This is a genomic window from Prevotella sp. HCN-7019, from assembly GCF_037890215.1.
GTDB lineage: Bacteria > Bacteroidota > Bacteroidia > Bacteroidales > Bacteroidaceae > Prevotella.
On sequence record NZ_JBBKBO010000006.1, the window covers coordinates 1 to 115,343 of the forward strand.

Annotated in this window: 86 protein-coding genes and 6 tRNA genes (1 of these 92 running past the window's edge); 47 read left to right on the top strand and 45 right to left on the bottom strand. The window is 43.8% G+C overall.

Translation table 11 applies throughout. The features are described 5' to 3' along the window. Positions 1-19: 19 nt before the first annotated feature. Positions 20-838 carry a carboxypeptidase-like regulatory domain-containing protein gene (locus WKT13_RS08925; RefSeq protein ID WP_340323614.1) on the bottom strand — a complete coding sequence of 273 codons (819 nt, stop codon included), beginning with the start codon at positions 836-838 and terminating at the stop codon, positions 20-22. Positions 839-1,294: 456 nt separating this feature from the next. On the opposite strand from WKT13_RS08925, the gene WKT13_RS08930 reads away from it, so the two are divergent. From WKT13_RS08930 to WKT13_RS08945, 4 genes are read left to right on the top strand one after another with little or no spacing between them, the layout of a single operon-like run. Continuing rightward, on the top strand, positions 1,295-1,897 hold the full coding sequence (locus WKT13_RS08930) for a hypothetical protein (protein WP_340323615.1): 603 nt from the start codon (positions 1,295-1,297) through the stop codon (positions 1,895-1,897). 31 nt (positions 1,898-1,928) lie between these two features. Next, on the top strand, positions 1,929-2,492 hold the full coding sequence (locus WKT13_RS08935) for an RNA polymerase sigma-70 factor (protein WP_340323616.1): 564 nt from the start codon (positions 1,929-1,931) through the stop codon (positions 2,490-2,492). A 2-nt stretch (positions 2,493-2,494) separates the two neighbouring features. After that, positions 2,495-3,457, top strand: coding sequence for a FecR family protein (locus WKT13_RS08940; protein ID WP_340323617.1), 963 nt, complete (start codon positions 2,495-2,497; stop codon positions 3,455-3,457). Beyond that, complete coding sequence (locus tag WKT13_RS08945) at positions 3,454-5,886, top strand: TonB-dependent receptor (protein ID WP_340323618.1); 2,433 nt, start codon at positions 3,454-3,456, stop codon at positions 5,884-5,886. The genes WKT13_RS08940 and WKT13_RS08945 overlap by 4 nt, the downstream gene beginning before the upstream one ends. 49 nt (positions 5,887-5,935) lie before the next feature. Here the strand turns inward: WKT13_RS08945 and WKT13_RS08950 are convergent, their stop codons facing one another. Both WKT13_RS08950 and WKT13_RS08955 read right to left on the bottom strand, forming a co-directional pair. Beyond that, entirely contained in the window at positions 5,936-6,325 is a 390-nt protein-coding gene (locus WKT13_RS08950; protein ID WP_340323619.1) for a (deoxy)nucleoside triphosphate pyrophosphohydrolase, read from the bottom strand. A gap of 246 nt (positions 6,326-6,571) precedes the next feature. Next, on the bottom strand, positions 6,572-7,324 hold the full coding sequence (locus WKT13_RS08955; protein WP_340323620.1) for an MBL fold metallo-hydrolase: 753 nt from the start codon (positions 7,322-7,324) through the stop codon (positions 6,572-6,574). A gap of 308 nt (positions 7,325-7,632) precedes the next feature. On the opposite strand from WKT13_RS08955, the gene mltG reads away from it, so the two are divergent. The 5 genes from mltG to WKT13_RS08980 all read left to right on the top strand — a co-directional run bounded on the left by mltG (position 7,633) and on the right by WKT13_RS08980 (position 13,097). Then, positions 7,633-8,673 carry an endolytic transglycosylase MltG gene (gene mltG, locus WKT13_RS08960; RefSeq protein WP_340323621.1) on the top strand — a complete coding sequence of 347 codons (1,041 nt, stop codon included), beginning with the start codon at positions 7,633-7,635 and terminating at the stop codon, positions 8,671-8,673. A gap of 439 nt (positions 8,674-9,112) precedes the next feature. Further along, positions 9,113-10,828, top strand: coding sequence for a glutamine--tRNA ligase/YqeY domain fusion protein (locus tag WKT13_RS08965; RefSeq protein WP_340323622.1), 1,716 nt, complete (start codon positions 9,113-9,115; stop codon positions 10,826-10,828). Next, complete coding sequence (locus WKT13_RS08970; protein WP_340323623.1) at positions 10,828-12,249, top strand: tetratricopeptide repeat protein; 1,422 nt, start codon at positions 10,828-10,830, stop codon at positions 12,247-12,249. The genes WKT13_RS08965 and WKT13_RS08970 overlap by 1 nt, the downstream gene beginning before the upstream one ends. Before the next feature lie 9 nt (positions 12,250-12,258). After that, complete coding sequence (locus tag WKT13_RS08975) at positions 12,259-12,894, top strand: DedA family protein (protein ID WP_298621136.1); 636 nt, start codon at positions 12,259-12,261, stop codon at positions 12,892-12,894. 17 nt (positions 12,895-12,911) lie between these two features. After that, positions 12,912-13,097 carry a hypothetical protein gene (locus WKT13_RS08980; RefSeq protein ID WP_340323624.1) on the top strand — a complete coding sequence of 62 codons (186 nt, stop codon included), beginning with the start codon at positions 12,912-12,914 and terminating at the stop codon, positions 13,095-13,097. Between the two features lie 454 nt (positions 13,098-13,551). On the opposite strand, the gene WKT13_RS08985 is transcribed toward WKT13_RS08980, so the two are convergent. The 3 genes from WKT13_RS08985 to aspS form a co-directional block, all read right to left on the bottom strand. Then, complete coding sequence (locus tag WKT13_RS08985) at positions 13,552-14,616, bottom strand: mannose-1-phosphate guanylyltransferase (RefSeq protein WP_340323625.1); 1,065 nt, start codon at positions 14,614-14,616, stop codon at positions 13,552-13,554. Positions 14,617-15,160: 544 nt separating this feature from the next. Continuing rightward, positions 15,161-15,442 (bottom strand): winged helix-turn-helix domain-containing protein, encoded by a 282-nt coding sequence (locus WKT13_RS08990; protein ID WP_298621132.1) that lies wholly within the window; start codon positions 15,440-15,442, stop codon positions 15,161-15,163. A 139-nt stretch (positions 15,443-15,581) separates the two neighbouring features. After that, positions 15,582-17,351 carry an aspartate--tRNA ligase gene (gene aspS / locus WKT13_RS08995; protein ID WP_340323626.1) on the bottom strand — a complete coding sequence of 590 codons (1,770 nt, stop codon included), beginning with the start codon at positions 17,349-17,351 and terminating at the stop codon, positions 15,582-15,584. A gap of 223 nt (positions 17,352-17,574) precedes the next feature. Here aspS and WKT13_RS09000 point away from each other — a divergent pair, with 223 nt between their 5' ends. From WKT13_RS09000 to WKT13_RS09010, 3 genes are all read left to right on the top strand, one after another. Beyond that, the gene (locus tag WKT13_RS09000) at positions 17,575-17,967 is read left to right on the top strand and encodes a DUF1573 domain-containing protein (RefSeq protein ID WP_298621125.1); all 393 of its coding nucleotides are present in this window, start codon (positions 17,575-17,577) and stop codon (positions 17,965-17,967) included. Positions 17,968-18,105: 138 nt separating this feature from the next. Continuing rightward, complete coding sequence (locus tag WKT13_RS09005; protein WP_340323627.1) at positions 18,106-18,891, top strand: EFR1 family ferrodoxin; 786 nt, start codon at positions 18,106-18,108, stop codon at positions 18,889-18,891. Positions 18,892-18,912: 21 nt separating this feature from the next. Beyond that, positions 18,913-20,700 carry a M6 family metalloprotease domain-containing protein gene (locus WKT13_RS09010; RefSeq protein WP_340323628.1) on the top strand — a complete coding sequence of 596 codons (1,788 nt, stop codon included), beginning with the start codon at positions 18,913-18,915 and terminating at the stop codon, positions 20,698-20,700. Between the two features lie 95 nt (positions 20,701-20,795). Here the strand turns inward: WKT13_RS09010 and WKT13_RS09015 are convergent, their stop codons facing one another. From WKT13_RS09015 to WKT13_RS09035, 5 genes are all read right to left on the bottom strand, one after another. After that, positions 20,796-21,380, bottom strand: a complete 585-nt coding sequence (locus WKT13_RS09015; RefSeq protein ID WP_340323629.1) for a hypothetical protein — start codon at positions 21,378-21,380, stop codon at positions 20,796-20,798. A 120-nt stretch (positions 21,381-21,500) separates the two neighbouring features. Beyond that, positions 21,501-22,079: a hypothetical protein gene (locus WKT13_RS09020; protein WP_340323630.1), complete on the bottom strand. Its 579-nt coding sequence runs from the start codon at positions 22,077-22,079 to the stop codon at positions 21,501-21,503. A 70-nt stretch (positions 22,080-22,149) separates the two neighbouring features. Continuing rightward, positions 22,150-22,728: a hypothetical protein gene (locus WKT13_RS09025; RefSeq protein ID WP_340323631.1), complete on the bottom strand. Its 579-nt coding sequence runs from the start codon at positions 22,726-22,728 to the stop codon at positions 22,150-22,152. 1,084 nt (positions 22,729-23,812) lie between these two features. After that, on the bottom strand, positions 23,813-24,487 hold the full coding sequence (locus WKT13_RS09030; RefSeq protein WP_340323717.1) for a YggS family pyridoxal phosphate-dependent enzyme: 675 nt from the start codon (positions 24,485-24,487) through the stop codon (positions 23,813-23,815). Beyond that, entirely contained in the window at positions 24,487-24,993 is a 507-nt protein-coding gene (locus WKT13_RS09035) for a DUF4494 domain-containing protein (RefSeq protein ID WP_298621113.1), read from the bottom strand. Before WKT13_RS09035 ends, WKT13_RS09030 begins: the two co-directional genes overlap by 1 nt. Before the next feature lie 189 nt (positions 24,994-25,182). Here WKT13_RS09035 and WKT13_RS09040 point away from each other — a divergent pair, with 189 nt between their 5' ends. The 4 genes from WKT13_RS09040 to WKT13_RS09055 all read left to right on the top strand — a co-directional run bounded on the left by WKT13_RS09040 (position 25,183) and on the right by WKT13_RS09055 (position 31,110). After that, positions 25,183-26,388 (top strand): pyridoxal phosphate-dependent aminotransferase, encoded by a 1,206-nt coding sequence (locus WKT13_RS09040; protein WP_298621110.1) that lies wholly within the window; start codon positions 25,183-25,185, stop codon positions 26,386-26,388. After that, positions 26,389-27,639 carry an ABC transporter permease gene (locus tag WKT13_RS09045; RefSeq protein ID WP_340323632.1) on the top strand — a complete coding sequence of 417 codons (1,251 nt, stop codon included), beginning with the start codon at positions 26,389-26,391 and terminating at the stop codon, positions 27,637-27,639. Between the two features lie 90 nt (positions 27,640-27,729). After that, positions 27,730-29,403, top strand: a complete 1,674-nt coding sequence (locus WKT13_RS09050; protein WP_340323633.1) for an AMP-binding protein — start codon at positions 27,730-27,732, stop codon at positions 29,401-29,403. A gap of 45 nt (positions 29,404-29,448) precedes the next feature. Next, positions 29,449-31,110, top strand: a complete 1,662-nt coding sequence (locus WKT13_RS09055) for an AMP-binding protein (protein ID WP_340323634.1) — start codon at positions 29,449-29,451, stop codon at positions 31,108-31,110. A gap of 14 nt (positions 31,111-31,124) precedes the next feature. Here the strand turns inward: WKT13_RS09055 and WKT13_RS09060 are convergent, their stop codons facing one another. Next, complete coding sequence (locus tag WKT13_RS09060; protein ID WP_340323635.1) at positions 31,125-31,715, bottom strand: Crp/Fnr family transcriptional regulator; 591 nt, start codon at positions 31,713-31,715, stop codon at positions 31,125-31,127. A gap of 38 nt (positions 31,716-31,753) precedes the next feature. Next, entirely contained in the window at positions 31,754-33,535 is a 1,782-nt protein-coding gene (gene lepA, locus WKT13_RS09065) for a translation elongation factor 4 (RefSeq protein ID WP_298621095.1), read from the bottom strand. A gap of 281 nt (positions 33,536-33,816) precedes the next feature. Between lepA and WKT13_RS09070 the strand changes: the two genes are divergently transcribed. Then, positions 33,817-34,215, top strand: coding sequence for a hypothetical protein (locus WKT13_RS09070; RefSeq protein WP_298621092.1), 399 nt, complete (start codon positions 33,817-33,819; stop codon positions 34,213-34,215). Between the two features lie 71 nt (positions 34,216-34,286). On the opposite strand, the gene WKT13_RS09075 is transcribed toward WKT13_RS09070, so the two are convergent. The 3 genes from WKT13_RS09075 to pheT form a co-directional block, all read right to left on the bottom strand. Continuing rightward, complete coding sequence (locus tag WKT13_RS09075) at positions 34,287-34,538, bottom strand: TIGR03905 family TSCPD domain-containing protein (RefSeq protein ID WP_340323636.1); 252 nt, start codon at positions 34,536-34,538, stop codon at positions 34,287-34,289. Positions 34,539-34,611: 73 nt separating this feature from the next. After that, positions 34,612-35,349: a YebC/PmpR family DNA-binding transcriptional regulator gene (locus WKT13_RS09080; protein WP_298621086.1), complete on the bottom strand. Its 738-nt coding sequence runs from the start codon at positions 35,347-35,349 to the stop codon at positions 34,612-34,614. A gap of 103 nt (positions 35,350-35,452) precedes the next feature. Further along, positions 35,453-37,915: a phenylalanine--tRNA ligase subunit beta gene (pheT, locus tag WKT13_RS09085; RefSeq protein ID WP_340323637.1), complete on the bottom strand. Its 2,463-nt coding sequence runs from the start codon at positions 37,913-37,915 to the stop codon at positions 35,453-35,455. Between the two features lie 1,484 nt (positions 37,916-39,399). Between pheT and WKT13_RS09090 the strand changes: the two genes are divergently transcribed. The 3 genes from WKT13_RS09090 to WKT13_RS09100 all read left to right on the top strand — a co-directional run bounded on the left by WKT13_RS09090 (position 39,400) and on the right by WKT13_RS09100 (position 42,291). Continuing rightward, on the top strand, positions 39,400-41,097 hold the full coding sequence (locus WKT13_RS09090; RefSeq protein ID WP_340323638.1) for a S41 family peptidase: 1,698 nt from the start codon (positions 39,400-39,402) through the stop codon (positions 41,095-41,097). Between the two features lie 425 nt (positions 41,098-41,522). Further along, the gene (locus tag WKT13_RS09095) at positions 41,523-41,720 is read left to right on the top strand and encodes a hypothetical protein (protein ID WP_340323639.1); all 198 of its coding nucleotides are present in this window, start codon (positions 41,523-41,525) and stop codon (positions 41,718-41,720) included. Beyond that, positions 41,689-42,291 carry a GNAT family N-acetyltransferase gene (locus WKT13_RS09100; RefSeq protein ID WP_340323640.1) on the top strand — a complete coding sequence of 201 codons (603 nt, stop codon included), beginning with the start codon at positions 41,689-41,691 and terminating at the stop codon, positions 42,289-42,291. Before WKT13_RS09095 ends, WKT13_RS09100 begins: the two co-directional genes overlap by 32 nt. Before the next feature lie 289 nt (positions 42,292-42,580). Here the strand turns inward: WKT13_RS09100 and WKT13_RS09105 are convergent, their stop codons facing one another. Continuing rightward, on the bottom strand, positions 42,581-44,158 hold the full coding sequence (locus WKT13_RS09105) for an NAD(P)/FAD-dependent oxidoreductase (RefSeq protein WP_340323641.1): 1,578 nt from the start codon (positions 44,156-44,158) through the stop codon (positions 42,581-42,583). Between the two features lie 290 nt (positions 44,159-44,448). Here WKT13_RS09105 and thrA point away from each other — a divergent pair, with 290 nt between their 5' ends. The 16 genes from thrA to WKT13_RS09185 all read left to right on the top strand — a co-directional run bounded on the left by thrA (position 44,449) and on the right by WKT13_RS09185 (position 70,213). After that, positions 44,449-46,884, top strand: coding sequence for a bifunctional aspartate kinase/homoserine dehydrogenase I (thrA, locus tag WKT13_RS09110; protein ID WP_340323642.1), 2,436 nt, complete (start codon positions 44,449-44,451; stop codon positions 46,882-46,884). A gap of 6 nt (positions 46,885-46,890) precedes the next feature. Continuing rightward, positions 46,891-48,135, top strand: coding sequence for a cofactor-independent phosphoglycerate mutase (locus WKT13_RS09115; RefSeq protein WP_340323643.1), 1,245 nt, complete (start codon positions 46,891-46,893; stop codon positions 48,133-48,135). Beyond that, entirely contained in the window at positions 48,132-49,433 is a 1,302-nt protein-coding gene (gene thrC / locus WKT13_RS09120; RefSeq protein WP_340323644.1) for a threonine synthase, read from the top strand. Before WKT13_RS09115 ends, thrC begins: the two co-directional genes overlap by 4 nt. Before the next feature lie 112 nt (positions 49,434-49,545). Then, a complete protein-coding gene (locus WKT13_RS09125) occupies positions 49,546-50,529 on the top strand; it encodes a lipoate--protein ligase (RefSeq protein WP_340323645.1) in 984 nt (327 codons plus the stop codon). Positions 50,530-50,549: 20 nt separating this feature from the next. After that, the gene (gcvT, locus tag WKT13_RS09130) at positions 50,550-51,641 is read left to right on the top strand and encodes a glycine cleavage system aminomethyltransferase GcvT (RefSeq protein WP_340323646.1); all 1,092 of its coding nucleotides are present in this window, start codon (positions 50,550-50,552) and stop codon (positions 51,639-51,641) included. Positions 51,642-51,739: 98 nt separating this feature from the next. After that, positions 51,740-52,126, top strand: a complete 387-nt coding sequence (gene gcvH / locus WKT13_RS09135) for a glycine cleavage system protein GcvH (protein WP_340323647.1) — start codon at positions 51,740-51,742, stop codon at positions 52,124-52,126. A gap of 73 nt (positions 52,127-52,199) precedes the next feature. Continuing rightward, positions 52,200-53,528: an aminomethyl-transferring glycine dehydrogenase subunit GcvPA gene (gene gcvPA, locus WKT13_RS09140; protein ID WP_340323648.1), complete on the top strand. Its 1,329-nt coding sequence runs from the start codon at positions 52,200-52,202 to the stop codon at positions 53,526-53,528. After that, complete coding sequence (gcvPB, locus tag WKT13_RS09145; RefSeq protein WP_340323649.1) at positions 53,525-54,994, top strand: aminomethyl-transferring glycine dehydrogenase subunit GcvPB; 1,470 nt, start codon at positions 53,525-53,527, stop codon at positions 54,992-54,994. Before gcvPA ends, gcvPB begins: the two co-directional genes overlap by 4 nt. Next, entirely contained in the window at positions 54,987-56,348 is a 1,362-nt protein-coding gene (gene lpdA, locus WKT13_RS09150) for a dihydrolipoyl dehydrogenase (protein ID WP_340323650.1), read from the top strand. Before gcvPB ends, lpdA begins: the two co-directional genes overlap by 8 nt. A 235-nt stretch (positions 56,349-56,583) precedes the next feature. Continuing rightward, the gene (gene htpG / locus WKT13_RS09155) at positions 56,584-58,638 is read left to right on the top strand and encodes a molecular chaperone HtpG (RefSeq protein WP_340323651.1); all 2,055 of its coding nucleotides are present in this window, start codon (positions 56,584-56,586) and stop codon (positions 58,636-58,638) included. A gap of 1,067 nt (positions 58,639-59,705) precedes the next feature. Further along, complete coding sequence (locus tag WKT13_RS09160) at positions 59,706-62,549, top strand: sugar-binding domain-containing protein (protein WP_340323652.1); 2,844 nt, start codon at positions 59,706-59,708, stop codon at positions 62,547-62,549. Positions 62,550-63,286: 737 nt separating this feature from the next. Next, positions 63,287-64,609: a TolC family protein gene (locus tag WKT13_RS09165; protein WP_340323653.1), complete on the top strand. Its 1,323-nt coding sequence runs from the start codon at positions 63,287-63,289 to the stop codon at positions 64,607-64,609. Positions 64,610-64,679: 70 nt separating this feature from the next. Further along, on the top strand, positions 64,680-65,777 hold the full coding sequence (locus WKT13_RS09170) for an HlyD family secretion protein (protein ID WP_340323654.1): 1,098 nt from the start codon (positions 64,680-64,682) through the stop codon (positions 65,775-65,777). A 65-nt stretch (positions 65,778-65,842) separates the two neighbouring features. Next, the gene (locus WKT13_RS09175) at positions 65,843-67,519 is read left to right on the top strand and encodes an MFS transporter (RefSeq protein WP_340323655.1); all 1,677 of its coding nucleotides are present in this window, start codon (positions 65,843-65,845) and stop codon (positions 67,517-67,519) included. 57 nt (positions 67,520-67,576) lie between these two features. Further along, complete coding sequence (locus tag WKT13_RS09180) at positions 67,577-68,461, top strand: helix-turn-helix domain-containing protein (protein WP_340323656.1); 885 nt, start codon at positions 67,577-67,579, stop codon at positions 68,459-68,461. A 561-nt stretch (positions 68,462-69,022) separates the two neighbouring features. Continuing rightward, on the top strand, positions 69,023-70,213 hold the full coding sequence (locus tag WKT13_RS09185) for a hypothetical protein (RefSeq protein ID WP_340323657.1): 1,191 nt from the start codon (positions 69,023-69,025) through the stop codon (positions 70,211-70,213). A 352-nt stretch (positions 70,214-70,565) separates the two neighbouring features. Here the strand turns inward: WKT13_RS09185 and WKT13_RS09190 are convergent, their stop codons facing one another. Both WKT13_RS09190 and WKT13_RS09195 read right to left on the bottom strand, forming a co-directional pair. Then, positions 70,566-73,424, bottom strand: coding sequence for a thiol protease/hemagglutinin PrtT (locus tag WKT13_RS09190; protein WP_340323658.1), 2,859 nt, complete (start codon positions 73,422-73,424; stop codon positions 70,566-70,568). A gap of 17 nt (positions 73,425-73,441) precedes the next feature. Continuing rightward, a complete protein-coding gene (locus WKT13_RS09195) occupies positions 73,442-75,262 on the bottom strand; it encodes a fibronectin type III domain-containing protein (RefSeq protein ID WP_340323659.1) in 1,821 nt (606 codons plus the stop codon). Between the two features lie 283 nt (positions 75,263-75,545). Between WKT13_RS09195 and WKT13_RS09200 the strand changes: the two genes are divergently transcribed. Then, on the top strand, positions 75,546-75,944 hold the full coding sequence (locus WKT13_RS09200) for a rhodanese-like domain-containing protein (protein ID WP_340323660.1): 399 nt from the start codon (positions 75,546-75,548) through the stop codon (positions 75,942-75,944). A gap of 288 nt (positions 75,945-76,232) precedes the next feature. Here WKT13_RS09200 and WKT13_RS09205 read toward each other — a convergent pair whose 3' ends face one another. The 12 genes from WKT13_RS09205 to WKT13_RS09260 all read right to left on the bottom strand — a co-directional run bounded on the left by WKT13_RS09205 (position 76,233) and on the right by WKT13_RS09260 (position 85,071). Further along, the gene (locus WKT13_RS09205; RefSeq protein WP_340323661.1) at positions 76,233-76,544 is read right to left on the bottom strand and encodes a 4'-phosphopantetheinyl transferase family protein; all 312 of its coding nucleotides are present in this window, start codon (positions 76,542-76,544) and stop codon (positions 76,233-76,235) included. A 309-nt stretch (positions 76,545-76,853) separates the two neighbouring features. Continuing rightward, a complete protein-coding gene (gene gldE, locus WKT13_RS09210; protein ID WP_298621160.1) occupies positions 76,854-78,185 on the bottom strand; it encodes a gliding motility-associated protein GldE in 1,332 nt (443 codons plus the stop codon). 14 nt (positions 78,186-78,199) lie between these two features. Continuing rightward, the gene (locus tag WKT13_RS09215; protein WP_298621047.1) at positions 78,200-78,607 is read right to left on the bottom strand and encodes a single-stranded DNA-binding protein; all 408 of its coding nucleotides are present in this window, start codon (positions 78,605-78,607) and stop codon (positions 78,200-78,202) included. A 36-nt stretch (positions 78,608-78,643) separates the two neighbouring features. Beyond that, positions 78,644-79,198, bottom strand: coding sequence for a hypothetical protein (locus tag WKT13_RS09220; protein ID WP_298621045.1), 555 nt, complete (start codon positions 79,196-79,198; stop codon positions 78,644-78,646). 30 nt (positions 79,199-79,228) lie between these two features. Continuing rightward, positions 79,229-79,301, bottom strand: a tRNA-Gly gene (locus tag WKT13_RS09225). 13 nt (positions 79,302-79,314) lie between these two features. Continuing rightward, positions 79,315-79,401: transfer RNA gene (locus WKT13_RS09230), tRNA-Leu, on the bottom strand. A 27-nt stretch (positions 79,402-79,428) separates the two neighbouring features. Beyond that, positions 79,429-79,510 (bottom strand) — tRNA-Leu (locus tag WKT13_RS09235). Between the two features lie 41 nt (positions 79,511-79,551). After that, positions 79,552-79,624: transfer RNA gene (locus WKT13_RS09240), tRNA-Gly, on the bottom strand. A gap of 108 nt (positions 79,625-79,732) precedes the next feature. Further along, positions 79,733-80,914, bottom strand: a complete 1,182-nt coding sequence (gene nspC / locus WKT13_RS09245) for a carboxynorspermidine decarboxylase (protein ID WP_340323662.1) — start codon at positions 80,912-80,914, stop codon at positions 79,733-79,735. Positions 80,915-81,120: 206 nt separating this feature from the next. Beyond that, complete coding sequence (locus WKT13_RS09250) at positions 81,121-81,885, bottom strand: phosphatase PAP2 family protein (RefSeq protein ID WP_340323663.1); 765 nt, start codon at positions 81,883-81,885, stop codon at positions 81,121-81,123. A gap of 171 nt (positions 81,886-82,056) precedes the next feature. Further along, a complete protein-coding gene (locus tag WKT13_RS09255) occupies positions 82,057-82,542 on the bottom strand; it encodes a PaaI family thioesterase (RefSeq protein ID WP_340323664.1) in 486 nt (161 codons plus the stop codon). Positions 82,543-82,554: 12 nt separating this feature from the next. Next, a complete protein-coding gene (locus WKT13_RS09260) occupies positions 82,555-85,071 on the bottom strand; it encodes a DUF5686 family protein (RefSeq protein WP_340323665.1) in 2,517 nt (838 codons plus the stop codon). A 164-nt stretch (positions 85,072-85,235) separates the two neighbouring features. Between WKT13_RS09260 and WKT13_RS09265 the strand changes: the two genes are divergently transcribed. Genes WKT13_RS09265 through WKT13_RS09280 form a run of 4 tightly spaced genes read left to right on the top strand, consistent with a single transcriptional unit; the run spans position 85,236 to position 87,612 of the window. Next, complete coding sequence (locus tag WKT13_RS09265; RefSeq protein ID WP_298621036.1) at positions 85,236-85,706, top strand: phosphatidylglycerophosphatase A family protein; 471 nt, start codon at positions 85,236-85,238, stop codon at positions 85,704-85,706. After that, the gene (locus tag WKT13_RS09270; protein ID WP_298621034.1) at positions 85,694-86,098 is read left to right on the top strand and encodes a GtrA family protein; all 405 of its coding nucleotides are present in this window, start codon (positions 85,694-85,696) and stop codon (positions 86,096-86,098) included. The genes WKT13_RS09265 and WKT13_RS09270 overlap by 13 nt, the downstream gene beginning before the upstream one ends. Positions 86,099-86,115: 17 nt before the next feature. Then, positions 86,116-86,757 carry a CDP-alcohol phosphatidyltransferase family protein gene (locus WKT13_RS09275; protein ID WP_298621033.1) on the top strand — a complete coding sequence of 214 codons (642 nt, stop codon included), beginning with the start codon at positions 86,116-86,118 and terminating at the stop codon, positions 86,755-86,757. Between the two features lie 3 nt (positions 86,758-86,760). Next, complete coding sequence (locus WKT13_RS09280) at positions 86,761-87,612, top strand: phosphatase PAP2 family protein (RefSeq protein WP_340323666.1); 852 nt, start codon at positions 86,761-86,763, stop codon at positions 87,610-87,612. Positions 87,613-87,617: 5 nt separating this feature from the next. Here the strand turns inward: WKT13_RS09280 and WKT13_RS09285 are convergent, their stop codons facing one another. After that, positions 87,618-88,394, bottom strand: coding sequence for a GIN domain-containing protein (locus WKT13_RS09285; RefSeq protein ID WP_298621029.1), 777 nt, complete (start codon positions 88,392-88,394; stop codon positions 87,618-87,620). Between the two features lie 156 nt (positions 88,395-88,550). Here WKT13_RS09285 and WKT13_RS09290 point away from each other — a divergent pair, with 156 nt between their 5' ends. From WKT13_RS09290 to WKT13_RS09310, 5 genes are all read left to right on the top strand, one after another. Continuing rightward, positions 88,551-89,585, top strand: coding sequence for a DHH family phosphoesterase (locus tag WKT13_RS09290; RefSeq protein WP_340323667.1), 1,035 nt, complete (start codon positions 88,551-88,553; stop codon positions 89,583-89,585). Positions 89,586-89,792: 207 nt separating this feature from the next. Continuing rightward, positions 89,793-90,431: a DUF4827 domain-containing protein gene (locus tag WKT13_RS09295; RefSeq protein ID WP_340323668.1), complete on the top strand. Its 639-nt coding sequence runs from the start codon at positions 89,793-89,795 to the stop codon at positions 90,429-90,431. Positions 90,432-90,435: 4 nt separating this feature from the next. Continuing rightward, positions 90,436-91,824: a phosphoglucosamine mutase gene (gene glmM / locus WKT13_RS09300; protein WP_340323669.1), complete on the top strand. Its 1,389-nt coding sequence runs from the start codon at positions 90,436-90,438 to the stop codon at positions 91,822-91,824. Between the two features lie 865 nt (positions 91,825-92,689). Continuing rightward, positions 92,690-92,762 (top strand) — tRNA-Thr (locus tag WKT13_RS09305). 24 nt (positions 92,763-92,786) lie between these two features. Beyond that, positions 92,787-92,859, top strand: a tRNA-Gly gene (locus tag WKT13_RS09310). A 172-nt stretch (positions 92,860-93,031) separates the two neighbouring features. Here WKT13_RS09310 and WKT13_RS09315 read toward each other — a convergent pair. The 10 genes from WKT13_RS09315 to WKT13_RS09360 all read right to left on the bottom strand — a co-directional run bounded on the left by WKT13_RS09315 (position 93,032) and on the right by WKT13_RS09360 (position 106,257). Next, entirely contained in the window at positions 93,032-93,643 is a 612-nt protein-coding gene (locus WKT13_RS09315; protein ID WP_298621022.1) for a polysaccharide deacetylase family protein, read from the bottom strand. Between the two features lie 12 nt (positions 93,644-93,655). Then, entirely contained in the window at positions 93,656-96,982 is a 3,327-nt protein-coding gene (locus WKT13_RS09320; RefSeq protein ID WP_298621020.1) for a protein O-mannosyl-transferase family, read from the bottom strand. 300 nt (positions 96,983-97,282) lie between these two features. After that, the gene (locus WKT13_RS09325) at positions 97,283-98,002 is read right to left on the bottom strand and encodes a metal ABC transporter ATP-binding protein (RefSeq protein WP_340323670.1); all 720 of its coding nucleotides are present in this window, start codon (positions 98,000-98,002) and stop codon (positions 97,283-97,285) included. Beyond that, positions 97,990-98,763, bottom strand: coding sequence for a metal ABC transporter solute-binding protein, Zn/Mn family (locus WKT13_RS09330; RefSeq protein WP_340323671.1), 774 nt, complete (start codon positions 98,761-98,763; stop codon positions 97,990-97,992). The genes WKT13_RS09325 and WKT13_RS09330 overlap by 13 nt, the downstream gene beginning before the upstream one ends. Before the next feature lie 68 nt (positions 98,764-98,831). Next, positions 98,832-99,284: a YqaA family protein gene (locus WKT13_RS09335; protein WP_298621016.1), complete on the bottom strand. Its 453-nt coding sequence runs from the start codon at positions 99,282-99,284 to the stop codon at positions 98,832-98,834. After that, the gene (locus WKT13_RS09340) at positions 99,269-100,048 is read right to left on the bottom strand and encodes a hypothetical protein (protein WP_340323672.1); all 780 of its coding nucleotides are present in this window, start codon (positions 100,046-100,048) and stop codon (positions 99,269-99,271) included. Before WKT13_RS09340 ends, WKT13_RS09335 begins: the two co-directional genes overlap by 16 nt. A gap of 213 nt (positions 100,049-100,261) precedes the next feature. Beyond that, complete coding sequence (purD, locus tag WKT13_RS09345) at positions 100,262-101,530, bottom strand: phosphoribosylamine--glycine ligase (RefSeq protein ID WP_340323673.1); 1,269 nt, start codon at positions 101,528-101,530, stop codon at positions 100,262-100,264. 81 nt (positions 101,531-101,611) lie between these two features. Further along, positions 101,612-103,798, bottom strand: coding sequence for a S9 family peptidase (locus WKT13_RS09350; protein ID WP_340323674.1), 2,187 nt, complete (start codon positions 103,796-103,798; stop codon positions 101,612-101,614). Continuing rightward, positions 103,788-105,275: a THUMP domain-containing class I SAM-dependent RNA methyltransferase gene (locus WKT13_RS09355; RefSeq protein WP_340323675.1), complete on the bottom strand. Its 1,488-nt coding sequence runs from the start codon at positions 105,273-105,275 to the stop codon at positions 103,788-103,790. Before WKT13_RS09355 ends, WKT13_RS09350 begins: the two co-directional genes overlap by 11 nt. A gap of 73 nt (positions 105,276-105,348) precedes the next feature. Next, positions 105,349-106,257: a serine O-acetyltransferase gene (locus WKT13_RS09360; RefSeq protein WP_340323676.1), complete on the bottom strand. Its 909-nt coding sequence runs from the start codon at positions 106,255-106,257 to the stop codon at positions 105,349-105,351. Positions 106,258-106,582: 325 nt separating this feature from the next. Between WKT13_RS09360 and WKT13_RS09365 the strand changes: the two genes are divergently transcribed. Next, positions 106,583-108,826, top strand: coding sequence for an inorganic phosphate transporter (locus WKT13_RS09365; protein ID WP_340323677.1), 2,244 nt, complete (start codon positions 106,583-106,585; stop codon positions 108,824-108,826). A 733-nt stretch (positions 108,827-109,559) separates the two neighbouring features. Here WKT13_RS09365 and WKT13_RS09370 read toward each other — a convergent pair. The 3 genes from WKT13_RS09370 to WKT13_RS09380 form a co-directional block, all read right to left on the bottom strand. After that, complete coding sequence (locus tag WKT13_RS09370) at positions 109,560-110,471, bottom strand: nucleotidyltransferase (protein WP_298621003.1); 912 nt, start codon at positions 110,469-110,471, stop codon at positions 109,560-109,562. Positions 110,472-110,623: 152 nt separating this feature from the next. After that, the gene (gene tamL, locus WKT13_RS09375; protein ID WP_340323678.1) at positions 110,624-112,924 is read right to left on the bottom strand and encodes a translocation and assembly module lipoprotein TamL; all 2,301 of its coding nucleotides are present in this window, start codon (positions 112,922-112,924) and stop codon (positions 110,624-110,626) included. After that, positions 112,908-115,343, bottom strand: partial view of a translocation/assembly module TamB domain-containing protein gene (locus tag WKT13_RS09380; protein WP_340323679.1) — the 3' portion only. Its footprint extends 2,181 nt past the window's final position; 2,436 of the gene's 4,617 nt are visible here — the last part of the coding sequence; its start codon lies beyond the right edge, outside the window; its stop codon occupies positions 112,908-112,910. The genes tamL and WKT13_RS09380 overlap by 17 nt, the downstream gene beginning before the upstream one ends.

Sequence of the window (115,343 nt, forward strand, 5' to 3'; positions counted from 1 at the left end):
TTAAACCATATTATCTGTTTCACTCAGCAGCGTCAATCTCAAACCTTACCAACTGCGGTCCGTCTTCTGTTACAAAGACCTTCTTGACAGGTGTAACAGCATCGTACGAGCCTACCCCACCCTCCATGCATCCGATGTAAATACTATTAGAATCGTTGAGCGCACACGGCACTCTGAACGTCTGTTCACGGTCTGACGTCATAGCCAACGGATATTCCATAAGCACACGACCGTCGCGATAATAAGAATTGAAAGGCAGATAGTCGCCACCATATTTTATCATATTTGACACAACAAACTTATCATTGGGCTCTATCTTGCCATTGTTCACAATGATTACATCAATCCAGCACTTACGTGAAACGTAGAGATTATGAGTATAATACTTGCCCCTCTCAAAATGGCGGTTATCATAATAAAAGAGCAATTTTTGTCCATCGTTGTCCGATTTGATGTCTTTCGGCATTATATACATATCTTCAGGAAGTGAAGAAAGGTCTATTGTGAGATAAAAATTTCGTGCTACAGACGCATCGTTTCCACTGTCGCACAACTCATCGTCACGCAACTCGAAGTACAGACGATAATTTCCTTCGTTGTCGGTCACGCCTTTAGCCTTATGACGCGTAACCTGCTGGCCCAGCCATACCGACTCTTTATAGTCGAGACTCACCTGCACTCCCGCAAGCGGCTTGCCATCGGCAGTACGTGCAACTCCGCTTATTATGGTGCTACTTGTAGTAGGCCCTGAGATAAAATCACTCTCCTCATCACATGAGACAAGACAAAAAAAACACACTATCAGCCAAAAGAAATTAATAATACTGCAAATTTTCATATTAAAGATTTTTTAGATTATGTCTATAAATCAAACGCACTTGCCTACAATAACTTGCATCTCCGAATAAAAACTATTTCGAATAAATATATTATACAAAGTAAATCCACACAACATCTATTTACTTCAGTCCGTACATCCAAACATGTGTATTCAGTATACCGCGCAGCATATCGCACCGAGAGCATAACCGCCAACATATTTTGAATGTTACCTTGCAAAATCATATAGCGTCATCATGGCATTATACAGACTAGAAACCTGACACCCAGAATGAAAAAACAATTGCAATCGCTGTCTCATTTTACGTCAAGCCGCAGATTACACATAAATAATAAATTTTCGAATTTATAAAAAATTCTTGCGCTGTAAATAGGGGTATTCTGAATAACCCGCGTTATAAGGGCAAAAATAACTCACAAAAAGACATTATTAATCATTAAAAATCACAGCAATATGAAATTCAAATTATTTGTATTATCTTTGTGCTTATTCGCAGTAAACAACGTAACAAACGGCCAGGAGAACAAACACGAGATACGCATCTCGGCAAGCGACGGTCTTACACAGTCTACAGTTGACGTTCTCGGATTAGGAATGGCAGATGCAATCACAGGCAGCAAACGCACAGATGAAAGATCAAGCATTGTTTACGGACTGGGCTACCGCTATGCAATCAATCGTTTCAAAGTAGGCGCCGATTTTGGATTCTCACACACAAGCAGCAAACTGACACTTGCAAGCGACAAGACTCCATCAATAAAAGAACGCGAGCTGAACTTCATGATACTGCCCACAGCCGAATTCGTATACCTCAAAAGTGGAGTTGTTGAGCTTTACGGAAATGCCGCTGCCGGTATAAATCTGAAAAGCCACAAGGAAACAGGACTTACAGAGGCAGGAAAATCTGCAGCAAGCAAGACAGACCTCAGTCCATCGTTTGCATATCAGGTGAATCCAATAGCTATAAGGGTTGGCAACCAAAGCATCGGAGCATTCCTTGAAGCAGGACTTGGCCACAAAGGATTCGTAACAGCCGGACTCAGTTTCAGATTCTGAACAGTCACACAATACAGACACATACACAACAATGAGAGCCGACAGTAAGGAAATATTCAAGAGCAGATTTCAAAAACATTATCCAAGGCTATGCAACATAGCCTATGGATATGTTTCCGACATGGATGACTCCGAGGACATTGTCCAGGAACTGTTCATAAACGTGTGGAACAAAAAACTCGACTCCATGCCTGAAGCTGATTTCGCCGCATACATGACCACCGCCGTTAAAAACCGCAGCATCTCTTTCCTGCGAAAACGTGCCTATAAGATGGTTCCTATAGACTGCCGCAACTCTGCAGCAGCCGATATGTGCGACGACAACAGCAATGCCGACGACAACAAATCGGTGGAAGAAAAACTCGAATCAGCACTTTCGACTCTGCCTCCAAGATGCAAGGATATCTTCCTTATGGCAAAACTCCACGGAATGAAATACCGTGAGATTGCCAAGGCTCTGGATTTGTCAGAAAAGACAATAGACAATCAAATGACAAAAGCGATCAAACTGTTGCGTATATATGTTGCAGAAAACAGATCTGCTCTGGCTGCGTTTATCATTATCATCTTATCCATCGTTATAAACCATAAGTAGAAATGAACCGTAAAGAAGACATAAACGAACTGCTTGCCAGGCATTTTGCAAACGAAAAAATGACGGACGGCCAACAAGCCGAACTTGACAGTTGGATTTCGGACAACACTGAGGAATACCAAAGACTGCTTAAACTCATCGGAGCTTCGTTGAACAAGCCTGATGAAGGATGCTATGACACTGAAAAAGCATGGCAGAAAATAGTATCTAAGCTACATGATCGGCCATCATTGCTCTACCTCTATGGCAGAACATGGAAACTTGTAGCCGCCGCGTCATTACTGCTTGTCATACTGTTCTCTGTGCCATATCTTTCCGGAAATACAGAAGGAAACACCACCCACTATGCGAATACGGATAACACACAAAAAATGATAACGCTGCCAGACGGATCTGAAGTGCAGCTTTATCCCCACTCCACTCTTGCCTTCAGTCAGTCTGACGGTAAAGAGGCAAGAGTGGCAAAGCTCAAAGGTAAAGCATTCTTTAAGGTAAAAAGACAAAACGGCATGAGCTTCAAGGTTGAAACAGAAGCTATTGACGTAGAGGTCCTCGGGACATCATTCCTCGTCGATGCAGCCACCAAAAACAACACCGGTGTATACGTAAGCACCGGAACTGTGAAAGTGACAGCTGGCGAAACAAGTGTCATTATTGTTAAAAACGAAAAAGCTATACTGAAAGATGGTAACCTGCAGACAGGCACCTTCGACAATGCGGACACGACTCTAAGCGAAAGCGATGTGACATTGACTTTCAGCAACACCAGGATAACAGATGTCGTGAAACAAATAGAACAGGAAACAGGCATACGTATTGAGTTGTCTGAAGGTCTTGAACAAAATCTTGTAACAACACGTTTTGACAATATTGATGCCCGCAATATGGCCGAGGAACTGGCATTCATTTGCGGCTGCAAATACAAGACAATTACAGAAGGAAAACATTATAAACTGTATAAATGAAAAAACTGTACATGCTACTGATAATGCTCACTGCATTATCCTGCATGCCGTCAACAGTCTTCTGTCAGTCGTGGCAGCCGGACGACACGGTAGCGGAAGAGACGCTAACAATAAGCGCCTCTTCCGCCACTGTGTTACAATGGTTTGACAAGATTGAGAAAGAATGCAACATTATACTGTCATACAATCCCTCGACAATCGACCTTGACAAAAAAGTGAGTATCAGCATATCTGGCAAAACAACTGTCGGCCGGCTTCTGAAAGCCGTACTCACTGAATACGACGTAAGAATGACAGCTATACCTCCGCGTAAGATAGCACTGCAAGTCACAAAAAAAGTAAACATTTGCATAAGTGGTACAGTGTATGAAGAAGAAAGCAATGAACGACTTTATGGAGCAATAATACGCCTCGACAGAGGTGACGGCCACCCTCTCATGGTACAGAGCGATGTCGGTGGCTCATTTCGTCTGTATGCACCACGCGGAAGCTATAAACTCACCGTGTCATATGTCGGCTATGCCCCCATCACCCGGCAGATAAAAGCTGATAACAATTGTTTTCTGCCAACAGCTCTGAAGCCTTTGGCATTCGAAATAGACGAGCTCACGGTTGAGACAAATAAACGTGAAAACGAACTGCACGAACTCACTGCCTCAAACATGCTTTCCTTCAGCAGAAACGACTTGTTCTCACAAATCTGGATATTACCCGGCGTAATGTCCTCGCCAGCAGGCAACAATCTGCAGGCCGACGGTGGTGGAGCCGACGAAAATCTGTTTCTGCTCGACGGCGTAGCCGTGTTCCATCCCGGACATTTCAACAGTCTGATGCCGATGTTCAATGGAGATGCCGTAAAAAACATTGTATTTCACAAAGGTTTCTTCTCCACACGCTTTGAAGGCAGGCTATCGTCAGTCACTGAGATAAATCTCAAGGACGGCAACAAGAATGAATATGTAAATACGCTCTCACTAGACATGCCAGCCGCATCAATGACACTCGAAGGACCAATTATAAAGGATAAACTTTCATACATAGTCAGTGCAAGAAAAAGCTGGTTGGACTTCTTCGATAATATGCAAAAAGAAGAAAACAGGCTTAACCATTCTGCCTATGACTACAATGCCAAACTCTCATATCACATATCACCGGTAAGTTCGCTCAGCCTGATGGCATACGGAAGCAGAGACGACTACCGCATGCCGATATACGACAATGAACGCACATCGGTGCTTAGATGGGACAACCATATTTATCAACTCGCCTATCGTACACAACTCGGAAAAATAGAAAACAATACTTCGTTGTCCTATTCCAGTCATACCAACAGGGCACGCATCGACATTATGGGATTTGACACAGAAGGATACATACACAGTGGTATAAAATCACTCAACACAACAACAGAATTCACATTTTCGGCCGACAACATTTATAAAGCACGCTGGGGCCTCAAGTATTCGTACGACATCTATGATCTCGTATCTAACGATAACGATTTAAGCACACAACATGAACCTATAAGTCAGGTTTCCATGTTCTACGACAATCAGATTCGTGTTTCCGAACGCATCTCTGTGCAAGTTGGCGTGCACGGCGTAGGCTACTTTCCGCATGACGAAAGAAATTATTACAGCATACAGCCACGTTTCTCGCTAAAATATTTTCCATGGGACAACGATATCATATACATAAACTTCTCTCGAATGGAGCAGTTCTATCACTGTCTAAGACTCAGTTACTGGGATATGCCGACCGATTTCCGCATGCCCTGCATCGACGGATACAAACCACGTACATCCGAGCACTACGAAGCCGGATGGAAACACTTTATCGACAACGGACTACTGGAAGTGTCGGCATACTATAAGACCAGACACAACGTAGTAGCCTTCAGACCTGACGCATTTATTGAGGAAGGTAACTGGAACCAATACATCATGGCAGGAAACGGCGATAGCTACGGTATCAGATTCTATGTCAATAAAAACTGGAAGCGCTGGCTGTTCCAATTATCTTATGCATACTCGCGTAGCCGCGAATGGTTCGATGATCTTCCGGAGCAAGGCAAAATACCGTCTCTTTACGACGTACCCCATCAGTTGGGTACAGCCCTGTCTTTCCGCATCAACCCACATTCACTTGTCTCCGTTGGCGGAATGATGCGTTCCGGCAAAGTGATCGACTCCGATTACGGTTTTGAAGAGAGCCCTGAAACTAATTTCAGAACCACACGCGAACCAATGAACTATCGCATAGACACAGGATATTCATTTGAGAAAACATTCGGGAAAAAACTGCTTTTGCTACGTTGCGGACTTTACAACATAATCGGCCGACCGTCCGAAGAGGATTTTCTAAGTCTTTATTCTGTAAGCTGGAACGGCAACTGCCTGCCATACGTAAGTATAAGTTTTAAGTTCTGACATCAACTATGCACCAACGTAGAAGCAAGTCCCCTGTAAACATAACGCATTAGACACGCTTTATCAAAAGCTCAACTACATGTCTGTCAGCCGGCAACCATTTCACATTATCAAGGTTTTCCGGCGTAAGCCATGCAGCACTCTCATGTTCTTTCAACACAAGACCACCGGTGACAACAGTGCAGAGATAGCAGTGCATGGTTAGATGGAAAGAAGGGTAATCGTACTCGACTGTTGTAAGACGACGGCCTACGCTTATTGTCGTATCTAGTTCTTCCATTATCTCACGTTTCAAAGCATCGATCAGACTCTCACCCATCTCCACCTTTCCACCGGGAAATTCCCAATAATCTTTAAACTCACCATATCCGCGCTGTGTGGCAAAATAGCTGCCATTGCAGCAAATTATAGCAGCCACAACCGTTATGCGTCTGTTCATCTATGTTATCTTTATGTTTTCTATTCTTTATATTTCGCTTTCTGAGTCACTCCATACCAATACTGGCAATAAACAACCACCTCGTGTACCACGATATTAAAACAATATCGTATCTGCATCATTACAACAAAACTGTCATACAAACATGCAAAGATATTTTTATTCCGAATATTGTATATTTATTCATTTAAAGGCTGATATACATAAAACTTTCAAATCATCATACTATCCTCACACCACATTTTATCAGACATCAACGGTCTCACCTTCCCGACTTATCTTCCAGAAATTTATTCCATGCTCATCGGTGAACTCCTTCATACGCCATGCCGACTCAAAACCGCTTGCCACAAAATGCATGGGCACAAAGAGCCCGACTTCAAACATCTCGATGAACTGTCTTCCGCCACGCGTATATCCATTACCTATACGGCCGTCAACAGGGAACATAGCAACATCAAAACTGCCGGCAATCTTATGCACATCCTTCAATTCTCCTAAAAACATCCGCTCCTCTCTCACAGGATCCACCCCAGAGCACTGATCAGCACAATCTTCTTTGATACCATTACCGTCTTCTGTAAGAAAACGCGCATACCAATTATTGAGGTCACCAGCGTGGAATATGCGTCTGCCCTCAGTCTCCACAATCCATGATACACCGCTGTCGTTGCTTCCGGCAGCCATAACATAAATATTACCGTCACTCCATGTTCCACCCTTTGCAAGCCAGACATCGGTATCGGTACACACAGCCCTGCGCCGCTTTAGTATGTCCTTGGATAGGACGTATTTAATATCAGACCTTATTTCCTTCCATGAGAATATCTCACTGTTGAAATGATCCTCATGAAAATGGCTGGAGAATACATACACCGCTTTCTCCGACTCCAGTAAACCTGGTATCACGCCGGCCGGATCCATCCAGTAATCAAATATCAGTATACTACTGCATGTCTCTATGGCAAAGCCACTGTGGAATATATATGTCAATCTCATCTTTACATCTGTTTTATCCTAGCGTCATGATTTTCACAATGCCGAAATGTCTGTTGTATGAGCCATCACAAAGCAAAGTTATGAAAAATCTAGCGCACAACGGTTCTTCACAGCATAAATATTCAAAATACTGCATGAGCAACACATCCATTGATGCACTATTCTGTACTTTATGAATAGGGAAACAATCCGAAATATATGTTTTCCGTGTCATAGCAAAACGATGTCTTTTCTACATTCGTTTTTCGGCTGATTAATTTTGTATTTAGGACAAAAATGCATTAACTTTGCACTAAAAACGAATAGCAATGAAATCCAGAAGGAACATTCTTATTATTGCAGCAGTATGCATACTGATAATATGTGGAGTCACATATTATTATTTCTTCTCGTCGATGTCAGCCAAAGATACAACTGAATATGTATATATCGACAACAACGACAACATAGACTCTGTGACCGTGAAACTGGAAAAAATATCAACGCCACACGCTATTTCAGCATTCAAGATGCTTGCCGGATACAGCAAATACGCTGAGAACATACGCACCGGACGATATGCTATAGAACCAGGAGAGGGTGCGGCCGTCACTTTCAGACGCTTGAAGAACGGACTGCAGACACCCGTCAACCTCACTATACCATCGGTGAGAACCGTGGAAAGACTGTCGGCTCAACTGTCAGAGAAACTCATGATAGACAGTGCAACTATCTGTAATGCACTGAAAGACGAAAAGACATGTAAGGAACTGGGATTTGATACAACAACTGTAATTTGCATGTTCATCCCCAATACCTATGACATTTATTGGAATACAAGTGCCGAAAATCTGCTCAAACGCATGAAGAAGGAATACAGCAGATTTTGGGACGAGGAGCGCATGGCAAGAGCAGCCAACATAGGAATGAGCCCAACAGAAATAATGACTCTTGCAAGCATTGTGGACGAAGAAACAGCCAATGACCAAGAGAAACCTATGGTTGCCGGCATGTACTGCAATCGTCTGAAACTTCGCAACAGTGAATATCCCGACGGTATGCCGCTGCAGGCTGATCCCACCATCAAGTTTGCATGGAAAAGATTTGATCTGCGCAGAATATACAACAAACTGCTTAACATAGACAGTCCGTATAACACATACCGACGTACCGGACTTCCACCAGGACCAATCAGAATTCCGTCAATAGCAGGTATTGAAGCCGTACTCAACCATACAAAGCATGATTACCTGTATATGTGTGCTAAAGAAGACTTTAGTGGTACCCACAACTTTGCACGAACATATGAAGAGCATATGGCCAATGCACGCAGATACACCCAAGCGTTGAACAAAAGAGGAATAAAATAAAAAACGGAAACAATCATACCGGCACAAAACAAAAAGAAAAACGCCGGAATTATAAAAACAAAATGCAGACTTCTTCACAGGAGCCTGCATTTATTTCAATAGGTATTAGCCTTTCTCTTAAGGTAAAAAGATTGTATTCAGGATAACGAAACAAAGGTAACATATTTTTAGATAATGTTAAAATCTCTTATATATTATAAAGCATAATTTTCCTTTTATTAGCTTTTTTTTGCATAAATATTCCTTATTATTCATATTTCCGGCCATAAACGGTAACTATCATTCCCACTGCATCATAACTGACATATATCAACTCACAACCATACGTTTTGTTCAAAAATAACAGAACCACCTCTCCTACAGGCAAAATTTATATTGGAGAAATGTATATAACTGATTTTTTTTCTTAATTTTGCAACATAATTAATAATAGAAAAATATGGCAATCAAAGAGGAAGAAACATCTCTGGAGAAAAAAAGCATAAGCTTTGTTGAACAGATCGTAGAGAAAGATCTGGCTGAAGGTAAGAATGCAGGACGCATACAAACACGTTTCCCGCCGGAACCGAACGGCTACCTGCACATTGGACACGCAAAAGCTATATGCATGGATTTTGGTGTTGCCGACAAATATAATGGAGTCTGCAATCTGCGTTTCGATGACACAAATCCTACAAAGGAAAACAATGAATACGTAGAAAACATCCTCAACGACATAACATGGCTCGGATTCAAGTGGGGCAAGATATTCTATGCTTCCGATTATTTTGAAAAGCTGTGGGAGTTTGCAGTGTGGATGATAAAGAACGGCCATGCCTACATCGACGAGCAGACATCCGAACAGATTGCCGAACAAAAGGGAACGCCTACAACACCTGGCAAACCGTCACCATACAGAGACCGTCCGGTGGAGGAAAATCTGGCACTGTTTGAAAAAATGAATACGCCTGAGGCAGAAGAAGGAAGCATGGTGCTGAGAGCCAAACTCGACATGGCAAATCCCAACATGCACTTCCGTGATCCTATAATGTATCGCATAATACACACACCGCATCACCGCACAGGAACAAAATGGCATGCATACCCTATGTATGACTTTGCCCATGGACAAAGCGACTACTTCGAAGGTGTCACCCACTCCATCTGTACTTTGGAATTCGTCCCTCACCGTCCACTTTACGACAAATTCATAGACTTCTTGAAAGAAAAGAACGGTGAGACAGAAAATATAAATGACTTCAGACCAAGACAGATAGAATTCAACCGTCTGAATCTGACTTACACAGTGATGAGCAAGCGTAAACTGCTCGCCCTTGTGAACGAAAAGAAGGTGAACGGGTGGGATGATCCGCGTATGCCGACACTGTGCGGAATGAGACGCCGTGGTTATTCGCCGGAAAGTATTCGTAAATTCATCGACTCAATAGGATACACTAAGTTTGACGCTCTGAACGATGTGGCACTGCTTGAGGCAGCCGTGCGTGAAGACCTTAATAAGCGCGCCATAAGAGTCTCGGCAGTTGTCAATCCGGTGAAGCTTGTCATCACCAACTATCCCGACGACATGACAGAAGAGATGGTTGCTGTGAATAATCCTGAGAATGAAGCTGACGGTACACACAATATCACATTCTCTAAGAATCTATGGATTGAACGTGAAGACTTTATGGAGGATGCTCCTAAGAAGTTCTTCAGAATGTCACCGGGTAAGGAAGTGAGACTCAAGAATGCATACATCGTAAAATGTACCGGATGCACAAAGGATGAGAACGGCAATGTCATTGAAATACAGGCCGAATATGATCCGGAATCGAAGAGCGGTCGCGAAGGAGCAAACCGCAAGGTGAAAGGAACACTCCACTGGGTATCTGCAGACCATTGCAAGAAAGCCACAGTACGCATATACGACAGACTGTTCAATATTGAAAATCCGTCGGCTGACGAACGCGACTTCAGAGAGTTGCTTAATCCAGACAGCATGAAAATCAACGAAAACTGTTACGTTGAGGAGTATGCTGCCGAGCGCAAGGCCGGAGAATATCTCCAGTTCCAACGCATCGGATATTTTATGGCTGACCCTGTATCTACGGCAGATGCACCAGTGTTCAACAAGACCGTAGGATTAAAAGACACATGGGCCAAACAAAATAAATGATGGCATACGGCGAAAAAGACTTTGATAGCATACAGTTCAGAAACATTATAAAAAAATACGAGGAAGCACAACTCGTAAATAAAGACATATACATGGAACCTGAAGAACTGACAGATATTGCCGAGTTCTATTATGAAAAAGGCAATATCTCTCAGGCTATCAAAGCTATTGACTATGCCATACGACTTTTCCCTGACTCAACAATGCCTGTTATTTTCCGTTCGAGAATTGCATTGCTTGAGGAGCACGATTGTACACTCGCTGAACATTACGCAGAAATGGTCGGCGACAAAAGTGATCTGGACTATTTCTATCTTATAGCAGAAATAATGATCGTAGACAACAGGGCTTCACAGGCCGACAATTATCTGCGTGAACGTATGACCCACATCGATGAGGACGACATTGCTGATTTCATTCTTGATGTTGCGACTATATTTGTTGATTATGAAAAATATGATATCGCAGAACAATGGCTAGATATGTCAGACGATGAAGATCTTTCTGATTATAAGGAACTGAAAGGACGCATCGCACTGGGACAGGGTAACTACGAAACAAGCGAACACATATTCGAGGAACTCATTAACGAAGATCCTTATTCCAATCATTTCTGGAACAGGCTAGCCTCAGCACAACTGATGCACGAAAGGATATCAGAATCCATTACAAGCAGTGAATATGCAATAGCTATTAATCCCGAGGATGACGAAGCTCTTCTGAATAAGGCAAATGCACTTTTCAGACTAGGCAAGTATGAGGATGCTTTGGAATATTACAAGCGTTTCACCAATTTGTGTCCGGAAAATCACAGCGGATACATCCTTCAGGGAAATACGCTTATCAATCTCAGCAGATATGAGGAAGCGATATCTGCATATAAGACTGCGGAAAAGAAAGCAACAAAGAACGAGTCCGACTTTGTTGAAATATATCAGGAACTTGCACTCACTCTGTCAACAACAGGAAAGAAAGATGAGGCTTTGAAATATGTCGACAAAGCTGAGAATCACCCTTTGTCTGACAAAAACGAAATACAGGTACTTCGTGGACACATACACCTTGAGCATAATGATCTGACGGAAGCTCAGGAATATTTCCGCAATGCAATTCATAACTCAAACTTCTCAAGAAGAATTTTTCTCAACATTGCAATGTCTATATTCGACTGCGGATATATAAACATTGCATACAAAATGTTCAAAGCTGTTCCTGCATTCAGACCTGATACCGACAAAAAAGGACTGTCATATCTCGCACTTTGCTGTCATCAATTAAATAAAACAACAGAATTTCTTGAATACCTTAAAAAAGCATGCGAAGAAGAAAAGGACGAAGTGCGTTATGTACTCGGATTTCTTTTCCCAGAAAAACTGGATGTAAACGAATATTATAATTACATGTATAACAAGTTAAAATAAGAAAAGAAAATGAACATTCTCTCCACTTTACTGGATAATCTTAATTACGGTGCAATATTGTTTCTGATGTTTATTGAAAGCACCTTTATTCCTTTTCCGTCCGAAATTGTTGTCGCTCCGGCAGCTTATCATGCTGCAGCAGGAGAATTAAATATAGTTCTTGTCGTATTATTTGCAACCATAGGAGCAGATTTGGGAGCCATAGCAAACTACGCACTGGCTTACTACCTCGGCCGTCCAATTATATACAGATTTGTAAACAGCAGGTGGGGAAAACTTTGTATGCTTAGTACAGAAAAAATGGAAAAAAGCGAGAAATACTTTGCTGATCACGGTGCTGTGGCAACACTCACCGGACGTATGCTCCCAGTAATACGACAGCTGATTTCCATTCCAGCCGGACTTGCAAAAATGAACTTCTGGAAATTTATACTATATACAACGATCGGAGCCGGTTGCTGGAACTGTGTGCTTGCAGCACTGGGATGGTATCTTCACACAATTGTCCCAGAGGAGCAGTTGAACGATAAAATCAATGAATACGGTGAATATATTAAATGGATAACAATTTCTATATTCCTTGTTGCAGTAATAATATATTTCATTGTACGTCATATCAGAAAAAAGAAGCAAACGGCTTTGTAGAAATTCAACGGGGATTAATGGCAATAAAAAAGCGCGGCATTAATCCCCAAATATTAGCATTGCTGTTTTCTGTAGAAGAGAAAGTCATCGGAACAGTTACAGATTTTCAGTATCCTGTAATTTTCCCATCTGAGTTTTCTGTTCTATTCCCAAAAATAAGTGAGTATTTGCGGGCAGATCTCCATTGCACGCAAAAACTCTAAAAATAAGAATCACACTAAAAGTATTGTAAATAAACAACTTACGTTTAACAACATTTTTCCGTCATACAATAATCACCGTTTCAGCATGCGATATTGTCCATATCAGGGGCTAAAACGCGCAATATTACACCCTAATACAGGCAAAATCAGACCCTAAAACGGGCATAAACGCAGTGCAATATGAATGATCCGGTATTATTCTACAGTATATACTATAAAGCTGTATAGCTCGAATAAGTCTTTATCATTACGTTTAATATATATTCACACCTCTTTTACGTTTTTCTTTTGTCAAAAAAGTCATGAAAAACAGGAAGTTCGTTGTTCGGATTTTCTTTAAATTTCTACAAAGACAAACAAACAGAAATCCAGACCATACAACACATCAAAGTGCCAATATAATAAAAAGGGGAAGGGGTAAGATATTTTCATCTTTACCCCTTCCTGTTGTTTTTTATTCTTCTGCAAATTGTCTTATTCTTTGCTCTTCCGAAAGTTTACATATAAGCAGCATATCGTCTTTCTCTGCCACAACGAAATTATCAAGCCCTTGTATAACAACTTTCTTTTCTTGTGTCGTATGGATTATACAATTATGAGAATCATATAAATGTATGTTATTTCCCAATAATCCGTTACCATAAAGATCGCGACGTGTCTGCATCAGCAATGCGCTCCATGATCCAAGGTCGCTCCATCCGAAATCTGCCGGACAAACAAAGATATCCTCCACTTTTTCCATGATAGCATAGTCCACTGAAATATTTTCACATTCGGGATATACTTTATCTATCATATTGCGCTCTTCTGGTGTACCGTACACATCAACAAGATTTTCGAAAACCTTACCTATCTGAGGACAATATACCCTATAAGCATTGACAATTGTACTGACATTCCAAATAAAAATTCCAGCATTCCAGAAATAGTTCTTTTGAGCTATATATTTCTTTGCCGTTTCCAAGTCCGGCTTTTCTTTGAAAGAATCAATTCTGAATATTTCCTTATTTCTAAGAGAACATGAGCTAAGATCTGCCTGGATATAACCGTAACCTGTTTCCGGACAGGTTGGTGAAATACCAAGTGTTACAATTGCATCAGTATCACTTGTAAAATCAAGGCAAGACTTTATAATACGATTAAATTCCTTTTGCTTTGTAACAATATGATCACTTGGCGTAACAACAACATTTGCCTTTGGATTAATAGACTTTATACGCCAACTTACATACGCAATACATGGAGCGGTATTGCGTCGACACGGTTCCAAAAGAATATTTTCTACAGGAACTTCTGGTAATTGCTCGCGAACAATATCAAAATATTTTTTATTTGTCACCACCCATACATTCTCTGGCGGACATACTCCGTCAAAACGGTCACAGGTGAGTTGCAACAATGATTGTCCGGTTCCAAGAACATCAATAAACTGTTTTGGTTTGTCTGAAGTACTCATCGGCCAGAAGCGACTCCCGACTCCCCCTGCCATTATAACCAGATGATTGTTAGCTATATCCATAAAAAATATATGTTATGTTGTGTATTCTTAACAAAAATACATAAAATATTTTTAATTAAAAAACATTTTAAAGAATAAATCAAAAATAACTTGTATCTACACAAACAAAACATCTTGCGCCGGTAGATTGGTCTTTATATATCAGAATAAAGACAACGACTTATCCTCGACAATTGGTGTATTATCCGAAGCGCTCTGATCATGATCTTCATCATCTGCAAACTGCAACATTAACTGTTGAGTCATATATGAATTTGTATTAAGACGATAGCAACCTCTCTGACCAGTCTTCTCAATTAATGAATTTGGATTGCGTGAGTTTCGTATAAGGAAATGAGTAACATATTCATGCACATCATCATAAGTTCTCCTGTCAAAAAAAGAGTTACATGCATTATGTACATGAATTGATATCTTTCGGATAGACAATCCTTCGTCTCCTACTTCAGCCAACACTCGAAATATTTCCTTATCTAAAGACATTAAATTAAAAAGAGAGCTGCAATTAAAATTACAGCTCTCCCCTTGATATCGTTAAAAAAATTTAAGCCAATGTGATGAGACAATCTTCATCTTTAACTTTTCCTTCTTTAAAGAGCCAGCCTATACCCAAAAATGCTTCTTCCTTACTTATTTTTGCAGCCTTTGCGATGTCAGCCACGCTGAGCGGCTTTTCTGCAGCAGCCAGTGCCTGATAAACATCACCGGCGCGGAATCCAACACTTTCTGCATTAATAACTACCTCATTTTTCTTTGCGGCCGACTTCTTCGGTGTTGCAGCCTTGCTTGTAACAACTTTCTTAGTTGCAGCTTTCTTTTCTGTCATAATTTAGTAAAAAATAAAAACTCCAAGACAAATAATAACTAATCATGGATTTAATTGTGCTACAAAATTACGATTAATTTTTTATATACTGCTTCCATTAATGAAGAAAAAGGGCCTTTTTACTTATTGTCGGAAACTTTCAACTATTTTCTTGACCTAAGTCAACCCTAATCTTCAATTCTTCAAGCTGTTTCTTATCCAATTCAGACGGAGCCTCAAGCATCACATCCCTTCCGCTGTTGTTTTTCGGGAAAGCGATACAGTCACGTATTGAATCAAGACCAGCCATTATTGATACGAAACGATCAAGACCAAACGCAAGACCTGCATGAGGTGGAGCTCCATATTTGAATGCATTGATAAGGAATCCGAACTGAGCCATCGCTCTCTCATGCGTGAAGCCAAGAATATCGAACATCTTCTCCTGAAGCTTACAGTCATGGATACGGATACTACCTCCACCTACTTCAATTCCATTGCATACGAAATCATATGCCATGGCTCTAACACGCTCAGGATGTTCATCAAGCAAAGGAATATCATCAGGATTTGGCATTGTAAACGGATGGTGTGTTGCCATCAGACGCTGTTCCTCATCGCTCCATTCAAACAATGGGAAATCAACAATCCACAAGCATTCAAATTTATTCTTATCACGCAAGCCAAGACGATCACCCATCTCCAGTCGCAAAGCACACAACTGAACACGAGTCTTGTTAGGCTTGTCGCCACTCAATATAAGAAGCAGATCTCCATCTTTTGCACCAACTTTTTCTTTCAGTGCCTGCATCACCTCCGGTGTATAGAACTTATCAATGCTGCTCTTTATTGTGCCGTCTTCATTAAACTTGACATAAACAAGGCCTTTCGCTCCAATCTGTGGTTTCTTGACAAAATCTGTAATCTGATCAAGCTGTTTTCTTGTATATCCTGCACATCCTGGGACGCATATACCACCTATGTACTCGGCATCATTGAATACCTGGAAAGATCCGCTTCCCTTCAAAACATCCATGAGTTCCACAAACTCCATTCCAAAGCGAAGATCCGGTTTGTCGCTACCAAAACGTCTCATTGCCTCATGCCATGTCATCTGCTGCAGTTTTGCTGGCAAGTCAACGCCACGTACTTCTTTGAACAGATGACGTGCCATATCCTCGAACAAATCGATAACATCGTCCTGATCCACAAACGACATTTCACAGTCTATCTGTGTAAACTCTGGCTGACGATCAGCACGCAAATCTTCATCACGGAAACATTTTGCTATTTGGAAATAACGGTCAAAACCACTTACCATAAGCAGCTGCTTCAATGTCTGCGGACTTTGAGGCAACGCATAAAACTGTCCCGGATTCATGCGTGAAGGAACAACGAAGTCTCTTGCACCTTCCGGAGTACTTCCAATAAGAATAGGAGTCTCAACTTCTATGAAATCCTTTGAATCAAGGAAATTTCTTATAAGAATTGTCATACGGTGACGTAATTCCAGATTCTTACGTACAGCAGGACGTCTGAGATCAAGATAACGATATTTCATTCGAATATCATCACCTCCATCAGTATTGTCTTCAATCGTGAACGGTGGAGTCATACTTTCCGAAAGCACGTTCAGAGACTTGACAATAATTTCAATATCTCCCGTCGGAAGATTTGGGTTCTTGCTTTGACGCTCGCTTACAGTTCCTGTAGCCTGTACGCAGTATTCACGTCCAAGCTTACCTGCCTTATCGCACAATTCACTGTCATCAGACTCGTTGAATACGAGCTGAGTTATACCATATCTATCGCGCAAATCGACAAATGTCATTCCGCCCATTTTTCTTACGCGCTGAACCCATCCGGCCAATGTCACTGTTTTGCCGGCATCAGAAAGCCTAAGCTCTCCACACGTATTGCTTCTATACATAGTTTTATAAAAATTTTTACTTTTTGCAAAAGTACAACAATTCTTTGAAAAGTAAAAAAATCATGACAGATATATTCCTGCTTATTGCATTATATAATGCGATATATGAATATCGCATTTTTAAGATATGCAGAGATATATTAATTAATGTGAAAATACCGATATAAAATCCTACGTCAGGATATCTTTTTTATAATTTTGCGGTAAAATTAAACAATTCATTATGAAAAGGATTCTTTTTATATCTCTTTTGCTGTTGGCTACAGTAAACATTGCCATGGCACAGAAGAAATATGCTGAAATTAAATTTGAAAACACCACTTACGATTTTGGCAAATTTCCAGAAAGCGATCCGGTACAAAAATGTGTCTTCACATTTACAAATACCGGTAATATGCCTCTCATCATAAAACAGGCTATTGCAAGTTGTGGCTGCACAGTACCTTCTTACACCAAGAAACCGATTGAACCAGGAGAAAAAGGTCAGATAAAGGTTACTTACAGCGGAAGAGGAACATTCCCAGCACGCTTCAAGAAAACAATAACCGTGCGCACAAACGGAGTTAATGAAACAGTGCGACTGTATATTGTAGGCGAAATGACTGAAGACAAATAATATTAAAAATATCTTTATTAAAACACAACATAATAATCTCCAATTACCAACACATGTATTTGGAGATTATTTATTTTATAAAAGTTATTTATACAGACAGCCAAGCATAAAACCGCAATAACATCTCCGTCGCATCGCATGATATTTTATTTTTCAGCAACCGGCAATACAAGATGGGCAGCAGAACAAATTAGGAAAAACATTGTAGATGATTTGCTGTATATACCAGATATTATAAACAAACATGAATTCACCCTCAAAGACGGTGAACGTATAGGATTCTGCTTTCCTGTTCACGGATGGCGTCCCCCCATAATAGTTAGAGAATTTATAAGACAGCTCCGTTTCACCAACTATAAAGACAATTTTTGCTATGCCGTGTGTACAGCCGGCGACACTGTAGGTGAAACCATTGAAATTCTCGAACAGGATCTTGCTATTGCTGGGATAAAACTCAACAGTTCATTTTCGCTCATTATGCCAGAGTCTTACGTCGGCATGCCATTCATGGACGTTGACACTCCGGAAAAAGAAAAACTTAAAATAACGGAGGCAGACAAAACACTTGAAAAATACATAAGCCTCATCAAGACAAGACAGAATGGTCTGCAAGAACTCACAATCGGCCGGTGGCCTCGGATCAACAGCCGTATCATAGGCCATTTGTTTCTGAAATATATTGTCAAGGATACACCTTTCAAAGTTGACAACGACAAATGTATCAGATGTGGCAAATGCGCAAGTTTATGTCCCGTTCATGACATCAAAGGTGGCGTCGGCCTCGAACCCGAATGGTTGCACAACGGCAAATGTCTGACATGCTTTGCATGCTATCACCACTGCCCGACAAAAGCCATCAGTTTCGGTTCCAGAACAAAAAATAAAGGACAATACTGGTACGGACACCCAAAGACACAACATTAAAACAAACAAATTCCAAATAATATGAGACATTTTCTACTTATTGTCATGCTTATGGCATGTGCCGCCACTTCATGGGCTGCTAAAGCCAACCCGACTCCATTCTCTGTAAGACAGAGCGACGGCACCACAATCACCGTCAGACTTCATGGCGACGAGAACTTCAGTTGGTACAGCACAATGGACAACGTGATACTTGCACGTTCAGGCAACAATTTCTACATTGCCGATATAGATGCAATGGGCAACATCACACCGACCGCACAACTTGCACACGAAAAATCTGAACGCTCAATCAATGAGATTTCACACGTAAAAAAACAGAACTTGAAGGCATTTTTCTCCAGCGAAGCCGACAGCAACAGAAATTCCATGCGTCGCGAGCCGATCGCTCCGACATACAATCCGCCTTATTTTCCATGCACAGGCTCACCTACAGCCATTGTCATCCTAGTCGATTTCAAAGACACAAAGTTCACAGTGAATGATCCGCAGACTGTATTCGAACAGTACCTCAACGGTGAAAAACAAACAGAAATGGGATATGGCGAAAGCATGAACCACGGAAGTGTGGGGAAATTCTTCCGCGATATGAGTTTCGGGCAATATCAACCTGAATTTGACATTGTCGGACCTGTGACTTTGTCCAAAGAATTGTCATACTATGGAAAGAACAGTGGTTCGGTAAAAGATGTTAACTGTGCCGAAATGATAAAGGAAGCCTGCACTCTGGCATCTACACAGATAGACTTCTCCACACCAAAATACGATATTAACGCTGACGGCATAGTCGATCTCGTATATATCATATACGCCGGATACGGAGAAAGCAATGGTGCCGATCCAAGTACTATCTGGCCAAAATCCGGAATAGGCAACTTTGGCGACTATAACGGTATGAGCGTACAGCGCTACGGATTGAATAATGAGCTCAATGCCAATCCGGATGTCACAAGTGGCATATTCGCCACACCTAAGATAAACGGTATAGGTCTTTTCTGTCATGAGTTCTCGCATTGCCTTGGCCTTCCCGACCTTTATCCTTATTCCGCCGCTGCACAAATAGACAATCAGGCAATGGAATACTGGAGCATTATGGACGCCGGCGAATACACATACTATGGCTACTGTCCCACGGCTTACACAGCATGGGAACGCGAAGCTCTCGGCTGGCACACCATCACGACACTTGAAAACAATACCTCCATCACAGCCACACCTGTAAGCGACGGTGGACAATCTTACAAAATGGTGAACGACGCAGACGAATCTGAATACATCGTAGTGGAAAACATTCAGAAAAAATACTGGAACACCTACGCTATAGGGCACGGCCTCATTGCCTACCATGTGAAATGGCCTAAGAGCACTGTTGCCTTCAACGATCATCCCAACGAAACACCGGGGAAACCTGGCTTTGCCCTCATACCGGCCGACGGCATACTGATTTCATCTTATAACAAAGACTATTCGACAGCCGAATATCAGAACAGCCACAAGGGTGATCCGTTCCCAGGAGCAAACAACATCACATCACTGACCTTTGACAGAGGCCTGCCCAACTTCACTTGGTACACCGACGGACCAAAAGTAAACAAGGCGCTCAGAAACATCACAGAGGATACAGCCACCGGAACCGTAACATTCAACTACGTGCACGACACAAGCACCGACATCGGACTGCCGTCTGTCATTCCGGCAGAAAGCGACAACCGAATTTATACCGTCAACGGCACATATGTCGGAAACGATGCGTCCGAAACAGGTAAGGGAATATACATCATTGGTGGAAAGAAAATAATCATGAAATAAGAATAAATTCTCAGAAAAGGAACAGTGGCGCAGAAGAAATCGCGCCACTGTTTTTTATTCTCAAATCATTCATATAATCTATAACGTGACTACAATCACCACCAATACGGCTTGTCGTCTCTTATGGTAAGAACCTTAGCATTCACATTACCATATCCAATACTATAATCTACAAGACTGTCGTTAACGAAAGTCAGATAAGTCAGTAACGGATTTGAATAGCAGTACGGTCCAGGCTTGCCGTCCTTGCTGTAATACACTTTAGGGAAATATCTTTTCTCAAAACATTTCTTGTTTTTCTCCGACATCTTAAAGAAGTTATTCTTATAATCGGTCTTTGAGACGCCACAGCCCATAATAAAAAACACGTCCTCACCATCCACATTACAGATGAAGTTGATAGGATATTTGTCAAGTTCAGCAGGATCTGTGAAAGGTCTGAGCACATAACGCACAGTCGAGTCATTTATTGTATTGCACCATACACTGGTGTAAACCTTTGTGCCATCATAAGCAGGATGCTGGTCTTCGTTCTTCCGATATTTTATTATCTCCCGTTCCAGTGCCTTGTTGTTAAGCACAAGACGATCGAATTCATGTGGTTTTTCCTTGCGGCATCCGCACACAAACAACACCAATATAACAGCAGCTACTGTCTTAAACAACACCTTCGTTTTCATAATCATTACATTATTAATTATTTATACAACATCTTTATTTCATTTCATCAGCACACATTTCCGCATTAAGAGTTACCAATTTTATATTGCTTACATTACAGAACAATAAATTAACGACCGCTACCATAAATACTCCTTGTCACCTACCCTTACCTTCACTTTGTCGAAAGGGCTACCTCGTTTATATGCCTTACTTACAAGACTGTCATTGATAAATGTGAGATGACATAGTTCTGGATGGGAAGTACATATTACCCCCGTATTGATACGACCTTCTTCGTAAAGCTCCGGAAAATACTTTTTCTTGAACCGTTCCTTATCTTCGTCAGACCATTTAAAAGGATTATTATTAAAATCTATCCTCGATACTCCAAACTGGGATAAAAAGAACACATCTTCACCACCGACATTACATATAAAAATAACCGGCCTCGTATCTAAAGCATCTGGATATGATAGTGGGGCAAGCGTATATCTCACTGTAGAATCGTTTATCGTCTTGCACCATACACTGGTATAGACTTTAATTCCTTCATAAAAAGGATATTGATCTGACCGTCCTCTATATTTTATTATCTCCCGTTCCAATACCTTGTTGTTCAATACCATGCGGTCGAAATCACGGAGCTTGTCTTTATGACAACCGCAAAGCATCAACAAGAATAATACAAATAATGATGTTGCGATATTCCTCATCATACTTTTTGCGAATTTTAAAATACATTATACATTGGATTTTCTACATATCATTATACCTGTCATACAATAGCTACCATAAATACTCCTTGTCACCTACCCTTACCTTCACTCTGTCGGAAGGCATACCTATCTTATAAGCTTTGCTGACAAGACTGTCATTAATGAATGTAAGGTGACATAGTTCCGGATGGGAAAGAACTATTTCTCCCGTATTGACACGGTCTTCTTCGTAAAGCTCAGGAAAATACTTTTTCTTGAACCGTTCCTTGTCTTCGTCAGACCATTTAAAAGGGTTATTATGAAAATCTATCCTCGATTGTCCAAAGTTGGAAAAAAAGAACACATCCTCACCATCTACTCTACATATAAATAGAATCGTCTCATAATTCAAGCCATCGGGATCTGACCACGGACAAAGTGTATATCTCACGGTAGAATCGTTTATCGTCCTGCACCATACGCTGGTATATACTTTAATTCCTTTATAAAAAGGGTATTGATCAGGACGTCCTCTATATTTTATTATCTCCCGTTCCAACACTTTGTTGTTCAATACCATGCGGTCGAAATCACGGATTTTGTCTTTACGGCAACCGCAAAGAAGCAGCGGGAATAATACAGATAACAATATTATACTATTCTTTATCATATTCTTACATGCTTTAAAACTATTCATTATAGACATTAAACCTTCTATTAGGATAAGGCAAAGATTGACAGATATTACGACGCTATAATAATCACTATTCTTCAATAATATATTAACATCTTAAAGTTCCAAATAGCGTGATGCTTTTATATCTTTATAACTGACATTCAACAGATTGTTCGGGTCTTATGATCACCGAAAGCAAAGTTATAGAATTATTTTGTATGACTGTTGTTGTGGGCAATTTTTTTGAGGTGACTATGTCAAAAACAAAGGCTTATCCGGTAAATATTCCGGATAAGAAAAATCAATTATAAATTATGACCAATATAAAAAAGGAAGAAGAATACATTTATAGCAGTCAGCCCGACGAATCATTACTGCAAGAAAAATACACAAATCCCGGGCTTTACTTCTCAACTGATATACGCATTTTTAAAGAAAACTCACGGGACCAACTTACAGTTTTTCTTGACTTTTTTTTGACAAAATAAATTCGGAAAATAGATGTCGTGAAATGTTAAATCCAATGTTTGAAAGCCTATTCCGGGTTGTATGCTCTCTTCATATATCCTATAAAGTCGTACGGAATAATTCATCCGGCGTTACGATAATGCCCATATTATGGTATGATTAAGCCTATATCAGGGTGTGATATTGTGCATTTCAGCCCATGATATGGGCAATATCGCATGCTGAAACGGTGCTTATTGCAGGACAGAGAAATTCTTATTTGCAGTAAGTCATTGATGTTCAACATTTTGAGCAAAGCTCTTATTTTTCGAGAATTTGCATCCGAAGGAAAGTCTGGCTGCAAATATTCGATTATTTTTCGGGGTAGAACAGAAAACTCAGACGAAAAAATCACAGGATGCTGAAAAACTGTAAGTGCCACATATTGCTTTTATCTCAGCAGAATAAAAACAACACTGATTCAGAATTTAAAGCTATACCTTATTGCAAAGCAATCCACACAGAAATTCTACTAAACCGCAAAAAGACCGAAGGATAACAAAAAGAAAGCGCGTACATGCTGTCTGCCTGCAACATGTATGCGCTCTTTAAAAATATATGGACGCAAAGCTCAATATTGTCTTTCTCCAAAGATGGCAGTCCCCACCCTGACCATTGTAGAGCGGCACTGCACTGCTATATGGTAATCATGGCTCATCCCCCAACTGCGTTCGCAGAATCTGTCGTCATCGGCAAAATATTTATGTTTAACCTCATCGAAGAACGAAACCGCGAGATTGAACTCTGAGCGGATCTGTTGTTCGTCATCCACATTTGAGGCCATCATCATAAGACCGCATATGCACACATGGTCGAGCGTGCGCCATTCTCCGGATTCGAGCAGACTGCGGCAATCGTCGAGCGACAGTCCGTATTTGGTCTCCTCCTCTGCAATATGGAGTTCGAGCAGAACCTTTATGACACGTCCGTTCGCTGCGGCCTGACGGTTGATCTCCTTCAACAGCTTCAGCGAGTCCACGGCCTCTATCATGGCAATGTAAGGTGCAATGTATTTCACCTTGTTTGTCTGCAGATGGCCTATGAAGTGCCACTCTATGTCCTGCGGCAGAGCCTTTGCCTTCACGGCCAGTTCCTGTTCGCGGCTCTCGCCGAACACACGCTGACCGGCGCCGTATGCCTCCATGATGCATTCAGAGGGATGGAATTTGCTGATTGCAACAAGACGCACACCCTCAGGCAGCGCCTCCTTCACCTCGCGCAGATTGCGTGCCACGTCAGTGTCCATCACGCAGTCTCCTCCTGAGTTTCGTATTCCGGTCTGTCGTCGCGTTCCTCTTTCTTCAGCGGAGCGTTGTGCTCATACACATCCATTATCTTTGTCTCAGATATGTTGGCGATCATATAGTCGATAGCCGAACCGCTCATCATATCCTCAATGTTCTTCACCGCACCGTTGAAGTCGGATGCCTGCACAAGATAGTTCACACTCGTGCGCTTCTCCTTCTCGGTCTTCTCGTCCAGTGTGATGAACGTCAGTTTCGCCTTGTACCAGCGGTCGTCTGTCTCGCTGTCACTGAAAAACACCTCACCATAAGATGCAGGTGTGATATTCTTCACCTCGAATTCACCGCTTATATAGGGTTCCATCTCTTTTGTTATGGTTTCCTCAGCCTCTCCAAAACTCAGAGCATCTACCACATAGGTCTCGCTCACCTTTTTCTGTCCGCCGTCTTCGGCCTGGCGGTCGTAACGTACGGTTGTCTCAAACCAATTAGTTGTTCTCGATCTCATATATTCACTTTAAATGTTGATGTGATTCTTTTTTTCGGCGGCAAAAGTAGCAATTTATTCCGAAAAACGCATAACGAAAAATGCTAAATGAAGACATGCGATAATAAAATCATAAAAATGTCATACGCCTTGGCCTAATATAAATTTATTTATTAACTTTGCCGGAAAATAAAATTTTACAACTGTACAATGCCAGAAATATCAACCCGCGGACTTGAAATGCCCGAATCGCCGATCAGAAAGCTTGCACCGCTGGCCAACGATGCGAAGAAACGCGGCATAAAGGTCTATCATCTTAATATAGGACAGCCCGACCTGCCAACACCGCAGGTAGGACTTGACGCACTGAAGCACATCGACCGCACAGTGCTGGAGTATTCTCCGTCGCAGGGCATACAGTCGTACAGGGAGAAACTCACAAAATATTACAAGAGATTCAACATCAACGTCGATGCCGACGACATCATCATAACGGCAGGCGGATCTGAAGCCGTGCTGTTCGCATTCATGTCGTGCCTCAATCCGGGCGACGAGATTATCATCCCGGAACCGGCATACGCCAACTACATGGCATTCGCCATATCGGCCGGAGCTAAGATACGCACCATTGCCACAACCATCGAGGAGGGATTCTCACTGCCTAAGGTAGAGAAGTTCGAGGAGCTCATCAATGAGCACACACGTGCCATCATGATATGCAACCCGAACAACCCGACAGGCTATCTATACACCCGCAGGGAGATGAACCAGATACGCGATCTGGTGAAAAAATACGATCTTTACCTTTTCTCCGACGAGGTTTACCGCGAATACATATACACCGGCTCGCCCTACATCAGCGCATGCCATCTTGAAGGCATAGAGCAGAACGTGATACTTATCGACTCCGTGTCGAAAAGATACAGCGAGTGTGGTATTAGAATAGGTGCACTCATAACAAAGAATCCGGAGGTAAGAGCCGCTGTAATGAAGTTGTGCCAGGCCCGCCTGTCGCCACCACTGATAGGACAAATCGTGGCAGAGGCATCACTTGATGCACCCGAAGAATATTACCGCGACGTTTACGACGAATATGTGGAGCGCCGCAAATGCCTCATCGACGGACTTAACCGTATACCCGGCGTATACTCGCCTATACCTATGGGCGCGTTCTACACCGTGGCAAAACTGCCGGTGGACAGTTCTGAAAACTTCTGCCGTTGGTGTCTTGAGGAATTCTCATATGAAGGTGAGACTGTAATGCTTGCTCCAGCCGCAGGATTCTATACCACACCGGGGGCAGGCAACAATGAGGTGAGAATAGCATACGTACTGAAAAAAGAAGATCTGGAGCGCGCGCTCGTTGTTCTGAAAAAGGCATTAGAGGCATACCCAGGACGCACTGATGACGAATAAATGAATCTGCCTCTTTTCATATCACGACGCATATATTCCGCACAAGGAAACGACAGGCGCAAAGTCTCACGTCCTGCCATACGTATTGCCACAGCCGGTGTGGCAATCGGATTGGCTGTTATGATTGTGAGCGTGAGCGTAGTGTTTGGATTCAAGCATACCATACGCGACAAGATTGTGGGATTCGGAAGCCACATACAGGTGGCTGACTTCATGACACTGCAGACATCGGAGACGCAACCCATACAGATGGATGACTCCGTAATGAACATTCTGAAGAAGCAGCCGGGCGTGAAACACGTGCAACGCTATGCCATGACACAGGGCATACTGAAGACCGACAATGATTTTTTGGGTGTGATGTTCAAGGGTGTAGGTCCGGAGTTTGACTCTACATTCATACATCAGCACATGCTTGAAGGCAGCATACCGCATTTCTCAGACAAGAAAAGTCAGAACCGCATACTCATATCCAAAGCTATGGCGGACAAACTCGGACTGAAATGCGGTGAGAAGATATTTGCCTATTTCATCAATCAGGATGGTGTCAGAATGAGACGTTTCACCATCTCTGGAATATATCTTACCAATCTGTCACAATATGACAACACCATCTGTTTCACAGACCTATATACTACCGTGAAACTCAACGGATGGGAAGAGAATGTGGCTACAGGTGCCGAAATATCGGTAAACGACTTTGACCGCATGAAGGAAACGGAGGACGCAATCATTAAAAACGTAAACCGCACCACCGACAGCTACGGCCACACCTATACATCAAAAAACATAAAGGAACTGAACCGCCAGATATTCTCCTGGCTTGAACTGCTCGACCTGAATGTCTGGATTATCCTTGCCATTATGACAGCCGTAGCTGGAGTAACCATGATTTCCGGTCTGCTCATCATCATTCTTGAGCGCACGTCAATGATAGGTGTACTCAAAGCTCTTGGAGCACGCAATAGGATGGTAAGAAATACATTCCTCTGGTTTGCTGCATTCATTATAGGCAAAGGACTGATAATAGGCAACATACTCGGTATCGGAATTATTCTGCTTCAAGATCTTACAGGATTTGCAAAACTTGATCCTGCCACATATTATGTAAGCACAGTTCCGACAGAGCTAAACCCACTTGTCATTCTTCTGCTCAACGCCATGACAATGCTGATTTGCATTTTTGTGCTGATAGCCCCAAGCTATCTCATTTCACACATACATCCGGCAAAGTCAATGCGTTACGAATAATTAGACAGCACTCCATACAAAATCTGCACAAAACTTTTGGGGATGTGCAGATAAGATATTATCTTTGCACAAAAATCCGATTTTTGTGCAATGGAACAAATACCAAGTTTCAACTCGTATATTGAACAAAGCATAATAGACAACTGGGACAGAGATGCGCTGACCGACTATAAAGGTGCGACACTGCAATACCACGATGTGGCAAGAAAAATAGAAAAACTGCACATCATGTTTGAAAACAGCGGTGTACAGCGCGGAGACAAAATCGCTATGTGCGGACGCAACAGCAGCAACTGGGGGGTGGCGTTGCTTGCCACACTGACATACGGAGCTGTTGCAGTACCTATACAGCATGAGTTCACACCTGACCAGATTTACAATATAGTAAACCACAGCGATGCCAAACTTCTTTTTGTAGGCGACATTGTGGCTACCACCATTGATCCGGAAGAGATGCCTAATCTTGAAGGCATCATATATATTCCTGACTATTCGCTCGTAATCTCCAGGACAGAAAAACTGTCGTATGCCAGAGAACACCTCAATGAGATGTTCGGAAAGAAATACCCCAAGTACTTCCGTAAGGAACATCTGCACTATTATAAAGAGCAGAGTCCAGACGAATTGGCTATGATCAATTATACGAGTGGTACTACAGGATTTTCTAAAGGCGTTATGCTACCCTATCGTGCCATCTGGAGCAACCTTGACCATATTCTTTCAAAACTAAAGGACAAAGTGAAACCCGGTGGTAACATTGTGTGCACACTACCTATGGCACACATGTACGGACTGGCTGTCGAGTTTTTCTTCGGATTCCTCAACGGATGCCACCTATTCTTCCTTACACGTCTTCCATCTCCATCGCTGATTGCGGAGACTTTCGCAGAGATCAAACCGTCAATCATTGTAAGTGTACCGCTGGTTGCTGAGAAGATAATCAGAAAGAAAATACTGCCCGTTATACAGACCAACCGCATGCGTCTGCTTCTCAACATGCCAGTAATAAGCAAAAAGGTGAAACAGAAAATACGCGAGCAGGTACTTGAGGTATTTGGTGGCAAGGCCTACGAGATGGTTGTAGGAGGCGCACCTCTCAACCAAAGTATCGAGACATTCCTGCAAAGCATCGATTTCCCATTGACCATAGCATACGGCACTACAGAGACTGCACCACTCATCGCATTCTCTGACTACAGTGAATATCAATTGTATTCATGTGGAAAATTGGTAAATCACATGGAGATGAAGATAAACAGCAACGATCCGGAAAACATTCCTGGCGAACTGCTTGTCAAAGGTCCAAACGTTATGCTTGGCTATTACAAGAATGAGGAAGCCACACATGAGGTAATCGACGAAGACGGTTGGTTCCACACAGGTGACCTTGCCACAATAAGCAGTGACGGCCACATATATATAAAAGGACGTATTAAAAATATGCTGCTCGGTGCAAACGGACAAAACGTATATCCGGAAGAGATTGAAGACAAGCTCAATTCAATGACAATGGTTAACGAAAGTCTTATTGTACAACATGGCAATCAGCTTGTCGGTCTGGTGTATCCGGATATGGAAGAAGCACAGGCTATGGGATTCAACGATGAGGATCTGATGAACATCATGGAACAGAACAGACAGGAACTGAACATGCTGATGCCGCCGTTCTGCAAGATTTCAGAAATCAGAATCCATAACGAGGAATTCAAAAAGACACCGAAGAAAAGCATCAAACGCTATCTTTACAAGATACAGGACACATAACAAATACAACAATTGCATTTGTTCTAAACTATAAAAAGATACAATATGGAAACACCCTGCTTCAATCTGCTTATAGAACAAAGCATTATCGACAACTGGAACCTTGACGCTCTTACTGACTATAAAGGTTCTACATTACAGACACATGATGTGGCAAGAAAGATAGAAAAGCTCCATATCATGTTTGAAAACAGCGGAGTTGAGAAAGGAGACAAGATTGCTCTGTGCGGAAGAAACAGCGCGCATTGGGCAGTTGCCTTTCTTGCAACACTCACATACGGTGCAATCGCCGTTCCTATATTACACGAATTCACTGCCGAACAGATACACAACATCGTAAATCACAGCGAAGCCAAGCTGCTGTTTGTCGGCGATGTTGTGGCTACCGTTATTGATGCCACGAAGATGCCTGGCCTTGAAGGCATAATCTTCATACCAGATTATTCATTGGTTGTCTCAAGAACAGACAAGTTGACATATGCCCGTGAGCATCTGAACGAAATGTTCGGAAAGAAATATCCTAAATATTTCCGTAAGGAACATGTCCACTATTACAAAGAACAGAGTCCTGACGAACTTGCTGTCATAAACTATACAAGTGGCACAACAGGCTTTTCAAAGGGAGTAATGATTCCTTATCGCGCCATGTGGAGCAACTATGACTTTGCAGAAAATGTGCTTGGCAAAAATCTGAAAAAAGGTGATAATGTGATAAGCATATTACCTATGGCACATATGTATGGTATGGCCTTTGAATTCATATTCGAATTTCTGCATGGTTGCCACATATATTATCTGACACGTGTACCTAGTCCTGCAATAATAGCACAGGCTTTTACAGACATTAAACCTGCCATAATCATTGCCGTACCGCTTATAATCGAAAAGATTATACGCAAAAAGGTGTTCCCAAAAATACAGAACAACCGTATGCGCATACTGCTCAATATGCCTTATGTAAGCAAAAAGGTGAACCAGAAAATATGCGAACAGGTTACAAATGCATTTGGTGGGAACTTCTATGAAATAATAATCGGAGGAGCAGCTTTCAACCAGGAGGTGGAATCATTCCTGAAAAAAATAGATTTCCCATACACCGTCGGATATGGCTCTACAGAATGTGCACCTATAATATGTTATTCAGATTATAAGACATTTGTGCCCGGTTCGTGTGGCCGTGCAGTTGTTCACATGGAAGTGAAAATTGACAGTCCTGATCCGGAAAATATACCAGGAGAGATTCTAGCGAGAGGCATGAACGTCATGATAGGCTATTATAAAAACGAGGAAGCCACAAGAGAAACCATTGATAAAGACGGATGGTATCATACAGGCGACCTTGGTACTATGGACACACAGGGCAATGTATTCATAAAAGGACGTTCAAAAAATATGCTTCTTGGCGCAAACGGACAAAACATTTTCCCTGAAGAAATTGAAGACAAGCTCAATTCAATGACAATGGTTAACGAAAGTCTTGTCATCCAGAAAGGTGAAACCCTTATAGGTCTTGTCTATCCAGATTATGACGAAGCACAAGCAATGGGACTGTCCGAAGAGGATCTTGAACAAATAATGGAACAGAACCGCCAAAGCCTCAACGAGACATTACCGGCATATTGCCGGCTTTCCTCAATAAGACTTCATCCTGAAGAATTTGAGAAGACCCCCAAAAAGAGTATTAAAAGATATCTTTACATAGAATAAGGGCAATGCCGGAATCATCCCGGCATTGCCCTTACTCTTGATAGTGTTTCCGGTGTCATCTGCAAATAACTTGCAATATAAACCAAAGGTGCACGCAAAACAACCTGCGGCATAAGCTTACACATCCGCTTATATCTGTTCTGAGCTGTTTCAAAACGCACCAGATCGGCATGCACCTGCGATATTATAAGGCTTTCTTCAAGTATTTTTCTATACAACAGCTGTATATTCACATTGTGCAGTGCCACACGCTCCAAATCCGTTTTAGGCAAAGCAAATACAACTGTAGCCTCAAGTGCTTCAACCTGTATTTGGGAAGGCTCCTCCTTGAAAAGGCTTTCTATACACATAAAAATTGTATGATCCTCTCCCAAGTGCTCCGTAACCTCCTTATCATATTTATAATAATACTGTCTTATCAGACCTTTATCAATATAATAAATGTTACGGCATATCTCTCCACTTTTGAGTATTGTCTCACCCTTACGAAATTTCATCGGCTTCAGAATACTCTCAAGAAGATCAAGCTCATCATGAGTCATCGTGCTGTATTTACGCGCCAACTCACGTGCGACATCCCGCTTTGAACTGACAGGTTCTTTCATTTCAGACTCGTTTTATTTGTATATTATATTTTTATGTATCAGTCCAGTTTGAGCACCGCAAGGAATGCTTTCTGTGGAACCTCAACATTACCAATCTGCTTCATACGTTTCTTGCCTCGTTTCTGCTTTTCAAGCAGTTTACGCTTACGGCTTACGTCACCACCATAACATTTTGCTGTAACGTCTTTACGTACACACTTTATTGTCTCTCGCGCAACAATCTTCGATCCTATCGCAGCCTGTATGGCAATATCAAATTGCTGGCGCGGGATGAGATCCTTGAGTTTCTCGCACATTCTACGTCCCAACACCACGGCATTGTCCTGATGTGCAAGAGCCGACAGAGCGTCCACAGGCTCTCCATTGAGCAGTATGTCAAGTTTGGCCAGACGTGAAGGACGGAAACCATCCACATGATAGTCAAACGAAGCATATCCCTTACTTATCGACTTCAGTTTGTCATAAAAGTCGATAACAATCTCTGCCAATGGCAACATGAAATGAAGTTCCACTCTGTTTCCACTGACAAACTCCTGCTTTATAAGCTCGCCACGCTTGTCAAGACACAGCGTCATTATCGGACCGATATAATTTGCCGTAGTGATAATGCTTGCCTTGATATATGGTTCCTCTATATGATCAATCATTGTAGGATCCGGCAGACCTGACGGATTGTGTACTTCCTTGACATTTCCCTGCTTGTCATAAACCATGTATGATACGTTCGGCACTGTCGTAATGACATCCATGTTGAACTCTCGGTCCAGTCTTTCCTGTACAATCTCCATATGAAGCAATCCGAGGAAACCACATCTGAAGCCGAAGCCTAGAGCTACTGAAGATTCGGGTGAGAATGTCAACGATGCGTCATTGAGCTGAAGTTTTTCCAACGAAGAGCGCAGATTCTCATAATCCACAGGATCTATAGGATAAACTCCGGCAAAAACCATCGGCTTCACTTCCTGGAATCCGGATATAGCCTCCGAACATGGTCTTTCTACATGGGTGATGGTATCTCCCACCTTCACCTCTTTAGCATCTTTAATACCGCTGATAATGTATCCTACCTCGCCCGTATTAAGTACATTGCGTGGCACCATGTCCATTTTAAGTACACCGACCTCATCGGCATCATATTCCATTCCGGTGTTGAAAAACTTCACCTTATCACCTTTTCTTATACTACCGTTCTCTATTTTGAAGTAAGCGATAATGCCTCTGAAAGAGTTGAACACAGAATCGAAGATAAGAGCCTGAAGCGGAGCATCGCTGTCTCCCGTCGGGTGCGGAATGCGTGTAACGACAGCCTGAAGAATCTCGTCAACACCTTCGCCTGTTTTTCCAGAAGCACGTATAATGTCCGAACGGTCACAACCAATAAGCTCTATTATCTCATCTTCAACCTCATCCGGCATTGCACTCGGCATATCTATCTTGTTGATAACAGGAATTATCTCAAGGTTATGGTCTATCGCCATATACAGATTTGAGATAGTCTGAGCCTGAACACCCTGTGTGGCATCCACAACAAGCAGGGCACCCTCACATGCGGCAATACTTCGTGACACCTCATAAGAAAAGTCCACGTGTCCCGGAGTGTCGATAAGATTAAGAATATATTTCTCACCTTCATACACATACTCCATCTGTATAGCGTGGCTTTTTATCGTTATACCACGTTCTTTTTCCAGATCCATGTCGTCGAGCATCTGTCCTTCGGTAATCTTAATCGTATCAGTATGTTCGAGCAGACGGTCCGCCAGAGTTGACTTACCATGATCTATATGAGCAATTATGCAGAAGTTTCTTATATTCTTCATCAATATCTATCGGTTTAATAAGTTTTGAAAAACAACATGCCGGCCAAAAAAGACGCTTCGTATTTGACCGGATTCCATTTTATGTTCCCTGTAAAGAATCACGCACCGGAATAAAACGACAATAGGCTTTCCGTTTTCCTTGTGCGGTTAATCTTATGCAAAGATGATGCAAACGAGCGGAATAAGAACTTGTTCTTGAATTCCCGAGTGCAGTTAATCTTATGCAAAGATAGTGTAAAATTCTGGAATTTAAACTATCTTTGCACAAAATATTAATACAGATGAGAAAGACTATATTTTCCGCACTTGCCGTTATATTGCTAGCCTCATGTCACGAGAACATAGAGGAACGGGCACAACGCGAGGCACGCGAGTTCACCGAACGATTCTGCCCCACCCCGGTGGTTAACTACACACGCACGGACAGCGTCACATTCGACATGAAATCCAGAACGTATACCTACTATTGCTCCGTCACAGACATCATGGACAATCCTGACATTATAAGTCAGAATAAGGACAACATAAAGAACGGACTGCTTGAAAGTATCATCGGCAACACCCAGATAAAAGTATACAAAGACGCCGGATTCAACTTCGCATACATACTGCACTCAGCAAAAAAGCCAGGCAAAGTGCTTTTCAGCGTAAAATATACACCCAAAGAATACGAAAGATAAAAACAATATGAACGAAAAGTCCGGCATGATTATGATTTATATCATGCCGGACTTTTCTTATATACGTTTATTCAGAATCCCATCTCAGTCAAAGCACGGGCCAGCTGGTCTGGACAACTTGTCATCTTGCTTCCACATGTTATTCCACCGAGCAGAGCCTTCACTTCCGCCGCCTTATGGCCTTTGGCAAGTGCGCATATACCTTTCAGGTTGCCGTTACAGCCGCCGGTAAAATGCAGGTCGGTTATTATTCCATCCTCATTCACCTCAATGTCAATCATCTGACTGCACGTACCTTTAGTCTTATAGCAATAATGTGTCATTTTATTATTGTAAAAAATAAGGAGCCGCACGCATATACGCCGGCTCCATTGCATATCCTATAATAAGTGTATATTACTCCGCCGGTTCTGCAGGCTTCATGTTTGTATAAACATTCTGCACGTCGTCGAATTCCTCAAGGCGCTCCACCATCTTGTCAATAGTAGCACGTGCGTCACCGTCGAGATCCTTCAGGTCGTTCGGGATGTATGTGAACTCACCACCTATATCCTCAAATCCTTTTTCTTCAAGGAATTTGTGTATCATTGCGTAGCTCTTCGGATCACCATAGATAGTGATTGTTCCTTCTTCCTCATCTTCGTCGTACTCATCCTCAACGTTGAGATCGATAAGTTCAAGAATCAGATCATCCATGTCAAGACCGTCTTTCTTCTTGAATGTGAACACACACTTATGGTCGAAAAGGAATGAGAGCGAACCTGTTGTTCCGAGAGTTCCGTTGAACTTGTTGAACACCGAACGCACATCGCCCACAGTACGTGTGGTGTTATCCGTAAGCGTATCAACAAATATGGCGATTCCGTGAGGACCATATCCTTCGTATGTCACTTCCTTGTAATCGCTCTGATCCTTACCCAGTGCATTCTTGATTGCGCGTTCGATGTTGTCCTTCGGCATGTTCTCACGCTTACAGGTAGCGATGACCGAACGCAGTGCCGGGTTGTTCTCAGGTTCCGGACCACCGGCCTTCACGGCGATGGCAATCTGCTTGCCCAGTCGGGTAAAGGTCTTGGCCATGTGTCCCCAACGTTTCAGTTTCGTAGCTTTACGATATTCAAATGCTCTTCCCATAATATATACAAATGTTTTTTATTTTCATCGGAGGGCCATGATCTCAAAAGACACTGTACCGCGATGAGTATCGTTTTTATTATTTATTGTTATTATTTTTACATTATCTCAGTTCGGCACCCAGTTTAGACTTGAGGTTCGCAATGAGTTTACTCATCACATTGTCTATCTGTTTGTCATTAAGAGTCTTGCTCTCATCCTGCAGAATGAAGTTCACGGCATAGCTCTTCTTGCCTTCCGGAAGATTCTTGCCCTCATACACGTCGAACAGTTCTACACTCTTGAGCAGTTTCTTCTCTGTCTGTGTGGCTATAGCCTCGATGGCAGCAAACTCCACACTCTTGTCAACGAGCAGAGCCATGTCGCGGCTTACAGCCGGATAACGGCTTATCTCGTGATAGAGCACCGTATTCTTGCGCACAGCCTTCATCACGTTGTCCCATACTATTTCTGCATAGAACACCTCTGCGCTGATACCTGTTGCCTTCAACATCTTACCGCTCACCACACCCATTTCGGCCAACAGTTTACCGTTGCGTGCCTTTATGCGGAGTGATTTTGCATATATGTTGCTGTCTCCGTTCTCCATAGTGTACATCTGCGGAGCAAGTCCTACACGGCGGAACACATTCATCACGTATGCCTTCAGTTCGTAGAACGATGATTTCTCGTCAGCATGAGCCCATGAGCCTTCCACACGCTTGCCCGTAAGCCACAGAGCCATGTGCATCTCCTCCGAGTATGCCTTTATCGGATTCTCCGCATCCTTCTTTTCCGGATTGTAGCGATAGCAGTTTCCGAATTCAAAGAAACGCAGGTTAGGACTCTTGTGGTTGATATTGCGGCAGATGCTTTCCAGACCTCCGAAAAGCAGAGTCTGACGCATCACACTAAGATCGCTGCTCAGCGGATTAATCAGTTTCACAGTATTCTCGTCGGGATAACAGTTCAGATCTGTATAATATGCACCCTTCGAGAACGAATTGTTCATTATTTCGTTGAAGCCGCATCCGACTAACTGTTCGCTCACAATGTCCTGCAGGCGATGGTTATGATCGGCCTCACCTATAGTTGTGAGCGAGCTCTTCAGCTGTGTAGGAATCTCTACATTGTTATATCCGTAGATTCTAAGGATATCCTCCACAACGTCACACGGGCGCTGTACGTCAACTCTGTATGCCGGCACTGTGAGTTCGAGAGCCTCGTCGCTTTCGGCATCTATTGTCATATCCAGACTTGTCACAATGCTCTTTATGGTGTCCTTACCTATTTTCTTGCCGATAAGGTTGTCCACATAGTCATATTCAAGTGTCACCTTGGCGTCAGGCACAGGTGTCGGATATACATCCTTTATCTCCATGCTCACCTTTCCTCCGGCCAGTTCGCGGCAGAGTATGGCAGCCTGTTTCAGGGCGTAGATCACTCCGTTCGGATCGATGCCACGCTCAAAACGATAGCTTGAGTCTGTGCTCAGACCATGACGGCGCGCGCTCTTTCTGATCCATGTCGGATGGAAATACGCACTCTCGAGCACTACGTTGTGTGTTGTGTCATACGTTCCGCTGCCTTTGCCACCGAATATTCCGGCAATACACATAGGCTCTTCGGCGTTGCAGATACTCAGGTCGTGCTCACCCAGAGTATGTTCCTCACCGTCGAGAGTAACAAACTTTGTACCCTCCGGCTGCGTACGCACAACTATCTTGTGACCCTTCACCATGTCAGCATCGAAGCAGTGCATCGGCTGACCGTAAGCCATCATTATATAATTGGTTATGTCCACGATATTGTTTATCGGTCGCAGACCTATTACTTTCAGTTTGTTCTGAAGCCACTCCGGACTTTCCTTGACGTCGCACCCAGTGATGCTAACGCATGCGTAGCGCTTGCATGCCTCGGTGTTTTCTATTTCCACCTCTATCGGCATAGTGTTGTCGTCAACCGAGAAAGCGCTGCAGTCAGGACGATGGAGCGAAGGCTTATATCCGTTCTGCACGAGCCATGCGTACAGGTCGCGTGCCACACCCCAATGGCTGAGCGCGTCGGCACGGTTGGCCGTAATGTCTATCTCAATAATCCAGTCGCTTTCCAGATTGTAATATTCGGCTGCAGGCTGGCCCACAGGAGCGTCCTCCGGCAGAACAATTATGCCGTCGTGGCTTGTGCCGATACCTATCTCGTCCTCGGCGCATATCATACCGTTGCTTTCCACGCCACGCAGTTTCGACTTCTTGATGGTGAACTCCTTATCACCGTCATAGAGCACGCAGCCCAGATCGGCCACAATAACCTTCTGGCCGGCAGCCACGTTAGGCGCGCCGCACACTATCTGCTGCGGTGTCTCGCGTCCCAAATCCACCGTAGTAACGTGAAGGTGGTCCGAATTAGGATGCATCTCGCATGTGAGAACCTTGCCCACATACAGTCCTTTCAGTCCGCCTTTTATGGTCTGTACTTCTTCCAGAGCATCGACTTCGAGTCCGCACGATGTCAGCGCATCTGCTGTCTGCTGCGGCGTAAGGTCAAAATCGACATATTCTTTAAGCCATTTGTAAGAAATATTCATTATAATGATTTTTAAGTATACTCAAATTCGACGCAAAATTAATAAATTTCAGGCAGTTGAACAAAATAATATATATAAAAAAGCAAAGGCATATTTATGTGCAAAACTTTGTGTATGAATATACGACATGTAATTTGTCTGCCCGAAATCAAGGCCACTATTTATAACTGTAAAATACTTTTCCATGCGTCCGCAATTTTTGAATATATATGTGTAAACCACTGATTAGTAAAAGGAAACATGCATAATGAGACTTCAAAGATATCATACGACATTATGAAACAGGCGTTACTACCCCATAAATAAAGCCATTTCACACGACGACACAACTTATTCCTGACCCGCGATACAAATCAGCATAAATTCTGCTGACGTTGATTTCAAAATAGAGTCTTGGGCTTAAAGCCCAAACAAGCAATGTTTTCTTCTTCTGAAATGAAGACAATATGGGCAACTTTCAATTTGTAAGCAGATTTTGATTTTTCCATCATAGTTTCCTGTTCTACCCCGAAAAATAAGCGAATATTTGCGGACAGGCTCTCCATCGGACGCAAATACGCGAATTATGAGAGATTCGCATAAGTCTTTGTATAACAACAGCTTATGTTTAAAGGACATTTTTTTATCTTGCAATAAGCACCATTTCGGCATGCGAAATGGCCTATTTCAGAGGCTGAAAAGCACCATATCGCACCCTAAAATGGGCTTAATCGCACCACTAAATGGGCTTTATCAGAAAGCGGAACGAACTTTTCCGGACTACGTTATGGGGTATATCAAAACACGGTATTGTCCGAAACATCCTTTATTATACACGATTTAACATTCCTTTACACCTATTTTCCGAATTTATTTTGTCAAAATAAAATCAAGAAAATTTGTAAGTTAGCCCCGCGATTTTTCTTCAAAAATACTGATATCAGGCGAGAGGAAACGTCTGGAAATTATGTATTTCTCTTGTGGTAACGATTATCGGGTGAGCCGTCATTTATTTATCATTGTTCCCTTCCGTATCACCCTTAATCTGTGTTTAATTTTTCCGTTTCCGCATATTTATCGGACGAGCCTTTATTTTTGTCATAAACACATCAAAAAACTTGCGAAATAGAAAATCAGCGAAGCTAAATCACCCGTCATACAAAATAATTCTATAACTTTGCCTTCGATAATCATAGCGATTATTGTTTGTTAATCTTTATAAATCAAGTATATAGGGTTACAGCAATTTTCACTAATCTCTAAATTTACAAAATCTTACAATTCACTGAACTTACATTGATTGTATATGAGAAAAATATATTGGAAGGGTGTAAAAAGAAAGTTCGATAAATTCATAGAAAGAATTCTTGACTTTATCATATTTTTTACAAACTGGTTAGGTTAATATTTTATGTTAATAAAATAGCAATTTAGCCATTCTACATTACCGATATAACTTTATATAAAACAATTATTGTGATACTTATAATTAATTAAAAATATAGATGAAACGGAATTACATCTTATTTCAAGTCATTCTCATTATTGCCGGACTGACTTTTTTTAGTTGTCCTGTAAATTCGAAGTCACTTTCAACAGCACAGGCTTATGCCGGACTTAAACTGCCGGAAAAACCAGACAGTTTGCAAATTCATGCAATTGTTCAGGCTTCACGGATTTGGGGGTTTGCAAAGTATCATCACCCGGCGTTTGCTTCCCGTTCTATCAATGCGGATGCAGAATATTTCTGTTTATTAAATGATGTTCTTCACACACCGGATTCCATGAGAAATGACATTTGCCTAAAGTGGATATCAGGATTGGGCTCTTATGCTATACGTGATAAAGCAGATGATAGAAACATAGAAACTTTCAATGACTTCAACTGGATTTCAGACTCTTTGTCATTAGGAAACGCCCTGAGTGAGAACCTTATGAGGCTCAGAGATGCAGACCCGGGAAATAATCAATACGTAAAACAGACGCCTGTCAATGTTTCGTATATTGAAACACAATATTCAGACATACCGAAAGATGATGTTGCATACCGTCTTCTCGGTGTCGCCAAATTCTGGAATGCTGTTGACAGCTATTCGCCTAACCGTAATATTACAGACCGTCCATGGGATGACATACTTGCAGAATATATTACATTAGCGTTTGACCGTTCTATCAGCTTCTCCGCCTTGTATTCCAAAATGGTTTCCGAATTATGTGACACACATGTCAATTCATGGTACATTCCGATTTTCGGAGGACGTTTTGTCCCACTGGTATGCAGATTCGCTGAAGATCGCCTATTTGTCACAGATACGTGTTCTATTGTTTCAAATGATCTTGCAGTAGGTGATGAAATCATACTCATTGACTCTCTTCGTCCAATAGACCGTCTGAATGAACTTGCACCATATATACCTCATTCCAACAGAAATTCACTTCTTCGGGATGGCTCGTATGCCACGTTGGTGACTGCAAAAAAAGAAGTCCAAATTAAATATATGCACGAAGGAAAAATTTTCACTACGGAAATTTCTTCAGTTGAAGGGGATAAGTTTGTCTCCAGAATATATTCTTCGTTATATGCGCCGCCAAGACCTGAATTAGAGGTTGTCGCAAATGATATTGCCCGTCTCAATATTGGTAGTATCACTTGCAAGGATGAACAGAATTTGGAGAATTTTCTGACATCTTATGATAAACTCATTATTGATTTACGTGCTTATCCGGCAGAATATGATGTGATTCACAAACTACTTCCGACATTCTTCTTTTCTCAGGTACGGGAAGCGGCTGAAGTGTTGCTACCGCAGGCCAGCTGTCCTGGAAGTTTAATACGGTCTGCACTATTGACGAAGAATACAGCTGATCCGGGCAAACTTTATAGAGGCAAGATTGTATTATTGGTAAATGCGTGCACCCAATCGATGTCTGAATACTTTGCCATGTTCTTGCAGACTATACCTGGAGTTGTGACAATTGGAAGTCAGACAGCAGGAGCAGATGGCAATGTTACCAAAATACAACTTCCATATGCATCCTTCAACGTTACAGGATTGGGTGTATGTTATCCGGACGGAACGAATGCCCAGCGTAACGGTGTGAAGATTGATATGGTTGTAGAACCTACAGCAGAAGGGATGATACGTGGTGTGGATGAGCAACTGCAAGCTGCAATTGACTATCTGCAAGGAGAACACAGATAAAAATCAGAAACAACGCCATACCATTTGTATATGAATCAACCATTATCATTTTTTAGTTTTATCTTGTGCCTTACTTTCGTTGCAATTTGTTTCATTTCAATAGTCTGTTTATCTTATAGAAAAAGCGGCAGATTACGTGATATGGTACAGTTTGTTATATTTCCCAAAGATGATTTGACACTGGATTTCAGGATCTCCAGTATAATAAAAACCGCCCTATGGCTTATCTTGATTCATGTATCCATTACAGTAATTTAACGTGAGTTCGACGAATTCACGTTATTTGAAGTCATGGACCATTGTGTGGCATATTAACCTTGTGTTAAATATCACAAATGCGAGATTATTTATATTGTATTCTGTGTTTAAAACGAAATTTTATTCTTATTTTTGCAGTGATATAGCCACTTAACACTTATATAAATATGATACATACAGTTCCAAATCCTAAAATGACCTCTGAAGAAGTGAAGTTATTCAAAGAGAATTTTGCAAGGTGTGTATCTAAAAACATTACACCTGCGCAAATGTCTGAGATAAAGGAAAGGCAGGCAAGAATTAAACGTGTTTACAACAACATCATCTGTAATAATGGAGGAAGAAATCCAATTCTCGGAGATTGAGATATCAATAGAAAAACTTAAAGAAGAGGACAGCAAGGAGTTGTCCTCTTTTTCTTGTGGCGTTAACGAACTCGATAGCTTCTTTCACAATGAGATATTGATTTGTTCCAAATATCATTACTTTTCGTCTTATTGTGCAAGAAATATTGTTGATAATGAAATAGTCGCAGTCTTTACACTGGCAAACGATGCCGTTATGCTTGACAACTCCGAAGATAGGGATGATTTTATCGAACAGTCATCTTATAGTATACAGGAAGAATATAAAGCTATTTTCCAAATGCAGACCTCTTTCCCTGCCGTGAACATTGGCCATCTGGGAGTAAGAAAGGATATGCAATCTAAAAGGATTGGAGAAAAAATTTTGGATTTCATCTTGAATACATTTATTTATTATAATGTTTCAGGGTGCCAGTTTATTACTGTTGACTCTTTGAATAATTCAAGAACAAACAAGTTCTATAGCAAGAACGGATTCTCATTCCAGACTAATACGGATATATTTAAACCAACAAGAAGAATGTACCTGCCTATAGAATTATACAGATATGATGAAGAAGGAAAAGAGTAATATCGGGTCTCTTCTCCAGACACTATAAAATATTTTTTGTAAATAGAAAATACGGGATTCAAGTTAATATCTCGTATTTTTATATTAATAACCAAAAAGATAATCAGGAAACAAGACAAAACACTGTTGATCCGGACATTTTCCGGGAATGTATGGCCCATCAACAATACTACAAAATGAAAAAGCATGACACGGCAGCAGGCCAAAGCGTCCACATACCGTGTCATGCAATCATATGCACATATCTTTTGCGGAAAACCATATCCGCACGATAGTCAATCAAAAGAGTTTATTCTGCTACGATGCTGTCAAGATACTCGGCACACATATCGGCACATCGCTCACCGTCAACACCGGCAGAGACAATGCCACCGGCATATCCCGCGCCCTCACCACAGGGGAAAAGACCTTTCAGTCTGACATGTTGCAGAGTGTCGGCAGCACGAAGTATGCGAACAGGTGACGAGGTTCGGGTTTCCACGGCAATGAGCACCGCCTCGTTGGTGAGAAATCCGTGGCTCGTCTGTCCGAATTTTCTGAATCCGTCCTGCAGGCGTTTGCCCACATGAGGCGGCAACCAGAAATGAAGCGGCGAAGATATCAGGCCCGGCGCGTAGCTGCTCTTTGGAAGATCGTACGACAGACGGTTGTTTACAAAATCGGCCATGCGCTGCGACGGAGCAGTCTGACGCATGTTACCCTGTTGCCAGCACATGCGCTCCAGTTCCTCCTGAAAGTGCATCATCTTCAGCCGGCCTTCGCCTTCAATGTCTTCCGGACGTGTCTCCACCACCATTCCACTGTTCGACCACTGTGTGCCGCGGTTGCTCGGACTCATGCCATTGACAACAATCTGCTGCGGACCTGTGGCTGCAGGAATGACAAATCCACCGGGACACATGCAGAATGAATATACACCACGGCCGTCAACCTGTGTGACGAAACTGTATTCGGCAGCTGGCAGAAACTTGCCGCGACCGTTCTTGTTGTGATACTGTATACGGTCTATCAGTGCCGCCGGATGCTCCAGGCGTACGCCTACGGCAATGCCCTTCGGCTCTATCTCTATTCCGGACTTGTCAAGATAGCGATAGACATCGCGGGCCGAGTGGCCCGTGGCAAGAATCACCGGCCCGTGAAACGTAAGTTCGCAGCCCGTTTCCAGATCGACAGCCTCGACGCCGGTCACAGTATCGCCGCTGACAATGAGTCCCGTCATCTTGGTGCGGAAGTGTACTTCGCCACCGCACTCAAGTATTGTGTTGCGCATATTCTCTATCACACGCGGCAGTTTGTCGGTACCTATGTGCGGGTGGGCATCGGCAAGTATTGACGTTGAGGCACCGTGCTGACAGAACACGTTGAGTATTTTCTCCGTGTTGCCGCGCTTCTTTGAGCGCGTGTACAGTTTACCGTCAGAGTAGGCTCCCGCCCCGCCCTCACCGAAACAGTAGTTACTCTCCTCGTCCACCTTCTGCGTCTTGGTGATAAGCGACAGGTCCATTTTGCGCTCACGCACGTTCTTTCCACGTTCCAACACTACAGGGCGCAATCCCAACTCTATCAGTCTGAGCGAAGCGAACAGTCCGCCGGGTCCCTCGCCCACCACAATCACCTGACGACCGTCTGAAACGTCGTGATAGTCGGTATGGCGATAAGCGTCGTCCTGTGGCATCTCATTGACATACACGCGCACCGTCAGATTGACAAACACCGTGCGCTGACGCGCGTCGATGCTGCGGCGCAATACCCGCACTCCATATATGGTGCGTATGTCTATGCCGCGGTCGTGGGCAATGTAGTCCTTTATAGTCTGTTCGGATGCAGCCTGCGAGGGCAGCACACGTATCTGGAATTCATGTATCATATAGCGTTCGTATAATGTTACGTTTCAAATCTACAGTGTCATTATTTCTGCAAAAATAATCAATTATTGTCTAATTTCGTTGGTGATATTTATAATTATTTTTAACTTTGCCCACATTGTGTGACATAATCACATTTCGGAAAAGACAGGCCGGACGAAAAATCCGCAGACCGAATCTCCTTTGTATCGAGAAGAAGGACACGGGTGGCGTAAGGCATGTTCTGCATCCTTAACCAAATTATTCACGAACCCCACTTTTGTTTAGTGGCATAAAATTTATCAAAGAAAAAATGAAAGTATTAAAGTTTGGCGGAACATCTGTAGGTTCCGTAAAAAGTATTCTGAGCCTTAAACGCATCGTAGAGAAAGAAGCCGAAAGCCAGCCCATAATTGTTGTCGTGAGCGCTCTCGGCGGAATAACGGACAAACTGATAACTACGGCACACCTTGCCCTGAAAGGCGACGAGGGATGGCGTAATGAGTTTGAGGCAATGGTGGACCGTCACCACAAGATGATAGACACAATCATCACCGACACAAAAAAACGCGAGAACTTATTCAACACCGTGGACGGCATGTTCGAACAGCTGCGCAGCATCTACTACGGAGTGTTCCTCATTCACGACCTGAGCGAGAAAACCCTTGATGCCATCGTGAGCTACGGCGAACGTCTGAGTTCCAACATCGTGGCTACGCTGATAAGCAGAGCCAGATGGTTCGACGCAAGAGACTTCATCATGACCGAACGCAAGAACGGCAAGCACACTCTGGACAGCGAAATGACAGCAAGACTTGTGCGCAAGGCGTTTCATGATCTGCCACGCATATCGCTCGTACCGGGATTCATCAGCCGCGACAAGTCGTCGGGCGAGACTACCAATCTCGGACGTGGCGGAAGCGACTACACGGCAGCCATCATCGCTGCGGCACTCGACGCGTCGATTCTGGAGATATGGACCGACGTGGACGGATTCATGACCGCCGACCCACGGGTGATAAAGACAGCATACACCATAAACGAGCTGAGCTACATAGAAGCAATGGAGCTCTGTAACTTCGGCGCAAAGGTGATATATCCACCGACGATATATCCCGTATGCGTGAGAAACATTCCGATAAAAGTAAAAAACACATTCAACCCTTCAAGTGAAGGAACGACAATAAAGAACAAGATTGCCAACGACAGCAAGCCCATCAAAGGTATATCGAGCATCAGCGGCACAACACTCATCACCGTGACCGGATTGTCAATGGTGGGCGTCATCGGTGTGAACCGACGAATATTCACAGCACTTGCCAACAACGGCATAAGTGTGTTCATGGTGTCGCAGGCCTCATCAGAAAACTCTACTTCCATCGGTGTGCGCGACGAGGATGCACGCTCGGCAGTAAGCGTACTCGACAAAGAATTTGCCAAGGAAATAGAAACCGGAGCAATGTTCCCGATGCATGCCGAGAGCGGACTTGCCACAATAGCCGTTGTGGGTGAGAACATGAAACACACGCCGGGTATCGCCGGTAAACTGTTCGGCACACTCGGACGAAGTGGTATCAGCGTAATAGCCTGCGCACAGGGTGCGTCAGAGACAAACATATCATTCGTGGTTGACGGACGATTCCTGCGCAAGGCTCTAAACGTAATACACGACTCTTTCTTCCTTTCCGAATACAAAGTACTCAACCTTTTCATCTGCGGTGTGGGCACCGTAGGCGGCAAACTGATAGAACAGATAAGAGACCAGTACGAAAAACTGAAGGTCGACCGCGGATTGAAACTGAACGTAGTGGGTATAGCAAGTTCGAAAAAAGCTATATTCAACCGCGACGGAATCAATCTTGAGACTTACCGCGAAGAACTGAATCAGGCAAAAGACAGCAACAACTCACAATTGCTGAAGGAAGTGATAGGCATGAACATATTCAACAGTGTGTTTGTGGACTGCACCGCGAGCAAAGAGGTTGCATCGTTCTACCAGCTGTTGCTAGAGCATAACGTGTCGGTTGTAGCGGCTAACAAGATTGCAGCCTCATCCGACTACCAGAGCTATCTGAAACTGAAACGCACAGCGCTGGCACGCGGAGTGAAATTCCTTTTCGAAACAAACGTGGGAGCAGGACTGCCAATCATCGGAACAATAAACGACCTTATAAACTCAGGCGACAAGATATTGAAGATTGAGGCTGTGCTGAGTGGCACACTCAACTTCATATTCAACGAAATTGCATCCGACGTGCCTTTCTCAGAAACAGTGCGCCGTGCCAAAGAGCAAGGCTACAGCGAGCCGGATCCGCGAATCGACCTGAGCGGTACAGACGTGATAAGGAAGCTTGTGATTCTTGCACGCGAGGCCGGATATAAAGTAGAACAGGACGACGTTGTAAAGAACCTGTTCATACCTTCATCTTACTTCAACGGCTCCGTAGAAGACTTCTGGGAAAAGCTGCCCATGCTCGACGCAGAATTCGAAGAGCGTCGAAAGAAACTTGAAGCGGATGGTAAACACTGGCGATTTGTGGCAACGATGGATCACGGAAATACGAACGTCAGTCTGAAAGAAGTCGACCGCAACCATCCGTTCTATAATCTTGAGGGAAGCAACAATATCGTTCTGCTCACAACAGAACGCTACAAGGAATATCCTATGCTTATCCAGGGCTACGGAGCAGGAGCGAGCGTTACAGCCGCAGGAGTGTTTGCCAACATCATGTCCATAGCTAACATCTGACGTCCAATGAAACATATTATTATATTAGGTGACGGCATGGCCGATCACCCGGTTGAGCGTTTGGGTAGACAAACGCTGTTGCAGTATGCCCGCACTCCATATATGGACATGCTGGCAAAGAACGGACGCACAGGCCGTCTGATAACAATACCAGAAGGTTTCCAACCCGGCAGTGAAGTGGCGAACACAGCCATTCTCGGCTATGACCTCAACAAGGTGTACGAAGGGCGTGGTCCTCTCGAGGCGGCGTCGATAGGTTACGACATGACACCGGATGACATGGCCATGCGATGCAATATCATTACTCTGGCCGACGGAAAGATTAAAAATCATCATGGTGGGCACCTCACTACGGAAGAAAGCGACGTTCTGATAAAATATCTTGACGAAAAGCTTGGCAATAAGGATATAAAGTTCATCACAGGCATACAATACCGACATCTTTTAATCATCCGAAACGGAAACAAGCACATTGTATGCGCACCGCCACACGATCATCCAGAAGAAGATTGGAGACCGTTACTTGTAAAAACGGAACCGGGTTGGGAAAACCGGCACGACGGCAACAGGATGACTGCACAACAGACAGCTGATCTCATTAACAGCCTGATTCTGAAATCACAGGAGCTTCTGGAGCAGCACCCTTTCAACAAGACACGGACCGAACAATCGAAAGACATGGCCAACAGTATATGGCCTTGGAGCGGCGGATACCGCCCCAAAATGAATACACTGCAACAGATGTATCCGCAGATAAAGGAGGGTGACGTCATCTCGGCGGTTGATCTTATAAGAGGAATAGGTAAATATGCAGGCCTCAACCGCGTGATGGTAGAAGGCATGACAGGCCTTGCCGACACTAATTATGAGAACAAAGCGCAGGCAGCTATCGACATGTTGCGCAAGCACGACTTCGTTTATCTGCACATAGAAGCGAGCGATGAAGCCGGACACGACGGTGATCTCGCACTGAAACTGAAGACAATAGAAAACCTCGACAGCCGCATTGTGCGACCAATTTATGAGGAAGTGAGTACATGGAAGGACGAACCTGTATGCATCGCCATACTACCCGACCATCCAACACCGGTGGAACTGCGTACTCATGTTGACGAACCCGTACCTTTTATTATATGGTATCCGGGCATAACACCAGACTGTGTGGAGACCTATGACGAAGTAAGTTGCGTAAACGGCAGCTACGGTATGCTGCGGCTCGAAGAGTTTATGAATAAATTTATGGAATTATGATGTACTACAGCACAAACAGAAAAGCACCGCTAGCAACACTTGAGGAAGCGGTAGTTAAAGGATTGGCTGGAGACCGCGGTCTTTATATGCCGGAAAAGATAAAGCGTCTTCCGCAGGAGTTTTACGACAACATAGCGGACATGTCGTTTCATGAAATAGCAATAAAGGTAGCAGACGCTTTCTTCGGAGAGGACATTGAACACACTGCTCTTGAGAATATTGTATGCGACACTTTGGCATTTGACTGCCCAGTAGTGAAAGTTACGGACAGTATATACTCTCTCGAGCTCTTCCACGGCCCCACTCTTGCATTCAAAGATGTGGGTGCAAGATTCATGGCGCGTCTTCTGCAATATTTCATAAAGAAAGAAAACAAAAGCGAGGTAAACGTACTTGTAGCGACAAGCGGTGACACCGGCTCTGCTGTTGCAAACGGTTTTCTGGGCGTAGAGGGCATACACGTTTATGTGCTCTATCCGAAAGGTAAGGTCAGCAAGATTCAGGAAAGCCAGTTCACAACGCTCGGAAGCAACATCACGGCAATAGAAGTGGACGGAGTTTTTGACGATTGTCAAAGGTTGGTGAAGTCTGCATTCATGGACGAAGAGCTCAACCGGCACATGAATCTCACCTCGGCAAACTCGATAAACGTAGCAAGATTTCTGCCACAATCGTTCTACTATTTCAATGCATACGCAAGAATGAAAAAACTGGGACTGGCAGACAATCTGGTAATATGCGTACCAAGCGGAAACTTCGGAAATATCACAGCTGCCCTATTCGGACATGAGATGGGACTGCCCGTGCGAAGATTCATTGCCGCCAACAACGCAAACGACATTTTCTTCAAATATCTGCATACCGGTGAGTACAAACCGATGCCGAGCATACAGACCATAGCAAACGCCATGGATGTGGGCGATCCGAGCAACTTCGCACGCATATACGATCTTTATAACGGTTCATACGAAAAGATAAAATCTATGATCAGCGGTGCGACTTACAACGACTCACAGATAAGAGAAATCATGAAACAATGCTACGATAAAAACGGATACGTGCTCGATCCACACGGAGCGTGCGGCTATCAGGCTCTGAAAGATCTGCTCAAAGAAGGAGAGACTGGAGTATTCTGCGAAACCGCGCATCCGGCAAAATTCAAAGAGACCGTCGAAAATGCCATAAACGCAAAAATTGAGATACCTTCAAGACTCGCTGAATTCATGAAAGGAACTAAAAAAAGTGTGAATATGACAAGTAGTTTTTCTGATTTCAAAGCATTCCTGATGGAGAAATGAGACACCATAAATATAATAGAAAAGCAATAATCCGGATATACAAAATATTCCGGATTATTTGTTTTATTACATAAATATTTATTATATTTGCAACAATATAATAATGACCGATATGGTATATTTAAACATACCAGAAGATAAGAATCGATTACTAACTTTCTATCTTGCCGCTGAAGAGTATGTCGCGAACAACTTCGACAAGAAAGAATATTTTTTTATGTGGCAGGTGAATCCCACTGTCATATTCGGACGCAACCAGCTTATTGAAAACGAAGTGAACCTGGAGTACTGCAGAGATCACAACATCAGAACGTTCAGAAGAAAGAGCGGTGGCGGATGCGTGTACGCAGACATGAGCAACATCATGCTCTCATACATAACAGACGAGGATAATGTGAACTTCACGTTCAACAAATATATAAATATGATTGTGTTCATGCTCCACAAACTCGGAGTGAATGCCGTTGCAAGCGGAAGAAATGACATAATGATAGACGGACGTAAAGTATCAGGAAATGCATTCTATCATACTCCAAGGCGTAACATCGTGCACGGCACAATGCTTTATGACACAGACATGCAGAACATGGTAGGCAGCATAACACCCTCAGACGCAAAACTTGTAAGCAAAGGAATACAGAGTGTAAGGCAGCATATAACACTGCTGAAAAACTACATAAGCCTGTCTCTTGAAGAATTCAAGGATTTCATGAAACAGCAACTGTGTGATGAGGAAATTACTCTGACTGAAACAGACATCGAACAGATCCGAATCTTGGAAAAGGAATATCTTTCACAGGAATTCATTTACGGAAACAATCCCAAATACAATATCATCAGCAAACGGCGTATCAACAATGTTGGGGACATGGAAATACGCATCGAAATAAAAAACGACATCATAAAATCAATAAACGTCATGGGCGATTTTTTCATTGCCGGAGATATCGATGCTAAAATCCTTAAACCACTGAGAAATATACCGCTTGAAAGAAGCAGAATATCTGAAGCACTGCCCGAAACGCTGAATAACGTCATTCCTAATCTTGACAGAGAGGACTTCATAAATCTGATATTGCAGTCTAAAGAAACTTAAACTCATTAAATAATATATTCATGGAAAATAAAAAGACTTGTCTGTATGACAAACACGTGGCAATGGGTGCACTGATGCAACCATTCGGCGGATTTGAAATGCCAATACAATATTCCACTATCATTGATGAACATAACGCAGTACGCAACCATTGCGGTGTGTTCGACGTATCCCACATGGGAGAAGTTACTGTGAAAGGACCTGATGCGGAAAAATATGTCAATCACATTTTCACAAATGACATCACCAATGCCCCAAAAGGACAGATATACTATGGTATGATGCTTTATGAAAACGGCGGTACTGTGGACGATCTGCTCGTATACAAAATGGGGGAACATGACTTTTTCCTCGTGATAAATGCCGCAAATATAGACAAGGATGTCGAATGGATGACTAAAAATGCAGAAGGTTTTGACATCGAGCTGAAGAACGTATCCGATTATTACGGACAACTTGCTGTTCAGGGGCCGGAAGCTGAAGACGTAGTTGAAACTGTACTTGGCATACCATGCAAAGAACTTGTTTTCTATACCACTAAAACTGTTGAGAAAGACGGCGAGACTATTATTGTCAGCCGCACAGGATATACCGGTGAGGACGGATTCGAAATATATGGAAGTCATGACTTCATCCGCCGCCAATGGGACGCACTCATGGAAAGCGGCAAATGCAAGCCATGCGGACTCGGATGCCGCGACACACTGCGCTTTGAAGTTGGCCTGCCACTCTATGGCGACGAACTTTCAGAAAACATTTCTCCGATAATGGCTGGTCTGAGTATGTTCTGCAAACTTGACAAACCGGAATTCATCGGCAAAGAAGCAATTGCCAAACAAAAGGCAGAAGGCGTGAAACAGAAACTGGTAGGCATCGAACTGAGCGACCGTGCCATTCCACGTCATGGCTATACAGTGCTTCACGACGGCAAGGAAATAGGTGTTGTGACAACCGGTTACCACACAATCTCCACAGACAAGAGCGTATGCATGGCTTTGATTGACACAGAATACTCAAAACTTGACACAGAAGTTTCTGTACAAATACGCAAAAAGACATTTGCCGGAAAAGTAGTCAAGAAGAGATTCTACGACAAACATTACAAAAAATAATAATACGTCAAAAAGCGTCACAAAGCATTTGTATAGCGCATAACAATGTAAATTGAATTCAAAAAATAAAAATCACAAATTAAAAAACTGAAAATAATATGTCAAAAGTTATTGAAGGACTTTATTACGCAGAGTCACACGAGTACGTAAAAGTAGAAGGCGATTACGGCTATATCGGTATAACAGACTATGCACAGAATGCACTGGGCAACATTGTTTACGTTGATATGCCTGAAGTTGATGACGAAGTAGAAGCTGGCGAAGGTTTCGGCGCAGTAGAAAGTGTAAAAGCTGCCAGCGACCTCATCTCTCCGGTATCAGGTACAGTTGTCGAAGTCAACGAGGCATTGGAAGATGCTCCTGAACTTATAAACAAAGATGCGTTCGGCAACTGGATCATCAAAGTAAGCCTGTCTGACAAGAGCGAGCTTGACAACCTGATGGACGCAGCGGTTTACAGCGCATTATGCGACAAACAGGATTAATCAAACCGAAATGCACTGTAAATCATATTTCCAGTGCATTTCTTTTTTTCACACATCCATAATCTCTGAAAATATGGCATACAAATATTTTCCACATACAGAAAAAGATATCGCCACAATGTTGGAGAAAATCGGAATAAGCTCATTGAAAGAGCTTTATGCCGATATTCCGGACAGCATTCTGTTCAAAGGCGAATACAATCTTGATGAGGCGAAAAGCGAAACCGAAATCAGAAAATATTTCGAACAGCTATGCAATAAGAATATGTTGCTTACCGTTTTCGCCGGTGCCGGTTCATACGACCATTACACTCCGGCCGTAGTACCAAGTATTATCAGCCGTTCCGAATTTCTGACAAGCTATACTCCCTATCAGGCCGAGGTATCACAAGGAACACTACATTACATATTCGAATACCAGAGCATGATGGCAGAGCTCACAGGAATGGACATCTCAAATGCATCAATGTATGACGGCAGTACAGCCACTGCAGAAGCTGTCATAATGGCAAAAGCCGCCACGAAAAAGACAGACAAGGTACTCGTATCCTCCACTATCGATCCTAAAATACTCAACGTGGTTCGCACATACGCCCACTTCCATGGAATCGAAATCAAGATGATAGACCAGAAAAACGGCGTCACCGACAAAGCCGATATGGATGCCAAACTGGCAGAAGGTGGCGTAGCAGGTGTTGTTGTGCAGCAGCCCAATTACTATGGAATAATAGAAGACTATAACGGATATGCGGAGTCATGCCATAACAGCAAGGCTCTTCTTATAATGAACAGTGTTGCTGCCGACCTCGCCCTGCTTAAAACTCCGGGCGAATGGGGAGCCGACATAGCTGTTGGCGATGGTCAGTCACTCGGCATTCCGATGAGTTTCGGTGGTCCGTCAGTAGGTTACATGTGCTGCACCGAAAAACTCATGCGCAAGATGCCGGGACGTATTGTCGGAAAAACAGTTGACAGTAACGGACAGCGTGCGTTTGTCCTGACTCTTCAGGCACGCGAACAGCACATCCGTCGTCAGAAAGCCACATCAAACATCTGCTCAAACGAGAGTCTGATGGCACTGTTCGTAACCATTTACATGTCACTTATGGGCAAGAACGGAGTGAAGGAAGCAGCACAGCTTTCATACGCCGGTGCACATTATCTCTGCGACGAGCTCGTTGCTACAGGACACTTCTCACTTGCTTACGACCAGCCGTTCTTCAATGAGTTCTGCGTGAAGTACGACGGCGACATAGACAAACTGCAAAAGCACTTCATCCAAAACGGATTCCTCGGAGGCGTGAAAGTCAGCGACGACACCCTGATGTTTGCCGTCACCGAGAAACGTACGAAAGAAGAAATCGACTCACTCGTTAAAACTGCAAAGGAGGCAACATTATGAACAACAAGTTATACGGAAACCTGATTTTTGAGTTGTCACACGAAGGACGCAAGGGTTACTCGCTGCCTCAGAATAAATTCGGCAATTACGAACTGCCGGAATGTGCACGCAGAAAGGCCGATGCCGAACTGCCGGAATGTGACGAGCTCACAGTAGTACGCCACTACACAAACCACAGTGAAAACAACTTCGGAGTAAACAACGGATTCTATCCGCTGGGCAGCTGCACAATGAAATACAACCCGATAATCAATGAAGAGATTGCATCAATGGCCGGATTTGCCGGACTGCACCCTCTTCAACCGGCAGAAACATGTCAGGGCGCACTCGAAGCATACTACAAAATGCAGAAAGCTCTGTCAGACATAACCGGTCTGAGCGAGTTCACACTCAATCCGTTTGCCGGAGCCCACGGCGAGCTTACCGGCCTTATGATTATCCGTGCATACCATCAGCATAACAAAGACTATAAACGTACCAAAGTCCTCGTGCCCGATTCAGCCCACGGCACCAACCCTGCATCGGCAGCTGTTTGTGGTCTGGAGGTTGTTGAAGTGAAAAGTACGGCAGACGGACTTGTTGATGTGGAAGATCTGAAGACCCATCTCGACGATACCATTGCCGGCATGATGATGACCAATCCTAACACTCTCGGACTGTTCGAAAGCGAAATTCCCGAAATAGCACGTCTCGTGCATGATTGTGGAGCGCTCATGTATTACGATGGAGCAAACCTCAACCCAATGCTCGGAGCATGCCGTCCGGGCGATATGGGCTTTGACGTCATGCACATAAACCTCCACAAGACATTCTCAACTCCACACGGAGGAGGCGGTCCCGGTTCCGGTCCAGTAGGTGTGGGCAAAGGTCTTGAACAGTTCCTTCCACGCCCGAGAGTTGTCAAAGAAGGCACAGAATATAAACTCGACACCGAATTCACCGGTATCAGCGTAGGCGAATTCCTCGGCAATTTCGCTGTGATGCTGCGCGCATATACATATATCCTGTCACTCGGCAAGGAGAATCTGCCGATGGTAGGACCGCTAGCAACACTCAACGCCAACTACATCAAAGAATCTCTCAAGGATGCTTACGAACTTCCTATAGCCGGAGTATGCAAACACGAATTCGTGTTCAACGGTCTCAAAGACAAGAGCACTGGTGTCACCACAATGGATGTTGCCAAACGCCTGCTTGACTACGGCTACCATGCACCAACCATCTACTTCCCGCTTCTGTTCCATGAGGCAATGATGATAGAGCCGACAGAGAACGAAAGCATCGAGATACTCGACAGCTTCATCGACGTAATGCACCGCATAGCAAAGGAAGCCATCGAAAATCCGGAGGTTGTAAAGACAGCTCCGCACAATACTCCAATAGGCCGTGTTGACGATGTTCTTGCAGCCAAGCATCCGGTTATGACATACAAACAGATGATATCAGACGAACAGAACAATGGTTAAAAGCGATCTTATAATCATAGGCAGCGGGCCGGGCGGATATCGTTCGGCCTGCTATGCTGCTGCCCACGGACTGACAGTCACCATATTCGAATCGGCACAGGCCGGCGGAACGTGTCTCAACTGTGGGTGCATCCCCACAAAATCACTGTGCCGCAACGCTGAGATACTCGACACTCTGCGCTACGCTGATACATTCGGACTTGACTCGCTGAGCTTCAGCCTCAACTTTGACAAGATAATGGAGCGCAAGAACTCAGTCATTGCCCAACTGCGCGGCGGTGTGGAAGCACTCATGAAATCGCCAGGCATAACATTCGTACAAAAGAAAGCCACGCTGACTGCCAGTCACACGGTTGTAACGGATGATGAGGAATATGCTGCCGACAACATAATCATCGCCACCGGCTCACGCGCCAAGATTCCGCCAATCAACGGCACACAACTCCCGGGAGTAATCACTTCTACTGAGATGTTAGATGTAAAAGCTGCTCCGAAACGTCTGTGCATTGTCGGTGCAGGAGTCATAGGTATGGAGTTTGCTTCAGCATTCAGCAGTTTCGGAAGCGAAGTCACTGTCGTGGAATTCATGAAAGAAGCCCTGCCTACACTCGACAGCGACATAGCCAAACGTCTGCGCCAGACCATCAGCAAACGCGGAGTGACATTCCACATGCAGGCTGCCGTGAAAGAAATAGAAGAGAAAACCGATGAGAACGGAGAGCGCACACTCAACGTGATAATTGAGAAGAAAGGTAAGCCTCTCAATGTTGAGGCCGATACAGTGCTCATTGCCACAGGTCGCGCAGCAAATACCGAAGGCATAGGACTTGAGGAGGCAGGCGTCGAATTCGACAGGAAAGGCATACATACCGACGACGACTTCGCCACCAACGTGCCTGGCATATATGCCATAGGCGACGTGAACGGCAAGTGCATGCTTGCACATGCCGCCACATTCCAAGGCCTGCACGTAGTGAAGCACATACTCGGACAGACTGACAACATATGTCCCGACATCATGCCTTCGGCCATATTCACCAATCCCGAAGCCGCATCCGTTGGTCTGAGTGAGGACCGCTGCAAGGAACTCGGTCTGGAATACACATGCAAGAAGGGTTTCTTCCGTGCCAACGGCAAGGCTCTCGCCATGAACGAGACCGACGGAATGGTGAAACTCATCTGCGATTCCAACAATAAGATAATAGGCTGTCACATCTTCGGAGCGCACGCTTCCGACATGGTACAGGAGATAACGGCTCTGATGAACACCGGTGCCACAACGCACCAACTTGCAGACATCATCCATATCCACCCCACCCTTTCGGAAACACTCTGCGACATGTGCCTCGACTAATCCTACTATTCAAAGTGTCCGGCAACAGTCATAACGTCCACAAACGGACGTACATGCCTGTCGCCGGACATTTTCTTTTTCTATACATTATTTATATTACCGACAACGGACACACATTCTTATTGTCAGCCGTCACCATACTCACAATAAGCTGGACAAACTGTCTGATACCGTTTGGCACACTATTTGCATAATACATGCATAGACGAAAACAATTAAAAAACATATTCATATTATGCAAAAAGGAAATATCGGGGTTACAACAGAGAACATCTTCCCCGTGATTAAAAAGTTTCTCTATTCCGATCATGAAATATTTCTGCGCGAGATGGTGTCAAACGCTGTCGATGCAACACAGAAAATAAAGACTCTGGCAGAGCGCGGCGACTTCAAAGGCGAATTGGGAGATTTGACCGTACGCATCAGTCTTGACACCGACAAAGGCACGCTGACTTTCAGCGACCACGGTATTGGTATGACAGAAGAGGAAATCGACAGATACATCAATCAGATAGCATTCTCCGGCGTAAACGACTTCCTTGACAAATACAAGGACAACGCCAACGCCATCATAGGCCACTTCGGTCTTGGTTTCTACTCATCGTTCATGGTGAGCAAGAAGGTTGAAATCGTGACCAAGAGCTACAAGGAAGGTTCCAAGGCAGTGAAATGGAGCTGCGACGGAAGTCCTGAGTTCGAAATCACCGACGCCGAAAGAGAAAACCGCGGTACTGACATCATCCTCTACATTGACGACGACTGCAAGGAATTCCTCGACAAATATAAAATACAGGAACTGCTCAACAAGTACTGCAAATTCATGGCCGTACCGGTAGCCTTCGGCAAAAAGACCGAATGGAAAGACGGAAAGCAGGTGGATACAGCCGAGGACAACATCATCAACAGCGTTGAACCATTGTGGACCAAAGCACCGAGCACACTGAAGGACGAGGATTACAAGTCGTTCTACCGCACACTTTATCCGATGCAGGACGAACCTTTGTTCTGGATTCACCTGAATGTTGACTATCCGTTCAACCTCACCGGTATTCTCTACTTCCCACGCATCAGCTCAAACCTCGAACTGCAGCGCAACAAGATACAGCTCTACTGCAACCAGGTGTTCGTCACAGACCAGGTGGAAGGTATCGTACCAGAGTTCCTCACTCTGCTCCACGGAGTTATCGACTCACCGGACATCCCGCTGAACGTAAGCCGTTCTTACCTGCAGAGCGATGCAAATGTGAAGAAGATTTCAACCTATATCACAAAGAAGGTTGCCGACCGTCTGAACAGCATTTTCCAGGAAAACCGCAAGGAATATGAGGAGAAATGGGATGCACTGAAGATATTCATCAACTACGGTATGCTGTCCAAGGACGACTTCTACGACCGTGCAAAAGACTTCGCACTGTTCAAGGACACAGAGGGCAAGTACTTTACATACGACGAATACAAAACCCTCATCAAGGACAACCAGACCGACAAGGACGGACAGTTGGTATATCTGTATGCCAACGACAAGGAAGGTCAGTACTGCTACATCGAAGCAGCCAAGGCCAAGGGCTACAGTGTGCTGCTGCTCGACGGACAGCTTGACGTGCCGATGATATCAATGCTGGAGCAGAAATTTGAGAAGAGCCGCTTCACACGCGTCGACAGCGACACCACCGACCGTCTGATAATAAAGGAAGACAATAAGGACAACGAACTCGACTCTGACAGCAACGACAATCTGTCACAGGTGTTCCGCTCACAGATGCCAAAGCTCGAGAAGACTGAATTCAACATCGAGGTACAGTCGCTCGGCGAGGAATCACTGCCGGTACTCATCACCCAGAGCGAATACATGAGACGTATGAAGGACATCAGCCAGTATCAGGCCGGTATGGCATTCTACGCCCAGATGCCCGACTCCTACACCATCGTGCTCAACAGCGACCACAAACTCATCAAGAACATTCTGGAGGACGAGAAGGCAAAATGCGCCGAACAGCTCAAGCCAATCAACAGCGAGATAAAAGGTCTCGAGGCTCGTCTGGCCGCACTCCATCAGACACAGAACGGCAAGAAGCCGGAAGAAATCACACAGGAGGAGAAGGACGACGTGAAGAACACCGAGAAATCTGTTGCCGAGCAGCGCGACAAGAAGAAACAGATAATTGCCGACTACGCCAAGGACAACAAGATTGTGCATCAGCTCATCGACCTGGCACTGCTCCAGAACGGCATGCTCAAGGGTGCTGCGCTCAACTCGTTCCTGAAACGTTCGGTTGATCTGATAGGATAATCAGACATATAATGAAACAATAACATTTATAAGGAATCTACCTTATAAACACATCATCAGGCTCGGGATACATTTTCGTGTATCCCGAGCCTTCGTATTTTATCCCCCAGACAAAAGAAATATAGAAACTATAGACATAATGTAGTACTTGTTTTTCTATTCATAAAATACCATAATAATGCCTGAAAACTTCTGACAGCGCGAAATAGTATAAGCGTAACATCATATTTGCTCACGAAATAATACATTAACGCAGAACAATCAATAAATCATCACCGCGAGAGCGGAACATATTTCACAAAAGTTCCATCACTTATCATTATCGGTATTTTTAAAGAAAACCCGAGCGACATACTTACAGATTTTCTTGACTTTTTTTTGACAAAATAAAATCGCAAAAGAGATGTTACGGAATGTTAAATCAAGCATTACAAAAGCTATCTTACCACGTACAACATTGCCATATACCATATATTGCAATCCGGAATAATTCGCCATGCATTCTGACTATGCCTATATTAGCCTGTGTTTTCGTCCGTTTGAGGGTGTAATATTGCGTGTTTCAGGCCCTGAAATGGGCAATATCACATGCTAAAACGATACTTATTACAGAACAGGAAAATAGTCTTTAAATATAAATTACTGATGTTCAACAACTTACAAAACCTTCTTATTTCTCGCGTATTTGTGTCCGAAGAAAAGTCTATACGAAAATATTCATTTATTTTTTGGGGTAGAACAGAAAACTCAGAAGGAAAAATCACAGTATGCTGAAAATCTGTAAGTAGCCTATATTGGTCTCATTTCAACAGAGAATAACAATACTATTTGGGAATTGAATCCGCAACTTTCTATCGAAACTCATCTCCGCGGAATATCTTCTGAACAGAAATAAAATTATCAAAAACATAAAAAAGAGACAAAAACACGATTATTCGCATATAATCCATTAATTTTGTACGGTCTGGTATGTCCCCCAATACAACATGCCATACACCTATAACCAATTACTACAAACATCCTTACAATTCATAAGGACATTACTAACCTATAAAAAGACAAAGCAGATGAAAAAGGCATATCTTTTATTTCTCCTGCTTATGCTATGCATAAACACACCGACAAAAGCAAAAGACGCGTCAAGAAGAACTATCAGTCTGTCTGGTACATGGACATTTTGCACTGACGAACAGAATGCCGGAATCACACAACAGTTCTGGAAAAAGACATTCACCGACAATGTATTACTGCCCGGAACGACAGACACTAACAGAAAGGGGAAAAAGAATAACAAAAAGAACGAAACTACCTATCTGTCGCGGCGGTACACCTATCAAGGTCCGGCATGGTACAGTCGCGATGTGGTCATCCCGAAGGATTGGAAAGACAAGCATGCCGTATTATTTCTGGAACGCACACGCCCGTCAATGATGTGGATTGACGGACATTACGTCGGAGCATGCAACAGCATATCTACACCCCACAGATATGATATAAGCAAGTACAGCACTCCGGGCAGACACAGAATCACAATACGTGTGGACAACGGCGAGAGCATCCCCTCACAGATACGCTCCAGTTCGCATGCGTGCACGGAATCAACACAGACAAACTGGAACGGCATCATCGGACGTATGGAACTTCAGGCCACAAACAGGCTGTACATAGAGTACGTGAAAACCTATCCGTCTGTAGAAACACGCTCCGTCAGACTGCGGATAAAGCTCTCTGACGCATCCGGAATAGGCAACAGGAGAATAAACATCTCGGCAAAATCCTTCAACTCGCCGAAGTCACACAAAGCAGGAACCACCACGTTGCAACTGGAGGAAGGCCGAAAAGAATACGAACAGACATACCGGCTGGGGGATGATGCGCAATTATGGAGCGAGGCTTCACCCGCGCTTTACCACCTGAAGGTATCGATTGCCGGTATTGACGAACTGGAAACAACATTCGGGCTTCGCGAATTCAAGGCATCAGGCAGCCATTTTTTTATCAACGGCAACAAGACTTTCCTTCGTGGTAAACACGACGCATGTGTATTTCCTCTTACCGCCCATACGGCGATGACCGTGAAGGAATGGCGCAGATACTTCATAACGTGCAGACAATACGGCATCAACCACTGCCGCTTCCACTCATGGTGTCCTCCGCAAGCCTGCTTTGAGGCGGCCGACCTCGAGGGCATATATCTGCAACCGGAGTTGCCCATATGGGGAAGTTTCAAGAAAGAAAACACAGATCTGATGGATTTTCTAATGAACGACGGGACCAGTATTCAGGAAGAATACAGCAACCACGCCTCCTTCGTACTCTTTGCTTTGGGCAACGAACTGAGCGGCGACATAAACATAATGAAGGATTTTGTGGAAAAATTCAGACAGAAAGAAGACAGACATCTTTATACTTATGGTTCGAACATCTTTCTCGGAAGCCGCGGACACATACCCGGCGAGGATTTCCTCGTGACATGTAGAACCGGTACGGGCGACAAATATTCCACTCACGTGCGTGCCTCGTTCTCGTTTGCCGACGCTGAAGAAGGAGGCTATCTGAACAATACCTATCCCAACACAGAAATGAACTTCGACAAGGCCGCAAGTCTTTCAGCCGTTCCGGTGATAGGCCATGAGACAGGACAATTCCAGACATATCCCGACTATCGAGAAATAAAGAAATACAAAGGAGTGCTTGCGCCATGGAATATGGAAACTTTCCGCAAACGCCTCTACGATGCCGGAATGGGACGGCAGGCCAAAGACTTCTTCAAGGCTTCCGGCTCATGGTCGGTAGAATTATACCGGGCCGATATCGAAATGAACCTGCGTTCCGACGGTATGGCAGGCTTCCAACTGCTCGATTTGCAGGACTATCCCGGACAAGGATCCGCATACGTGGGCATATTGGATGCATTCATGGACAGCAAAGGACTGATAAAACCAAAGAAATGGAGAGAGTTCTGCGCAGAGGTCGTTCCGTTGTTTGTCATGAAAAAATACTGTTGGAGCGGACTGGAGACTTTCTGTGGCGAAATGAAAATAGCAAATTACGGTGAAAAACAACTGGTCGGCAAACAGCTGAGTTGGACACTGAAGAACGGACAGAAAGTCATTGCAAAAGGTACATCCGTCATACCCGAAGGCCTCGGACTGCTGTCATGTGGCGACATCAGACTACCACTGCCTGACATCGACAAAGCCTGCAAGGCACAGTTAAGCCTGGAAATAGAGGGAACACCATATCGTAACTCATACCCGATATGGATATATCCGGCTTCAAAGAAAGCCGACACGGAGGGAATAATGATATCGCACGAACTAGACGACAAAACGCTCACAAGACTGAAACAGGGAGGCAAGGTGTTGCTGATGCCACGACGCGACGGATGCCGTGATGTGACTGTGGGTGGACTGTTCCAGACCGACTACTGGAACTACCGCATGTTCAAGAGCATCTGCGACAACATCAAGAAAAAGGCATCGCCCGGGACATTGGGAATACTCACCGATCCGGAACACGGCATATTCGCCTCGTTCCCGACAGAATCACATACCAACTGGCAATGGTATCCGATAATAAAGAACAGTTACCCACTGATTATCGACCGTCTGCCACAAAACTACCGTCCCATCGTGCAGGTGATAGACAACATTGAGCGTAACCATAAGCTGGGGCTTATCATGGAATTCAAGGTGGACGGCGGCAGACTGCTGCTCTGTATGGCAGATCTGGATGCTGCGAAAAATACGCCAGAAGGTTTCCAACTGTACGCAAGCATACTGGAATATATGCACACCCCGGCCTTCGATCCGGATTTCTCACTGTCGTCAGCATCCTTGATGGAACTGCTGTCAAAACAAACTCACGGCAACAGGATAGACACACTGAACAACATTTCTTATGAATAACCGGTGGCAGACAGCACACGCGACCTTCACCCACCAAGCATAAAAACATCGTCGGACATAAAGGAGCGATGTCACATCATACTATCGGAAATGTATTTTTATACACTTCCGAAAGTAAAACATTTTGACAATAAAAATTCGTAAAATGGAATCGGGGCCGTGGAAAAACATATTATGTTACACCACGTTCCCCCGTACAAACACGACAGGAATGGTTTTATCGACCGTTTCTGTCGTTGTTTTTCTGTGAGAAGCCCATCCGGTTTTCATATACAGATAATCCATGGCGACATGACGAACTGTTCTGCAGCGCAAACAAGCCAGTTACACAAGCCTGACGAGGGCACACCGCATTATAGTTTGGTATGCCAGACACACCTCATACACATAAATTGCGGATTACAGAAAACTTACGTAAAGTGCTCAAGACACGCATATATAATCTCAGATATACATATACTTCTGAAAATTCCATTCTCATCAAATTACCAATGAATAATTATGCATCCGACACAAACTAATGCATAAATATTCATTCTGCCGAACCACCGGCCGGTAAAACCATGGAACAGCAACGTCTTACACTATGGATTTTCTGCAGTTTGATGCCCAATACAATGCTGCACTCATTTAACTTCATACAGAAACGGAAAATATGAACATACGGTACGAAAATGTCGTAACGTCCATACACTCAGAAAGTCCTAACTTTGCAGCGGATAAATGAAGTAAAAGATATGAAGAGACTATTATTCACATTTGCCTTTACCTGTTCGCTTTTTCCTCTTAAAGCACAGGAAACACTCACTCTGGAGCAGTGCATAAGGATGGGCATTGAGAACAATCTGTCGTTGCAGACAAAGCGCAACGACATAGTAAAAGGTGCACACAGCATCAGCGAGAACCGCGCAAAACTGCTGCCGCAGATCAACGCCGTAGTGGCCATGAACGACAATTTCAATCCGCCGGTATCAGTCACCGACGGCTCGGCATACGGCAATCCGTACAACGTCACGAAGACTCTGCAATATAACGCCTCGGCGGGACTGCAGTTGCAGATGCCTCTCTACAACCAGACACTGCTGACGGCGCTTGACATAACAAAGATGATGGACCGTATCAACCGTCTGTCATACGATAAGGCGCGCAACGACCTCATCGAACAGATAAGCAGTATGTACTATCTCGCACAGAGCACTGTCGAGCAGATTGACATCGTGAAAGCCAACATAACCCGTCTGGAAGAGCTGAAAAACATAACCGAAGCATTCTTCGACAACGGAATGGCGATGGAGGTGGACGTGAAACGCGTGAACATAAACCTCGAGAATCTTCAGGTACAGCACGACAACGCGAAGGCAATGCTCACCCAACAGCTCAACATGCTGAAGTATGTCATCGACTATCCGGCCGACAGCGACATCCGGCTGACAGCCGTAAACACCGAGGCCATCGAACAGGTGGAACTGAACGGCCTCAACGAGTCGCTGCCCGAACTGCGTCTGTTGCAGGGACAGAGCGAACTGGCAGAACGCCAGCAGAAGATGATACGCCAGGGCTACCTGCCTTCGCTCACGCTTACCGGCAATTTCTCCTACTCCGCCTATACCGACAAATTCAGCAACTGGTTCCACTCAGGATCGTCAAACCACTGGTACAACTCGTCGGGACTGGGCATCACACTGCGCATACCGGTGTTCGACGGACTGGAGAAACGCTCGAAGATACGCAAGGCGAAGCTCGACACGGAGAACGCCCGACTGGCTTACGACGATGCCCTCAAGGCATTACGCACGCAGTATCTCAACGCTACAAACGAGCTGATGAACAGCCGCCGCAACTTCACCAAGCAGCGCGACAACTATCGTCTGGCAGAAGATGTGTACACCGTGACAACCGACCGTTACCGCGAAGGCATAGCCTCCATGACCGAAGTGTTACAGGACGAGATGCGTATGAGCGAGGCACAGAACAACTACGTGACTGCCCACTACAACTACCGCATCACCAATCTGTCGCTGCTGAAGCTGACAGGTCAGCTCGACTCGCTGCTGAAATAAACCGACCGCAGCAGCTACATCTCACACCCCACAATAACACAATATACAAACAACAAAAAAACATACTGAAATGGAAACCAAGAACAACAACATAAAGCAGACAAACACCCTGAAACAGAAGGCTGAGAAACTGAGAAAACAGCGCATGCGCCAACGTGCTGCAAGTCTCTTCGGAATAATAATTCTGGTGTGTGGTATAGTGAAGACGGCAATGATTTTCCTCGAATACAAGAACACGGAGACTAGCAATGACGCGCAGATAGAACAATACATATCGCCAGTAAACCTGCGCGCGTCAGGATATATAAAGAAGGTGTGCTTCACCGAGCACCAGAGTGTAAAGAAAGGCGACACACTTCTGATTCTCGACGACCGCGAGTATCGCATACGCGTTATGGAGGCCGAGGCTGCACTAAAGGACGCGACGGCAAGTGCATCGGTCATAGGACAGTCGCTACAGACATCTCAGGCTTCGGCTTCGGTGTATGAATCGTCTATCGCCGAGGTGAAGATACGCCTGGCAAAACTCGAGAAAGACCGCACACGCTATCAGAACCTGCTCGAGCGCAACGCCGCCACCCCAATACAGCTGGAACAGATAGAAACAGAATATGAGGCTACCAAGAAAAAGCTCGACGGGCTCGTCAGACAGCAGAAGGCTGCCATGTCGGGCGTAAGCGAGGTGTCTGTGCGCCGCCAGAGTTCCGAAGCCGCCATTGAACGTGCACGCGCCGCTCTTGAGATGGCACGCCTCAACCTCTCTTATACAGTGGTGACTGCTCCATGCGACGGTAAGCTCGGACGTCGCGCTGTGGAGGACGGACAGTATGTGTCGGCAGGACAGACTCTGACATACATCATGCCCAACACTCAGAAATGGGTGATAGCAAACTATAAGGAGACGCAGGTAGAGGACCTGCACGTAGGCCAGGAGGTGGCTCTCACGGTGGATGCCTTGGACGGACGCGAATTTAAGGGACGCATAACAGCCATATCGGGCGCAACTGGTTCAAAATACTCACTTGTGCCTACGGACAATTCGGCAGGTAATTTCGTAAAGATACGCCAGCGTGTACCTGTAAGAATAGATTTCGACGGACTGTCTGCCGAAGACAACGCACGCCTCGCTGCAGGAATGATGGTGGTGGTGAAAGCCAAGATAAAATGACCGTCTCGCATATAGGAAATAATATACGTGCACATGGAAAGCTATCAACTAAAAAAGAATGAGTCATGGGACAAAGTGCAATAAGCGTAAACTGCGGAGCTAAATATAAAAATTATCCGTTTTACGACTGGATACCAAAACCGCTCGGCATCATTCTGCTGATACTTCTGTTCATACCTATTCTCACCGTGGGCGGTGTTTACACTGCCAACAGCGGCGATATGACGAGCGGACTGGGCATACAGTCGGAACACATACAGTTCGTAGGTTTCGTCACATCTATAGGCATGGCGGCCTTCTCACCTTTCTTCTATCAACTGGTGTGCATACGCCGAGAGAAGATAATGTGCGTCATTGGATTCTCCGTGATGTATATTCTCAGCTACGTGTGCGCCGTGACCGACAGCATATTCGTGCTGGCTCTGTGCAGCCTTGTGATGGGTTTTCTGCGCATGGTGCTCATGATGGTGAATCTGTTCACGCTCATACGCTACGGTTTCGGAATGGAGGCCACGCAGAACATAACGCCCGGCAACGAGCCGACAGATGAAGAAGGATGGGACCGTCTGGACTCTGAGAAGAGCAAGAGCATGCCAATAATATATCTGTTCTTCATGATTCTGGGACAGTTGGGCACATCGCTCACCGCCTGGCTGGCATATGAATATCAGTGGCAGGACGTATATTACTACATGATGGGCATGACGCTTGTGTCCGTTCTCATAGTACTGGTGACAATGCCTTACCATGCTTACAGCAACAGGCGTTTCCCGATAACGCTCCGCAAATTCGGCAATGTGGCTGTGTTCAGCTCGATGATGACATGCGGAATATACGTTCTTGTATATGGAAAGACGCTCGACTGGTTTGCCGACCCGACAATAGTGCGCTCTGCAATACTTACAGTGTTGTTTGCCATAGTGTTTGTCTATATGGAATGGTCGCACCGTTCACCTTATTTCCTTATGGAGGTGTTCCGCCTGCGGACCATCAACATGGGCATCGTACTGTTTTTGCTGCTCATGGTGCTGAACACAAGTTCAATGTTCGTAAACGTGTTCACCGGTGTGGGAATGGAGATCGACAACTGGCAGAACGCCGCACTGGGCAACTGGAGCATGGCAGGCTATTTCATAGGAGCGGTAATAGCCATAGTGCTCGAATCGAAGAACGTGAAGCTAAAATATCTCTTCGGACTTGGATTTCTGCTTATCGGAGCATCTGCTCTGTTCATGTATTTCGAGGTACAGACCGCTGGTCTTTATGAAAGAATGAAATATCCGGTCATCATCCGTTCCACTGGCATGATGCTTATATATTCGCTCACGGCCGTATATGCCAACCAGCGAATGCCTTACAAGTATTTATCCACGTGGATATGTATAATGCTCAGCGTGCGCATGGTCATCGGTCCGGGCATAGGTTCGGCACTCTACTCCAACGTGTTGCAGCACCGTCAGCAACATTACGTGACGATGTTCGCACAGGACATTGACCGCACAGACACACAGTCGGCAGCCGACTACGACCGTACTGCCAGCGGCATGCGTTGGCAGGGACGCAGCGAGACCGAGGCCGAGAATATGGCAGCCATGTCGGCAAAAGGCAAGGTGCAGATACAAGCCACACTGTCTGCCGTGAAGGAAATGTCGGGATGGACATTCTACGGCTGCATGATTTCAATGCTCTTCGTACTCATTTATCCATATAAGAAGAGAAATTTATCTGCTTGGCGCGACTGACAGTCCGCCAAGTCAGATAAATTTATTATCTTAGCAGATGTAAAACATCATGCCACAATGAACAATACATCTGACACAAATGCAGACGCAAAACTGGCACGACTGCAGGAAGACATGGACAAAAGGGCCGATGTATGCTCGTCGGGAGGAATAATACATGACTTTCCGCAACGCATGTACGAAGGTTTCATCAACTTCGGCATCGGACTTATAGTCTGCCATGAAGGTAATTTTGACTTCGTTTTGTCGGACAACACATATACTGCCAGGCAGGGCGAGACAGTATTTATAACCGAGAACACCAGTTTCCGCATCGTACGCCGGGCACAACAACTGCGATTAAGCATAATAATCTATAAAACGGAACCCATACGCTATGTTATAGGTACGATGGTTCAGTCGGTACAGATATATGCCAAAATATCGCCGGAACTGCCTTGTGTATGGACCACAGGATGTGAGGACGACATTTCTGAATACATATCTCTGATAGGCAGCGAGGCACCTCAGCCGGACAATCTGTTTGCCGTAAGCGAACATAAAATGCTGCTGATGTCACTCACCTATCGTCTGTGCACGATCTTCAGCAATAAGTTTTTTGCTGATGCTTCACATAATACACGCCGCACAGAGGTCTTTCTCAAACTGATTCAGCTCATCGGCCGCCACTATATGACTGAACGCGGAGTGACGTTCTATGCCGACAAACTGTTTCTTTCGCCAAAATACCTGTCCGAACTGTCAAAGTCGATGTGTGGATACACCGTCCAGGAACTTGTGTTCAAGGCAATAACACGCAAAGCAATGTCTCTGCTCGACAGCACAAACAAGACCGTTGCAGAAATAGCCAACGATTTCCACTTCCCCAACCCGTCGAGTTTCGGCACTTTCTTCAGAAAACAGACAGGAATGTCACCGCAGAAATACAGGGAAAGATTATAGAATTCTTAAATCAAACATCTTGTATGTCATAAACATATGCCATACTTATCTCTTTTTATGATATTAATTAACGTGAAATCAACGAATTCATAAGAAAGCCGGCTGTGTGTCAATAGTACTCACAAAATTGATGCACGACTTTTTTCGGAAAGCAACAATATGCAGCTCAAAGCTCTTATGTCTTGAGCCAAACACCGGCAAACATTTTCCTATCTAAAATGCTTCAAACAACGATAACCGGAATTATGGGAAAGATATCATAATGAACCTGATTCCATACCTTTGACATTGTTGAGACGCGGTGATATTAGAGTTTCATGACACCTTTAAACATGGATTTTGACATCATTATATCAAAAAACTTGCAAAATTGAAAATCAACTAAGCTAAATCATCCGCCATACAAAATAATTCTATAACTTTGCTCTCGGTGATTATAGCAATTATTGCTTGTAAAGTAACACTATAAAATTACAACAATTTTCGCTAATAACCAGATTACAGGCATATACAGTTCGCCTAACTAACATTATGTTTAACTATTGTACATAATAAATAGATATGAAGAATATACTGAGTCTATTTTTATTACTGACATTTAGCACATTTCACACATTTGGACAGGAACAAAGTTATAGATACTTTTTTGCAAATAATGCAACAGGACATCAAATTACTCCTGCAGGAACAGATAGAATACATATTGTCAAACAAGGTGATTTATTTAAAATCGCATTAGCCGAGCTAAAAATCTCTGTTAAATACAGCAGTTATAATGACATTAAGAACCAGCATGTTTATACTGGAGAGGTTCTTGATTCTAATCTTTTAAAAGGACGATGTATTATACAGACAGAAAACAAGCTTGATCTTTTTTTAGAAAACCATGGTTATAAATTTGATGGAATGTTTCTCCAAACTGATAATGATATGAATTACTGCATTACAATTTTGATGCAGGACATGAAACCATTAAGGCAAGGAATTGCTCCTCAACAAGATGAATGGCGGAAAATTTATCCGATTGAAAATAAATCACAAGAAAAACTTAATATAGAAAGAAAACAAGAGACAGAAATCAACACACAAAAGAGAATCGAAGAAGACAAACATTCGTTTATCGATTCATTAATAAATCAACAAATAACAAATGAAGATATCGAATATTATACTTCTGAAGTTAGACGATTTAATGCGAAGCAATTAAAAACATCAATTTTGAAAAAAGCTCGTGAGTATCCTTATGCAAATTATAATAATTACAATAGCTATCCCTATATTCCAGAAAGTATACAAGAAACATTTAGTACAGATGTAATTATATGTATTACAGATGGGTTAAATATAGGGCCATATATTATGGTTATAAAATCTAATATTGGTCAAATTATCCTTCAACCAGATTTATACAAATATAAATACAAAAATGCCGAAAAATATTATAATAATGTGTATAAAAATGGAGATATGTATTTTGTTAAAACACAAATGGAAGCCCCAAACGATCCATTAACAAGAGGATTGTTTAGAGTTCAATTTACAGGTAATAAATACAAATTTTTAGGAGCATTCCCAAACGGTACAAATAAATGGGTAAAAGCAAATATTACGAAGAAAGGTACGTATTACATAGGATATATCGGTTTTGACGATGACTATTCATTTGAAATTATTGAATTAAATTCACAGGAAGAATCTAAATTTCGCGAAGCTAATGGAAAATCAAATATATCAGATAAACTAGGTTGGTAATTATCTACTTTTATTCTAAGATTTTAGATATTAGAAATAGACATCTAAAGATTAATCAATATTTATAGAAAAATGAAATTACATAAATGCCAACAAAAATTAATCTGTAATAAATGACCAATTGGGGCTAAACAATACACATATCTACCAATAATTATCGCTATCGGTGTCTGAAATATAAAATAGAAACACTATAATTATCTTACGTACAGTTTTGTATAACTGGTATCGAGAATTTTACAATAAAGCGGGATGCGATTCAGAAAATCGCATCCCGCTTTTCATTATGTCTGATATATAGAAATTCAGAAATTGTAATTGTCTGTGTCCATACAAACGGACATCAAGCCGATTATTTTATCACAATTTTTCTGACAGACACGCCATTGTCCGTTGTTACCTTGACCATGTAAACACCCGGCTGTACATCAACAGCGAGCCATCCGCCTGTCATTGATGCTTTGTCGCAAGATGTAACGAGAGCACCATTGGCAGCGATGAGTTCCGTCTTCAACAGAGTGCTGCCATCAGCAACATCCACATAAACACGTCCATCCTTATAGTAAACATTGGCATTATCATTCTGAGCATCGACAGAAGATATGCCAGAAGTTCCGCTTTTAACTTCAACCAGTTTGTAGCAGTTGTGGTAAGAAGCCACTGTACCGGTGACGCCACCCTGTTTTGCCTCAACGAGCAACATGTAACGCTGTGGCTCTACTCTCGGTTTATAATCAAAACTTAACTCTTTTGTCTCACCGGCCTTCATCTTCACGCTGCTCATTTGAGCAATCTCACCATTAGTGTTGGTATATTGACGCAAGCGCAGATAAACCATACCGCTGAAATCCTGCGGTGCATGAAGAACAATCTTGCAAGGTGCTTTCTCTTCAGTATAAAGCACATCAGGCATGTCAAGACTTACGGCCTCAAGCATGATATCCGTATTGTTCTCGTGAACCTCGAGTGTGTTGTCGAATCCTGCAGCATTAGCATCGGCAATCTCGTTGCCGTCGTCTGTGAGATAAGTGAGTTTTAGACGATATGTACCCGGATCAACCGGCAGCTTGCGGAAAAGAGGAACAGTAACTTCCTCACCTTTTTCTACAGTGACATTCTCCTGGAGGAAAAGATATGTCTCTTCAGGTTTATCCACATTCTCCATCCAAAGTATGACACCAACATTTCCGGCTGCGCCATAATTGCGTGCTGTTACCTTGAACATGATGTCGTCGCCCTGTCTTACAAGTCCATCGGTTGTGCCGATGACAAGTCCCATCTTCTGGGTCTGACGCATCACAGGCACAGTGGCAGCAGGGAGCACTGTGACAGACGCTGGCTCTGAAGAAGTCTGCACGAAAGGATTATCAGGATAACCCTTCTCGAAGAGTATGATGTCATAATCACCCGCCGGCATATCCTCAGCAAGGTTTACAAAAAGTTTAACACTCTCGGTGCTACCATCGTAGATATTGACTATATTCTCATAGTCCCACACCTTTGTGGCATCTGCCTTTGAACGGAATCTGACAACAACATTCTTAAGGTTGAAGTTGGAAGAATTGTTCTGAAGAGTAACGCAGAAAAGCGCACTACCACCAGCAAATATGTCACCATCGTTCTGTATCTGTCCGACAACTGTGACATCGGGTACCGGAGCCGCGTCTTCGTCAAGATCGAGCACTCCGTCAACAATGTTTGCCGCAACATATCCACGCTCTCTGTTTTCATGACGAAGGAACTGCCAACGATCTTCATCAGATTCCTTAAACGCGAGGCGTACTTCGCACGCACCGTCGGCAATACCCTCGCTCACTGTTGTAGGAATGTCGCGCATGGTGAGGAAATAGAGTCCGCTCATACTATTGGCAAAACCATCGATATGGGTTGACTCGCCGTCGGTCTTCAGTATGTCTATTATCTGACCGTCGCGTGTAACGACTGCGGCAATCTGGCCATCGAACGGAGTAACATCATAGTTGTTGACAGACGACATGAGAGTGAAATCACTTCCGTAATCACTACACTTGAGACTGAGCAGACCATAAAGTGGACGGTCGAAATCTGTTGTACCGCCAGTTGACGGCTGTATGCCTGTGATGATTTCCTGATCGGTGTTATAGCCTCCAGTACCTCCACCTTCACCAAGATCGTCCGGATTGAGATGATTTACGAGAAAATAACCGTTGCTCATGCCATACCATCCCCAATTGATGTGGACATATCCCTCAGAATCGTAACCATCGCAGACAAAAGCATGTCCACCCAGACCACTGTCGCTCGTCGCTCCATAGTAAACGGGACGGTTGTTGTCAAGTTCGTGCTTTATCAGTTCTAGCCATTCTGTGGCACTGTAAAAGTTACGGCGGCGCATGGTTGTGGCTTTGTCATAACCGAAATAAGTTTTCAAGGCATGCGGCACAAGCATGGAAAGCGCACCACTTCCGTTCTCGGCATATTCCATTTCAACAGAAACTCCAAAATGATATGCCAGAGTGGCGGCAGCATCGATCTGCTCCTGACTGACACCGTCTGACGGATAAAAGGCCAACATGTTATCCCAATCATATGTGGTATTGCCGAAATCGGCCGAAAGGGTCTGACCTTTGAACACATAGCTTTTTGAACCTGTGCCCTGCTGTGGGTATCTGTAATAGCGCATTATCTGTGTGGCAGCTGTAGCAACACATCCTACATAATAATGCAGATTCTGTCCACCGGAATAATAGGTAGGACACATCTCATTGAACGGGAAATCCTGGCCCCACATGATGTCGCCGAGCAAAGGCTCCACCACAACCGTCCCATTGCCAGTGCGTGAGGTGCCGACAGCTGAAGACTCACGCTTGGCACAGTTTTCTACATAGAGTTCGTTAAGACGCAACCACTCAACCATGTTGGCCGGCATATTGTCAAGATCAAGTTCACCACGGTCGGAATAACCGAGAACAGGCTCGGCATTGTCGTCACCGGACACAATAACAAAGCCTTCGCGATTACCTATATTGAATATATAGTATGGAGCTACGTCACCCGAACTGCCTTTCACTGCACTCTTATGAGGTAAACAGGCAAGCGATGCAGACTTGCTGCACCGCTTGCTCATAAAACCTCTCGCAATGTTCTCGGCCGCACTCTTTGTTATCGGTCTGGCACCGACATAAAGGAAAGAGAGCAGACTGAGAATCCATAGGAGATTATATCTTTTCATAATTACCCTTATTTGCATTAACGAACAAGTACTTTCGCACTCTTTGCGCCTACCTTGACAATGTTAAGTCCAGAAGAAACACTGATATGGTTTGCACCCTGACGTCCGGAAACTGAAGCCGTCTGCTGGCCGGCTGCATTGTAAACATTAATAACCGCATCTGCAGCAAGCTCAACAACAATGCCACCATTTTCTGCATAAACCTTCAGATTATCTGTTGTTTCCTGAACACCGTCTATTGACGACGAAGTGAGTTTTACATTAACCACGTCTGACGGAGCTGATGGCATATAATCAATCTCGCCATCCACAACAGTACGTGCATATGCAACAACCTGATAAGAATAGCTTACGCTTTCAGTCAACGGAACTTCGAATGTTGTAGATGTAACATTTTCAAGCTCACGGTCTTCAACTACTGAAGAATAAACGTCGCCTTCTGAAAGAACCTGCGAAACAGTGATATAATCTACAAAGAGTTTTTTGTTTCCATTGTAATATACCTCAACATACGTTCCTTCGGTTCCATTTGTAAATTCTAAAGTATAATCCTTGAAGTTCTTAGCAAGAACAACAGTCTTTGTCTCTACAGGCTCTTCTGAGTCGCCATTGTAAATACGAATCTCAACATTTGTTCCCTCATAGTATGTTCCGAAAGATCCTTCTGCCATATTCAACGCAACAGTGAATTTGCCTCCGTCATGAGAAAGATTCAGTGCAGGTGTCTTGATGAATCCTCCATTATCGCTGTATGGAGAAATTCCCATATATCCTTTAGCCACACACTCCATATATGTAGACCATCCGGGAACTTTTGTATAAGAGTCAATATCGCTGCTTGAGATAAAATCGACATTGGTGAGAGTTCCTTTATCGACCTTTGAGAAGTCTTCGTCAAGAATGTTTACAGACTTGCTTTCGGTCAAAGTCTCGATACGAGTGAGCTGAACCATATAACGGGTTGCCTTGGCAACAGCCTCCCAATTAGCAGTGAAACCGGTTTCTGTCACATTAGTAGCCGGCAGAGCCTTTGGAGCGTCAACACTTTCGAGAACCTCAACCACCTCAATCTCATTAGAATAATCAGAAACAGTCTCGCCCTTCTTAGCACGTACTGTATAATAATAAACATTTCCGGCAACAAGTCCTTCTACAAGTGCAGAAGTGCCTGTCTCCTCACGATCTTTCACGAGATAATCCTTCGCTCCATCAACACCTTTTGTATATACATCAAGGAGATAAGTAGCGCCACTGACGCTCTTCCATCTTGCTGTAAAACTTGTTTCGTCAGCAGCAAGTGGCTGAAGGGCCTCCGGTGCAGCAACAAGATCGTCTGAAGCTATCACTTTCACATTATCAATAAGTATGCCTTCTGCTGCAAGATAAGGATTGAACTCCAAGCTGTTGGTAGGAGATGCGTTCTCGAATATAGCCGTCATGGTATGCCATTCACTGTCATACACAAGAAAAGTCTCTGACTTGCTGTAACCAAGCTTCAACACAACACCGCCTCCATAATCGGCAAGGCTTCTCACATCGAATGTTACCTTTATGTTGGAAGTCTTGCTCATGTTTCTCATGTAAGGAGTTGTCAGCTTTCCGCCATCAGCAACCTTGAGCATTCCACCGGCTTCATATACCTTAGAACCATTCCAACCGATGGTTTTATATAGTTTTCCTGAATATCCGGAGATATCTGTTGTAGCCGGCTTCGATTCACTACCCTCAGTAAAAGCGCTGAAGTTCTCATCTATCACAACCTCTTCCTGTGCATAAAGATCAGCACACATGAATGACATCAGCGTCAACAACAAAAACAAAAGTAAGTTTTTTTTCATAATAATTTCATCATTGATAGGTTTGACAATATATATAATAACAAAATGCCAAGCAAATATGCCACAAAGATACATTAAATATATTATATTACAAAGCTGTGATATACATATTTTATACATGATTTATGCAGAACAATAGTACTGTCCATGTTCTTACAATCATTGCATGTTATGTTTTATAACAATATATTCTCATTATTTAACTGCTTTTTAGGCTTCAGGAGTTTGCGTATTACAGCCATTTTAACTATGTTTGCCAAGAGAAAAATCATAAAATAAAAATATGAAAAAAACTATAGCTTTACTTGCCGCTTTAGCAGGACTGGTAGTTGGAGGATGCAGTATAAAATCTATAAAAACATCCGGATACCGTAATGTAACAACCGATGTGTTTGAGTCTCAGATAAAATCAGAGAATGTCCAGATACTTGATGTAAGAACCAAAAAAGAATTTGACGAAGGACATCTGGCCGAAGCAAAACAAATAGATATAAAAAATGAAGATTTTATGAAAACGGCGAAAACCGTTCTGGATAAATCAAAGACAATAGCTGTTTACTGCAGAAGCGGCAAACGAAGCGCCGATGCCGCAAAACAACTTTCAGATGCCGGATATAAAGTGATAAACATGAAAGGCGGTATTCTGAAATGGGAAAGCGAGAAGAAACCTATCGTAAAATAACACAAATCTGACATAAGACTGAAACAGCAGTTACGGCTTTTCCAGTCGCAGAATGTTTTACACGATACGGAAAAGGCTTTTTGAACTCGCAAAATAAACCATTTGAGCCTGCGAAACAGCCCATTTTAGGACATGAAATGGGCCATTTCAGGCCATAATATGGGCTGTTTCATAACACGATATTGGCTTTATTGCAGCGTGCAAAGAATATTTCTGACAAACAAGCCGATATCGGACGCAAATTCAAATAAGGAAAACAAGAATTTGAAACGGTGAGATACAGCCTTTTCAGGCGAACATATATGTAATTACATATTCGTCGGCAATCTTGTAGAATACTGCGGACGTAGTGTTTTCCCTAAGGTTGTCGGCAAACACCTTACCTTCTGAAGAAAGTTCGAATGGATGCAGTCTCATTTCATAATATCCGAGTTTCTGTTCAGAAAAGTATTTGTATAAGGTTTCCTTCACACACCAATGAACAAGCCGGCTTAATGTGCACAATGCTGTTTCATCATCACGAATGAACCTTTCTGCTATGCGGTCCACGCGATCGTTGATATACTCAATGTCGACAGAAACATTTTTTGTATGCGACATTATCAACGTGGCATACCCGTTTGTATGACTTACACCGACATTTATATCAGCACCTTTTATAATAGGCCGGCCTTCCGGAGTATGGTCTATGAACAAACCGGGGTCTGATGTCATGGCGTGTAAAAGAGAATGTACGGAGACTATCTCTGCACGTCTTCTCAAACTACCGCAGGACATAACTGCGGATTTAAGAAAAAGATTGGCATCAAGTTCACATAATTCAGAATCCTGCTCTTCTATTTTCCAAAGACCAAGCTGAACGTCAGCATCTATTTTTTCTACGGAAACAAGAGGCATTCGACAATTATATTAGGATTTGACTAAAGGAGAATTCACAACAACCTTGACTTTGCTTATTCTCCGGCCTTCAATACCGATTATCTCAAAAAGATAGTTTTTATATTCTATCTTTTCATGCATGCTCAGGAAGTCGCCTTTTATCTCAAGCAACATTCCTGCAAGCGTATCAGCTTCGCCTTCGACATCAGCGAAAACATCATCTTCGGCATTGATTATTCTATAGAAATCTGTAAGAAGCGTCTTGCCTTCAAATATATAAGTATTATAATTTATCTTTGAATATGTACTGCCTTCATCGTCAAACTCGTCATTAATCTCACCGACAATTTCCTCAAGAATGTCTTCAAGTGTGACAAGACCGCTGGTTCCACCAAATTCGTCAACGACAATGGCTATATGCATTTTGTTCTTTTGAAACTCACGCAACAGATCGTCTATCTTTTTTGTTTCAGGAACGAAATAAGGCGGACGGATGAGGCTCTGCCATCTGAACGTGGAATGCTTAGACAGATGCGGCAGCAGGTCTTTTATATAAAGAATACCTTTTATGTTGTCAGAAGAGCCCTGATATACTGGGATTCGACTATAATTATTGTCAACAATGCATTTCAGAACATCGGCGTAACTGCTTTCTATATCAATATCGACAATATCCTGACGGACTGTCATAATCTCCTTGGCAGTTTCGTCTCCAAAGCGTATTATACCCTGGAGCATGCTCTGTTCATCCTTTATATCTTCTGTATCAGTAAGTTCAAGGGCCTGCTCGAGTTCATTTACACTTAATACATGATTCTCTTTCTGAACAACTTTTTCTGCAAGCATACCGCTACGCAGAAGTATGTTCTCGACGGGCCAGAAAAGTTTTCTGAAAAACAAGATTCCTCTTACAGTTCTGCGGCAGAATCGGAGCGGATTCTGACGGCTGTACACCTTAGGCATTATCTCCCCGAAAAGAAGCAACAGGAAGGTGAGCAATACGGTGATACAAAGAAACTGAAGCCAATAAGCCTTAGGTCCAAAATCGATTATTGAGGCAAATATATAATTGCAGAGCATTATTATCATCACATTGACAAAATTATTCGTTATAAGAATAGTTGCCAATGTACGCTCGCTGTCGTCAAGCAATGATTTTATTTTCTGGTCGGCCTCTGTTTTTCCAGCACTTACTTCTGATATCTCAGAAGGCAGCAAGCTGAAAAAAGCTATTTCAGAACCGCTCGCAAAACCGGAGATGAACAATAAGAAGAACGCTAATAGAAGCGCAATAACAACTCCTAAGGTAGGAGATATAAAATGAATGTCAGATAAAGACTCTACTATCGGTAACGTGTCCAAAACAATTAACAAAATTAAAATGGTTCATCATCTGATGTCTTCCTGTCATCAGCACCGGATGATAGCTTATAATCAGAAGTCACAGATGTGGTACTGCGCGTGGAAAGAATCTCCATATTCTCACCATATATCTCCGTAACAAAACGACGGACTCCTCTCTGATCATCATATACACGATAACGTATGCGACCCTCAATATAGAGTTTGTCACCTTTGTGCACGTATTTCTCAGCTATTTTGGCAAGTCCTTTCCACAAAACAATATTATGCCAATCAGTATGCTCCGGTACGCGTGTTCCGTTCTGCAAAGTATACGAACGCTCTGACGTTGCAAGACGGAATTGAGCAACAGCCTGATCCGCATCGTAATAACGAACCTCAGGGTCATTGCCGACATTACCTATAAGCATCACCTTGTTCATAATAATATATAGAAGAGAAGATAATCTGGGATTATTTTATTTCCACATTCCAAGATACTTGTAGTGGAAGTTCTTTCCTTTAGCAGATGGAAATTGTGAACGGCTGTCAACACGTCCTTTCAGATGTTCCACTATTCTATTATAACAATCCAAACCAGACATTGCCTTGCACTGTACAACAAAATGTGTATCACGATATTCATGCTTTCCTGTCGACGGAATCATAACCACCCTCTTGAAATCAAGAGAACCTTCATACCATCCCGGTCTTTCTTCATTCAAACGTGTAACAACAGTTGCCGCGAGATCGCGTTTATCCATCATCTGGCTGCCTGCAGGAACCGGATGAAGAGCTTTTTTCTGCTTGAAATCAAGCATTGTAGCTGCAGTTGTCTTTATTATGATAAAATATACGCGCTGTCTAACCTTATATCTTTTAGGATAATAGACATCGCTTGCAACATAATCACGGATGTCCGCCTCCAGTCCAGAATTCATTCCAATCTCTTGAATAGAACGCAAAAAAGCGATTGCATCATCTACATTCGTGACTAAAGTTTCTTTATCAAAATATCTTAAGTATAAATTCATCGGATTGTTATGTTTCTCTGAGAAAAAAAGAGCGGAAAACGGGACTCGAACCCGCGACCCCGACCTTGGCAAGGTCGTGCTCTACCAACTGAGCTATTTCCGCAACAAAAAAATAATGGTGAAGAGGAGGAGACTCGAACTCCCACGACACAATTGTCACTACCCCCTCAAAGTAGCGCGTCTACCAATTCCGCCACCTCTCCAACATATATAACATTCTGAATAAATCGTGCCCAGAACAGGACTCGAACCTGCACGCCTCGCGGCACACGCACCTGAAACGTGCGCGTCTACCAATTCCGCCACCTGGGCAAAAATTGAAACATTTCAAACTGTCAATATTCAGAATGTTGAGCGGAAAACGGGACTCGAACCCGCGACCCCGACCTTGGCAAGGTCGTGCTCTACCAACTGAGCTATTTCCGCAACATTTCTTTTTACAGAAGCATTTCTCTAAATGCGGTTGCAAAGGTAATGCTTTTTTTTGAACCTACAAATTTTTCTTGCGTTTTTTTTCAAAAATGATATAAATTTCTAATCCATCCGACTAAAATAGTCCTCAAAAGTGTATTCACGGAGTATTTCCAACTCATTATTGTCCTGATGAACCAATCCGATTGCAGGGTGACTGATTCCATTAAATGTGCAAGTCTTGACCGTTGTGTAATGGATCATATCCTCAAATATGACATTATCTCCTACGTTCAATTCTTTATCAAATCGCCAGCTTGACAAGAAATCACCTGAAAGGCAACTGTTCCCTCCCAACCGATAAATATGCGACTTTTCATTTTCTGAATGAACAGGACCTTCCTCATTCACCACTTCAGCGCCTCTCACAGCCGGCATATACGGCATCTCAAGACAGTCGGGCATATGACAAGTGAAACTTACATTAAGAATTGCAGTGCGAATACCATGATCCTCGACAATGTCTACAACCTGTGAGACAAGCGGACCTGTTTGCCATGCAAAGGCACTTCCTGGTTCCAATATAACCTTAAGATGAGGATATCTGAGACGGAAATCCTGCAATATTTTTATAAGAAGGTCCACATCATAATCATTCCGGGTCATCAGATGACCACCACCAAAATTAATCCACTTCAATTGTCCAAACCATTTGGAAAATTTTTCTTCTATATGAGAAAGCGTACGCTGAAAAACATCAGCCCCACTCTCACAATGGCAATGACAGTGAAAACCTTCTATGTATGAAGGGAGAGTCTCCGGCAAATTATCAGAATTTACGCCAAAACGGGTCCCTGGAGCACAAGGATTATACAAATCTGTTGAAATCTCTGAATATTCAGGATTCACGCGTAACCCGATACTTATATCAGGATTCGTGTTTTTTACCCTGCTGGCAAAACGCTCGTACTGAGACAAAGAATTAAATGTAAGATGACTCGAGCAAGACGCTATCTCATCTATTTCATAAGATGTATACGCAGGAGAATACGTATGGGCTGGCCGGCCGAACTTATCAAACGCCAAACGTGCCTCAGAAAGTGAACTTGCCGTTGTTGCATTGATATATTCACGAAAAACAGGAAAAGTCTTCCATAGAGCATATGCTTTGAAGGCAAGAATAATTTCAACACCTGCTGTATCTGCGACATGTTTTATCAAAGACAGATTTTTACGCAACAATTTCTCCTCCAACACATACATTGGTCTATGTATTTCCTTAAACGTATTTACATCAACTTTCATATATTCGTTTATTTTCAATTCACTAAGTTATCACCATGAGATCCGCAAAACGGACAACTCTTTTTTACAAATATAAGACATAGGCATTCAAGATGCCTATGTCTCCTACATATATTATATTCATGTGTTCGGTATCACATAAAAAAAATACGTTTTACACGAAACACTATAAAATCTGTTTTTACAAATTAAATACAATTGGCATATCACAAATTAACAACCAGACTGTAACAGAGAATAAATCCAATTGTACCCCATATTGCGGTATTCAGAATTGCATATTGCCTAGAAACGCCTGTTGTATAAAAATTCACCGTACACACCTTGAAAAGACAACGAGTGTAAGCATAACGCACAAGATAATACACTCCGCCGCCGATAGTTACTCCAAGAAGTCCTCCAAAGAAAACATCTCCCGGATAATGTACGCCAAGATAAATGCGTGAATAGCACATACATATTGCCCACAAAATCAATGTAAGCACCATCTTTTTCTTTCTGAAAACCAAAGACAGATAGGTAACCACGCCAATGGCATTAGCCGCATGGCTCGATACAAAACCGTACATTCCACTCTTATATCCATTCACATAATGAAGCAAGTCACATATTGCCGGGCTATGCGAAGGACGGAGTCTGCAAAAATAAGGTTTTATTATGGAAGAAGAAATCTTGTCACACAATATTACTATGAGAACCAAACTCAATATAATAAAGAGCGCTTCATACCATTTCACTTTAAAATGGAAGAAAGAATACAGTAGCGCAACAATCAATGATATTGAAGAATATTTTGAAGAAAGCATGTACCAAAAAGCATCGGCAACACGTCCTCCGTCATGATTAAGTGTCACCATCAACTGCTTGTCAAACAAATCCATTATTCTTACAACTGGAGCCATTCCAGGAATGTGATACAGCAAGAATGCCGCTACCAGAAAAATTGCAAGAACACAAACAAGCCTTATCATAAACAGGTCCCAGGCTCTTGCTGAAATGTTAAAATCCAAAAGGACTATCCTCCGAAGGCATGAGGACAAATTCTTCATAGTCAAGTTATTAATTGCAATCATGTTTTATATTAGCAATAACGTCAAAGCATTATCTTTATTGTATAAAAATCCGAAAAAATATTACTTATTTTACATTGATAACAATTGTTCCTCTTCCACATCACAACCAAAGAAGCCCATTTCTTTCGAATGCTCCTTATCAAAAGCATAATAAACAACTTCAGCCTCAACGCAAGTTTTTCCCTTACCATCTTCCAACGAAACGGAAATGATCCAATAGTTACGTTTTTGCCCTGTTATTCTGGCACGAACTGTTATCTGCGGTTCATCCAGCATTACCGGAGCAAGATATTTTAAATTCATACGTGATGTCATGCCGGAGGTTTGCAACTTGCGCATGACCACCCATCCTGCAGTTTCATCTATCATTGTTGCAAGAATACCGCCATGCATGACACCGATCCATCCCTGGAAATGATCATGGGGATGCCAATATGAAATCACATCATCTCCATCTTCAAAAAACTCCATGTGCAATCCAAAAGGATTGTCTGGTGAACATCCAAAACAATTATACCCATCCTTGCCGACAAACGGATTCTTGATTTTTCTCATAATTTATATGTATCAGAAGCTCATCATGAAACTGAAGCGCACACCATTCTTCTTCACACCCGGCATATCTGTATATGTCAGACGACGTACATAATCGACTCCGAAGAACTTGAAAATATTGTGCACACCCACAACAACTTCCCAATATGGCTTATTCTTATCCATTATACCTGCACCTTCCGGGAACCGGAACAGCAAATTGTCCATACTGTTGCGTTCAAGGAACGGATTGTTCTTATCTGTAACCATTCCCCACATACCCTTGACCGCAATATATTCACGCCACTTCAACTTTTTGACGAGAGGAATTCTATTAAGCAGTTTTCCGTTCATATCCCATGCCACAGACCAGAAAGCATATCTGTCACTCAGGAATTCCATATTCCTCATCATATTAAACGTGCTCTCATGTTCAAAATACGACAAGTTTACGGGAGGCATTATCAACAGTGGGAAAGGAACCTTGTCCCATTGAACACCACCATTAAGATGAGTGTCAACATATCCCCAACTTCCAAGCCAAAATCTTTTATAAATGCCCATTTCTGTAAAGTTGAGTCTATACTGTCCACCTAGAAAGTTCTTCAATCCAACCGTATGGCTGAGTGTGAATTCCGGAGAATCCAAATTTACAGGCCAGCGATGCTGTTTTGTGTTGATAAACGTCTGACCCGGACAATATTTCATGCCGAACTTAAACTCCGTAGTACGTATTTTACGAACAAGATCCTTTACTTCTTCACCATTCTCATTTATCTGTGGAGATGTCATACGTTCAAACACCAGATCACCAGTAGGTTCATTACTTTCCGTCTTAATTGACGTATCTATACTGAATCCCCAGTCCGTCTCATACACAAAGCTCAACTTCTGTCTGTTATAGAAATACATCTGTTCAACCTTCTGTGTACGGAAAGCCATGAACATATTATCCTTATTGTGCAGAAGGAACTTATCAGAAGGAGACATCACATCGTAAGCCGTCTCGAATATTATATTACGCTGCGGAAACTCAAAGGGAACATTCTTCTTTTTGTTCAGACTGTATGTTATTTCCGTGCCATAATAATGCTTGTGGGAATCCATACCATAGGCATAATATCCGTTCCAAAACAGATGCTTATTGAGATTTGCTGTCGTACGGCCACTCACTCTGAACCTGAAACCATCAACAAAATTCTTTGACACGATAGTATTCACCGGTCCGAAATCAAACTTACTTTTTGTTCGCGATGTTCCGGTTTCCACATAGTTTTCCAGAAATGCCCTCACGCCGAATATTATCCACTTATAGTTTTTCGACTGCTCCATCCTATGAATGAATTCGTTCATAGACGACTCACTCTTGGTCAGACCGACAGCCCTGTATTGGTTCCAAAAAGCCTCATCACGTATCATTGCGTCTGCTTCGTGCCTTACTTTGGCTTTACCTTTGAATAGTTTGCTCGGCAAATCATCAAACGCATAATCACTAAGACGTGTTGTTCTCGTAACCAACATTTTGCCAAGCAAATCGTTGACTCTAAGCTCAACCATCATATCATCAACAGTAAGCACCCACTCACCGTTAGGAAGTTTGGTATATTCCTGCTCAATCTTCATATTGTCAACAAAATTGACAATACTACTCTTAGGCAATGTCAGAGAACACCGCTTCACATGCAGTGTCGAATCCGCAAGCACATAAAGTTCACCTCTGAACCCGAAGTCCTGCTGATTGTTCGGCAAGAATTGCAGATGATAACAAAGATCACGATCTACATATACAGTGTCTTCAATATAAAATCTGTAGAAAGAAATTGCAGTCTCTCCAATAGGGCTTGTGAACTGATACTGCAAAAGTCGCACATGATCATCATATATATCAACGTCCGTAAAGACTTCCTTAAGCATCGTGTTCAAAATCTCTCCTGTCTGCAACACATTATTAATACCGTCCGAACGTTGTCCCTTTATAATATCCTTCTCCACCTTCGGATCTTTTCTGTAAATATGTTGTGTCACAGTTTCATCCACAGATATAGGCAATATCAGTTTATTATTATACGGACTGGTTTCAATCTGGTCTGCCAGCCACGACTGCTTCTTGAATATGCCTTTATCCAGATCCTCTGGTTTTATGTCATTTACGGAGAATGTTATTTTCTGATATTTATTGTACTGATAATAGTCATGATTATCAAGGTGTGTCCTTTTTTTTGCTGCAATGACACGCTTCATAAGTTCCACCGCAGGATTGTTCTTACGCGAATACCTGTCACGCTTGCTTTTGATGACAACCTCACTCAAATTCTTAGAGTCTTCCTTAAGCACAATCTTCATATACGACGGAGTATCCTGCGACACCTTAACTGTCTGCGACTTAAATCCCACCGAACTGAAAGTAAGAGTCCACCCCTCATGACGTTCTATGGAGAATTTTCCATTAATATCACTTACAACAGCAACATGATGTCCTTTATATATGGCACTCGCATTGGGGATGGCGTATCCATCCTCATCCACGATCTCACCCGTTATTTGCGCCATGGCAGACACTGCCACAAATAAAAACACAAATAAATTACAAAAAAATCTTTTCACCCTGATATAATTACTCAAAAAAATGCTGTTGCAAAGTTATATATAGATATTAAAAAAAACAAGAAAACTTTTTGCTTTTTAATATTTTTCTACTAATTTTGCAGCATTGTATGAAGAAACTGCCACTTTTACCGACAATTATCGGCACAGGCTTTGGCAGCGGGTTCTGGCCATGGGGGCCTGGAACTGCGGGTGCATTGACAGGCATGCTTATATGGTATGCCCTTTCTTTTGTGCATAATTCCACATTCCTTTTTGCCACAACTCTCTCATGCATAATTATTTTCACCATATTAGGCACATGGGCGACAAAGCGTCTTTCGCCATTTTGGGGATCAGATCCTAAAAAAGTTGTCATCGACGAAATTGTTGGAGTATGGATTCCACTGCTTGCCGTTCCGGCATCAGACATATGGCTTGCACTGGCTTCATTTGTACTTTTCCGTTTCTTTGACATACTTAAACCACTCGGCATCAGAAGGCTCGACAGACACGAAGGAGCTTTCTTTGTCATGGCCGACGACATTTTGGCCGGCATCTACAGTCTTATAATCATCGTTGTAGTGCAATGGATAATTTAAAGACGAAACTTATAACTTTCTGCAAGGCACAATGTTCAGCATGGATAGCATCCGCCATAGACTTCGGCACCACAATTATATTTGCCCACGTCTTTGGTCTGTGGTACGGCTATTCCACATTTATCGGTGCTCTGAGCGGTGGTATCGCCAATTGCCTGATCAACTACAGATGGGTGTTCCATGCATACGACGTGAAAAAAAAGAGTATCGCCATACGCTATCTGCTTGTATGGAGTGGAAGCATCCTGCTCAACACGTATGGTACATACATACTAACAGAATTGTCCGACCAGTACTTCATGTTCTCTAAAATCATCATTTCTATCATAGTAGCAATATTCTGGAACTACCAGATGCAGTATAGATTCGTATTCAATTCAAAAAACAAATAACAATAAAAATTCAAGTCATGAACTATCGTGATTTTCTGCAAAAGATAATATATGTTATTATAAACCCCGTTATCAAAGGAATGATCAAGATTGGTTTCACACCTAATCTTGTGACAACAACCGGATTTGTACTCAACCTCGTAGCTGCAGGAATGTTTCTTTATGCAGCAAACGAATTTACGGACAGTACAGCTATTGTAGGATGGAGCGGTGGCGTAATCCTGTTTGCCGGACTATTCGACATGATGGACGGCCGTCTGGCACGCATGGGCAACATGTCGTCCAAATTCGGAGCACTATGGGATTCGACTCTCGACCGCTACAGCGAATTGTTTACTCTTTTCGGTGTGGCCATGTATCTCATTCTCAACGGATGGATTATCAGTGGAATTGTAACATTCTTTGCGATGGTAGGATCTGTGATGGTGAGTTATGTCAGAGCACGTGCAGAAGGACTTGGCATTGAATGCAAGGTAGGCCTCATGCAACGTCCTGAGCGTGTCGTACTGACAAGCCTCGGAGCAATATTATGCGGAATCTTCGACAACATCTGGTTCTTAGTGGTACCAATCATCATAATCGCTATTCTTGCCAACATCACCGCATTCTGGCGCATCGGTCACTGCTACAAAGTATTGAGCAAAAGCGAAAAGAAATAGCCGATGTTCAGCTTTTACATTATTATATTATATACAGTACTTGCAATACTGAAACCCACACGTAAAGTTGCATTCGCACTTACTCCGTGGCTCATATTCGCATGTTCATACGACTGGATGCGGCTTCTGCCAAACTATGAGGTCAATCCCATCGATGTGAAAGGTCTGTACGACACTGAAAAGATGCTGTTCGGCATCACAGCAAACGGCAGTACGCTGATCCCCTGTGAATATTTTGCAATACATCACTGTTCCTTTGCCGATATCATGGCAGGACTGTTCTATCTTTGCTGGGTGCCGGTGCCGCTGGCATTCGGACTGTATCTTTATCTGAAAGGTGATTACAAAAATTATCTGCATTTTTCATTGGCATTTCTTTTTGTAAACCTACTTGGCTTCTGTGGCTATTACATACATCCCGCAGCACCACCATGGTATGCCATGAACTACGGTTTTGAACCGATACTCAATACACCGGGCAACGTAGCCGGACTAGGCCGTTTCGATCAGCTGACAGGCATACCCGTATTTCATGCACTTTACGGCAAGAATGCAAATGTGTTCGCAGCAGTACCGTCTCTACATGCAGCATATATGCTTATCACCACCATATATGCCGTCAGAAGCCGCCAGCATCATGCCACCACTGCCATTTTTGCATTCATCTGCGCAGGCATATGGTGGACAGCCGTTTACAGCGGCCATCACTACATCATTGATGTGACACTCGGCATAGCAACAACAATCGTCGGCATACTGCTGCTCGAAAAAGTTATCATGCGTGTACCGGCCGTCAATCGGCTTATGAACCGATACACATCGGCCATAACCATCAGCCGGCACACACATGACTGAAAAAGTTAACGGCTGAATTTCAGTTCGTCAGTATTAATATTGCCTGTTCCCTTTTTGTTCTGCGACAAGCTTCTGGCAGTACCTCTTAAAGTCATGTTACCAACTCCCATAAGTTCACATTCCACATGATTGCAATCCTCCAATGTTGCATTCATGTCGCCCACTCCCATAAGTCTGAATCGCGAATCCGTGAACTTATACTGCCGTACGTTTACGTTTCCGGCACCGAGAAGCGAGACATATGAAGTGACGCCACGCACTGAATCGATATCTATATTGCCACTTCCTTCAAGGGCCACCGCCAGATTGTCACACACCACCCGACCGAACGAGACATTACCCGAGCCTGTCAGTCTAACTCTCAACGTATCTGTATCAACCGGCTTTAAAACCTTGAATGTTCCGGAACTTTTAAACATGACATCCGTCAGATCTGGCGAATAGACATATACATCCAATCCCGACATATCATTACCGGACAACAGGTTTCTGCGAAACATTTTCGGTCGTATAACAAGTTTGTTTCCATCATGCACCGTAACAATGTCCGACACGGCATCCACCGCATCACCTTCCGCATGCACCCTGACGCACAACGAATCAGACTGCACATAATAAACGTTACAGGGAGCCTCCACCTCTATCTGCGAGAAATATCTCACCTTACGCTCCACGGCTATTCTTCTTTCACTTTTGCCATTGCGCTTCATTCCTCCACAAGAAATGCAGACAAGGCATACACAAAGAACTAACACTCCATACAATGTTGATATTCTGTTCATTTCACTGATATTTGTATTTTCTTTTGGTTTGACGCTGATTTCGTACTGAAAGTTGCACCAATGCACACAATAATATAATATAAAAGTGCGGGCATAGTATAATTATGCCCGGTTCACAGCATATCATGACCAAAAATTATTACCTTTGCACACATTATGGAAATAAATACACTTACACAAGGTGAACTGGAAACATTGCTCCAGCACACCGAATGTTCGCAACACATTGTCATATGCACCCACAAGTCGCCGGACGGCGACGCACTTGGAGCCTCGCTGGCATGGCTTGAATTTCTGAACAACAGAGGCAAGACGGCCGATATAGTTATCCCGGACGCATATCCGGATTTTCTTCAGTGGCTCCCTAATTCTGAAAAGATCATACGCTACGACAAGCACAAAGAAAGAGCCGAGAGACTTTTAGGCGATGCCGACCTCATTTTCTGTCTTGACTTCAACGGTTTCGGCCGCGTTGACGAGATGGAATATGCACTTGCCGGCTCACCCGCCAAGAAAATAATGATCGACCATCACATAGGTCCTCAGATGGACACCGTGCTCACAGTGTCACGTCCTGAGATGAGCAGCACATGCGAACTTGTGTTCCGCATAATGTACCAGAGCGGCGACTTCGAGAAGATGACAAGAAAATGCGCGGCATGTATATATTGCGGCATGATGACCGACACTGGAGGATTCACATACAATTCCAACAATCCGGAAATATTCTTCATCATCAGCGAGCTACTCACAAAAGGCATAAACAAGGACAAGATATATCGCAACGTGTTCAACAACTACAGCTCTTGGGCAATACGTCTGCGCGGATATATAATGTATCACAAGCTAAACGTGCTCAACGACTACAACGCCTCATACTTCTCCATATCCCGACAGACCATGAAAGATTTCCACTTCATCAAGGGTGATGCCGAAGGACTCGTGAACGAACCTCTGAAGATAAAAGGCATGAAACTATCGATTTCGTTAAGAGAGGACGACCGCAAGGACAACCTTATCTGGCTAAGCCTGCGCTCTGTGGACGACTTTGCATGCAATGCTATGGCTGCCGAATTCTTCAACGGCGGCGGTCATCTCAATGCTAGCGGCGGAAGACTGGAATGTTCGCTCGAAGAAGCCGAGGAGATTGTACGAAAAGCAATCATGCACTACGGCGACAAACTGAAATGACAAAACGAAGCCGGCCCTGCTGCAACAGTGAGGATAATGATTATATATAATACTTAAATTATCTATATTCAAAAATATAATCTCACATTATTTTTATAACTTTGCACAGAATACATATATCATAATATGCAGACTCATGCCTTGGCCCGGAAGGTCATGGACAACATGAAAATGCTTAAACTGAAAACAAAATACTCTAAAACAGATATGGGAAAGATAAAATTCGCATTACTTGCATTCGCAGCATTGTTCACACTTATGGCGTGTGACGACACAGAGTCGTACGCAGACAAGAAAAAGAAAGAACGTTCGGCCATAAGAAGCTACATTGCAAAAGAAAACATAAAGGTGATTTCGGAAAAAGAATTCCACGCACAGGATTCAACCACCGACGTATCCAAAAACGAATACGTACTCTTCGAGACCACCGGTGTGTACATGCAGATAATACGTGAAGGATGCGGCGAGAAACTCAAGGACGGCGAAACGGCGACCATATTATGCCGCTTCAGCGAGCGCAATCTGCTGACAGACTCTCTCCAGCTTACAAACGACATTCTCGGACTTGCCGCACAGGTGGACAAAATGAGTGTGAAGAACACATCCGGTACATTCAGAGCATCATTCATCGAAGGTGCAAGCGTGATGTATTCAATATACGGCAGTGCTTCCGTCCCCGCCGGATGGCTCGCACCGCTCACATACATCAAGATAGGACGTCCGGCAAAACCGGGTGAGGAGATTGCAAAAGTGAAACTCATTGTTCCTCACACACAAGGTCATCAGTATGCTTCATCGGGTGTTTATCCGTGCTTATACGAAATAACATATCAAAGAGGATATTAAAATTATGACACTCATAAAATCAATATCAGGAATACGCGGCACCATCGGAGGCCGTACCGGCGACACACTGAACCCGCTGGACATCGTGAAATTCACATCGGCATACGCCACATTCATGAAGCGTAACGCCAAATCTGGCAGCGGCAAGATTGTTGTCGGACGCGACGCCAGAATATCCGGCGAAATGGTAAAGGACATTGTATGCGGCACACTTCTGGGTATGGGATACGACGTAGTGAACATAGGACTGGCCACAACACCTACCACTGAGCTGGCAGTAACAATGCTGAAGGCCGACGGAGGTATAATCATCACAGCCAGCCACAATCCGAGACAGTGGAACGCCCTGAAACTTCTCAACTCACATGGAGAGTTTCTCACAAAGGACGACGGCAACGAAGTTCTGAGAATAGCAGAAGCAGAAGACTTCGAATATGCCGATGTCGACACAATGGGACATTATACGGAGGACAATTCTTTCAACCAGCGCCATATAGACAGTGTGCTTGCACTCCAGTTGGTTGACACCGAAGCCATACGCAACGCTCATTTCAGAGTCTGCGCCGACACCATCAACAGCGTAGGAGGCATCATCCTGCCACAGCTTTTCGAAGCACTGGGAGTGGAATACCATATACTCAACGGCGAGGCAAACGGCGATTTCGCCCACAATCCGGAACCGCTTGAGAAGAATCTCGGCGACATCATGTCGCTCACACGCGACGGCAAATACGATCTTGGCATTGTTGTCGATCCCGACGTAGACCGTCTGGCATTCATCTGCGAGGACGGCAGAATGTTCGGAGAGGAATACACACTGGTGAGTGTAGCCGACTACGTGCTCTCCCACACACCGGGCAACACTGTGTCAAACCTCAGTTCAACACGCGCACTGCGCGACGTGACCGAACAGTACGGAGGACAGTACACAGCATCGGCCGTAGGCGAAGTGAACGTTACAACAATGATGAAGAACACCGGAGCCGTGATCGGAGGCGAAGGCAACGGCGGAGTGATCTATCCGGAGAGCCACTACGGCCGCGACGCCCTTGTAGGAATAGCTCTGTTCCTGTCGAACCTGGCACACAAAAAATGCAAGGCAAGCGAACTGAAGGCCACCTATCCGGAATACTTCATTGCGAAAAACCGCATAGACCTGACACCGGACACTGACATCGACGCAATACTCGAGAAAGTGAAAGAGATGTACGCCAACGAGAAAATAACCGATATCGACGGCGTGAAGATCGATTTCAAAGACAAGTGGGTGCACCTGCGTAAATCGAACACAGAGCCTATCATAAGAGTATATAGCGAGGCACACACAATGGAAGAGGCCGACGAACTCGGCAAAACACTCATGCAGGTTGTTTACGACATGCAGAAAAAATAAACAACATAATAACAACTGACATAAAGGACGGCGGTTGCATGACTTTATTGCAGCCGCTGTCTTTTTATATTACGGTCTTTGAGACATAGCGGACATGAGTTTCCGACAAAGACAACTGCCATGATTCCAGGGCCACGTGAAGAAGCCTTGACTGCCGTGCAGCAGTAGTCCGGATAAATGATTATAATGAACTAAAATCGCGAAAAACCGATTCTCTACCCCACTTAAAAATCAAATATTTTCAACAAAAAATTTTTTCTCGCGTACAGCCCGGATATTGAAAGATAAGCCAACTTCTTAATAATCAAACACTTAAACAACACGTCGCTATTTCAAGCATCATACCTTGGTCCGAAAGAGCCCGAATCGCACTGCGATCAAGCCTATATCAGGGCATGATAAAGTTCATTTCGACCTCCAAAACCAACCATATCGGAATGCGAAAGAGTGCTTATCAGAAATTAATCAGGAATAAAACAGAATGCGAAGTTCGCAGACCTGTCCGATAATCCACGTTTCACGGGCTGTCGGATTTCCAGAATTCAAAAAATGAAATGTTAAATTCAAAAAATTATTTAACTTAATAACTCCCGCGAATTTAACATTTACACACTGCGTCAATACAGCCATGATGATGTGTCTTCAAGACAATACCGCGCCTTTACAAACACGCCACATATCCATAAAAATACTGACATCACGAAAAAACAAACACCCGCCATCACCATACTCACAACCCCGTCACATTCCTCAACCTGATTCACAGCCATGCACCTTCAGCACCAATAAAAAACAGCTTTAATATTTGGTCTTTAGAAAAAAATGAATTACCTTTGCACATGATACGACGATCACGTCATGTTTTGCCGATATGGCTCAGTTGGTAGAGCAATTCATTCGTAATGAATAGGTCCCCGGTTCGAGCCCGGGTATCGGCTCAGATAAAGTGGCAAATGTACTATGCGGCAGTAGCTCAGTTGGCAGAGCACTAGCTTCCCAAGCTGGGGGTCGCGGGTTCGAGCCCCGTTTGCCGCTCACAATGAAAGACACAAAATATTAATCATATTTTTATTTACCACATTCAATTATTCAATCATATAGTTTCGGCATGTATATTGTATGCTGATAAGATTGTCGTGCCTATAGATTTCGACACGGCAGCAGAAATCATAATATAAAAAATGAGGCAGTACCTTTCGGTATTGCCTCATTCAAATATTCTGAATTCATATCCCTGATCCTTCAACCACTGCAATGCCTCGGGAAGTGCAAAGTGCAGTTTGTCTATACTCTTGAGCGAGTCGTGGAATGTTATTATGGAACCGTTGCGCGTATAACGCTTAACATTCTCTACAACATCATCGGCTGTCATCCACTTGGAATAGTCGCGTGTGACGAGATCCCACATAACAATATTATATTTCCGGCGCAGCCACAGATATTCGGCATAACTCATGCAACCGTGTGGCGGTCTGAAGTAACGGGCCTTTATGAGTTCGTTGGCAGCATTTGTATCCTTTATGTAGGTTGTCGCAAAATGTTTGAAACCACCGAGGTGATGAAATGTGTGGTTGCCGACCTGATGGCCGGCAGCCACTATACTTTCATACAGTTCTGGATATTTCCGTACATTGTCGCCTACCATGAAGAACGTGGCACGTGCTCCGTATTCAGCAAGAGTTTTGAGAATGAAGGGCGTCGATTCAGGAATTGGTCCGTCGTCGAACGTCAGATAGACCGCCCTTTCCTTTTTGTTCATTCTCCACAGAGCTCTCGGATATAGCCAGCGTAACCACTGTGCAGGCTGTTCGATAATCATTACCCGGAGTCTTTATTTCAGTTCCACACCACCTTTGTTGCGATATTCGGTGTAGAGAGCGTTGAGTCTCTGCATGCGCTTCGCAGCAAGTTTCTGGTCGACCATTGATGTCAGTTCTGCCGTACTCTGCATCATTACTGCCTGACGCAGGAAATCGCTCTGAGCCTGAGTGAAGCGTGCACCCTTGAGCGACACGTACCATAAAGCGTACTGTTCGGCATTCTTCCATACTGCATCGAGCAGTTTTGCAGCTTTGGCCTTCTGTCCGGCAAGAGCATAAGCACGTGCAAGATCAGCTCCACCCGATATGTATGTCATCGGCACATTGTAATCAGGTATCACCTTAAGACACTTGTCAAGCACTTCGAGAGCCTTGTCCTTCTTGTTCTCATTGATGAGTTCAAGAGCAAGCATAGCGAACAGATGACGATGAGTGTAGCACATACGCATCACAGTCTCGTCAAGATAGAGTCCCGGTTTCTCCAGGCCACCCCACTTGTAACGTTTCATGAGGTTGTTGTATGCCTTCTCTGTATCGAAGCTCTTCACTCCCGGATTCTTTGTTGTGAACGGAGTGATACGATAAGCCAGACCTTCCTGTACAAAGTTGTCACCAAGATTCATGTAATTGTCTGCGCCTACTGTTGTCGCAATGTAAAGCGGACGTGTCCAGTTGCACTGAGAAATCATCTCGAGCATCATCAGTTCGCCCTTACCGAGCACACGTTTTCCTGCGAGCGAGATGACCATCTTGTCCGGTATGGAATCGCTTGCCATGAGCATGCCGCTCTTCTTCACAGCTTCCTTGTCTATCTTAACGTAGAGAGTATCTGTAGGAATGATGCGCATGTCATTATCCTTTGAGCGCACCCAGTACTTCATGACGTTCTTCACATCGAACGGATCATCTCCGAACTGAGCCTTGGCTTCTTCCGGATTCTGCTTATAGAAATCCAGTATCTGCTGCTTCACGTAAGGATGTATCTCCACAACCTCGTTGGTTCCGGAGCAATAGTCTATACGCGGCCATGATATAGGAACTGACGGTGAATCGTATGCCGGACGTTTCATCTGGTCGATGTACCAGTCGGTCTGCAGATAGCTGAGGTTGCAGACACGTGTGTCTGTGCGTACACCTTCAACTTCCTGGTTGTACCACAACGGGAATGTGTCGTTGTCACCATTGGTGAAGATGATAGGATTGCCCTTGTCCTGAAGTGTCATCAGATAGTTCTGACCGAAGTCGCGGCAGGTGTAACGTCCGCTGCGATCGTGGTCGTCCCAGGTCTGGCTTGCCATCTGTACAGGCACAAGCAGACATACAGCACCTACGATGGAAGCAACAACAAGTTCATGACCCTTGAGTTTCTTCTTCAGATAGTCAATGATTGCAGCGACACCCATACCGCACCAGATGGCAAAAGCATAGAACGAACCTGCATAAGCATAGTCACGTTCGCGCGGCTGCTGCGGTGTCTGATTCAGATAGATGACAATTGCAAGTCCTGTCATGAAGAACAGGAAGAAGACAACCCAGAACTGACGGATTCCGCGACGGCCTCTCCATGCCTGCCAGAAAAGTCCGAGCAGACCAAGCAGAAGCGGCATACAATAGAACACATTGTGGCCCTTGTTGTTCTTGAGATCGTCAGGCAGTTTGCTCTGATCACCCAAAAGCATATTGTCAATGAACGAGAATCCTGTTATCCAGTTGCCGTGCTCCGGCTCACCGTTGCCCTGGATGTCGTTCTGACGGCCTGCGAAATTCCACATGAAATAGCGCCAGTACATGAAATTGCACTGATATGAAAGGAAGAAACGGAGATTGTCTATCTGTGAAGGAACCTTCACTGTGATTGGTTCTCCGCAACGGTCGTAAGGCACTTCGGTACCGTTCACTCCGCCCATCCAGCTCTCATAGGCCTCAGCATGGGCAGAACTGTGCATACGCGGGAACAGCATATTCTGCGCATAAACAAGCTTCTCCTTATGGCTTACTACGAAATAAGAATCTTTCTCAGTACTGTCGGCTTTTTCCTTACGCTGCCAGATAGGAGCGCCCTGCTTTCTGCGCGGCTCGCACATGTTGCCCTTTACGTCGAACGCAACCTGTGATGTATATGCCTGACCGTAAAGCAGCGGACTGTCACCGTACTGGTCGCGGCTGAGATAACTGCCAAGTGTGAAGATGTCCTCCGGTGAGTTCTGATCCATCGGCGGGTTGGCAGAAGAACGTATTACGATAACCGCATAGCTTGAATAACCAATCATGAGCATCAGCAGACACAGAAGCACTGTATTCTTGATGCGTGCGGTAACATAAGGTACAACCTTTTTCTCAACCTTGCGGGTACGGCCGAGCAGATAATAGAGAACACCCATCACTATCACACCAATGACAGCAGCCGACCATCCGTAACCATAGAACGGAATGCCGAGCATACCTACAGACAATACGAATGCGATATTCTGTCTCTTGAGACTGCCTCCTGTATAAGTTTCGTATATAGCCCAGATAACAGTTGCAACAAGCAGAATGATATATACTATCTCACCTGTGTTGAACGGACATCCCAGAACATTCACGAAAAGAAGTTCGAACCATCCGCCAACAGTCACAATGCCCGGTACAACACCGTAAAGCACTGCCGCAACAATGACAAACGAAATGACAAGAGCAACAAGCGAGCCTTTGAGTTCGATGTCTGGGAAACGACGGTAGCAATAGACAAGCACAATGGCCGGTATACAAAGCAAGTTAAGAAGATGCACACCGATGGAAAGTCCTGTCATGTATGCGATAAGCACAAGCCAGCGGTCGCTGTGAGGTTCGTCGGCATGATCCTCCCATTTGAGAATAAGCCAGAACACAACTGCCGTGAAAGCTGAAGAATAAGCATATACCTCGCCTTCGACAGCCGAGAACCAGAATGTGTCGCTGAATGTATAGATGAGCGCGCCGACAAGTCCTGATGCCTGAATGGCAACGAGTTTGGCAGTAGTCAACTGGCTCCAGTCTTTAAGAATGAGCTTACGTGTAAGATGGGTGATAGTCCAGAAGAGGAACAATATAGTCGTGGCGCTGAGCAACGCACTCATTATATTTACCATCTTAGCCACCTGTGAAGGATCGCTCGCAAACTGTGAGAACAGATTTGCCGTAAGCATGAAGAACGGAGCTCCAGGCGGATGACCTACTTCTAATTTGTAACCTGTTGTAATAAATTCGGGACAGTCCCAAAAACTGGCTGTCGGCTCAATTGTTGAACAATACACAAAGGCTGCAATAAGAAAAGTCAGCCATCCAAGCGTATTGTTCACTAACTTATAATTTTTCATTTACAATTTAGATATGTGTTATGCATTCTTTAGATTACATGAAAAAACGAGACTGGACACAAGAAAAGTTTTCAAGTTGTACAGCTCTGAAGCCAATTATGAAACAATATGCTGACACGCACACATTCATAAATATCATTTTATAAATGCAAAGATAACATTTTTATACGACAAAGAAACTTTAATATCAATGCATTAATATAATTTAATGCACACGGCATAAAAATAATATCACACATTTAAGATTTGTCTGAGAAGTTTCCGTTCGTATAAGTATAAATTGATTACAATCAGAAACAACTATTCTGAACAGCTAAGACATTCGATAATGTCGCGCTCCGTTATATCACCGACAGGACACAAGCGTACAGCCCGATTGACAAAAGCGACATTTCTCGCATTCTTCAATACAGAATCTATGTCATGACTGACTATGACAATCGCGCAATTTTGATTGATACGCGACAACATTGTATACATCTGTGTTTGAAAATGGCGATCAATATAAGTGTTCGGTTCATCAAGAACAAGCACCTCCGGCTTGGAGACAATAGCACGCGCAAGCAACACTCTCTGTAGCTGTCCGCCACTAAGCTCACCGATATGACTCTGCTGCAGATGTTCTATTTCAAGTGTCTGCAATACTTCTCGCACCATGGCATGCTGTTCCCTGCTGTATGAAGCGAACGGTCTGGCACCCATTTTCAACCCGGACAAGACAACATCATGAACAGAAACAGGGAACTTCCGGTCAAGATTGTTATATTGCGGAAGGTAACCCATAGAGAGATTTTTGACATTCCGGCCATCACGCATATAACAGACAGTTCCTGACATCGGACGCATCAGGCCGAGTAAAACTCTTATAAGAGTGGTTTTCCCACATCCGTTAGGTCCGATAATGCCAAGAAAATCATGGTCGTTTATGCTTATATTGACATCACGCAATATGATTTTACCATCATATCCGGCCGACATGCCGGCTGTCTTTATTATTGGCTGTTCTTTTATTTCAGACATCTTGCAACCTTTATCATTTCATTCTGCCAGTCATATCCGAGCGGATCAATCTCCGCAGTATCAGCTCCTGTACTTTCTGTCACAGCGTTTATATTACGATTGGCAAACTCTTTCTGAACAAAAAAGACTTTCACACGTTCATGCTTTGCTCTGCTTATGATATTATGCATCTGTCGCGCGCTTGGCTCACGGCTCTCCTCCTCCAACGGAATTTGCGTCAGACCGAAATCACGGGCATAATAAGTCAGTATGGGATGATAAATCAGGAACGAACGGGTCTTTGCATTTCTGACAAGATGTCTGATCTCCGAGTCAACATGATTGATGGAATCAATAAGATTTTCGAGATTCTTCTTAAAATAAATACTGTCCTTCTTGTCTATTTTTACAAGTGCCCTGTATATGTTTTCTGCGATTATCAACGAATTGGCTGTGCTCATCCAAGTATGCGGATCAGGGATACCATTCTCCGTCTTCATCATTGATATGCCATCGGAAGAATCCACTATAATGGCGTGAGGAGCGTTTTGTTCGAGTTTCTTCATCCATGTACGTTCAAAACCAATGCTCCCCACCTTGACATAAAGGACACTGTGTGACAGATTCATCATCTGTCTGGCAGAAGGTTCGTATGTTTCCGGATTTCCCCCCTGCGGCACCATTGTCTCAACATCAAACCTGTCTCCGGCTATACACTCGGCAAAATATCGCAACGGTTCTATTGTTACGGTTATCACACGTCTGTCCGGAGATTGTCTCATATTATCACGACATGACACAGCCACAGACAATATTGTCAGGAAAAGAAGAATATTATATTTTTGCATTGTCAGAACATCAATTTAACACCATAGGCAAGGAATACATATCTCAGCATTTTTCCAATAGAGATACTGATAACCGAAATCAGAACATTAGCCCTCATCAATCCAAGCATTATGGTGATAGCATCACCAAGCACAGGTATAAAAGCAAAGAATCCGACCCAGGCTCCACGGCCTGCCATAAAACGTTCTGCACGCGACAGGCTTTCTTTGCTTACATGCAAATAATGCTCTATCCAGTAAAGCTTGCCCAAACGGCCAATACCGTAATTCATCAAAGAACCGGCAACATTTCCTATCGTTCCATATACGACAAGGGGCCAAGGCTGCAGTCCTGCCGCCAAAAGACCGACCATAACAGCCTCACTACTGAATGGCAGAACACTTCCTGCGAGAAACGCAGATATAAGCATGCCCCAATATCCCCAGTTTATCAAAAAATCTATAAAGGCATCCATGCGCTGTACATTGTTATTAAAAAGACCGATAAGACGATAACAAAAAACAAAATATTTGTCAGTCTGGTCTTAGTGAATACAATAAAATGAGCAATAAGGGGTGAAGTATTAACAACCATTATTCCTATAAACTGCTCGTAGAGATTGGGCTGAAGCAATAATAATACCGCAACATAAATGCCTGTAACCGAAAATATTTCATAAAGCATTCGTGTACGTATCTTGTCCTTGTAGCTGTTTCGGTGAAAATGGATTATTCCTATAATCATAAGTAAGGCAAGCGCTGCAAAAACTATAATGCAACCATCTGTCAACACTGTATAGTCGAACAGCTTTCCAAAAACACCCAACTGACTGAAATGATCGGCAAGCAGACCTATTTGTCCTGTATATATATAATAACTGATCAAGAACCAATAAGGAAATATCAAGCCAAGGACAGACGCAAAGAATGTGCGTATGTTACCGGCAAGAACGTTTGTGAACAGCAAAATCCACATCAAAGGCACCAAAAAAAGCATATGAACAGACATTGTGCTTGCTATTCCAATCATCAGAAAAGCATAAAACACAAGTCCCATTGAGCTTTTATTCTGATAGGCGTGGAAAAAAAACATGTAGAAAGCAATGAAACACAACTGTGTCAAAGCCGATGTCAGCGGAAACCTCAATAGCGCCGACATCAGGAAAAGCATAATATAGGAACATGAAACCATTCGGCTGTACACACGAATAAGTGCATTGGAATTGTTCAACTCTACCATAAGATATGAAGATACAACCAATACTCCGAAATGCAGCCAAAGATTCTGTTCTATTAATCCGCATGCAATACTCATCAATAAGCCATATATGGCTGTGACAGGCAATGCGAAACGGCTTTCCGCAACTATGTTCTGTATTCTTTTTCTCGCCACGATGATATAATGGATTTATTGCACTTTCATTTTGCCGACATACAGCATACAACATCGGGCTTATAAATCATGCCCGATGTCTCTTCTGAAATACTTGTCTGTAAATGTGACAAGATGCGCTCCTTCAAACGATTTAGCCAAAGCCTCATCGCGGTTCTTACCATAAGAACATACTGCTATGACACGTCCGCCACTTGTCACAACATTACCATCTTTCATCTGTGTCCCTGCATGGAATAACACTGAATCCGATACTTTATCAAGTCCTTCGATGATGTATCCCTTCTGATATTTCTGAGGATAACCACCACTGACAAGCATCACACAAACAGCAGCACGTTCGTCAAACTCAATGGTTCTCTTGTCAAGATCGCCACTTGCCACTCCTTCAAACAAATCAACAATGTCACTCTTAAGTCTAAGCATGACACTTTCAGTCTCAGGATCACCCATACGGCAATTATATTCTATCACCATAGGTTCACCATCAACATTTATAAGGCCGAAGAATATGAATCCTTTATAGTCAATTCCTTCCTCTGCAAGACCATTTACGGTAGGACGTATTATACGGTTTTCAACCTTAGACATCCATTCCGATGTAGCAAAAGGCACCGGCGAAACACTTCCCATACCACCAGTATTAAGACCTGTATCGTGTTCTCCGATCCGCTTATAGTCTTTTGCTTCGGGAAGTATCTTGTAATTCTTACCATCTGTAAGAACAAAAACAGAACATTCTATACCACTGAGATACTCTTCGATAACAACTCTTGCAGAAGCATTGCCAAACATACCGGCAAGCATTTCCTTCAGTTCTTTTTTAGCCTCTTCCAGGGTAGGCAATATAAGAACGCCCTTACCGGCACACAGTCCGTCTGCTTTTAGTACATAAGGAGCTTTCAATGTCTCAAGAAAAGCCAGTCCTTCTTCCAATGTCTCACCGGTGAAAGTCTGGTATTTTGCAGTCGGAATATTATGTCGCTGCATGAATCCTTTTGCAAAATCCTTTGATCCTTCAAGTACGGCACCAGCCTTTGACGGTCCGATTACAGGAATGGCTGATGTGCGTGGATCATTTTTGAAATCGTCATAGATGCCTTTCACCAATGGATCTTCAGGACCAACAACAACCATATTTATATCATTTGCCAGAGAAAACTCCTTTAAAGCTTCAAAATCATCAGCCTTTATATCTACATTTTCTCCACAATTGGCAGTACCTGCATTGCCCGGAGCAATGAACAGTTTATTCACTTTCTCACTCTGTGCGATCTTCCATGCCAAAGCATGTTCGCGTCCGCCACTTCCAAGCAAAAGAATATTCATAAGCTATCTTTATTTGTTTATGTTGTTTGTCATTATATATCATATAACGGCAGACCATTACACATGGCTGCCGTATAGTGTTTATTTAAGATAATCCTCAAAATACTGTGTGATTCTTTCATGCAGATGCACACTCTGATGTCCTCGCATGTTGTGCGGTTCGCCAGGATAAACGAAGAAGTCTGGCTGTGTGCCTGCTGCGATACATGCCTGAAGGAATGCAAGACAGTTCTGCGGAACAACCACCGGATCATTCATACCAGTAATGATCTGAAGTTTTCCCTTAAGATTCTTTGCCTTATACAACAGGCTACTTTCCTTGTATCCTTCAGGGTTTGCCTGCGGAGTATCCATATAGCGTTCGCCATACATCACTTCATAATATTTCCAGTCGATAACCGGTCCACCGGCAACTCCCACCTTGAATACGTCCGGATATGTGGTCATAAGAGAGGTCGTCATAAATCCACCGAAACTCCATCCATGAACTCCGAGACGGTCTGCATCAACATAAGGTAATGTCTTAAGATAATCAACACCGCAGATCTGATCCTTCATCTCCTCAACTCCAAGATGTCTGAATGTGGCCTGCTCAAAATCACGTCCACGGTCTGACGATCCCCGATTGTCAAGAATGAATACGATGTAACCCTTCTGTGCCATGTATGTTTCCCATCCGCGGCTCCAGTAATGCCAACGAGCCTCAACATTTCTAACACCCGGTCCACCGTACACATAAACCACTGTAGGATATTTCTTTGACGGATCAAAATCAGCAGGCTTCACCATACGATAATACAAATCAGTAGTGCCGTCGGCAGCCTTTATTGTTCCCGAGGTAAACTGTGGCACGGCATATCCTTTCCAAGGATCGTCCGAAGTAAAATAGTTTACTCTCTTTGCCGTCTTTGTATCTATAATATCAATATTTCTCGGCACATCTGGTTCGGTGTAATTGTCAATGATAAGACTTCCTTTCGGTGAGAGAGCAAGTTTATGTCCGTCGCCACTGTTGGCATGACATCCCTTACCGTTATCAAGCAGTTTACGCTTTCCGCTGGCAATATTCACTGAATAAATATTGTTCTGTATCGGACTGCATTCAGTTGAAAGAATTATCGCAGACTTGTTCTTCACATCAAATCCCATCAATGCGAGCACCACCCACTTGCCACTTGTAAGCTGTTTCGGTTCGCCACCTTCTGTGCTGAAAAGATAAAGATGATTATATCCGTCACGCTCACTCTGGAGTATGAACTTACTGCTATCCCACGGCAAGAATGTCACTGGATTGACAGGATGCACATACTTGTCGTGATGTTCACGGTACAATGTCTTCACCTTATTTCCAATCTGGGCATCATAAACATCAAGACTTGCATCTGTCTGATCGCGATTCACCTCTATAAGATAAATCTGCTTGTTGTCCGGTGTCCATGCGATATTTGTGAAGTATCTGTCTTTCGGATTGCCGACGTTCAGATAAACGGTCTTACCTGTCTTAAGACTGTAAACACCAACTGTCACCTCATGGCTGGTCTCACCGGCCATAGGATATTTCTCCGGTTCGAGAGTGGCGATGCGTGTATCAATGCCAACCAACGGATAGTCGGTGACCATAGACTGGTCCATGCGGTAGAAAGCCAGACTCTGACCGTCGTTACTCCAGAACAAGCCCTTGTTGATACCGAACTCATTGCGGTGAACACTCTGTCCATACACAATATCTCTCGATCCGTCTGTCGTAAGCTGCGCGACCTTACCATCTTTGCCCACAACATAAAGGTTGTCGTTCTTTACATAGGCAAGCGTCTGTGAAGCAGCACTCCACTCCTCTGCCTGCATACCCTGACCGCTGACAAACTTAGCTACAACATTTTTGTTCTTCCAATCGACAAGAATTCTCATGCGTCCGTTTGAAAGCATGACAACAGTCTTGTCTGCATAAGGAAACTCTGCACTGTAAAGACTGCGTATCTTGCCGTCCTCTCCAAGACCACTTTTCTCGATTGCAGCATTTATGTCATCAAGAGTGAACAGCAGTTTCTCCTTGGCATTTTTAGGATTCACGACACTGCATTTGTCGTAATCGTCATGAACAAGAGTCTCCCCCCACCAGGAAGTGTACTTGTTCTTCGGCGTCATATTATAATAATTGTTTCCGCCAAAGTTCAAGTCTTCCAATGTGAACTGCTTCAGCTGTGCATATGTGTTACCAAAAAACATGCTGAAAAGAATCAATAACAAACTTGAAAACTTAATCTTCATCGCCAGATCTCCTCTTATAAAATTTGCCCATATCACGTTCCTCACGTTTACCGCCGCGTCCGAAATGCTTTCCGCCACGTTCTGCTTTCTTAAAATCGCGACGCGAAGGTTTTCTGTCACCGTCGGCCGAAGCGTCACGGTTTCTGCTCGCATTCTTGCGCTCCGGCGAATTCTTCATACGCTCTATGGAATAGAACTTAAACGAACGTATGTCAGCTGCCTCGTTCTCCTCTTCTTCATCTATGCGCTTCTTAAATTCACGATTCTTCTTAAAACGGTGTTTCTCAGCCATCTGTCTTTTTTCCTCGTCGCTCTTTACTATACCGCCTTCGGATCTGAATTCCTTCATTCTTCCGTCGAACATAGTGTATTTTCTGAACTCACATTCCAAAGAACCATTATAAACAGGAATCTTTATCGACGGTTTCAGACCAATCTGGTCAAAACACTCCTCACGATAACTCAGAACCCAAGCCTCGTTGTCTGTAAACTCATGCTTCAGACGCTCGCCAATCATTCTGTATGTAGCCAACAGGTTGGGTGTTGATATACGTTCGCCATAAGGCGGGTTTGTAACAATGATGCTCTTGTTCTGCGGTTTCTTGAAGTTTGCGAAATCTGCTTCGCTAACAGTTATATCATTTGTGAGGCCAGCAGCTCTCACATTGAGACGTGCAGTATTAACAGCCTTTATGTCAATGTCATATCCATAAATATGATGTTTGAACTCGCGTTCCTGCGAATCATCATTATAGATACGGTCAAACAGATCCTTGTCAAAGTCGCTCCACTTCTCAAAAGCGAACTCCTTACGGAATATACCAGGACTCATGTTGTGGGCAATGAGTGCAGCCTCAATGAGCAAAGTACCTGATCCACACATCGGATCAATGAAATCGCAGTCGCCGTTCCAACCTGTCATGAGTATCATTCCGGCAGCCAACACTTCATTGAGAGGAGCTTCCACCGATTCCTGTCTGTAACCTCTGCGATGCAAAGACTCACCGCTCGAGTCGAGCGACAGCGTAGCATTGTCTTCCGCAATATGTATGTTAAGACGGATGTCTGGATTGCTGACCGATATGTTCGGACGTGTTCCGGTGTTCTCACGGAACTGATCGACTATGGCATCCTTCACCTTATAGGTCACAAATCTGGAGTTTCTGAACTCCTCTGAATAAACGACCGAATCAACAGAAAAAGTCTTTCCCTTTTCTATGATCTTGCTCCAGTCGATCTTTTTCACCTCATTATATACATCATCAGCCGAACGGGCCTTGAAATGACTGATGGGTTTCAAAATACGGATAGCTGTATGCAGCTGGAAGTTTGCACGATACATCATCTCCTTGTCTCCTGTAAACGACACCATACGACGTCCTGTCTGAACGTTGTTGGCTCCCATCTGTATCAGTTCTTTTGCAAGAACAGGCTCAAGGCCCATAAACGTTTTGGCTATGAGTTCAAATTCGTTCATATCTGTTTTTTGTTGTTATGTTCTGTTTTATGTCTTGTTGTTATTATATCCTTCTATCCGAGTATGACAGGAGTCATGCCTTCCGTTCACATGTTCTGTATTTTTTTGTGTTCGGCATCATGTCTTCCGTTATCCACTCGTTGGCTCCCACCACACAGCCCTCGCCTATCGTCACACGTCCGAGAATGGTTGCGTTGGCGTATATCACGACGTTGTCTTCTATTATAGGATGACGCGGAATGCCTTTTATAGGATTGCCGTGCTCGTCGAGTGGGAAACTCTTTGCACCAAGCGTCACTCCCTGATATATCTTGACATTGTTTCCGATAATGCAGGTCGCACCTATCACCACACCGGTACCATGGTCTATTGTAAAATATTTGCCTATTGATGCGGCCGGATGTATATCGATACCTGTTTCCGAATGGGCCATCTCGGTAATTATTCGCGGTATGAGCGGCACACCGAGCAGATGCAGCTCGTGCGCCAAACGGTAGTTCACAAGTGTTTTGATGACAGGATAGCAAGATATCACTTCACCACAGCTTTCTGCCGCCGGGTCACCGTTGTATGCTGCCGTGACATCTGTTGCAAGCGTACTTCTTATTTCCGGCAGACGCGAGATGAGCTCCGCCGACAGTTCCTCAGCCTTCTCTGCCAGCGCCGTGAGGTCGCTAGGCTCATCCTCGCAGCAACAGTCGCTGAAACAAAGTCCGGCCTCGATCTGGTCGGAAAGCAGACGGTGGAAACGTTCTACATTCACACCTATATGATAACGAATGGTTTTTGAGTCGAATGAGGAATTTCCGTAATAACCAGGAAACAGTATTGCCCGTGCCAGTGATATGATTTCCTCGAGCACTTTGCCCGAAGGCAGCGGGTTGCCGTCACGATGGTGATGACAAATGCCCTTCAGCGACTCCGCTGCCGAAAGTCTGTCAACCGTCATGGTGAGCACATGAGTCAATTGTCCGTTACTCATTTCTTGCAATTATGTATCAACATTTCATATAAAGCCATGCGCCCAGAATCAAATTAAGACGACCTACCGTCCCATGGCTCAAAACAATTTTTTCCGCTACAAAATTAATAATAATTATCTGAAAACATAACACAAACATTAAATAAAAATATCGCGTACTTTCAAAAGCCGAAGTGCGGCAGGCGGCTCACATACAGGTGCGCCAGTGAGTGTAACAGAAAAGACACGTTTGTAACAGAATTGTAACATGTGTTTAAAAAACCTGTAATATGCCGAATATAAATTTGCAACCTGAAAAAACATATATGACATTTTTATAATTTGTATGGAAACAATTTATCTATGTATTGTTGTCTTTCTGCTATGTCTGGCAGTATTCGACCTTTTTGTGGGTGTCAGCAATGATGCCGTGAATTTTCTCAACAGTGCCGTCGGAGCCAAGGTGGCAAAATTCCGTACGGTACTGATCATCGCATCATTGGGAGTGGCTGTTGGTGCTGTCATGTCATCGGGAATGATGGACGTGGCCCGTCATGGAATCATGAGTCCAAACAACTATTCGTTCAACGAAGTGATGACCATTTTCCTGGCGGTCATGGTTACCGACGTAATCATTCTCGACATGTTCAACACATTGGGCATGCCTACTTCAACCACAGTATCTCTCGTATTCGAGCTTTTGGGAGGAACATTCATACTGGCCACCATAAAGATGATAGGCGACGGCTCTCTGAGCTACGGAGATCTGCTCAACACGGACAAAGCTCTGAGCGTCATCATAGCAATATTCGTCAGCGTTGCCATAGCATTCTTCTTCGGTATTCTGGTACAATGGATATCACGTATAATCTTCACATTCAATTATAAGAAGCACAGCCGCTACACAATAGCTATCTTCGGCGGCATAGCCTTCACCGCACTCGCCTACTTTATTTTCCTTAAAGGACTCGGCAAATCACATTATATAGACGCAAGCACACGTGACTGGATAACAGCCAACACCTCAATGCTGCTCGTATACACATTCATCGGTTCGACAATCGTCATGGAAGTGTTCCACCTGCTGCGCATCAACGTGTTCAAGTTTGTGGTTCTCATGGGTACTTTCGCACTGGCAATGGCATTCGCAGGCAACGACCTCGTGAACTTCATAGGTGTGCCTCTTGCCGGTCTCGACTCATACAACGACTACATGGCCAACGCCAACGGAACTGCACCTACCGCCTATCTCATGACTTCGCTCATGGAAAGTGCAGAGACTCCGCCTCTCTATCTTATTGCCGCAGGCGTGATAATGATTGTCGCTATGGCTACATCCAAGAAAGCACATAACGTGATAAAGACCAGCGTGGACCTGTCACGTCAGGATGAAGGAGACGAAATGTTCGGTACAAGCCGCGCAGCACGCAGCATAGTACGTGCCACACAGGATGCCGACTCAGTGATCAAGCAGTTCCTGCCACAAAGACTCAAACTCTGGATTGACAGCCGTTTCAACAAGAACGAGGCCGAACTGAGCGAAGGTGCCGCTTTCGATATCGTACGTGCAGCAGTGAACCTCGTACTGGCGTCAATGCTCATCACCATAGGTACAAACTACAAACTGCCGCTCTCTACAACTTACGTCACATTCATGGTGGCAATGGGTACAAGTCTTGCCGACCGCGCATGGAGCCGCGAGAGCGCTGTATTCCGTGTGACCGGAGTGCTGAGCGTTATCGGTGGATGGTTCATAACAGCCGGAGCAGCCTTCGCAGCATGTGCTATAGTATGTCTGCTCATGTTCTACGGCGGCATCATAGTACAGGTGGCATTCATGGCTCTTGTGATTTTCCTCCTCATACGCAGCAACCGTCAGTATGCAAAGAAGGAGAAAGAGAGCGGAAAGGGCGACATGTTCCGTCTGATGATGCGTTCACGCGATCCGGAAATAGTATTGGATCTGCTCAACAAACACGTGAGCAAGACTCAGAGTTTCGTTGCACGTTTCACTATCGAACAGTTCAACAAGATTATAGACGGACTTGAAAATGAGAAGCCGAGTCTGCTGCGCCACGTACAGCGCGAATTGAGAAGTGAAAAGGACGAGTTGAAGAAATACCGCCGTCAGGAGTTGCTCGCCCTGCGCCGCGTACCAAGTGATATTGCAATAGAACGCAACACATGGTTCCACCTCGGTATCAACTCTTCCGAACAGTACATCTACTGTCTGCGACGCATGCTCGAACCTATTAAGGAACATGTGGACAACAGCTTCAACCCGATACCGGAAGTGTTCGTCAACGAGTTCAGACCAATACGCGAAAAGATCAACGATCTGATGCAGCAGACCGAGAACATCATCTCCACAGGACAGTATGACAACTACCGCGAAGTGCTCGAGAGTGCCGACGCATGCAAGGATCTGCTCTCAAGCGTACGTAAGCAGCACATCAACCGCATACAGCAGAGTGATGACGAGAACTTCAAAGTATCGCTCGTATATCTGAACATTCTGCAGGAAAGCCAGCAGTTGCTCAGCAATATGCGCCATCAGCTCAGAGCAGCCAAGAAGTTCATTGTGAACTGACAATATCTGTATTGCAACATAAACCAGGCACGTCCGGAGTCGGTCAGACCGATTTCAGACGTGCTTTTTTATACACACACCACCGTGAATTACGGACTTATTTTATCCGTATGCATGTCATAAGAATACAAAGCATCACCCCAAAATTGTACTTTTATACACCACACAGTCGTCAATAGAACTGTATCCGGAAAAAGACGACAACCATACCCGAAGGCCCTTTTGCCAATACTGTACGGCCTCAACAATACAACAAACATGCGACAAGTAAATCCTACCGCTGCAAAATAGGCTTTATGGGCTTACGGAACAGCCCGTTTCAGGGTGCGAAACAGGCTGTTTTAGGGCATGAAATGGGCCGTTTCAGCCCCTCAAACAGGCTCTTTCGCAAGCCGAAAAAGCACATTCTGAATCAATACAGACACTGCGTCTTTTAGATAGACAAAGATAAAAAGCTGACAATCAGAAACTTACAACAATTAATATAGATTCTCATACAAACAGGAAAAAGTGAATGAGAACTGAAAAACCAGAATATTCCGCACCATAACATTCCGGAAAACAGTACAGAAAGTGCAAAACGTGGTCGCGCAAGACACATATTATGACATGCCGTATTTCTGACTATCAGAATAAAAGAAATCCGTGACACACCCTCTGGATGTATCACGGATATTTATTTCACAGTCTTTACGGCCACAACATATCGACGCGACCGCCAGACAATGGGTTGTTAAAAGAGTTTTGAAGGATAAACGCCTTCGTCGATGAGCGACTGAATCTTGTCTACAACAGACTGACGGTCGGCAGCATAAGTCACACCGAACCATTTGCTGGTTGTATCAAGCACCTTAACAGTAGCAGTATTCTCGTTGATGAGTTTGTTCACCATCAGCGGGATGAAGAACTCAGCCTTGAGGTTCTCCATGTTCTTCGGATCAGAAAGGAACTCCTTGAAGTAAGCCTCGCTGTGTTCGAAATAATCAGGAGTGAATCCCCACATGTTCATTGATACAGGTGTGTTGTCCTCAACAGCAACCCACTCACCCTGTTCGTCCTTGTAGCATACAGGACCATTCACACGCATTATCTCTGTGCGCTCCACTACAGTTGTGAGGTTTTCATCAGCATCTTTTGAGCAGATACCGCGTGCCACGGTACCGTTCTCAGACAGTGTGTTGCCTACACGGAAGCCCACCATAGCATACTTGTTTGTAGAACCCTCTGGCAGTTCGGAGAGGAACTTGCCTATCACCTGGAATGCATCACGGTTGTAGAAATCGTCGCAGTTGATAACGCAGAACGGTTCCTTGATGATGTCCTTGGCCATGAGCACGGCGTGGTTTGTACCCCACGGCTTAACACGACCCTCCGGCACTGAAAATCCTTCAGGCAGATCCTCGAGTGACTGGAAACAGAGTTCGGCCGGGATGTGGCCTTCATACTTGGAAAGAATCTTCTCTCGGAAGTCCTGCTCGAAATCCTTACGGATTACAAACACGATCTTGCCGAATCCGGCTTTGATGGCATCGTATATGGAATAATCCATGATTGTTTCACCATTCGGTCCTAAACCGTCCAGCTGTTTCAAACCACCGTAGCGGCTGCCCATACCAGCTGCAAGAAGTAATAATGTAGGCTTCATAATAAGTTTTTATTTATGTTGTTAATAATTCTGATTGCAAAAGTAGCAAATAAGAACGAGAATACGAAACGTGCAGCATAGTTTTTTGGCGTCATCAAACATGATTAGACCACTCTGTTCCCGCACGCTGTCATAATGCCTACCGACAACCGTCAGAACGGATAGCCGATGGCAAAATGCAGACTCTGTCCGTCACCAAACGAAGAGATGTTGTAGAAACCGCTCTTGTATGGCACATGCAGACCGACACCCCAGTCCAAACGCAACACGAAGAACTCAAGATCGTAGCGCAGACCGACACCTGTGCCAAGCGCAGTTTCCTTGAGCAGATTCTTCACTTTGAACACAGAGTTTGTGCGATAACCGTCATCACGCAGAGCCCATACGTTGCCTGCATCGAGGAATGTCGCTCCATATAGATTGCCGAACAGGCGGAAACGGTATTCAAGGTTAGCCTGCAACTTGATGTCACCGGTCTGATCCATATATGATGCGTGCTCGCTGTCGGTGTGGTATGCACCGGGACCGATGCTGCGCACGTTGAAGGCTCTTATGCTGTTGGCACCTCCCACATAGAACTGCTCACTGTAGGGTGCGCTCACGGAGTTGCCGTACGACCATATAAATCCGGCACTCACATGACCGACAAGCTGGCTGTGATCGCCCACTGCCCATGTCTTTCTGAAGTCGGTCTCTATCTTGAAGAACTGTGCATACGGATTCTTGAACAGCTGTTTAGACTTCTCGTTCCATTTGTTGCCTGCCATCATGTATCCCAACGAAAGCAGATTGGAAGCCTCGCTGACCACCACCTGCCAGTAGATCGGACTACGATAGTTTGTCGGACTTGAATATGTGTATGTGTAACGCATCTTCGGAACAAACTGATCAGCCATCGTCACGAGCAGATAAGGGTTCTCTTCAAGTATGTCGGAGAAGGCAGACGTCATGCGTGTCATGTATTCATACTGCAGGATAAGCGGACTGAACTGATGGACAGACGTTGCCGTGCGTTGGAAATTGTATGTCAGCTCACCTGAGACAATATGTCTCTTGAAATATCCCGAGCGGTTTATTACGCTCGACGAAGCCTTCAGAATTGTGGAAGGCGTGTTGTACCAGCGCACACGACTCCAGAAAGGAAGCAGCAGACGTGGTATTTCCAAAGAAACATTGGCGCCATATTCATACGAATTCATCTCCGAACTGCTGCCGTCAGCGTTATGTCCGGTCTGCCATTCATACGATCCATTGATGTTGATATCAAGTTTTTCACCGCCACGGAAAGCATTACGACGGCTGATACCGATCACTGCTCCCGGACCAAGTTTGCCACTCGTCTTCCCCACCATATTGGCTTCCACATAGAAATCATAAGGTTTGTCGAACACACAACTTAGCGTAAGGTCAAGCGTATCGCACCTTAAGGTAGTATCACGGGGAGTAAATTTAAAATCAACATAACTGAAAAGTCCTGTACCGGTTATCTTGTTGGCAGACTGCAGATAGTCGTCGTAGCTGTAGAGCTTGCGCGGACGCAATTTCAGATCACGCAGTATGACACGCGTGCGGAGTGGTGGTTTCCGACCATTGAACCGTACTGTGAAGTATCGGTGCTCGAGAGAGTCACTGAGTTCTTCCATATAGTCCTTCCGCAATTCGAGGTTCACCTTACCTATATACCACTTGCGGCGCACATTGGCAGGAACACTGTCGGCATACTGCAAACGCAGTTGCACCGTATCTGGAACAGAGATAGTATCAGCAAGATATGACGCATAGCCCGGCTGATAATAATAATATCCGTTGTTGCGGAACACATTGCTCAGTCGTGTACGCTCGGCATCGAGTGTCGAAACCTTGAACGGGTCGCCCGGATGTATAAGTGTCTCACCAATTGTGGCACGTATCAGAGAATCAGCACGCTGCGGGAAATTGACATATCTGAGAGAATCAATTCTGTAAAGACGACCAAGATTGACAGTATAACCTATCTTCGCCTTCTTTGGATTCTTCTGCGTGATGACATTATATTCAACACTTGAGTCAAAGTAACCGTTAGCACGGAGCAATTCTCTGGTCACGTTGGCACGCAGTTCCGGATTTACCCAACTCATAAGCACCGGCGGTTTTCCGAACGACTTGGTTATCCACTTTGAAAAAACAGAGCGCGATTTGGAGAAAGAGTTCCATATCCACAAACCGTAAGGGAACGGCGAGCGATAGTAGGAACTGCCGAACAATGCACCGTTGGGAGCGGTGGCGAGTGCGGCTTCAACTTCTTCCTGAACAGCCACAAAATGGTCGTTCTTCTCGTAGTTCTTATATTCTATCTTCGTCAGACCTACAAACAACTGGTCATCCTCGGGGATGTTCTTTGTACTTGAGCACGACGCAAACACTCCCGATATTATCAGAATGATGTATAATGAGAAACTATTTGTTATTTTCATCTTTCTTTACTGTAACCGAATCCTTCGGTGTCTTTATCTCCTGATTGCTCTTGCTTTTGAATCTGAATATGTCTGTGAGGCGCTGTAACTTGCGTCGCCACATGAAACCTCCGCCATATTTGCCTACATATCCTTCCAGCCAATCATAGCTGTCACGCTCATAGAATAACTTGAGATATTTGTTTGAGTTCTGGCTGAGACGATATTCGAATGTCACATTATCAAAAAACGTATCGTTCTGATCTTCTACTTCGGCTCCGGTGGACACCTTTCCACCAATGACAATATTAAGTCTGTTGTTCCAGAAACGTTTGGAGAACTTGAACGAATAATCCGTCTGCACCTGTCCACTGCTGAGCGTAGTATTATCCATACCGAAACTCAGATCGAGCGTACGCAGAGCATTTCCTGATATTGAGTTTATCTGGCTGTTGAGGAAGGCGCTCAATGCGTTGTTCATTGAGAATGAACTTGTGTTGCCGTCGGCGATATACATACCAGTGGTAAGCATTGTCACGGCAAGTTTGCCTCTGTTTTCCTCCGACATGGTCTGAAGCTGATTATGGATGGTCAGGTCTTCCGGAGCATCAATGATAAACTGAAGTCCCATGTCATTAAGCGTCTTGGTAATGACAACACCACAATTGAACAGTACGCTTCGGCCTGTTCCGCCATCAGTGGAGACATTACTCTTTGTCTGCTCAGTTGCCGTGATATTGAGCTTCGGATTCATAGGATCGCCCATAAACTCGATGTAACTGCCATCTTGTATGACAAATGTCTTCAACGGGATTACCGGAAGCGAATACTTCATTTCTCCATTGCTCAGAGTATATCGTCCAGTAAGACGCAGGTTGTCAACAGCATTGTACTGCATACGCAGATTGCCACCGCCTATCAGGTCGACATAGTTAGAATGGCTTGCATTCAATGCACACATTATGTGCGCGCCCTCGTCAATGTTCATGGTCAGGTCCATGTCAACACCAGTCAGTGGAGGTCGCGTAACAACATCCTCAGTGGAGTCGTTGAGATTGACAAATTTAACAAGATCATTGAGTTGGTTGTCAGTAGACAAAGGCGAATCGCGCAGAACGTATGTCATGTCTGTTGAGCCCAACACATCAAGTCGACCTCTCACCTGCATACTTTCAAGAGAGCCTTTGAGCATTGCATAGAAATTCACATAAGCTTTGCCGTAAGCCTCGGAGCGTCTGTTCTCCTTTGCATTAATGAGCAGATAATTGGTTGCCTGGACACCAAGATCAAGATACATGTTGCTCATATTTGAGAAATCGAAATATCCGGTAAGCGACAGCGGACTGTTATTCTGAGCATACATCTTGTATTTATCGAAAACAAGATGACTCTTTGATATGGCAACAGGAGTTTCATCAAAACGCAGTTTGACACCATAAGGGACACTTACGACATAAGCCGAATCAAACCTCACCTCACCGTTTATAACCGGCGATGATAAAGAACCCTTAACAGACAAGTTTCCTCCGGCATAACCTCTAAGACCGAAAGTGCGATCGGGTATGAAACCATTGATAACACGAAGCGGGGCACGGCTCAAGGTAAGATCTGCATTAAGATAACCATTACCAGTCGAATTATAATTACCTTTCAACGTCGCAATCTCCACATCATCACAAGACAGGAATCCATCAACATAATGGCTGCCGTCCTCTTTGGGCATATATGCAAAATCACTCGCAATATTGCCTATGCGGTTCCCTTCATACACAAAATCATCTATAGTGACAGACGATGAAATATTTTTCTCATCAACCGTGCTCACAATATGGAAGTCACTGTTCATTATTCCGGACATCTTCGGAATATATGGTATCACAGAAAGCACTTCTTCTAGATTGAACTTGACCAAAGCCACGGTCATGTCCTGCAGAGCTTCCGTACTGTCGTTTGTGTAAACACGGATACCCATGCCGTCTTCGGCCCTGAGACTGAGATTTGCAGATATGCGCCGATCGTCGCCAAACAACAGATAATTGTCCTTATTTATCTCAAACGGTTTGAAACCAAGTATTGGCGTTCCTTTGCTTCCAAAGCGGATACGGATTCCATTTTCTGCCATTGCCGCATCAAGACCGATGGACACACCCACCCTGTCCTTGTCGTCGTACATGCGTACGCCAAAATAGACACCACGTTCATATAATGCTCCACGGAAAAGAGTGTTGAACACGTATTGTGGATTTCCCGGTCCGTTGCGAACCTGTCCATTAAAATCAGTCTGGACTGAATCAGAATTTACAGCAAACCTTATTGTATCAAGCCGCACACCTGAAACAACAAGCGAATCGACCGCAATGTTTCCATTTATTCCATCAAACGATGATGAACGTAAATCCATCTGCGCATGTTTCATGTCATAGCCGAACTTCTTCAACGA

Bases quoted from the DNA above. Each gene is read 5' to 3' on its own strand.
- WKT13_RS08925 (WP_340323614.1), bottom strand. From the start codon at position 838: ATGAAAATTTGCAGTATTATTAATTTCTTTTGGCTGATAGTGTGTTTT.
- WKT13_RS08930 (WP_340323615.1), top strand. From the start codon at position 1,295: ATGAAATTCAAATTATTTGTATTATCTTTGTGCTTATTCGCAGTAAAC.
- WKT13_RS08935 (WP_340323616.1), top strand. From the start codon at position 1,929: ATGAGAGCCGACAGTAAGGAAATATTCAAGAGCAGATTTCAAAAACAT.
- WKT13_RS08940 (WP_340323617.1), top strand. From the start codon at position 2,495: ATGAACCGTAAAGAAGACATAAACGAACTGCTTGCCAGGCATTTTGCA.
- WKT13_RS08945 (WP_340323618.1), top strand. From the start codon at position 3,454: ATGAAAAAACTGTACATGCTACTGATAATGCTCACTGCATTATCCTGC.
- WKT13_RS08950 (WP_340323619.1), bottom strand. From the start codon at position 6,325: ATGAACAGACGCATAACGGTTGTGGCTGCTATAATTTGCTGCAATGGC.
- WKT13_RS08955 (WP_340323620.1), bottom strand. From the start codon at position 7,324: ATGAGATTGACATATATATTCCACAGTGGCTTTGCCATAGAGACATGC.
- mltG (WP_340323621.1), top strand. From the start codon at position 7,633: ATGAAATCCAGAAGGAACATTCTTATTATTGCAGCAGTATGCATACTG.
- WKT13_RS08965 (WP_340323622.1), top strand. From the start codon at position 9,113: ATGGCAATCAAAGAGGAAGAAACATCTCTGGAGAAAAAAAGCATAAGC.
- WKT13_RS08970 (WP_340323623.1), top strand. From the start codon at position 10,828: ATGGCATACGGCGAAAAAGACTTTGATAGCATACAGTTCAGAAACATT.
- WKT13_RS08975 (WP_298621136.1), top strand. From the start codon at position 12,259: ATGAACATTCTCTCCACTTTACTGGATAATCTTAATTACGGTGCAATA.
- WKT13_RS08980 (WP_340323624.1), top strand. From the start codon at position 12,912: ATGGCAATAAAAAAGCGCGGCATTAATCCCCAAATATTAGCATTGCTG.
- WKT13_RS08985 (WP_340323625.1), bottom strand. From the start codon at position 14,616: ATGGATATAGCTAACAATCATCTGGTTATAATGGCAGGGGGAGTCGGG.
- WKT13_RS08990 (WP_298621132.1), bottom strand. From the start codon at position 15,442: ATGACAGAAAAGAAAGCTGCAACTAAGAAAGTTGTTACAAGCAAGGCT.
- aspS (WP_340323626.1), bottom strand. From the start codon at position 17,351: ATGTATAGAAGCAATACGTGTGGAGAGCTTAGGCTTTCTGATGCCGGC.
- WKT13_RS09000 (WP_298621125.1), top strand. From the start codon at position 17,575: ATGAAAAGGATTCTTTTTATATCTCTTTTGCTGTTGGCTACAGTAAAC.
- WKT13_RS09005 (WP_340323627.1), top strand. From the start codon at position 18,106: ATGATATTTTATTTTTCAGCAACCGGCAATACAAGATGGGCAGCAGAA.
- WKT13_RS09010 (WP_340323628.1), top strand. From the start codon at position 18,913: ATGAGACATTTTCTACTTATTGTCATGCTTATGGCATGTGCCGCCACT.
- WKT13_RS09015 (WP_340323629.1), bottom strand. From the start codon at position 21,380: ATGAAAACGAAGGTGTTGTTTAAGACAGTAGCTGCTGTTATATTGGTG.
- WKT13_RS09020 (WP_340323630.1), bottom strand. From the start codon at position 22,079: ATGATGAGGAATATCGCAACATCATTATTTGTATTATTCTTGTTGATG.
- WKT13_RS09025 (WP_340323631.1), bottom strand. From the start codon at position 22,728: ATGATAAAGAATAGTATAATATTGTTATCTGTATTATTCCCGCTGCTT.
- WKT13_RS09030 (WP_340323717.1), bottom strand. From the start codon at position 24,487: ATGGACACTGACGTGGCACGCAATCTGCGCGAGGTGAAGGAGGCGCTG.
- WKT13_RS09035 (WP_298621113.1), bottom strand. From the start codon at position 24,993: ATGAGATCGAGAACAACTAATTGGTTTGAGACAACCGTACGTTACGAC.
- WKT13_RS09040 (WP_298621110.1), top strand. From the start codon at position 25,183: ATGCCAGAAATATCAACCCGCGGACTTGAAATGCCCGAATCGCCGATC.
- WKT13_RS09045 (WP_340323632.1), top strand. From the start codon at position 26,389: ATGAATCTGCCTCTTTTCATATCACGACGCATATATTCCGCACAAGGA.
- WKT13_RS09050 (WP_340323633.1), top strand. From the start codon at position 27,730: ATGGAACAAATACCAAGTTTCAACTCGTATATTGAACAAAGCATAATA.
- WKT13_RS09055 (WP_340323634.1), top strand. From the start codon at position 29,449: ATGGAAACACCCTGCTTCAATCTGCTTATAGAACAAAGCATTATCGAC.
- WKT13_RS09060 (WP_340323635.1), bottom strand. From the start codon at position 31,715: ATGAAAGAACCTGTCAGTTCAAAGCGGGATGTCGCACGTGAGTTGGCG.
- lepA (WP_298621095.1), bottom strand. From the start codon at position 33,535: ATGAAGAATATAAGAAACTTCTGCATAATTGCTCATATAGATCATGGT.
- WKT13_RS09070 (WP_298621092.1), top strand. From the start codon at position 33,817: ATGAGAAAGACTATATTTTCCGCACTTGCCGTTATATTGCTAGCCTCA.
- WKT13_RS09075 (WP_340323636.1), bottom strand. From the start codon at position 34,538: ATGACACATTATTGCTATAAGACTAAAGGTACGTGCAGTCAGATGATT.
- WKT13_RS09080 (WP_298621086.1), bottom strand. From the start codon at position 35,349: ATGGGAAGAGCATTTGAATATCGTAAAGCTACGAAACTGAAACGTTGG.
- pheT (WP_340323637.1), bottom strand. From the start codon at position 37,915: ATGAATATTTCTTACAAATGGCTTAAAGAATATGTCGATTTTGACCTT.
- WKT13_RS09090 (WP_340323638.1), top strand. From the start codon at position 39,400: ATGAAACGGAATTACATCTTATTTCAAGTCATTCTCATTATTGCCGGA.
- WKT13_RS09095 (WP_340323639.1), top strand. From the start codon at position 41,523: ATGATACATACAGTTCCAAATCCTAAAATGACCTCTGAAGAAGTGAAG.
- WKT13_RS09100 (WP_340323640.1), top strand. From the start codon at position 41,689: ATGGAGGAAGAAATCCAATTCTCGGAGATTGAGATATCAATAGAAAAA.
- WKT13_RS09105 (WP_340323641.1), bottom strand. From the start codon at position 44,158: ATGATACATGAATTCCAGATACGTGTGCTGCCCTCGCAGGCTGCATCC.
- thrA (WP_340323642.1), top strand. From the start codon at position 44,449: ATGAAAGTATTAAAGTTTGGCGGAACATCTGTAGGTTCCGTAAAAAGT.
- WKT13_RS09115 (WP_340323643.1), top strand. From the start codon at position 46,891: ATGAAACATATTATTATATTAGGTGACGGCATGGCCGATCACCCGGTT.
- thrC (WP_340323644.1), top strand. From the start codon at position 48,132: ATGATGTACTACAGCACAAACAGAAAAGCACCGCTAGCAACACTTGAG.
- WKT13_RS09125 (WP_340323645.1), top strand. From the start codon at position 49,546: ATGGTATATTTAAACATACCAGAAGATAAGAATCGATTACTAACTTTC.
- gcvT (WP_340323646.1), top strand. From the start codon at position 50,550: ATGGAAAATAAAAAGACTTGTCTGTATGACAAACACGTGGCAATGGGT.
- gcvH (WP_340323647.1), top strand. From the start codon at position 51,740: ATGTCAAAAGTTATTGAAGGACTTTATTACGCAGAGTCACACGAGTAC.
- gcvPA (WP_340323648.1), top strand. From the start codon at position 52,200: ATGGCATACAAATATTTTCCACATACAGAAAAAGATATCGCCACAATG.
- gcvPB (WP_340323649.1), top strand. From the start codon at position 53,525: ATGAACAACAAGTTATACGGAAACCTGATTTTTGAGTTGTCACACGAA.
- lpdA (WP_340323650.1), top strand. From the start codon at position 54,987: ATGGTTAAAAGCGATCTTATAATCATAGGCAGCGGGCCGGGCGGATAT.
- htpG (WP_340323651.1), top strand. From the start codon at position 56,584: ATGCAAAAAGGAAATATCGGGGTTACAACAGAGAACATCTTCCCCGTG.
- WKT13_RS09160 (WP_340323652.1), top strand. From the start codon at position 59,706: ATGAAAAAGGCATATCTTTTATTTCTCCTGCTTATGCTATGCATAAAC.
- WKT13_RS09165 (WP_340323653.1), top strand. From the start codon at position 63,287: ATGAAGAGACTATTATTCACATTTGCCTTTACCTGTTCGCTTTTTCCT.
- WKT13_RS09170 (WP_340323654.1), top strand. From the start codon at position 64,680: ATGGAAACCAAGAACAACAACATAAAGCAGACAAACACCCTGAAACAG.
- WKT13_RS09175 (WP_340323655.1), top strand. From the start codon at position 65,843: ATGGGACAAAGTGCAATAAGCGTAAACTGCGGAGCTAAATATAAAAAT.
- WKT13_RS09180 (WP_340323656.1), top strand. From the start codon at position 67,577: ATGAACAATACATCTGACACAAATGCAGACGCAAAACTGGCACGACTG.
- WKT13_RS09185 (WP_340323657.1), top strand. From the start codon at position 69,023: ATGAAGAATATACTGAGTCTATTTTTATTACTGACATTTAGCACATTT.
- WKT13_RS09190 (WP_340323658.1), bottom strand. From the start codon at position 73,424: ATGAAAAGATATAATCTCCTATGGATTCTCAGTCTGCTCTCTTTCCTT.
- WKT13_RS09195 (WP_340323659.1), bottom strand. From the start codon at position 75,262: ATGAAAAAAAACTTACTTTTGTTTTTGTTGTTGACGCTGATGTCATTC.
- WKT13_RS09200 (WP_340323660.1), top strand. From the start codon at position 75,546: ATGAAAAAAACTATAGCTTTACTTGCCGCTTTAGCAGGACTGGTAGTT.
- WKT13_RS09205 (WP_340323661.1), bottom strand. From the start codon at position 76,544: ATGTCGCATACAAAAAATGTTTCTGTCGACATTGAGTATATCAACGAT.
- WKT13_RS09215 (WP_298621047.1), bottom strand. From the start codon at position 78,607: ATGAACAAGGTGATGCTTATAGGTAATGTCGGCAATGACCCTGAGGTT.
- WKT13_RS09220 (WP_298621045.1), bottom strand. From the start codon at position 79,198: ATGAATTTATACTTAAGATATTTTGATAAAGAAACTTTAGTCACGAAT.
- nspC (WP_340323662.1), bottom strand. From the start codon at position 80,914: ATGAAAGTTGATGTAAATACGTTTAAGGAAATACATAGACCAATGTAT.
- WKT13_RS09250 (WP_340323663.1), bottom strand. From the start codon at position 81,885: ATGATAAGGCTTGTTTGTGTTCTTGCAATTTTTCTGGTAGCGGCATTC.
- WKT13_RS09255 (WP_340323664.1), bottom strand. From the start codon at position 82,542: ATGAGAAAAATCAAGAATCCGTTTGTCGGCAAGGATGGGTATAATTGT.
- WKT13_RS09260 (WP_340323665.1), bottom strand. From the start codon at position 85,071: ATGGCGCAAATAACGGGTGAGATCGTGGATGAGGATGGATACGCCATC.
- WKT13_RS09265 (WP_298621036.1), top strand. From the start codon at position 85,236: ATGAAGAAACTGCCACTTTTACCGACAATTATCGGCACAGGCTTTGGC.
- WKT13_RS09270 (WP_298621034.1), top strand. From the start codon at position 85,694: ATGGATAATTTAAAGACGAAACTTATAACTTTCTGCAAGGCACAATGT.
- WKT13_RS09275 (WP_298621033.1), top strand. From the start codon at position 86,116: ATGAACTATCGTGATTTTCTGCAAAAGATAATATATGTTATTATAAAC.
- WKT13_RS09280 (WP_340323666.1), top strand. From the start codon at position 86,761: ATGTTCAGCTTTTACATTATTATATTATATACAGTACTTGCAATACTG.
- WKT13_RS09285 (WP_298621029.1), bottom strand. From the start codon at position 88,394: ATGAACAGAATATCAACATTGTATGGAGTGTTAGTTCTTTGTGTATGC.
- WKT13_RS09290 (WP_340323667.1), top strand. From the start codon at position 88,551: ATGGAAATAAATACACTTACACAAGGTGAACTGGAAACATTGCTCCAG.
- WKT13_RS09295 (WP_340323668.1), top strand. From the start codon at position 89,793: ATGGGAAAGATAAAATTCGCATTACTTGCATTCGCAGCATTGTTCACA.
- glmM (WP_340323669.1), top strand. From the start codon at position 90,436: ATGACACTCATAAAATCAATATCAGGAATACGCGGCACCATCGGAGGC.
- WKT13_RS09315 (WP_298621022.1), bottom strand. From the start codon at position 93,643: ATGATTATCGAACAGCCTGCACAGTGGTTACGCTGGCTATATCCGAGA.
- WKT13_RS09320 (WP_298621020.1), bottom strand. From the start codon at position 96,982: ATGAAAAATTATAAGTTAGTGAACAATACGCTTGGATGGCTGACTTTT.
- WKT13_RS09325 (WP_340323670.1), bottom strand. From the start codon at position 98,002: ATGTCTGAAATAAAAGAACAGCCAATAATAAAGACAGCCGGCATGTCG.
- WKT13_RS09330 (WP_340323671.1), bottom strand. From the start codon at position 98,763: ATGAGACAATCTCCGGACAGACGTGTGATAACCGTAACAATAGAACCG.
- WKT13_RS09335 (WP_298621016.1), bottom strand. From the start codon at position 99,284: ATGGATGCCTTTATAGATTTTTTGATAAACTGGGGATATTGGGGCATG.
- WKT13_RS09340 (WP_340323672.1), bottom strand. From the start codon at position 100,048: ATGGTAGAGTTGAACAATTCCAATGCACTTATTCGTGTGTACAGCCGA.
- purD (WP_340323673.1), bottom strand. From the start codon at position 101,530: ATGAATATTCTTTTGCTTGGAAGTGGCGGACGCGAACATGCTTTGGCA.
- WKT13_RS09350 (WP_340323674.1), bottom strand. From the start codon at position 103,798: ATGAAGATTAAGTTTTCAAGTTTGTTATTGATTCTTTTCAGCATGTTT.
- WKT13_RS09355 (WP_340323675.1), bottom strand. From the start codon at position 105,275: ATGAACGAATTTGAACTCATAGCCAAAACGTTTATGGGCCTTGAGCCT.
- WKT13_RS09360 (WP_340323676.1), bottom strand. From the start codon at position 106,257: ATGAGTAACGGACAATTGACTCATGTGCTCACCATGACGGTTGACAGA.
- WKT13_RS09365 (WP_340323677.1), top strand. From the start codon at position 106,583: ATGGAAACAATTTATCTATGTATTGTTGTCTTTCTGCTATGTCTGGCA.
- WKT13_RS09370 (WP_298621003.1), bottom strand. From the start codon at position 110,471: ATGAAGCCTACATTATTACTTCTTGCAGCTGGTATGGGCAGCCGCTAC.
- tamL (WP_340323678.1), bottom strand. From the start codon at position 112,924: ATGAAAATAACAAATAGTTTCTCATTATACATCATTCTGATAATATCG.